The organism is Cupriavidus metallidurans CH34, assembly GCF_000196015.1.
Classification (GTDB): Bacteria; Pseudomonadota; Gammaproteobacteria; order Burkholderiales; family Burkholderiaceae; genus Cupriavidus; species Cupriavidus metallidurans.
On the sequence record NC_007973.1, the window covers coordinates 228,985 to 340,542 of the forward strand.

A 111,558-nucleotide genomic window follows, 5' to 3' on the forward strand; every position below is an offset into this window, starting at 1 on the left:
CGTTCGGCGGCGTGAAGGCGCTGACCGATATCTCGTTCGACGTCTGCGAGCACGAGATCCGCGCAATCATCGGCCCGAACGGCGCGGGCAAGAGTTCGATGCTGAATGTGATCAACGGCGTCTATCACCCGCAGCAGGGCCGCATCGTGTTTCGAGGCCAGGAGCGTCGCCAGATGCATCCCACGGCTGCTGCGCGCCAGGGCATCGCACGGACGTTCCAGAACATCGCGCTGTTCAAGGGCATGACCGTGCTGGACAACATCATGACCGGCCGCAACACGCAGTTCCGCACGGGCGTGTTCGCCCACGCGCTCTGGTGGGGGCCGGCCCGCGCCGAAGAGATGCGTCATCGCCGCAAGGTCGAGGAGGTGATCGACTTCCTCGAGATCCAGGCGATCCGCAAGACACCGGTCGGCAGGCTGCCTTACGGCCTGCAGAAGCGCGTGGAACTGGCGCGCGCGCTGGCTGCGGAACCGTCGATGCTGTTGCTCGATGAACCGATGGCGGGCATGAACGTGGAAGAGAAGCAGGACATGTGCCGTTTCATCCTGGACGTGAACCATCAGTTCGGCACCACCATCGTGCTGATCGAGCACGACATGGGCGTGGTGATGGATATCTCCGACCGCGTGGTGGTACTCGACTACGGCAAGAAGATCGGCGATGGCACGCCCGATGAGGTCAAGTCGAACCCGGACGTGATTCGCGCATACCTCGGCACGGCGCACTGAGCGCCCCGGGGTCATAGAGAGCATTGAGAGGATAGCGGCGATGAGTTTCTTCTTCGAAATCCTGATCGGCGGCTTGCTGTCAGGACTGATGTACTCGCTCGTGGCACTGGGCTTCGTGCTGATCTACAAGGCGTCAGGCGTGTTCAACTTCGCGCAGGGCGCGATGGTCTACTTCGCCGCGCTTGCCGTGGTCGGGTTGATGGACAAGGGGCTGCCGATGTGGGCCGCCGTGATCGGCGCGTTCATCGTCATGATCATCGTCGGCATGAGCACCGAGCGCTTCGTGCTGCGCAAGCTGGTCAACCAGCCGCCAATCACGCTGTTCATGGCCACGATCGGGCTGTCGTTCTTCCTGGAGGGGCTGGGGCCGCTGCTTTTCGGCAACGAGGTGCGCCCGATCCAGCTCGGCATCGTTGACGAGCCGATTGAATCGATCCTGACGCGCTTCAACATCGTCGTGTCGAAGTTCGACCTGGCCGCCGCGCTGATCGCGGCAGTACTGGTGGCGGGGCTGGCGCTGTTCTTCCAGTACACCAAGGTCGGCCGCGCGCTGCGCGCGGTGGCGGACGACCATCAGGCCGCGCTTTCGCTCGGGATTCCGCTGCAGAACATCTGGGCCATCGTCTGGGGCGTGGCCGGATTCGTGGCGCTGGTGGCCGGCATGTTGTGGGGCTCGCGCAATGGCGTGCAGTTCGCGCTGACGCTGACGGCGCTCAAGGCGCTGCCGGTGCTGATTCTCGGCGGCTTCACGTCGGTGCCCGGCGCGATCGTCGGCGGGCTGATCATCGGCGCATCGGAGAAGCTGGCCGAGATCTACATCCCGCCGGTGTTCCAGTCGGTGTTCGGCGGCAATTTCGGGGGGATCGAAGGCTGGTTCCCGTATGTGTTCGCGTTGCTGTTTCTGCTCGTACGGCCAGAGGGGCTGTTCGGCGAGAAGCACATCGACCGCGTCTGACGGAGAGCCGACATGCTTTATCGCGAATCCGGACAGTTCAAGACCAGCTACGTTGCCGACAGCCAGATTTTCCCGATCCGGCAGGACCGCATCTTCTTTGCCCTGCTGATGGCGGTGGCGTTCGTGGCGATTCCGTTCGTCGGCACCGAATACTGGCTCAGCGCCATCCTGACGCCGTTCCTGATCTTCTCGCTGGCGGCGCTTGGACTCAACATTCTCACCGGCTACGCTGGCCAGCTCTCGCTCGGCACGGCCGCATTCATGGCGGTGGGCGCGTACGCGGCCTACAACTTCCAGCTTCGGATCGAAGGCATTCCGGTGCTGCTGACGTTCATCCTGGCCGGCGCGTCGGCGGCGGTGGTGGGTGTGGCGTTCGGGCTGCCGTCGCTGCGCATCAAGGGCTTCTACCTGGCGGTGGCCACGCTGGCCGCGCAGTTCTTCGTGGTGTGGGCGCTGACCAAGTTTCCCTGGTTGTCGAACAACAGTTCCTCGGGCGTGATCACGGCGCAGCGGCTCGACCTGTTTGGCGTGGCGATCGACACCCCGGTGAAGAAGTATCTGTTTGTGCTGGGCATCGTCACCGTGCTGGCGCTGATCGCCAAGAACCTGGTGCGCTCGGCCACGGGCCGCGCGTGGATGGCGGTGCGCGACATGGACGTGGCGGCCGAGGTGATCGGCATCCCGCTGATGCGCACCAAGCTGCTGGCGTTCGCAGTCAGCTCCTTCTATTGCGGCGTGGCTGGCGCGCTGTATGCGTTCTGCTATCTGGGCTCGGTGGAGCCAGATGGCTTCTCGCTCGATCTGTCGTTCCGCATCCTGTTCATGATCATCATCGGCGGCGTGGGCAGCATCCTGGGCTCGTTCCTGGGCGCCGCATTCATCCTGCTGCTGCCGATATTTCTCGACAACGTGCTGCCCGCGCTGGCGTCGTCGCTGCACCTGCCGTTCACGAACGCCACGGTGTCGCATATCCAGCTCATGGTGTTCGGCGGGTTGATCATCTTCTTCCTGATCGTCGAGCCGCATGGCCTGGCTCGCCTCTGGCAGATCGCCAAGGAGAAGCTGCGCTTGTGGCCATTCCCGCACTAGTCCCGTGTGCCCGTATTTCATGTCGTTCCCATAACAACGCCCGATCGAGGTGAAGGAGACTGTGATGACAACCGTGTTTCGCAACGTGCAGCGCGCCGCCCTTGTGGTCAGCGTCGCGGCTGCCATGCTGGTACCGGCATTGCCGGCGCTGGCGCAAACCAATGATCAGTTCGTCGCGCTGCCGAGCTACCGTGTTGGCCCGTACGGCGCCAACGGCCAGTCGTTCTATGGCGGCTTCGTGGACTACCTGAACTACGTCAATCTCAAGGAAGGTGGCGTCAACGGCGTCAAGCTGGGCTGGGAAGAGTGCGAGACCGAGTACAACAACGCCAAGGGCGTGGAGTGCTACGAGCGCTTGAAGGCCAAGAGCAGCGCGAGCAAGGGCACCGCCTATCACACAATGTCCACGGGTATCTCGTACGCGCTGGTCGACAAGACCGCCGCCGACAAGGTGCCGCTGGTGATGATGGGCTACGGACGTACCGATGCAGTGGATGGCTCGGTCTTCCCGTACGCGTTTCCGCTGGTGACGACGTACCAGATGCAGGTATCGGCCATCGTCAAGTTCCTGGCGTCGAAGAACGGCGGATCGCTGGCCGGCAAGAAGATCGTCTACCTGTATCACGATTCGGCCTACGGCAAGGAGCCGATCGTCGCGCTCGAGGCCGAAGCCAAACTCGGCAAGTTCAACCTGGTCGAGATTCCCGTGGCGCACCCGGGCAACGAGCAGGGTGCGCAGTGGCTCAAGATCCGCCAGGAGAATCCTGACTACGTGATCTTCTGGGGCTGGGGCGTGATGAACCAGACCGCGCTGAAGGCTGCGCAGAAGGTCGGCTACTCGCGCGACAAGATGATCGGGTCGTGGTGGGCCGGGTCCGAGGAGGACACGGTACCGGCCGGCGAGGCCGCCAAGGGCTACATGAGCGCCACCTGGAACGTGGCTGGCAAGAACGTGCCGCTGATTGCTGACATCGAGAAGGTGGTCTACGGCGCCGGCAAGGGCAACATGCAGGATCGCAACAAGGTCGGCTCGGTGCTCTATAACCGCGGCGTGTCGGCGGCCGTGGTGACCGTCGAAGCCATCCGCGGGGCGCAGGCGAAGTTCGGCAAGGGCAAGGTGATGAGCGGCGACGAAATGCGCTGGGCCTTCGAGAACCTGAACCTGACCAGCGCGCGGTTGCAGCAGGTTGGCGCCACCGGCCTGCTGCCGGAGATCAAGACGAGCTGCGACAACCACGAGGGCTCCGGCAAGGTGAAGATCCAGCAGTGGGACGGCGCCAAGTGGGTGGTGGTGTCCGACTGGATCGAGGGTAACAAGAGCCTGATCCACCCGCTGTTCAAGGCCACGGCGGCGCAGTACGCGAAGGAAAAGGGCATCACGCCGGCTTGCATGAAGTCGTAGGCGTTGCCTTTCCCCCGCTCCCACTCGTGGGGGCGGGGAGCAAAACGATCTGGGATGCGGACATGACCCTTCTATCCGTCAACAACATCGAAGTCATCTACGACCACGTGATCCTCGTGCTCAAGGGCGTGTCGCTCGAAGTGCCTGAGGGTCGCATCGTGGCGTTGCTGGGCGCCAATGGCGCGGGCAAGACCACCACGCTCAAGGCGATCTCGAATCTGCTGCATGCGGAGCGTGGCGATGTCACCAAGGGCTCGATCGAATATCGCGGGCAGCGCGTGGACCAGCTCACGCCAAACGATCTGGTCAAGCGCGGCGTGATCCAGGTCATGGAGGGGCGCCACTGCTTCGCGCACCTGACGATCGAGGAAAACCTGCTGACGGGCGCCTATACCCGCGGGCTGTCGCGCGGCCAGACACGCGATGAACTTGAGAAGATCTACGCGTACTTTCCGCGCCTGAAGACGCGCCGCAAATCGCAGGCAGGCTATACGTCCGGCGGCGAGCAGCAGATGTGCGCGATCGGGCGGGCCATGATGGCCAAGCCGGCGATGATCCTGCTCGACGAGCCGTCGATGGGCCTGGCGCCGCAGATCGTCGAGGAGATCTTCGAGATCGTGCGTGACCTGAATACCCGCGAGCGCGTCAGCTTTCTGCTGGCCGAGCAGAACACGATGGTGGCGCTGCGCCATGCCGACTACGGTTACATCCTCGAAAACGGCCGCGTGGTGATGGATGGCGATGCGGAATCGCTGCGCACCAACGAGGACGTCAAGGAGTTCTACCTGGGCGTGGCCGCCAACGATGCGGATGGTGCCGCGCGCAAGTCGTTCCGCGATGTGAAGAGCTACCGCCGCCGCAAGCGCTGGCTGGCGTGAACACAAGACAGACCATGGCTGCTGATCCTGTTGAATATTTCGATGCCCTCGAGACACGCAATCCGGCCGAGCGCGAGGCGGCGCTGTTTGCCGCCCTGGTGCGGCAGATTGCCCATGCGCAGTCGCACGCGGCTTACTTCGCGGAGATACTCTGCGACATCGACGCGCGCGACATCACGTCGCGTGCCGCGCTGGCGACGCTGCCGGTCACACGCAAGTCCGAAATGACCATGCAGCAGCGTATCGCGCCGCCGTTAGGCGGCCTGAACGCGACCCCGCTGCGCGATCTGCGGCATGTGTTCCAGTCGCCGGGCCCGATCCACGAGCCCGACGGTCATGGACCAGACTGGTGGCGCACGGCGCGCGCCATGTTCGCCGCCGGCTTCCGTGAGGGCGATCTGGTCTACAACACGTTCTCGTACCACTTCACGCCGGCCGGCATGATGATGGAGTCGGGTGCGCACCGGCTTGGATGCTGCGTGTTTCCGGCCGGCGTCGGGCAGACTGAGTCACAAGTGCAGGCGCTGGCCAACCTGCAGCCTTCCGCCTACGCGGGCACGCCGTCGTTCCTGAAGCTGCTGATCGAGCGGGGCGAGGAGATGGGCATGGCGTGCTCCAGCATTTCCAAGGCGCTGGTCAGTGGCGAGGCCTGTCCGCCCGCGCTGCGTGCCTGGCTGCAGGACCACGGCATCACCGCACGGCAGATGTATGGCACTGCCGATCTCGGCCTGATCGCCTATGAGACCGCAGGCGGCGATGGCTGGGTGGTCGACGAGGGCGTGCTGGTCGAGATCGTCGAGCCGGGCGGCACGGAGCCGATGCCGGAAGGCGAAGTCGGCGAGGTCGTGGTAACGGTACTTGGCAATAGCGATTACCCGTTGATCCGCTTTGGCACGGGCGACCTGTCGGCGATCGTGGCCGATTCATCGCATCGGGCAAGCCCGTGTGGCCGGACCAATATCCGGCTCAAGGGATGGCTCGGGCGCGCGGACCAGGCCACCAAGGTCAAGGGGATGTTCGTCCACCCGGGGCAGGTGGGCGATGTCGTTCGGCGTCATGCGGAGATTCGCGCGGCGCGGCTGATCGTGACAGGCACAGTTGGGGCCGATGTGATGACGCTCCATTGCGACGTCACGCGCGAAGACGAGGCGCTGGCGGCGGCCATCCGCGAATCCATGCGTGAAGTCCTGCGGCTGCGGGGCGAAGTCCGCTTCGTGCCGGCAGGATCGCTGCCGCAGGATGGCAAGGTGATCGAGGATGCGCGTAGTTACGACTGACTACGACTGACGTGTGCCGACCCGCGCGGCCGCCTGATCCGCACGCTGGATCATTCCGGCTGCGCGTTGCTGCTCCGCACATGGCCACCGCGAGGCCGCGTGGGCAGGCGCACCATCCACACGGTGGTCCCCAGCGCGATCGCGATCAGCGTGATCGACGCCACAGGCCGTTCGCGCATCAGCCATGCCGTGATGATCATCGAAGGCCACATCATCGACAACGCCAGGCATTTGGCCCGAAACGGGATGCTGCGGTGGGTCTGCCAGTCGTGCACGAGCGGACCGAAGCGGTGATGCGCGAGCAGCCAGCGATGAAAGCGCTCCGAGCCACGCGCAAAGCACGCGGCCGCCAGCAGGACGAATGGCGTGGTGGGGAGGACTGGCAGGAAGATGCCGATGACCCCGAGCGCGAGGCTCAGGGTGCCGCAAGTGACCCAGAACGCTCGAATGGCGCGTTCGCGGTGCGTTAGCGTGGTCTGGCGTTCGGGGTCGTCTGGTTGCAACTGGAGAAATGCGGCTAGCGCGCCAAGGGCGGAAACGCCCTTATGCTACCAGCCCCAGGCGGGCACGCGCGGCGTCGTACTCGCTCTTCATGCGTGCCACGATCTCACCGGCGGTGGGGATGTCTTCGATCTGGCCCACGCCCTGACCGGCGCCCCAGATGTCCTTCCATGCCTTGGCCTTCGAACTGCCGCTGGAGAAGTCCATCTTGCTCTTGTCGGCCACGGGCAGGTTCTCCGGATCGAGCCCCGAATTGACGATGCTCTCGCGGATGTAGTTGCCGTGCACACCCGTGAACAGGTTCGTGTAGATGATGTCCGACGCGGCCGAACTGGTGATCGACTGCTTGTACTCGAGCGCTGCGTGCGCCTCTTGCGATGCGATGAAGCGTGTGCCCACGTAGGCGAAATCCGCGCCCATGGCCTGCGCGGCCAGCACGGCTTCACCGGTGGCGATGGAGCCGGACAGCGCGATCGGGCCGTCGAAGAACTTGCGCACTTCGCCCACCAGCGCGAACGGCGATAGCGTGCCGGCATGGCCGCCTGCACCGGCCGCCACCAGGATCAGGCCGTCAACGCCGGCCTCGATCGCTTTTTCAGCGTGGCGAATGTTGATGACGTCGTGCAGCACGATGCCGCCGTAGCTGTGCACGGCGTCGATCATTTCCTTGGGCGGCGCGCGCAGCGACGTGATGAAGATCGGCACCTTGTGTTCGACGCAGACCTTCACGTCATGCTCGAGGCGCGCGTTGGAGGCGTGCACGATCTGGTTGACCGCGATCGGGCCCACCGGCTTGCCGGGATTCGCCGCCTTGAAGTTGGCCAGTTCCGCTTGGATCTGGGTCAGCCATTCATCGAGCAGTTCGGCGGGGCGCGCGTTTAGCGCGGGGAACGAGCCGACGATGCCGGCCTTGCACTGCGCCAGCACCAGTTCCGGATAGCTGACGATGAACATTGGCGACGCGATAACGGGCAGGGCCAGGTTTTGCAGCACTGGCGGAATAAGCTTGGCGGCAGGCATGAAGTCTCCTCACATCCGTGTTATGGAACGATCGTTCGATTATAGGGAGTTTCGGGTAGCGTGGCGCCGGGCTAGAGGGCGCAGTCTATGCGCTTGCCTTGGTGTCTGGAATCGGAATCCTGCCGATCGTCCCCTGGGCGGTCGGGGGGCGAAGACCTTGCCTGCTTGCTGAAGGCTACGACGAGGCGCGAGTTAGCGCAGAGCCAAAAAAAAGGCCCCGCTGGGTTAGCGGGGCGATTACCACGAAGACTGATAAGAAGAGACGGTCAGACACCTGCCAATGCCTTACCGTGAGACGAATCTTAGTAGCTGTTTGTGACCGCAAGAAGTCAGGCCGAGGACAATTCCGGAAAACCCTGAGTCTGGCCTTTCCTGGCGATTCTCGGCCCGTCCCTGATTCCGGTCAGATCTTCTCGAGCAGCAGACCCTTCAGATATTCGCCTTCCGGGAAGGCCGCCGACATCGGATGGTCCGTGCCGGCCGACAGGCGGCGCAGGATCCGCGCATCCGAGCGCGCATCGGTGGCCGCGCCCGCCACGATCTTCTGGAACAGCTCCATGCTGATCGCACCCGAGCACGAGTACGTGAACAGCAGGCCGCCCGGACGCAGCAACTGCATCCCGACCAGGTTGATTTCCTTGTAAGCGCGGGCAGCACGGTCGATATGCTGTGCCGACGGCGCGAACTTGGGAGGGTCCAGCACGATCAGGTCGAACTGACGGCCCTCGGCGCGGAATTCACGCAGCGTCTTGAAGACATCCGCGTCGAGCCACGTGGCGCGCGCCGGATCGAAACCGTTCAGAGTCACGTTGCTGGCCGCGATCTTGAGCGCCTCGCCCGACGAATCGATCGACGTCACCGACGTGGCGCCGCCACGCAGCGCCGCCAGCGAGAAGCCGCCGGTGTAGCAGAAGCAGTTCAGCACCTCGCGGCCCTCGGCGAGGTCGCCGACGAGCTTGCGGTTGTCGCGCTGGTCCACGTAGAAGCCGGTCTTGTGGCCGTTGCGCACGTCGACGTGGTAGCGCACGCCGTGCTCGGTCACCGACAGTTCCGGGTCGGGCTCGGCGCCGGCCAGCACGCCGGTCACCAGCGGCAGTCCTTCGCGCTGGCGCACCGCCGCGTCAGAACGTTCGTAGACGTTCGGGCAGCCGGTTTCCTTGATCAGCGCCTGCACCAGCGCGTCTTTCCATTGCTCCACGCCCGCGGCGTTGAACTGGCAGACGAGCTGGCCGCGTTCGCCCTGGCCGTAGTAGTCGACGATCAGACCCGGCAGGCGGTCGGATTCGCCGAAGATCAGGCGCACGGCGTTGGTGTCGCGCACCCATTGCTTGCGGTGTGCCAGGGCCGCCGACACGCGGCGCTTGAACATCGCGTGATCGACCGGCTCGTTCTCGTCGAACGTCCAGACACGCGCGCGGATCTGTGATTCGGGGCTGTACGCGCCGCGCGCCAGGAAGCGGCCGTCCGCGCTGCGGATGACCACGGTCGATCCCGGTTCGCAACGGCCTTCGGTAGCGGCGATGCCCGTGGCGTAGACCCACGGATGGCGCCGGAGCAGGGACTTTTCCTTGCCCGGCTTGAGGGTGATGACGTTCATGCGGTTACAGCACCACCTTGACCATCGGATGCCCGGTCAGCGCGCGATACAGCTCGTCGAGTTGCTCGCGGCTCGTGACCCACACGGTCACCGTCAGCCCCAGATAGTTGCCGTTGCGGGACGGACGCATCTCCATCTTGCCGGCGTGGAAGTTCGGGTCGAAGTCCTGGATCAGGGTCACGATCGCTTCGGCGAAGCCATCCTGCATCGCGCCCATGACCTTGATCGGGAAATCGCTCGGGTACTCGATCAGCGACTGTTCCGGCGGAATCTCCCCCGGAATCAGCGGACCGTTGTTCGAATCTGTAGACATCTCGAATCCTTGAACTCTTACTTGCGCTTGAACCAGAGGCGGATCGTATCCCACAGGCGGCCGAAGAAGCCGGCCTCCGGCACTTCCTCGAGCGCCACCACCGGGAATTCCGCCACCTTGTTGGCGCCGTCCATCAGCTTGACGGTGCCCACCTGCTGGCCGGCCGTGATCGGCGCGATCAGCAGTTCCTGGCGCTCCAGCACCGGCTTGAGGCGCGAGCCCGTGCCCTTGGGCACCGTGACGAACGTCTCGTTGGCCACGCCGATCTTGATCGTGCCGGTCTTGCCCTTGTAGATGTCGGGCGTGGCCAGCACCTGGCCCTTGTCGTACAGGCGCAGCGTGTCGAAGAACTGGAAGCCGTAGTTCAGGATCTTCAGGCTTTCCTGTGTGCGGATCTGCTCGGTGGCCGTGCCGATCACGATCGACACCAGTCGGCGCGAGCCGTTGGGCACATTGGCCAGCGGACGCTTTGCCGACGAAATCAGGCAGTAGCCCGCGGACTTCGTATGGCCGGTCTTCACGCCGTCCACGGTCGGGTCGATGTACAGCAGACGGTTGCGGTTCGGCTGCCTGATCTTGTTATAGGTGAACTCCTTCTGCGAGTACATCGAGTAGTACTCGGGAAAGTCCTTGATCAGGCGCGTGGTCAGGATCGCCAGGTCCACCGCCGTGGTGTAGTGGTTCGGATCGGGCACACCGTCGGTGTTCGTGAAGTGCGTGTTCTTCATGCCCATGCGCTGGGCTTCACGGTTCATCATCACGACGAAGCCTTCTTCCGAGCCGCCCACGGCTTCGGCCAGCGCCAGCGAGGCGTCGTTGCCCGACTGGACGATCAGGCCCAGCAGAAGGTCCTGCACGCTGACCGGCTTGCCGGCTTCGATGAACATGCGCGATTCATCGCTTTTCACCTTGCGGACGATGTCGGTCGGCGTGACGGTCTGATCCAGCGTCAGGCGTTTTTCCTTGAGCGCCTCGAAGGCCAGGTAAGCCGTCATCAGCTTGGTCAGCGACGCCGGCTCGATGCGCATATCTGCATTCTGTGACGCCAGCGCCTGGCCGCTCGTCACGTCGTACAGCATCCAGGACTTGGCGGCGACCTGTGGCACCGGCACGCCTTGCGCCATCACGGCTGCGGGCGCGGCGGCGAGCGTTGCCGCAACGATTACGGGAGCAATGGCGGATGCGACGTACGGCGTGACTCTGTTCAGCATGTGTAGGTTTCCAACAAGAAAGGATTGGCGCGGGCGGGGCGATTCACCGGTCCCACGCGTTGACGACGAGCTGCTTGATCAGGTGCAGCTTGCGATGAAAGAAATGGTCGGCGCCAGGAATGACGATGACCGGCAGGTCCTGCGGGCGTGCCCAGTCGAACACGCTGGCGAGCGGCACAGTGTCGTCCTGCTCGCCGTGGATCACGATTGTGTCGGCCGGCACGTTGGCCACGTCCCAGCGGCTCGTGGCGGTACCCACCACCACCAGGCGTTGCGCGGGCGTGCCCGCTTCGGCCAGACGGCGCGCCACGTGCGTCTGCACGAAGCTGCCGAACGAGAAACCGCCCAGTGCCAGCGGCAGCGTGGCCACGTCGGGCGACCACGCGGTCTGCGTGCGCATCCAGTCGATCACGGCGAGCAGATCGTCCTGCTCGCCAATGCCCTTGTCGTGCTCACCGGCCGTGCCGCCAACGCCACGGAAGTTGGGGCGCACCGTGGCGTACCCCAGCGCAACGAAGGTACGCGCCAGCGTCTGCGCCACCTTGTTGTCCTTGGTGCCCGCGAACAGCGGGTGCGGATGCGCGACGAGAGCCAGACCGCGCACGGGCGCGTTCTGCGGCAGATCGATGGAGATGTCGATGGCGCCGACAGGGCCGGCGAAGGTGGTGACCTGGGTATGCGCGTTCATGGTGGCAGGCGGCTCTCGCACAACGGGGCAACTACTGGGCAACTACTGGGTAACTACAGCGCAGCTACGGAACTACAACAGCGGCACAACAAAAAACCGGGCTGGACCCGGCATGGCTCGGCGGGTAACGCGTTTCAGCGATCGACCATCAGGCGCTGCACGGGCTTTCCGTTGATCAGATGGCTTTCGATGATTTCGTCGATGTCCTGCTCGTCGACGAAGGTGTACCAGACGGCCTCGGGGTAGACCACGAGCACCGGTCCAAGTTCACAGCGGTTCAGGCAGCCGGCCTTGTTGATGCGCACGCGGCCTTCGCCACCGGCGATACCAAGCTCCTTGCAGCGTTTCTTGGCGTATTCCTGCATGGCCTTCGCATTGTGATCGGCGCAGCAGGCAGAGCCATCGTCGCGCTGGTTCAGGCAGAAGAAGACGTGGTGTTGGTAGTAGCTGCTCATGACGGCTGACGTGGGGCGCGGTGTGGCGAGGCGTCGTGGCCTGCCATCGCCCGTAATTGGAAGCTCGGAATTATACGTGTTCACGGCCTCCGCTCCGCGTAACACGAGGTGCACGGAATTCCGGAATCCGGGCCCTGGCCGGGGCCGTCGGGCCGCTCTCCCGTCATGATGGACGCCAGAATGCGACGAAGGCTTCACAAATATCGAGGTTTGGGGCCATCTGGCCTTCCGAATCTCCGGAGCTGCGAATTCCGGATTTCCGGAATTCCAGAACCCGGTGCCACTGGATTTCTCCTCTTTTCTTTGAAATCAATGACTTGCGTCTGGGTGCCCAGGTGGCACGCCTGTTGCAAATAGTTACTTCCAGACGCGCCGCCGTTCAGGTCGAGGCGCGCAACGCGCCACGCCATCGAGCGCCGGGGCACCGGTCAAACACCGAGGACGACATCATGAGGAAACCCTTCTACAAGATCCTGTACGTGCAGGTCCTGTTCGCGATATTCGTGGGCATCCTGCTGGGCCACTACTGGCCCGACACCGGCGTGGCCATGAAGCCGCTCGGTGACGCCTTCATCAAGCTGATCAAGATGATCATTGGTCCGATCATCTTCTGTACCGTGGTGTCCGGCATTGCCGGCATGCGCGACATGAAGAAGGTGGGCCGCGTGGGTGGCAAGGCGCTGCTCTACTTCGAGATCGTGTCAACGTTCGCGCTGCTGCTCGGCCTGATCGCCACGCACGCGCTCAAACCGGGCGTGGGCTTCAACATCGATCCGGCCACGCTGGACACGAAGTCGATCGCGCAGTACGTGTCGAAGGCACACGGTCAGAGCACGGTCGAGTTCTTCATGCACATCATCCCGGACACGATCTTCAGCGCGTTCGCCAACGGCGACATCCTGCAGATCCTGATGGTCTCGATGTTCTTCGGTTCGGCGCTGGCCGTGGTGGGTGAGCGCGCGCGCATCATCCACGACATGGTGGACCAGGTGTCGAAGGTGTTCTTCCACATCGTGCACGTGATCACGAAGGTGGCCCCGATCGGTGCATTCGGCGCGATGGCGTTCACCATCGGCAAGTACGGCCTGGGCTCGCTGATTCCGCTGCTCAAGCTGATCGGCACGTTCTACCTCACGGCGATCGTGTTCGTGCTGGTGGTGCTGGGTACCGTGGCGCGCCTGACCGGTTTCTCGATCATCCGCTTTGTCGCGTATATCAAGGAAGAACTGCTGATCGTGCTCGGCACCAGCTCCTCCGAGGCTGCGCTGCCGCACCTGATGGAGAAGATGGAGAAGCTCGGCTGCTCGAAGTCGGTGGTGGGCCTGGTTGTGCCGACCGGTTACTCGTTCAACCTGGACGGCACCAACATCTACATGACGATGGCGGTGATCTTCATCGCGCAGGCCACCAACATCGAGCTGACGCTGATGCAGCAGCTCACGATCCTGGCCGTGGCGATGGTGACCTCGAAGGGCGCCAGCGGCGTGACCGGCTCGGGCTTCATCACGCTGGCAGCCACGCTGGCCGTGGTGCCGACGATTCCCGTGGCCGGCATGGTGCTGATCCTCGGTATCGACCGCTTCATGAGCGAATGCCGCGCGCTGACGAACATCGTTGGCAACGGCGTGGCCACGGTGGTGGTCTCGGCGTGGGAGCACGAGCTCGACCGCGCCCGCCTGACCCGCGTGCTGCGGGGCGAAGATGAGGCGAGCAGCCTCGCCGACGCCAGCGCCCGCTGACGTGACCCGGGCAGGGACCGGCGCCCCGCAGGAAGGGGACGCCGGCGCTGTCCCGGATGAACCTGCCGGCCATCCCCGCCAGCGGGTATCATCGGCGCGAGAGCTTCCGCGCGCGCCGATGCCCCATTCCGACGACTTCCTTGCCGTGCATGACCCTGCCGCGCCCGGCCCGGTGCACGCGCCGGAGTCGAGCACGCGCTGGTGGGGGTTTGCCGCCGCGCTGATGGTGGGGCTCCTGGCGCTGTGCTCGCTGACCTGGCTGTTTTCGGTCCAGCGCGGCATCGCCGCATTGCAGCAGTCCACGGCCATGCGTGCCGACCGTTATGCGGCCACGCTTGAATCGACGCTGGACCGCTACGAATTCCTTCCCGCGCTGGTATCGCTGCACCCTTCGGTGCGCGCGCTGCTGGCCAATCCTGAAGACCCGGCCCGTATTGCCGTGGCCAACAACTACCTGGCCGAGGTCAATACCCGGGCCCGCGCGTCGGCCACCTACGTCATCGCGGCCAGCGGGCTGGCACTGGCCGCCAGCAATCATGGCGAGCCGGGCAGCTTCGTCGGTACCGACTACCGTTTCCGCCCGTACTTCCAGATGGCATCGCGCGGTCAGATTGGCCGCTTCTACGCGATCGGCATCACCAGCGACGAGCCTGGCTACTACATCGCCCAGCCGATCGAGTCGGGCGGCAAGGTCATCGGCGTGACGGTGGTGAAGCTGAACCTCGAATGGTTCCAGCGCGCGGGCTCCGGTAGCACCGAGCCACTGATGGTGTCCGACGACCACGGCGTGATCTTCCTGTCGTCGGTGCCGGGCTGGCAGTACCGCACGCTTCGGCCCCTGCCGCCCACGCTTCAGGCCGAACTGCACAACACGCGTCAGTATCATGACGTCGATGTCACGCCGCTGCCGATCCAGCCGCTGGATTCCCCGGTCTCGCGCTGGCTGGCCAGCACCACGCTCAACGATGGCGAACGGCTGGTGAGAGTTGGCGCCGCGGGCAGCACGGGGGCCACGGCACGAGATGGCGATGACGGTCAAGGCGCGCACTTCGGTCTGTCCAGCGATGGCGCGGACCGCTACCTGGAAATCAATCGCGCCGTCGGGCCCGCCGGCTGGAACATGCAGGTGATGGCGCAACTGGACCCGGTGCTGGCCAGTGCGCGCACCGCGACGATTGGCGCGGCGCTGGCCTATGCGTGCATCTGCCTGCTGCTGGTGAACCTGCGCCAGCGCCGCCAGCGCGCGCGTGACATGCAATACAGCCGCCGGCTGCTGGAAGCGGCCTACGATCAACTGGAACGGCGCGTGGAGGCCCGTACGGCCGACCTGATGGCGATCAACGAGCAACTCGAAGCCGAAGTGACCGAGCGCGCGCGGACCGAAGGCGAACTGCGCGCGACGCAGGATGAACTGGTGCAGGCCAGCAAGCTGGCGGCGCTGGGGCAGATGGCAGCCGGCATCACCCATGAACTGAACCAGCCGCTGGCGGCCCTGCGCACGTTCTCGGACAACACGCGCGTGTTGCTGGAGCGCGGCCAGCTCGATGCAGCCACCGGCAATCTCTCCGCCATCGCTGATCTGACCGAGCGGATGGGCAAGATCACGGGCCAGCTCAAGCTGTTCGCGGGCAAGGCGCGTCAGCGCCGCAATGCCGTGCGCGTGCGCGCCGCCATCGACCATGTGCTGCAACTGATCGCGCCACGGCTGGGTCGGGTGATGCTACGGGTGCGGGGGCTCGATGGCGACGCTGCGGACCTGGCCGTATGGGCCGACGAACTCAAGCTCGAGCAGGTGCTGCTGAATCTCGTCGGCAATGCGCTCGATGCCATTGCAGCGGCCGGCGCCGAGGATGGCCGCGTCGATATCGCCGTCAGCGCGACAGACGAGACCGTGACGCTGGTCGTGCGCGACAATGGACCCGGCATCGCGCCGGACGCGCTGCCACGGCTGTTCGAGCCGTTCTTCACGACCAAGGAGATCGGTCAGGGGCTCGGCCTGGGGCTGGCGATTTCGTCGTCGATCGTGCGCGAGTTCGGCGGGCAACTGACGGCCGGCAATGTCGAGGGCGGCGGCGCGGAATTCGTCGTGACACTGCGACGCTCGCGCCAGACGGCCACGGCGTGAGGCGCATGAACGGCGTCAAGGATGACAGGTAAAGACATGATTGCGATGCAGGACGGATTGCGTGTGCTGTTCGTCGAGGACGAACCACTGGTGCGTCAGGCGACGGCGCAGAGCCTGGAACTGGCTGGCTTCTCGGTGCTGGCGCTGCCTTCGGCCGAAGCGGCGATGCCGCATCTTGGCGCGGATTTTCCCGGGGTGCTGGTTACCGATGTGCGCCTGTCCGGCGCGAGCGGGCTGGATCTGCTGCAGCACTGCCGCAATGCCGCGCCGGGCGTGCCGGTGATCCTGGTCACGGGGCACGGCGATATCACGATGGCGGTGCAGGCGATGCGCGAGGGCGCCTATGACTTCATCGAGAAGCCGTTCGGCGCGGATCGTCTGACCGAAACGGTGCGCCGTGCGCTCGAGCGCCGCGCGCTCGAGCTGGAGAACCACGCGCTGCGCCGCGAGCTGGCTGGCCCGGCTGCCGGCACGCGGATCATCGGCCGGTCGCCGGCGATCGCGCAGGTGCGCGACCTGATCGCCAATGTGGCGGCTACCGATGTGCCGGTGATGATCAACGGCGAGACCGGTACGGGCAAGGAACTCGTGGCGCGGAGCCTGCACGCGCTCTCCACGCGGCGTGACCAACCCTTCATCGCGCTGAACTGTGGTGCCGTGCCAGAGTCGATTTTCGAGAGCGAGATGTTCGGCCACGAGGCCGGCGCATTTACCGGCGCGGGCAAGCGGCGCGTGGGCAAGCTCGAACATGCGTCGGGTGGCACCCTGTTCCTCGACGAGATCGAGAGCATGCCGCTGGCCTTGCAGGTGAAGCTGCTGCGCGTGCTGCAGGAGGGCACGCTGGAGCGGCTCGGCTCGAATACGTCGATACCCATCGACGTGCGCATCATCGCGGCTTCGAAGGGCGACATGGAAGCACTGGTGGCGCAAGGTACGTTCCGGCAGGATCTGCTGTACCGGCTCAACGTGGTGACGATTCCGCTACCGCCGCTGCGCGAGCGGCGCGAGGACATCGTGCCGCTGTTCGAGCACTTCATGCTCGTTGCCGCCGTGCGCTATCAGCGGCCGGCGCCGATTCTGTCCGAGATGCAGCGCCAGCAACTGATGCAACGGCCCTGGCCCGGCAATGTGCGGGAACTGCGCAACGCGGCAGATCGACTGGTGCTGGGCGTGCCGGAAGGCGGGCACGCCGGCGGCAAGGCGGATCCCGTTGACGAATCGACGCCGCTGCGCGAGCGGATGGAGCGCTACGAGCGCGCCGTGATCGCCGATACGCTGGCCCGCACGGGCGGTGCGGTCAGCCAGGCAGCGGACCTGCTGCAAGTGGGCAAGGCGACGCTTTACGACAAGATCAAACGCTACGGACTGTAACGGCCGTACTCGGGGCAGGCGGGGGTCGGTACACTCTGGCCCGGCTCTCTTCCCCGGCTTCCTGTCCCGCGATATCCCGCGAGCGGAATAACGGCAGGGCAGAGGGCAAGCGCCTCCATTGCTACCGCCCCGACCCATGCCCCACGCCCATCCGGCCGACATCGACGGCCACCACCTGACCCCCGACACCGTCGCCGCCATCGCACGCGGCCAGCGCGCCGCCATCGTCCCGGAGCCCGTCCTCGGCAAGGTTGCCGATGCCCGCGCCCGCTTCGAGCAGGTGGCTGCGGCCAATGTGCCGATCTACGGCGTCTCCACGGGCTTTGGCGAACTGGTACACAACTGGGTCGACATCGAACATGGCCGTGCGCTGCAGGAGAACCTGTTGCGCAGCCATTGCGCGGGTGTGGGTCCGCTGTTTTCGCGCGACGAGGTCCGCGCGATGATGGTCGCGCGTGCCAATGCGTTGGCACGCGGATACTCGGCGGTGCGGCCGGCCGTTATCGAACAACTGCTGAAGTATCTGGAAGCCGGCATCACGCCAGCCGTGCCGCAGGTGGGTTCGCTCGGGGCCAGCGGTGATCTCGCGCCTCTGTCGCACGTCGCCATCACGCTGATCGGCGAAGGCAAGGTGCTGACCGAGGATGGCGGTACGGCACCCACGGCCGAAGTCCTGCGCGAGCGTGGCATCACGCCGCTCGCGCTGGCGTACAAGGAAGGGCTGGCGCTGATCAACGGGACATCGGCCATGACCGGGGTGTCGTGCCTGTTGCTGGAGACGCTGCGCGCGCAGGTCCAGCAGGCCGAGATCATCGCGGCGCTGGCGCTCGAAGGACTATCCGCCTCGGCCGATGCCTTCATGGCCCATGGGCACGACATCGCCAAACCGCATCCGGGACAGATCCGCTCGGCGGCGAACATGCGCGCGCTGCTGGCCGATTCGGCACGGCTCTCCGGACATGGCGAACTGTCCGCCGAGATGAAGACACGCGCGGGCGAGGCCAAGAACACCGGCACTGGCGTGTTCATCCAGAAGGCCTACACGCTGCGCTGCATTCCGCAGGTGCTTGGCGCGGTGCGCGATACGCTCGACCATTGCGCCACCGTGGTCGAGCGCGAACTGAATTCATCGAATGACAATCCGCTGTTCTTCGAAGACGGCGAGCTGTTCCACGGCGGCAACTTCCACGGCCAGCAGGTGGCATTCGCAATGGACTTCCTGGCCATCGCCGCCACGCAACTGGGCGTGGTGTCGGAGCGCCGCCTGAACCGCCTGCTGAGCCCGCATCTGAACAACAATCTGCCGGCGTTCCTGGCGGCGGCGAACGAGGGGTTGTCGTGCGGGTTTGCCGGGGCACAGTATCCGGCCACGGCGTTGATTGCCGAGAACCGCACGATCTGCAGCCCGGCGAGCATCCAGAGTGTGCCGTCGAACGGCGACAACCAGGATGTGGTCAGCATGGGGCTGATCGCTGCCCGCAATGCCCGCCGCATTCTCGACAATAACCAGTACATCCTCGCGCTGGAGTTGCTGGCGTCATGTCAGGCCGCCGAACTCGCGGGCGCGGTCGAGCAACTGGCGCCGGCAGGCCGCGCCGTGTTCGCGTTCGTGCGGGAGCGCGTGCCGTTCCTGTCGATCGATCGCTATATGACCGACGACATCGAGGCTATGGCGGCGCTGCTCCGTCAGGGCGCGCTGGTTGAGGTCGTGCGTGGCGCGGGCATCGAACTGGCCTGACGAACTCTGGCGGTAACTTTCGGTAACTAGCGGTTTCCTACTTCCACATGCCGCGCATTCGGCTGGCGAGGTCTACCTGCGGTAGCGAGGCCTTCGCCTGCTGGCCTTCCCCCGGCATCGGCGCGGGCGGCCACGAGCGGCTGTAGAAATTCGGCATCACGCGGTTCGGCAGGAAGCGCGTGCGCGATGCGTAGACGTGGCGATCGCCAAAGCCGACCTGGTTGTGCACGTAGAAGCGTTGTGGCACGACGATGTCGAGGTGGTCGCGCGCGCGCGTCATCGCCACGTACAGCAGGCGGCGCTCTTCCTCGATTTCCTCGGTGGTGCCGGTGGCAAGATCGGATGGCATGCAGCCATCGACCGCATTGAGCACGTACACGGCCTTCCACTCCTGCCCCTTGGCCGAATGGATCGTCGACAGAATCAGGTAGTCCTCGTCGCGCGAGGGCACGCCGGATTCGTCGCTCGACGCGCTGGGCGGGTCGAGCGTGAGTTCGGTGAGGAAGCGTTCCCGCGACGCATAGGTGGCCGCGATGCGCTCGATCTGCTGCAGGTCCGCCTGCCGCGCGGCGGCATCGTCGTGCATCCGTTCGAGGTGCGGCATGTACCAGGCGATCACCTGTTCGAATTCAGATGGCCAGGGCGAGGTCGGCGCCATCAGCGCACGCGCCAGCGTCACCAGTTCATCCCAGGCGGGCGCGGCGGCGGGGGGCGGCTCGAAGGCTTCGAGCGCGATCAACGGTTCGGTGGCGGCTTCCAGTCCTTCGAGCACGCGCGCGGCCGTTTTCGGGCCGATGCCGGGCAGCAACTGCAGCGTGCGGAATCCGGCCATGCGGTCGCGTGGATTTTCCAGCCAGCGCACCACGGCCATCACGTCCTTGACGTGCGTCGACTCCAGAAACTTCAGTCCGCCGAACTTCACGAACGGGATATTGCGCCGGGCCAACTCGATCTCGACCTGGGCGCTGTGGTCGGCCGCGCGGAACAGCACCGCCTGCTGCGTCAGCGACAAGCCAGCCTCGCGCCGCGCCAGTACCTGCTCGACGACGAAGCGCGCCTGCTCGGCCTCGTCGTTGACCACCACCACGCCGGGCTTCTCCGCCGATTCGCGCAGGGACCAGAGATCCTTGGTGAAGCGTTCGGCCGCAAGGCCAATCACGGCATTGGCGGCGCCGAGGATCGGCTGCGTCGAGCGATAGTTCTGCGACAGCGTGACCTGCTCGGCCGGCGGCGAGAACTGTGTCGGGAAATCGAGGATATTGCGCACGGTGGCGCCGCGGAATGCGTAGATCGACTGCGCGTCATCGCCCACCACGGTCAGGCCGCGCCCTTGCGGCTTGAGCGCCAGCAGGATCGACGCCTGCAACGCGTTGGTGTCCTGGTACTCGTCGACCAGCACGTGGTCGAAGCGCGCGCCCATGTCCTGCGCCAGTGCGGGCTCGGTCATCGCCTGCGCCCAGTAGAGCAGCAGGTCGTCGTAGTCGAGCACCTGCTGCTTCTGCTTGGCTTCCACGTAGGCGGCGAACAGGCCCTTGAGCGCGTCCGCCCACATCGCGTAGCGCGGGAACTGCGTCTTCAGCACAACCTCGAGCGGCAACTGCGTGTTGACCACGCGTGAATAGATCGCGAGGCAGGTTTCCTTGCGCGGAAAGCGTGAGGTCTGCTCGGATAGTCCGAGGTCATGGCGTACCACGTGCATCAGGTCGGCCGCATCGCCGCGGTCGCTGATGGTGAAGGTCGGAGCAAGCCCGAGCGTTTCGGCGTACTCGCGCAGCAGGCGGGCGCCGATGGCGTGGAACGTGCCTGACCACTGCAGCGCGGCGCGCCCCGCGCCGGTCTGGATGCCGAGTGCCTGGTCGACGATGCGCTCGACACGGCGGCCCATTTCGGAGGCGGCGCGGCGCGAGAACGTCAGCAGCAGGATGCGGCGCGGATCTGCGCCGTTCACGACCAGATGCGCCACCCGATGCGCGAGCGTGTTGGTCTTGCCAGAGCCCGCGCCGGCAATGATCAGCAGCGGCGCGTCACCGTCGTACTCCACCGCCGCGCGCTGTTCCGGATTCAGCCGGGAAAGATAGGCGGGGGCGTCGGTGACCTCGGTGTCGGGCGACTCGGCAGCGGCTTCAGGGGCAAGTTCCGGTAACACGTCAGGGCAGGCAGTCGGATGGATGCGATGAGAAAAATCTGGCGCTCACTGTATATCCATACAGCCCTGACAGGCAAGCCGGATGCCCGACGATGTGAGCCGGGCAATAAAAAAGGTGCCGCATGGGCACCTTTTCGTTGGGTTTGGCGTTGTTCAGGCCGCGTTGGCCAGTGCGCCGTCGAGCAGCTTGTGCAGGGCGTCCCACTCAGGCTCGCCCACGTAGCGCTTGAGAATCTTGCCGTTCTTGTCCACCACGAAGGTCGTCGGCGTGAGCTGGACGTTGCCGAAGGCCTTGGCCGCCGCGCCGTCGGCGTCCATCGCCACCTTGAATGGCAGTTCACGGGTCTTGGCGTAGTTCATCACGTACATCGGCGGGTCGTAGTTCATCGCCACCGCCACGAAGTCCAGCCCCTTGTCCTTGAACTGCTTGTAGGTGCTGACCATCTGAGGCATTTCCTTGACGCACGTGGCGCAGCTTGTGGCCCAGAAGTTGATCAGGTAGACCTTGCCCTTCAGGTCGCCAGTGCTGAGCTTTTCGCCCGAAAGTAGCGTGAAGGTGGCGTCGGGGACCGTATTCGCGGGCGTCATGGCGCGGTAGCCGAAGAAGCCGAGCAGCGCGACGATGACAACGGCTACAGCGATCGGCCAGCGCTTCTTGCTCGAAGGTGTGGCAGGGGTGGCGGAATTCGACATGGGGTTACGGTCCCGAGGGGAGGCCATCTACAGACAGCGGCTATTCTACTGCCGCTGTTAGCCGGCAGTGGCAAGCCGGATCAAATGCGCACTATCTGCGGCATTCCGCCGCATTTTCTGGTGATTGACTACTTGGACGCCGCCAGCCCTTCGGTGAGCTTGGCACGTGCCGTATCCACGGCTTGTTCGAGGTAAGCGCCGTAGAAGTCCGGCTGCAGGCCGCGCAGCGGGCTGGCCAGGTTGCGGCCGTTGCGATCCAGGAACAGGACGGTCGGGGCCACCGTGATGTTGTGGGCGCGTGCCCATTGTTTTGCGGTGGTCATGGTGCCGTCGGCGTCGCGCAGCGGCGTGTCGGCCGTCATGTCGAGCTCGCGCGCGGTGATCTCGCCGGCGGCTGCCTGTGGCGCCAGATAGTTGCGGCGGGCGGTCTCGCAATACGTGCAGCCGGGCAAGCTGACCAGCACGACCAGCGGCCCGCCCTGTTTCGCGGCGTCGGCGGATTGGGCGGCGATGTCGGTGACGGGCGGCAGATGGCTTGCCGCCATCGACACGGCCGGGCCCACCAGCAGCAACAGCGCGGCGAGACCATGCAGAACGGTGCGAAGCAGGGGCGAGCGGGGCGTCATGCTGGGGCGTCGGTGGGTATTCGTGAGAACTTGGTGAAGACGTCGCCGCATTTGATTTCGTGCGCATCTGGTGCGAACGTGCGCGGCTTCCCGGATAATACCGGCTTGCGCCAGATTGCGCCGACATCCCCCATGCGCCGCCCCAGCCCCCGACCTGCCCCTCGCGTTCCCCTGCTGATTGCCATCGTGCTGCTGGCCCTGGCCGGCTGCTCGCCGCGCTATGACTGGCGCACCATCGTCTCGAACGAAGGGCAGTATGCGGCGCTATATCCGGACAAGCCGACCAGCGCCGCGCGCGATGTGGCGATCGCCGGGCGCCAGTTGCCGATGCGCATGGAGGCAGCCCGGATCGACAACACGTTGTTCGCCGTCGGCGTGGTTTCCCTTCCCGCCGACGATGCGGGGCTACGGCGTGAGGCGCTGGCGTCGATGCAGGCCGGACTGGTAGGCAACCTTGGTGCGCATCCCGACAGCCCCGCGCGCTCGCGTCCGGTCACGGTCATGTCGGCGGGGCAGCCCCCCGTCGCGCTGGACGGCGTGGAGGTGACCGTCGCTGGCATATCGCCCCAGGACAAATCACCGCGCCGACTGACCGCGCGGCTGGTGGCGTCCGGCTCGCGTGTCTATCAGGCAGTGGTGCTCGAGGCCGGCGATGCGGCGAAGGATGCGCGCCAGGCCGAGCAGGTCGAGCAGTTCCTCACCGGTTTTCACCCGTTCTAAATCCGTTCCAAGTCTTTCAGGTAGTCAATCAAGGAGTTCGTCATGCGTTGGGAAGTCTGGCTGGCCTATTTTGCCGCGTGCTGGGTGATCGCTGTCTCGCCCGGTTCGGGCGCCGTGCTGTCGATGAGCCACGGCCTGTCATACGGCCTGAAGAAGACGTCGACGACGATTCTGGGCCTGCAGACCGGCCTGGTGATCATCCTGCTGATCGCAGGCGGTGGACTTGGCGCACTGCTGCTGGCGTCCGAAGAAGCATTCCTGGTGGTCAAGACGATTGGCGCGATGTATCTGATCTACCTGGGTATCCAGCAGTGGCGTGCCAAGGTTGAGACGAACCCGCAGAACAGCGAGGACAAGACGGTGCGCGTGACCATCATGAGCCGGCGCCGGCGCTTCGCCACGGGGCTGCTGACGAACGTCACCAACCCCAAGGGCATCATCTTCATGGTGGCCGTGCTGCCGCAGTTCATCGACCCGACGCATGCGCTCGGGCTGCAACTGGCTATCCTGGCGGCGACGATGTGCTTTGTGGACCTGATCGTGATGCACGGCTATGCGCTACTGGCGTCGCGCATGCAGGGCCTGTTCCGCAACGCGCGTGCCGTGCGCTGGCAAAACCGCTTCTTCGGCAGCGTGCTGGTGGCCGTGGGCACCGCGCTGTTCTTTGTCCGGCGTCATCACGCCTGAGCGTTGATGGCGAGGGCGGGTGGCGCGCAGTCGACAGGTTTGCTTCAATAGGGAGTGATCAGGAATCTATGGAGAACCCCGATGCCTGCCGTCGCCCACCTGCAAACCACGTATCGCGCCCATCGGGAGCCTCCACCGGGTGAGCCGACGCCGCCCGGCTTCCCCGCCGACCAGCCGCCGATCGAGGAACCGCCACCGCCACCGGTGGAGCCACCGGTTTGAGTGGAAGCTGAAAATGACGAGGCCCGCGTTTGCGGGCCTCGTCATTTTTTCTTAGGCGGTTCGCAGCACGCGCCGGTACTGAATCGCCTCGGCCACGTGGCCGGCTGTCAGAACCTCCGCGCCATCCAGGTCCGCGATCGTTCTGGCTACCTTGAGCACCCGGAAGTACGCGCGCGCCGACCATCCCAGCTTCTGCATCGCGTCGCGCAGCAGCGTTCGGGCCTCGTTGTCGAGTGGGCAGTGTGTCTCGATCGCGCGACCAGCTAGTTCGCTGTTCGGCGTGCCCTGTCGTGTCAATTGACGTTCGCGTGCGACGACGGCGCGGGCGCGCACGGTCTGGCTCGGCTCGCCTGGCTGTCCATCGAACATTTCCTGCTGGCTCTGGGCGGGCACTTCGATCTGCAGGTCCACGCGATCGAGCAGCGGGCCCGACAGGCGTGACTGGTAGCGCTGCACCTGATCCGGCGTGCAGCGGCACATGCGGGTGGGGTGTCCGAGGTAGCCGCAAGGGCAGGGATTCATCGCCGCCACGAACTGGAAGCGCGCCGGGAAATCGGCCTGCCCGGCGGCACGCGAGATCGTGATGCGGCCGGTTTCGAGCGGCTCGCGCAGGACTTCGAGCACGCGCCGTTCAAACTCGGGCAGTTCGTCGAGAAAGAGCACGCCGTGATGCGCCAGCGATATTTCTCCGGGGCGTGGCGAGGCGCCCCCGCCGACCAGGGCAGGCGCGCTGGCCGTATGGTGCGGGCTGCGGAACGGGCGATGGCCCCAGCGGGACGGGTGGAAGCCGCCCGAGGTCAGGCTCTGCACGGCCGCTGCCTCGAGCGCTTCGGCCTCGGTCATCGGCGGCAGCAGGGCAGGGAAGCGCTGGGCCAGCATCGATTTGCCGGTGCCGGGCGGGCCGACCAGCAGTACGGAGTGCTGACCCGCGGCGGCGATCTCCATGGCGCGTCGGGCTTGTGCCTGGCCGCGAACGTCGCGCATATCGGGGCCATCGGCGGATGCCTCAACCCGGGCTGGCGGCCGGGCGCGCGGCAGCGGCCGCTCGGGAAGCAGGCCGATGTGATGGCAGACGTCGCGCAGTGTCGCGCCGGCATGGACGATCACGGCTTCGACCAGGGCCGCTTCCGCGCCATTCTCGCTGGCGACGACGAAGGCGCGCGGCGGGCGATCCTCTGCTACGCGTCGGGCGTTGTCGCGGGCCAGTCCCATTGCCATCGCGAGCGCGCCGCGTACCGGGCGCAGATCTCCCGCCAGCGAAAGCTCGCCGGCGAACTCGAAGGCGTCGAGCGTATCGGCCTGCAACTGCCCGCTGGCCGCCAGGATGCCCAGCGCAATCGCCAGGTCGAAACGACCGGACTCCTTGGGCAGATCGGCGGGCGCCAGGTTGACCGTGATGCGCCGGTTGGGAAATTCGAACTCGCTGTTGAGCAGTGCCGCGCGCACGCGCTCGCGGCTCTCGCGGACTTCGGTATCGGCCAGCCCGACGATATTGAAGGCGGGCAACCCGTTCGCGAGGTGGATTTCGACGGAGACGGGCGGTGCCTCGATTCCAGTCAGGGCGCGGCTGCGCAGGACGGCTAGGCTCATATCTTTGCGGAAGTGTTAACGAAAAAGGCCACCGGGATCCGGTGGCCTTTCTGGCATTGAACGGGGTGCCGTGGACGCGGCGTCATGCTCCGCCGGTTGGCGTGCCGCCAACGCGGCGCTCGAGTTCTGCCACGCGGGCCTCAAGTTCCTCCAGTCGGGCGCGGGTGCGGGCCAGCACCTGCGACTGGACGTCGAATTCCTCGCGCGTGACCAGGTCAAGGCGCGCGAAGCCCTGCGTCATCATGCTGCGCACGTTTTTTTCGATGTCCTTGGCCGGCGAGTTGCGCAGCGCTTCGCTGACCTTGCTCTGCAGGTCGTTGAAGAGATCGGTCGGTTTCATGGTGGAACTCCTGTGGTGACCAATTTCGAATGATTCGGGTCAGGCCGGCGTGCGCATGGCGGGCGGCTGCGCCCCATTCACCATGTCTGCACCGTGGTGGGGCGTCGCATCGCGGCGCTCGGCGGGCATCCCTGTCGCGCAGATGCACTGCTCTGGGGCGTAGCGCCCCGGTGGGTGTCTGACACGCCGTGCCATGCCAGCCGTCGGGTGCTCGTACGCCAAGCACGCGGCACTTGACCTTGCATGACGCGGATTATGGCGCTTCGGCGGCCGCCATGAAAGCTCCGGCAACGCCAGCGCACATTTTTTAGCGGTTTTTCGATCCTTCGGGCGGCAAATACATGTCGCCCGGTATTGTCGTCAAAGTGGTTCGGACACCGCTTGTCGACGTTTTCTGACTGGGCAATCAACGCTGTCGCAGGGCGATGGCCATGAGCTGGCACGGGTGTTGCAGTACAGCAACCGGGAGCGTCCACACCATAACGCTGTGCACAAACAGCAGCCTCTCACCCTCGAGCCAGCGAAGAACCTAAAGGAAAAGGAGAAAAACCGATGAAGAAGTCGAGCCTCGCAGTCAGCGCCGCTGCGGCCCTGTTCAGCCTTGCCACCTCCGTTGCGTTCGCACAGAGCGCGCCGGAGGCGGCAGCGCCGGCAGCCGCACCCGCCGCCGAGCCGGCATCGCCCCACACGATCACGGCCAACGTGTCGCTGGTCTCTGACTACCGCTATCGCGGTCTCAGCCAGACCAACCGCCGTCCGGCCATCCAGGGCGGGTTCGACTATGCCCATGAGAGCGGCTTCTACATCGGCAACTGGAACTCCACCATCAGCTGGATCTCGGACGCCGACAAGAGCGTGTCGGCGCCGGTCGAGATGGACTTCTATGGTGGTTTCAAGAACACGTTCAAGATGAGCGACCTGGAGTTCAACTATGACGTCGGCGTGCTGCAGTACTTCTACCCGGGCGGCTACTCCAACCCGCGCCCGTACACCACCGAACTGTACGCGGGCATCGGCTATGGCCCGGTGTTCCTGAAGTACTCGCAGGCCGTGACCAACCTGTTCGGGATCGCCAACAGCCAGTACAGCAGCTACATCGACCTCGCCTTCAACTATCCGCTGAACGTGTGGGACCTGACGCTGAACGCGCACCTTGGCTACCAGAACGTCCAGCACAACAGCGCCGCTTCCTATCTGGACTGGAAGGTCGGCCTGACGAAGGACCTGGGCAAGGGCTTCGCGCTGGCGGTGGCCTACATCGGCACCAATGCGAAGGAGTCGTTCTACACGAACAGCTATAACCACAACGTGGGCAACAACACCGCGTGGGTCTCGCTTTCCAAGACTTTCTAATTGCGCGTCAGTCAGGGTGGGCCGAAGCTGGCCCGTCCAGAGGAGATAACCGATGAAACTCATCATTGCAGTCATCAAGCCGTTCAAGCTCGACGAGGTGCGCGAGGCGCTCTCCGATGTGGGCGTGTCCGGGATCACCGTGACCGAGGTCAAGGGCTTCGGCCGGCAGAAAGGCCACACGGAGCTGTATCGCGGCGCCGAATACATCGTCGACTTCCTTCCCAAGGTGAAGATCGAGGTGGCGGTGCCCGACGAAGTGGTGGAGCGAGCCATCGAGGCCGTGGAGAAGTCGGCCCGCACCGGCAAGATCGGCGACGGCAAGATCTTCGTCGCACCCATAGAACAAGTCATTCGCATCCGCACCGGCGAGACCGGCGGCGATGCACTGTGACACGAGACACCCCCGGAAAGAGGTTAAGCAAATGAAAACCTGGTTCAAGCGAATCCTGACGGCCGGCGCGATGACGCTGGCGCTCGGCACGGCCGGTCTCGGCCTCTCCACCCACGCCGTGGCGCAGGACAAGCCCGCCGCGGAAGCATCGGCCGCGACGGCGTCCGCAACCCCCGCAGCCGCCGTTGCAGCACCGGCTGCGGCCACGCCTGCCGCGGCGCCCGCCGAAGCTGCCGCCGCGCCGGCTGCCCCGGTGCCCAACAAGGGCGACACGGCCTGGCTGCTGGTCTCCACCACATTCGTGATCCTGATGACGCTGCCGGGCCTGGCGCTGTTCTACGGTGGCCTGGTCCGCTCGAAGAACATGCTGTCGGTGCTGATGCAGTGCCTGATGATCTTCTCGGTGATCTCGATCCTGTGGGCCATCTACGGCTATAGCTTCGCGTTCACGGAGGGCAACGCCTTCTTCGGTGGCACGGACCGTCTGTTCATGAAGGGCCTGACGGTCGATGCCGTGGCCGCCACGTTCAGCAAGGGCGTGGTGGTGCCGGAACTGGGCTACTTCGCGTTCCAGTGCGCGTTCGCGGCGATCACTTGCAGCCTGATCATCGGCGCCTTCGCCGAGCGCGCCAAGTTCTCAGCGGTGCTGGTCTTCGTGGTCCTCTGGTTCACGTTCGCCTACATCCCGATGGCCCACATGGTCTGGTTCTGGCCCGGCCCGGATGCGTACACCGACGCCGCCGCAGGCACCGCCGCCACCGCCAAGGCCGGCTGGCTGTTCCAGAAGGGCGCGCTCGATTTCGCGGGCGGCACGGTGGTGCACATCAACGCGGCCGTGGCCGGTCTGGTGGGCGCGTTCATGTTCGGCAAGCGCATCGGCTTCGGTCGTGAAGCGATCCGCCCGCACAGCCTGACCTTCACGATGGTGGGCGCCTCGCTGCTGTGGTTCGGCTGGTTCGGCTTCAACGCCGGTTCGGCCCTGGAAGCCAACGGCAGCGCCGCGCTGGCCTTCGTCAACACGCTGTTGGCCACGGCCGCCGCGGTGGTTTCCTGGACCTTCGGCGAGTGGATCGGCAAGGGCAAGCCGTCGATGCTCGGTGGCGCCTCGGGGGCTGTCGCCGGCCTGGTGGCGATTACCCCGGCCGCCGGCTTCGTTGGCCCGATGGGCTCGATCGCGATGGGCCTGATCGCCGGCCTGCTGTGCCTGTGGGGCGTGACCGGTCTGAAGCGCCTGCTGGGCATGGACGATTCGCTGGACGTGTTCGGTGTGCACGGCGTGGGCGGTATTCTCGGCGCGCTGCTGACCGGTGTGTTCGCCGCGCCGAGCCTGGGCGGTACGGGCATCTATGACTACGTTGCCAACAAGGTGGCCGACGACTACTCGATCGCCGGTCAGGTCTGGATCCAGTTCGAAGGTGTGCTGACCACGATCGTCTGGTCCGGCGTGGTCGCGCTGGTGGCCTACAAGCTGATCGATATGCTGATTGGCCTGCGCGTGCCGGAAGAGGAAGAGCGCGAAGGTCTGGATATCACCTCGCACGGTGAAACCGCGTATGAGGTCTGATATCTGCCAAGGTGTTGTGCTGGAGAGCTGATTGGGAATCTTCTCTCAGGAGTTTCGCCCCGGCCATGTGCCGGGGCTTTTTTATTCTCGGGCTCGCCCCTCAAACGGGTGTCAGTATTCGCAGGGTGCTTAAATCGGATCTTAAAAAGTCTCAATTGTCTTTAATGCCTGCGGGGCATAGAGTGCCAGTGAGGCAGTTTCCTCCACCTGCAGAACGCTCCCCGTATCTGTCAGGCCATTTGAAAGCGCGACGCCATGTCGCGCTTTTTTTTGCCCATGGAGCACGCATGTAGCACCCATGGGGCGGCGCATGGTCTCCGGACCTTTGAAATGCGTCAAACATCCCCATATCCAGATCCCTTATGCTGGGCTCCGCATATGCTTATTCAGGGCGGGCCTGCAGCCTCGTGGCCGTTCCACTACAATCGGGGCGGACAATAAAGCTGATTCATTAGGATGGATATGGTCCCGCATCTCATCACCGCGCTGAACGGTCCGCTGCTCGAACTCGAGAAGAAGATCCTGGACGCCACACCGTCCATCGAGCGCTGGTTCAGGCTGGAATGGCAGGAGCATACTCCGCCGTTCTATTGTTCCGTGGACCTGCGCAACGCCGGCTTCAAGCTGGCGCCGGTCGACACCAACCTGTTCCCGGGCGGTTTCAACAACCTCGCGCCCGAAATGCTGCCGCTGGCGGTCCAGGCCGCCATGGCCGCGATCGAGAAGATCTGCCCGGACGCCAAGAACCTGCTGCTGATTCCCGAGCGCCACACCCGCAACATGTTCTATCTGCAGAACGTGGCGCGGCTGTCGCTGATCATGCGCCAGGCGGGCCTCAATGTGCGCCTGGGCTCGCTGTCCGAGGAAATCACCGAACCCACGCCGATCGAGCTGCCCGACGGCCAGACGCTGGTGGTGGAGCCGCTCGCGCGCCTTGGCGCCAAGGGCCGCCGGCTGGGCCTGAAGGATTTCGATCCTTGCTCGATCCTGCTGAATAACGACCTGTCGGCCGGGATTCCGCCGATCCTGGAGAACATCAACGAGCAGTACCTGCTGCCGCCGTTGCATGCCGGCTGGTCCACCCGCCGCAAGAGCAGCCACTTCGCCGCCTATGACGAGGTGGCCAAGAAGTTCGCCAAGCTGATCGACATCGACCCGTGGATGGTGAATCCGTATTTCGCGCGGCAGACTGGCGTGAATTTCCATGAGCGCATCGGCGAGGAAGAGCTGGCTGACGCGGTGGAAGGCGTGCTCAAGAAGATCGCGAAAAAGTACCGCGAGTACGGCATCAAGGAAACGCCCTACGTGGTGGTCAAGGCCGACGCCGGCACCTACGGCATGGGCATCATGACCGTGCGCGACCCGTCCGAGGTGAAGGGCCTGAACCGCAAGGAGCGCAACAAGATGAGTGTCGTGAAGGAGGGCCTCGAGGTCTCCGACGTCATCATCCAGGAAGGTGTGCACACCTTCGAAAAGGTCAACGACGCGGTGGCGGAGCCGGTGGTCTACATGATCGACCGCTACGTGGTGGGCGGCTTCTACCGCGTGCACACGGGCCGTGGCATCGACGAGAACCTGAACGCGCCGGGCATGCACTTCGTGCCGCTGGCCTTCGCGCCGAACGGTATGCCGGACAGCCACGCCAAGCCGGGCGCGGCCGTGCCGAACCGCTTCTACATGTATGGCGTGGTGGCGCGCCTGGCCCTGCTGGCCGCGTCGCTGGAACTCGAGAAGACCGACCCGAATCCGATCCTCTGATTCGTAACGCCCCTGCAATCCACCATGCGCATTCTGTTCATTACCGACCCGCTGGAGACCTTCAAGACCTACAAGGACTCCACCTTCGCCATGATGACCGAGGCGGCGGCGCGCGGGCACGAGCTGTTCTTCTGCCTGCAATCGCAGCTTTCGCTGTCGGCCAACGTCGTGGAGGCAATGGTGCGGCCGCTGGAGCTGACCGACGACGCCCAGGCCTGGTACCGGCTGGGCGATGCCGCGCTGATGCCGCTGTCCGCGTTCGATGCGGTGCTGATGCGCAAGGATCCGCCGTTCGACATGGAGTACGTGACCAGCACCTGGTTGCTGGAACTGGCCGAGGCGCAGGGCGCGCGCGTCTTCAACAAGCCGCGCGCGATTCGGGACCACTCGGAGAAACTGGCGATCGGCCAGCATCCGCAGTTCATCACGCCGACGCTGGTGACGCGCGATGCCGGCCGGATCCGCGAATTCCATGCCGAGCATAAGGACATCATCGTCAAGCCGCTGGACGGCATGGGCGGCATGGGTGTGTTCCGGGTAGGCGCCGACGCCATGAACCTGGGTGCGATCGTCGAGACGCTTGGCGACAATGGCGCGCGCACGCTGATGGTCCAGCGCTATATCCCGGCGATCAAGGACGGCGACAAGCGCATTCTGCTGATCGGCGGCAAGCCGGTGCCGTATTCGCTGGCGCGGATTCCGCAGGGCACCGAGATTCGCGGCAACCTGGCCGCCGGCGGGGTGGGGCGGGCGCAGGAGTTGAGCGCGCGCGATCGCGAGATCGCCGAAACCCTGGCGCCCGGACTTTGGAAGCAGGGCTTGCTGCTGGTAGGGCTGGACGTGATCGGCGACTACCTGACCGAAGTAAATGTGACGAGTCCGACCTGTTTTCAGGAGATCGCCCAGCAGACCGGTTTCAATGTCGCAGGCATGTTCATCGACGCGCTGGAGCAGGCTGTAGCCGCCGACCGTCGCTGACGGTCTCCAACCGCCGCCGGTCGCCGCCGATGTTCAGGCGCCACAGTTGGCGCGGCGGGCGGGGCTGCGGATTGGGCGGTCAGGCTGCCTGCTACAATTCGGGCAGTCCAACGGATTCACCATCATGGCAGGAATTCTGATCATCGCTCATGCGCCACTGGCTTCGGCGCTGCGCGATTGCGCTGGCCACGTCTACTGCGGCCAGCCGCAGCGGGTGGAGGCGATCGACGTTATCGCCGATGCCGACCCTGCGGCGGTGCTGGCCGAGGCGCGGAAGCGTCTCGCAGACGTTTGCGAAGAGAACGGCGCCCTGGTGCTGACCGATATCTTCGGCGCTACGCCTGCCAATATCGCCGCGCGGCTTGCCGAGCCGGGTCGGGTCAAGGTGCTGGCCGGTGTCAACCTGCCGATGCTCGTGCGCGCTATCTGCTATCGGACGGAGAAGCTCGACCAGCTTGCCACCAAGGCCTTGGCCGGAGGCGCCCAGGGCGTGCTGCAAATCGGCACGACCGCCGTCCAGAACCAAACCGCAAATCATCCCGACAAATATGCTGCAGAGGGACACCACCATCATCAATAAGCTCGGGCTTCATGCCCGCGCATCCGCCAAGCTCACGCAGTTGGCAGGTAGCTTCAACAGCCAGGTCAAGATGTCCCGTAACGGCCGCCAGGTCGACGCCAAGAGCATCATGGGCGTGATGATGCTGGCAGCCGGAATTGGATCGACGGTCTCGATCGAGACTGACGGCCCTGACGAGCAGGAGGCGATGGATGCGCTGCTGGCGCTGATCGCCAACCGCTTCGGCGAAGGCGAGTGAAGTTCGACGGTAATCCAGGCTTTTTCTAAACGTTCCTGACGGAGCGGTTCATGCCCTTTGCCTTGCACGGCATTCCGGTTTCTCGTGGGGTCGCCATCGGGCGAGCCCATATTCTTGCGCCGGCTGCGCTGGATGTGTCGCACTACCTGGTCGATGAAGACCGGCTCGAAGCCGAGGTGGAGCGATTGCGTTCGGCACGCGCCGCGGTGCGGGCCGAGCTGATCACGCTCAAGCGTGACCTGCCGCGCGACGCGCCGGAGGAAATGGGGGCATTTCTCGATGTCCACGCGATGATCCTCGACGACGAGGCCCTGTCGCGCGAACCCGAGACGCTGATTCTCCAACGCCGCTATAACGCCGAGTGGGCCCTGACCACGCGACTCGAAGAACTGATGCGTCAGTTCGACGAGATCGAGGACGAGTATCTGCGCGAGCGCAAGGCCGACATCGAGCAGGTGGTGGAGCGGATCCTGAAGGTGCTGGCCGGAGCGCCCGTGCTGGCGCCGGCGCCCGTGCCGACGCTCGCGCCGGATGGCGAGGCCACGCCGGGGGTGATCGTGGTGGCCCACGACATCGGCCCGGCCGACATGCTCCAGTTCAAGCACACCGTGTTCCACGGTTTCGTGACGGACCTGGGCGGCCGTACATCGCACACGGCTATCGTCGCGCGCAGTCTCGACATCCCCGCCGCGGTGGGCGTCAAGAACGCGAGCGAACTGATCCGTCAGGACGACTGGATCATCATCGATGGCGATGCCGGCCTGGTGATCGTCGATCCGTCGGCCATCATTCTCGAAGAGTATCGGCACCGCCAGAGCGAGCGCGCGCTCGAGAAGAAGCGCCTGCAGCGGCTGCGCCACATGCCGGCGGTGACGCTGGACGGGCTCGAGATCGAACTGCTGGCCAATATCGAGATGGCGGAGGATGCCGGTGCGGCGCTGTCCGCCGGCGCCGTCGGGGTGGGGCTGTTCCGGTCCGAATTCCTGTTCATGAACCGGCGCGACGAGCTGCCGGATGAAGACGAGCAATTTCACGCGTATCGCAACGCCGTGGAAGCGATGCACGGGCTGCCGGTCACGATTCGGACCATCGACATCGGCGCCGACAAGCCGCTCGACGGCCGTGGCGACGACTTCGAGACCGCGCTGAACCCCGCACTGGGTTTGCGCGCGATCCGCTGGTCGTTGTCAGAGCCGGGGATGTTCCTGACCCAGTTGCGGGCGTTGCTGCGCGCTTCCGCGTTCGGCCCGGTCCGGATTCTGATCCCGATGCTGGCTCACGCCGGTGAGATCGACCAGACGCTGGACCTGATCGAGCAAGCCAAGCGCCAGCTCGACGAACGCGGCCTGCCGTACGACCCGGGTATCAAGGTCGGGGCGATGATTGAGATCCCGGCTGCCGTGCTGCTGCTGCCGCTGTTCCTCAAGCGCATGGACTTCCTGTCCATCGGCACCAATGACCTGATCCAGTACACGCTGGCGATCGACCGCGCCGACAATGCCGTGGCGCACCTCTACGACCCGCTTCACCCGGCCGTGCTGCAGCTGATTGCCCGGACGATCCGCGAAGCCAACCATGCGGGCGTGCCCGTCGCCGTGTGTGGCGAGATGGCGGGGGATCCGGCGATGACCCGGCTGCTGCTGGGCATGGGACTACGCGAGTTCTCGATGCACCCGGCGCAATTGCTGCGGGTGAAGCAGGAAGTCATCCATGCGGACTGCGAGCGCCTGAGCAAGGCGGTCGACCAGATCCTGAACTGCTATGAACCGGACGAGCTTACGGCCGCGTTGAAGCAACTGACAGCGTGACGCCACCCTGAAACCCTGAAGATTTCAGGGTTTTTAGGGTGCGAATGTGGCGTCGTTTGCGGCACTCGCGTGTCTGGAAGTGGCTTTTTAATCGCTTAAATTCCTTGATTTGTGATGTATGCGGGTAGTCCGTTACAAGTGCATTAATGGGAATTGTTATCATTTCTGATCTCTGATATTCTGCCTCTCATCGCGTGCGGCATGCCGGTGCCGACGCTGCCCCCAAGGAGGCTTTTGTGTACGTCTGCATCTGCAACCAGGTCACCGATCATGAAATCCATGGCGCCGCCCACCTCGGCGTGTCGACGATGGATGAGCTGGCGGAAACGCTCGGCGTTGGGACCTGCTGCGGCCGTTGCCGCGAATGCGCGCAGCAAGTGCTGTGCGAAGGCGTCGCTGCGGTGAAGACCGTGAGGTCTTCAAGTATGGCTACGATCAAAGTTGTCGAAATTTCATCCTGTTCGACGACTACGTCACATGCCATAATGGACGCTCGGGACCCGGCAGTCGCGAACGACCGGCGTACAGCGCTGGTTGCCTGATTCGAATACCGCAGAATTACCCAAAGAACGCGTGCATTGAGAGCGCGCCCACGGACGAAAGTCCGAGGCGCGCTTTCTTGTATTTGCGGTCTTTGTCATTCGTGCCGCTGCCTGGGTCCGTTGTCGTTTGCAACAGGAGCCCTGTATGAAAGGTGACAAGAAGGTCATCCAGCATTTGAACGCGCAGCTGAAGAACGAACTCACCGCGATCAACCAATATTTCCTGCACGCCCGCATGTATCGCCACTGGGGGCTGAAGAAGCTCGGCGACGTGGAGTACAAGGAATCCATCGGCGAAATGAAGCACGCCGATCGCCTGATCGAGCGCATTCTGATGCTCGACGGCCTGCCCAACCTGCAGGACCTGCACAAGCTGCTCCTCGGCGAAGACACGCCCGAAATGCTCAAGTGCGACCTGAAGCTGGAGCAGGGTGCTCACGCCACCGTCAAGGAAGGCATTGCGTACTGCGAATCGGTTGGTGACTACGTCAGCCGCGAAATCCTGGTCGATATCCTCACGGACACCGAGGAGCACATCGAGTACCTGGAGACGCAGCTTGACCTGATCGACAAGGTCGGCCTGCCGAACTACCTGCAGTCTCAGATGGAGCCGGGCGAGCAGTAAGCGCGCAGGCAAAGGATTGGCCGCCGCGCGCGTCGCGATGACGCGCGGCGACGGCTGGTCAGAAGCGCGGCGTTTCGAGACGTCGCGCCCGAATGCGTGATCGGTTAGTAACCGTTCTCATTCGGATTCTTGTACTCATCCAGCTGTATCAGCATGGACGGTCCGCGCCGGTGGGCTCCAGCGCCGGATCGTCCATCGTCCGCAGCCCGGGGGGACTCAGTGGTCCCCGCCGCAGACCTCGCAGCCCGGCGTGCGCACGAGGCGCATCGTGGTCCACTCCATCGACATGGCGTCGACCATCAGCAAGCGGCCCGCCAGCGTCTCTCCTACATCAGTCAGCAACTTCAGGGCCTCGGCGGCCTGTACCGTGCCGATCATGCCGACCAGCGGCGCGAACACGCCCATCGTGGCGCAGGCGGCCTCAGGCGCCGGTTCGGATGGCGGGAACAGGCAGGCGTAGCACGGCGCATCGGGATTGCGCAGGTCGAATACGGTGACCTGGCCGTCGAAACGTAGCGCGGCGCCGGATACCAGCGGCTTGCGGTGACGCAGGCAGGCGCGATTCACCGCGTGGCGTGTGGCGAAGTTGTCGCAGCAATCGAGCACTACATCAGCCTGCGCGACGAGACCATCCAGTTCGGCGTCGCCCACCCGCATCGGCACCATGCGGATGTCGATGTCGGGGTTGATGCGCAGCATTCCCTCCCTGGCCGATTCGACCTTGGGGCGGCCCACGTTGGCGGTGGTGTGCAGGATCTGGCGCTGCAGGTTGGTCAGGTCAACGTCATCGTCGTCGACGATCGTGATCGTGCCCACGCCGGCCGAGGCCAGGTAGGGCAACGCCGCTGCACCTAGCCCGCCTGCGCCGATCACCAGCGCATGGCCGGCCAGCAGGCGCTCCTGGCCTTCGATGCCGAGCTCGTCAAGCAGGATATGGCGCGAGTAGCGCAGAAGCTGATCGTCGTTCATGGTCCACGTGGAATCAGGAGATCAAACAAAAACGGCCCGCCGGTGCAATACCGCGGGCCGCAGGGCTGAAGGCGGGAAGCGCCACGCGCCAGTGTCGCGCGGCGGGCTTCTCGCGTCCTGCCGTTACTTCTTGCCGGTCGGCGTACCCAGCGGTTCGCCGATCGGGGCACTCGCGGGCGGCGGGCTGGAAGGCTTGGCCGGGGCCGCCGGCTTGGCTGCCGGTTTGGCGGGCGCCTTGCTGGCCGGCTTCGGGTTGTCGGAGCTGTCCGGCTTGCCAGCCGTGCCGGTGGCTTCCAGGCGCGACTTCGAACGTTGCACCGGCTTGCCGTCGAGCTGTGCGATGGCCTGCTGCAGCATGAAGTCGTCAGCAGAACCGAATTCCACCGGCTTCTTCTTGCGTTCCTTCTCGCGCTCTTCCGGCGTCTTCTTGGCGTTCTCTTCTTCCAGGCGGCGCAGTTCTTCCACGCGGCGCTGCTCGCGTTCGGCCATTTCCGGCTCTTCCGACTCCTGCTTGTTGTGCAGGTGGCGTTCGGTGTCGATTTCACGCGTGATCAGCGCGTCGTCCGGATCGCCATCGGGGTTCTGGTCGACCGGGATATCCGGGCGGATGCCCTTGGCCTGGATCGACTTGCCCGACGGCGTGTAGTAGTACGCGATCGTCAGCTTGATGCCGGTGTCGTTGGTCAGCGGGCGAACGGTCTGGACCGAGCCCTTGCCGAACGTCGTCTTGCCCATGAGCGTCGCGCGCTTGTGGTCCTGCAGCGCGCCGGCCACGATTTCCGATGCTGACGCCGAGTAGGCGTTGGTCAGCACGACCATCGGCAGCTTCTTGAACTCTGCCGGCAGGTCCTTGAGCGGATCGTCCTCGAGCGACGACAGGCGGTAGTTGCTGAACGACGCCTTGTAGACGCGCTTGGCATCCGGCACCTGGCCGTTGGTCGATACCACGACCGAATCCTCGGGCAGGAAGGCCGCGGCCACGCCTACCGCGCCTTGCAGCACGCCGCCACCGTTGTTGCGGAGGTCCAGCACGATACCGCGCAGGTTCGGATTCTTATCAGCCATCTCCTTGAGGCGACGGCCCAGATCGGTCACGGTACGTTCCTGGAAGCTTGTCAGGCGCACCCAGCCGATGGTGTTGTTGTCGAGCATCTTGGTCTTGACCGACTGCACGCGGATTTCCGCGCGCGTGATCGACACCGGGAACGTGCGTTCCTCGCTCTTGCGGTAAATCGTCAGCGTGACCTTGGTCCCCGGCTCGCCGCGCATGCGCTTGACCGCTTGTTCCAGCGGCAGGCCGCGCACCGGCTTGTCGTCGATCCGCGTGATCAGGTCACCCGGCTGGATGCCTGCGCGGAACGCGGGCGTGTCCTCGATCGGGTTGATGACCTTGACCAGGCCCTCTTCCTGGGAAATCTCGATGCCCAGGCCGGCGAATCGTCCGCGCGTGCCTTCCTGCAGTTCCTTGAAATCCTTCTCGTCCAGGTAGGCCGAGTGCGGGTCGAGGCTGGCGACCATGCCCTTGATGGCTTCGGTCAGCAGCTTCTTGTCGTCGACCGGCTCCACGTACTCGCGCTTGATCTGCCCGAAGATATCGGCCATCAGCCGTAACTGGTCCAGCGGCAGCGGCCCGGTCGTATTCTGGGCGGTCGCCGAAATCTGCAGCGTGGCGAGCACGCCGGCAACGACGCCTATTGAGACGAGGCTAATGTTCTTGAGCGTCTTACGCATGAGGGCAGCCTGAACGTGTGAGGATTTGTGCAAGGGTCAGGTCCGTGCCGGGATGACCCGGGGGGCGGATTTGACCGACAGTATAAGAGGGTGCGGAGAAAAAGACCTGCGGGCCGCCATTCCATGGTGGTGGCGGCCACACAACGCGGCGCGCCTACCCGGGTGCGACCCGGGCCGGCGCATCCGCGCGCCGGCTGTCAGCGGGCCTTGCCCTGGCTGGCCACGGCGGCCAGGGACGCCGCGATGGCTTCCTGGTCGCCCAGGTAGTAGTGGCGCAGGGGGCGCAGGTCGGCATCCAGCTCGTAGACGAGCGGGGTGCCATTGGGGATATTGAGGCCGACGATATCGTCATCCGAAATCTGGTCCAGATACTTTACGAGGGCGCGAATGCTGTTGCCATGGGCGGCGATCACCACGCGCTTGCCGGATTTGATGTCGGGAGCAATGGATTCGTTCCACAGCGGCATCACGCGGGCCACCGTGTCCTTCAGGCACTCGGTCAGCGGGATCTCCGCGCGCGGCACATTGGCGTAGCGCGGGTCGCCGAAAGAGGCACGTTCGTCGGTCGGCTCCAGCGCGGGCGGCGGCGTGTCGTAGCTGCGGCGCCACACCAGCACCTGCTCGTCGCCGTACTTCTTGGCCGTTTCCGCCTTGTTCAGGCCGGCCAGCGCGCCGTAGTGACGTTCGTTCAGGCGCCATTCATTGCGCACCGGAATCCACATCAGGTCCATTTCGTCTTGCACGTGCCAGAGCGTGCGGATGGCGCGCTTGAGCACGGAGGTGTAGGCCACGTCAAAGGCGAAGCCGGCTTCCTTGAGCAGCGTGCCGGCCTGTTTGGCCTGCGCGGCGCCCGTATCGGTCAGGTCGACGTCGACCCAGCCGGTGAAGCGGTTTTCGAGGTTCCACGTGGATTCGCCGTGGCGGATGAGAACGAGCTTGTACATGCTGCTTCCAGGGAGTAAATGACCTGCAGTGCGCACGATCCGTCGCAAGGCCGGCGGCGGCCGGGAGGCGACGGACAAATATCGGCGTGGGCACGAAACCGCGTATTTTATAATGCCGCCGACCCAACCCAACGGAATGCCAACGTGAATTTCTTCGCCGATTACAATAACCTGGCCCTGATCGCCATCGCCGTGGTCTCTGGCGGCCTGCTGGCCTGGCCGACGATCAAGAGCGGCACGGGCGGAAAACGCGTCAATGCGGCCGCCGCCACGCAGCTGATCAACAAGCGCAATGCGGTGGTGGTGGATATCCGCGACGCTGCCGAGTTCGCCAAGGGCCACATGCCGCAAGCGAAGAGCGCGCCACTCGACGACCTGCCCAACCGGGCGGGCGGTCTTGCAAAGGATAAGGCCATCCCCATCATCGTGGTATGCCAGAACGGCCAGCGCTCGAGCAAGGCTCAGGCAGCCTTGAAGGAAGCCGGGTACAGTGAGGTCTATGCGCTCGAAGGCGGCATGGCCGCCTGGCAGCAGGCCGGACTTCCGGTCATCAAGTAAGCCCATTTATCGAAGTATTCGCGGCGCGGACCGCCCCGGGCGGTCCGCGCCGTTGTTTTGAATTCAAGGAGATTTCGCATGGCCCGCGTCGTCATGTACAGCACGGTGGTGTGCCCCTACTGCCAGATGGCAGAGCGTCTGCTCAAGCAGCGGGGCGTCGAGGCGATCGAGAAAATCCTGATCGACCGCGAACCCGGCAAGCGCGAGGAAATGATGACTCGCACCGGCCGCCGGACCGTGCCGCAGATCTATATCGACGAGACACACGTGGGTGGATTCGACGACTTGTCCGCGCTGGACCGTCAGGGCGGCCTGGTGCCGCTGCTGGCGGCCTGAGCCCCGGCCCCGGCGGTTTCCCAGCGAGATCAACGACCTATCCGATTGACGCCGGCCCCGGGTGAATTCGCCCACGGCGTCATGTACCATATGCGCTTTCGTGCGACACGCACTTTCGTGTCCGGCAGCTCTACGTTAAGAGCATCGACCTTTGTTGAGACAAGGGAAAGGCTTCGGCCAGAACCGTCCAATCTCAACCATTTCTTGCTTTGACAAGCCCAGCCGTAAGGTTGGAGCGAGTCCATGTGTTGTGGGAAGGCCAGACCATCGGCTGACTCGCAGCTTGCTATTTGCTGGATATATGTCCAGCCATTGCCCAAAGGCGGGGACGCTTGCCTTTGGGCAAGTTCTCTTTAAACGCCCTACTTCGGTAGGTGCGGGTGGGTTTGCGACTGTAGTTTTCGTTGCATCTCCGCTACATAGCATTCAAACCGGCCCGGTTGGGTCGGCGCTACGTTCTTTGGGACGGGTCTGCGCTCGAAAGAGACCGCCGCCGTCAAGCGCCTGCCACTATGGAGGCACTGAAGTAATGAAGTGAGGTTTCCCGGAGCGTATAGCTCTGCGCGTTATGGTTCGGTCGAATACACCCGCGAGGGTGCCTCGATAGAGAACCTGTCATGCGACTGACAGTAGCCTAGGGAGACATGCGTCACTGGCAACGGTGGGGTGTGAAGCTTTCCTGACAACGTAGCCCCCGCAAGGGTGCGTCATTATCGTGAGATAAGGACGCAGAGACTCCGAGCAGCAATGGGGTCAAGGAGCCAGGCTGGCTGGTATGGGTAATGTAAGTGAACTGCTGATAAACGCCGTGAATATGACGGTGCCTAAGCTGCTGCGTGGCACTAACCAAAAGGTACGTGGTCGGTTATTCCGCTGGAAGCTCGGAATACGTCGCTGTAAGACCACCGGCGAAGAGGCAGGCCCTAACCCGGTCTTGTAACGCGCAGGGAACGTGGTAAGCCCGTATGGCTGCCGGGGCGCTGTATGGCTCTGGCAAGCGAACCGCAAGGAACGCTGTTGGCTGTGCGGGTATGGGAGGTTGGAGAAAGCGAACGTCGGGCTGTAATGGTCCGGATAGGGGTTGAAACATCATCCCACGCGAAAGCGGGCAGACTTCCAACTGGTCTTTCGTCGCAAGACGGCTGACTGAACTCGCTTGTTTAATTTTCTTCCCTTGGGGGGTGACATACCCCGCAAGGGGCATGTTGTCTCTGCTAGTTGGGGAAGTCCTCAAGATAGGAGAGCAGCATGGAAGCATTGATCCGCGAGGATGAATCTGCGCCCTCCGGCATTCCGCAGCGATGGGGCGACATCAATTGGCGCCGCGTCGAACAGAATGTTCGAGCAATGCAGATTCGAATTGCGAAGGCGACACAGGAACGGGACTGGCGCAGGGTGAAAGCTCTGCAGCGGTCTCTGACCCGCTCGTTTTCCGCCAAGGCATCGGCGGTGCGACGAGTGACGGAGAACCAAGGTAAACGGACGGCAGGTGTCGACCGCGAACTCTGGGACTCGCCTGAAGTTCGATGGGTAGCCATTGGACGGTTGAGACGCCGGGGGTATCGGCCCATGCCATTACGGAGGGTCTTCATCCCCAAAGCCAACGGAAAGGAACGCCCTCTGGGTATCCCGACCATGTTGGACCGGGCCATGCAGGCGCTATATCTGCTGGCGCTGGAACCGGTGTCCGAGGGGACGAGCGATCCGAACTCTTATGGGTTCAGGTCCAATCGTTCTACTGCGGATGCTATGTCCCAGCTATTCGTCAACTTATCCAGAAAGGTCTCGGCCTCATGGATATTGGAGGCGGACATCCGCGGGTGTTTTGACCATATCAGTCACGACTGGCTGGAGCGCAATGTCCCTATGGACAAAGCGATCCTTCGGAAGTGGTTGAAAGCTGGCGTGGTATTTCAGGGCCAGTTTCAGGCGACCGAAGCCGGTACGCCACAGGGGGGCATCATCTCCCCGACCTTAGCCAATGTGGCGCTGAACGGACTGGAACAACAGCTAGCTCGGTTTCTCGAAACCACGCTGGGTGTCAACCAGACCCGGAAGCTCAAAGTAAATGTTGTGCGCTATGCGGACGATTTCGTGATCACCGGCAGCACGCCGGAAGTTTTGGAACACGAGGTGAAGCCGTGGGTGGAACAGTTCCTCGCAATTCGAGGGTTGTCCCTGTCCACGGAGAAAACGCGGATCGTGAGCATTGACGAGGGTTTTGACTTCCTTGGGTGGAATTTCCGGAAGTATTCCGGAACGCTGCTCATTAAGCCAAGCAGGAAAAACGCGCAGGCGTTCTATCGCAAGGTTAAGGAGGTTATCAGTGCTAACAAGACGGTAAAGCAGGAGGTCATCATTCGCCTGCTGAACCCGATGCTGAGAGGCTGGGCGCAGTATCACAGCCCGGTAGTGGCAAAAGAAGCGTTCAGCAAGATGCAGAGCCGAGTTTTCCGGGCGCTGCTTTGGTGGACAAAACGGCGACACAGAGGGAAGAACGCCGAATGGGTGCGGAAGAAATACTTCGCTTCGTTTGGTGATCGAAACTGGGTGTTCGGGACTGAGTTTGTGGAAGACGATGGGGAACGGCGCTGGCAGGAGTTGTATTCGCTTGCTAGCACGCCCATCAGACGGCACAAGAAGATTCGGGGGGACTTCAATCCTTTCGATCCAGCGCAAGAGATGTATGGCGAAAATCTACGCCGGGACCGCATGCTGGAAAGCATGTCTCACCGGAAACAGTGGATCAGGCTATATGTCGATCAGCGGGGCTTATGCGCGGTGTGTCAGTGCAAGATAACCAAAGAGACCGGGTGGGATGACCATCACATCGTCTACAGAACCCACGGAGGTTCAGACGCTCTAGGAAATCGCGTATTGCTGCATCCCAACTGCCACGTCCAAGTACACCATCATGGTCGAACCGTTGTGAAACCGGTGCTGGAGATGTCCAGCATTTTGTAAGGGCTTGAGCCGTATGCGGGGAAACTCGCACGTACGGTTCTTAGGGGGGAGCAAACCAGCAATGGTATGCTCCTACCCTCCCAACTGGCCGCCGGTGATCGACACCACCGGCGCCGCATGGCGCAGCGCGCCCAAACCGATCCATCCGGAAGCCTTTCATGAGCGACCAGCAACAAGCCAACCAGCAGGACGACCAGCCCTTCTTCAACATTCAGCGCGTGTACCTGAAGGACATGTCGCTGGAGCAGCCGAATTCGCCGGGCATCTTCCTCGAATCGGAAGCCCCCTCGGTGGAAGTCCAGGTCAACGTGGGCGCCTCGCAACTGCAGGAAGGCATCTTCGAAGTGGTCGTGACCGGTACCGTGACGACCAAGGTGCAAGACAAGGTGGCCTTCCTGGTGGAAGCGCACCAGGCCGGCATCTTCGACATCCGCAATGTGCCGGTGGAACAACTGGACCCGCTGCTGGGCATCGCCTGCCCGACCATCCTGTACCCGTACCTGCGCGGCAACATCGCCGACGTGATCACGCGTGCCGGCTTCCAGGCGATCCACCTGTCGGAAATCAACTTCCAGGCGCTGTACGAGCAACGCCTGCAGGCCGCGATGGAAGAAGCGCAAGGCCAGGGCGGCGACTCGGGCATCGTGATGCCTGACGGCAGCCAGGCCCGCCACTGATCGGCGACTGCCTGTCGGACACCAGAACGGGGCTGCGGCCCCGTTTGGTGTTTCTGCGAGGCGTCAACGTTCATACTGTCGCGACGACAGCGCTTTTCGCTGACTTCACAGGCCTGCCATGAAACTGACCATTCTCGGCGCCGGCGCATGGGGTACCGCGCTTGCAAGCCACGCGGCCACGGCCGCCGCCGATCATGACGTGGTGCTCTGGGGGCGCGATCCGGCTCAGCTTGCCGGCATCGCCGCAACTGGCGTCAACGCCACCTATCTGCCGGGCGTGAGCCTGTCGCCCCGGCTTGTCTGCGAGCCCGATTTCGATCGCGCCGTCGATCACGCCCTGACCGATCCGGAGGGGCTGCTGATCATCGGCACGCCGGTATCCGGCCTGCGCGAGATGACGCGCAGGTTGGCCGCGCGTCGCAAAGGGCCGCTGGCGATGCTCTGGCTCTGCAAGGGCTTCGAGGCCGAGACCCATGCGATGCCGCACCAGATGGTGCACGATGAATTGAACGCGCTCGGCGTGGCGCCGGGCGAGATCGAATATGGCGTGCTGACGGGGCCGAGCTTTGCCAAGGAAGTGGCGCAGGGTCTGCCGTGCGCGCTGACCGTGGCCGGCACCGCGCACGTGCTGATCGATCGCGCGCAGGCGGCATTCCATCACCATGCCATGCGCATCTATGGCAGCGACGACCTGATCGGCGTCGAAGTCGGTGGCGCGGTGAAGAACGTGCTGGCGATCGCCACCGGTGCCAGCGATGGCCTGGGGCTTGGGCTCAATGCGCGCGCGGCGCTGATCACGCGCGGGCTGGCCGAGATGACCCGCCTGGGCCTTGCGCTCGGCGGTCGCGTCGAGACCTTCATGGGTCTGGCCGGCATGGGTGACCTGATCCTGACCGCCACCGGCGATTTGTCTCGTAACCGTAAGGTCGGCCAGCAACTGGCGGGCGGGAAGACGCTCGACCAGATCCTGGCAGACCTTGGCCATGTGGCCGAAGGCGTGCGTTGCGCGCAGGCCGTTGCCGCGCTGGCGGCGCGCGTCGGTGTGGAAATGCCGATCACGCGCGCGGTATGCGCGGTGCTGTTCGAAGGGTTGCCTGTTGCCGATGCGGTCTCGCAGTTGCTGCAGCGTGACGCGCGCGACGAGTAACACTTGATGCCGAGTCGACGCCACACCCTCAAGGCCCTGATCGCCACCTTCGCAGCCGGCGCGGTTCCTGCCGTTGCCCATGCCGATACCTGGCCCGCCAAGCCGATCCGCATGATCGTGCCGTTCCCGCCGGGCTCTTCGCCGGACTTGATCGCGCGTATCGTGACCGAGAAGCTCGCCACAGTGCTCGGTCAGCCCGTGGTTGTCGAAAACCGGCCGGGCGCCGGCGGCAATATTGGCACCGGCATGGTTGCCAAGGCTGCGCCCGATGGCTACACGCTGCTGTTCACGATCAACGGTCCGCTTGTCACCGCGCCGTCGCTGTATCGCCATCTGAGCTACGACCCGATGAAGCAGCTCGCGCCGGTCACGCTGGTGGCGACGTCGCCGAACGTGCTGGTCATCGACGCCCGCCTGCCGGTGCATACGTTGCGCGAGTTCGTCGCGCTGGCCAAGTCGAAGCCGGGCGCGCTGAACTATGGCTCGGTCGGCAACGGCAGCGCGGCGCATCTGGCGATGGAGCAGTTGAAAGCGATGGCTGGCATCGATCTGCAGCACGTGCCGTATCCGGGCTTTCCGCAGATCACCACGGCGATCGTCGGCGGGCAGGTGCAGGCCGGCTTCATGGTGCCGGCGATTGCCATGCCGATGGTCAACGCGGGCAAGTTGCGCATTCTGGCCGTGACCACCACGGGCCGGACGTCCCTGCTGCCATCGGTGCCGACCGTGGCCGAATCGGGCTACCCTGGATTCGAGGCGATTTCATGGCAGGCGATTCTGGCGCCGGCCGGCACGCCGGCGCCGGTCGTCGACCGGCTCTACCGCGAACTCGTTCGGATCATCGGCAGCGATGACATCCGCGAAAAGATGCGCACGCAGTATTTCGTCCCGGCGGGTACCGCGCCGGCATCGTTGCGCGAAACGATGGTCAGCGAGAAGGCACGCTGGGACAAGGTGATTCGCGCGGCCGGCGTGCAGCCCGAGGGCTGACCGCGCTGTCGATTCAACTTCCGCCCGCGAAGCCGTTCTGACGCCATGCCTCGAAGACGACCACGGCCACCGTGTTCGACAGATTGAGGCTGCGGTTGTTGGGGCGCATCGGCAGGCGGATGCGCTGCGCGGACGGGAACCACTCGCGGCGCTCCGGTGCGAGCCCGCGGGTCTCCGAACCGAATACGAACCAGTCGCCCGGCGCGAAGCTGACCTGGCCGAACGGCGTGGAGCCGTGCGTGGTCAGCGCGAACATGCGCGTGGGGTCCGGCTGCTCGGCAGCCATCAACGCATCCCAGCTTTCATGCACGCGCATCGTCGCGTACTCGTGATAGTCGAGCCCCGCGCGGCGCATCCGGGCGTCTTCGAGTGGAAATCCCAACGGCTTGACCAAATGGAGCTGCGCGCCGGTGTTGGCGCACAGGCGGATCACATTGCCGGTGTTCGGCGGGATTTCGGGTTCGACAAGAACGACGTTGAACATGATGGGATAGGCGAAAAACCGGAGCGCAGCTTACCGCTAGTCGCAGCCGGTGTCACGGCGTGCGCAGTGCCGGCAGCGCCGTCACCCGCGCGGCGCCATGCGCCTTGAGCACCCGTGCCGCCTCACGTAGCGTGGCGCCAGTGGTCATCACATCGTCGACCAGTCCGATATGCAGTCCGTCTAGCCGGCAGGGCGGGTCCAGCACGAACGCATCCCGCAGATTCGCCTGCCGTGCCGACTGGTCGAGCACACGCTGGCTGACCGTGTCGCGCCGGCGGGTCAGCAATGTTGCCGAGACCGCGATGCCAAGCTGCCTGCCCAGCGGCCGCGCGATTTCCCACGCCTGGTTGAAGCCGCGGCCCGCCAGCCGTTGTGGCGCAAGAGGAATCGGCGCCAGAACATCGGGCGCGATACCCGCCGCTTGCATCCGGGTCGCCATTTGCCGGGCGATCCATGCGGCGGCGGGGAGGCGCGCGGCAAACTTCAGGCGCAAAACCAGTCGATCGGCTGGCGTGATGTAGTTGCCCAGCGTCAATGTGGCGTCGATGGGGTCGTCGTCAGCGCAGGCGTCACATCGGCCCGCTTTCACACCGGGTATGGTGCCGGGCATCGCGCAACGCGGGCAGCGTGGAACGATTCTCAACAGCGTGTCGGCGCAACCCGCGCAGACCACGTCGCGCTGGACCTTCGCGCAGATCAGGCAAACCGACGGCAGCAGGGCTGACCAGAGCCCGGTGATCCCGCCGGCACGCCCGGCGAGCTGCGAAGAGGGCGCGTATACTCCAGTCCCTGTTGGCCGGCCATCCGGGTCCGGCCCATGCCGAGGTGCGACACGCTGTTGCGCCGCCCGCCGATTCCACTGATTCCGTTCCGTCTCTCCGTGTCCCTGCATGCTGCTGATTCCCCCGATGCCTGGTTGCCGCCCGCGCGCCTGACCCGGCTTGCCTTTGACCGCCGCAGTCCCAGCTTCGGCCAGCTCGATTTTCTGCTGGGCGAAATCGGCCAGCGGATGCACGAGCGCATGGACGTGGTCAAGCTGACGCCGCGCCGGGCCATCGATATCGGCTGCGGCCACGGGCAGGGCCTGGCGGGATTGCGCGCGCGCTTTCCCGATGCGCAGATTGCCGGTCTCGATATTTCCGGCGCTATGCTGCAGCAAGCGGGACAGCGCGATCCGCAGCGGCGCCCCGGCTGGATCGGACGCCTGCTCGGCAAGCGGCCGATGTTCGACCTGGTGCAGGGCGATCTTGCCACACTGCCATTCGGCGCGGCCAGCTTCGATCTGTTGTGGTCGAACCTCGCCTTGCACTGGCATCCGGAGCCGCATCGCGTGTTTCCGGAATGGCATCGCGTGACCGGCGACGAAGGGCTCGTGATGTTCTCGCTGTTCGGCCCCGACACGCTGAAGGAACTGCGCGCGGCGTTTGCCGATGTCGATCTCGACGCGCACACGATGCGCTTCGTCGACATGCACGATATCGGCGACATGCTCGTGCACAGCGGCTGGTCCACCCCGGTGATGGACATGGAAACGCTGACGGTCACCTACGAGTCGCCAGAGAACCTGTTGCGCGAAGTGCAATCGTTCGGCGGCTTCCGTCGTCCGGGGGCGGTCGGGCTGCGTGGCAGGCGGTGGTATCGGGCCGTGCTGGCCGCGCTCGAACGTCAACGTAACGCCGATGGCGTGATCCCATTGACGTTCGAAATTGTCTACGGCCATGCATGGAAGCTGGCGCCGCGTGGCAGGCAGGCAACCGACGATCAGGGCCGCGCAGTTGTGCCGGTCGACAGCATCGGACGCGCCAGGCCGCGACCGTGAAAGCGGCGTCGCGCATGGTTGCGCGACAATGCGCGCGCGCCGATTGTGTTGACTATCGGGGGCGATGCGGCCATGCACAAAAACTAGATGAGCGCAAGCACTTCGGTCAAATCCTACCTTGTTCAGGTATGCGAAGCGCCATATAATGCGCCAGTTTGTCGCAGTGGTCCCCTGGCACAAGAACGTCCCTGGAATGCACTTCGCATGTGCAAACCTCCGATGTGTTTCGTCCCGGGTGTGCATCCGATGCGGAGTGGTTGGCGATGCAAGACTTGGGTATCGCATTCCAGACGGCAGTTGGTGACTCCGGCGGAAATCTCGACGGACGCACCCCCTTGCCGAGTAACGACTGGCTGATGAAGCGAAATTGCTCGCTCACTCCGCGCCAGGCCGGCTGGTTCTACTTCTCCATCGTATGTTTCTCGACAGCTATCGCGGTGTTCTTCGCCGTGTGGCTGGGGGCCTGGCTCGTACTGCCGTTTGCTGGCCTGGAATTGCTCGGGCTGGGGATTGCCCTGCTGGCGTATGCGCGCCATGCGGCGGATTATGAACGCGTGAGTGTGACCGACGGAATGCTGGTCGTGGAGACAGCCAGCGCCAGCCGGATCACGCGGGAAGTATTCAACCCACGCTGGGTGCGGGTTGAACTGGGTGAATCGTTCCGGGCGCCGGTGGTACTGCGGTCGGACAAGCGCTCCGTGCAGGTGGGGTTGTATCTGGACCCGTATCGGCGGCGCAAGTTCGCGCAGGAACTCGCGGTGGCCTTGCAGCGTGTCTGAAGGGACAGGTTGCGGGGCAGGGCGGGGACAGATTTGAATCTGTAAATTGGGTAGATAAACAATGAAAATGTGGAAGAAGGCATCCGCAGCATGTCTGGCAGGCGCGTCCCTGCTTGTCAGCCAGGCGGCCTCCGCGGTCAGTGACATGCCAGGCGGCCCCGCCGTCCGACAGCTCAACCTGGCCGAACCCGTTACAAAAATCGCCGAACAGATTCACTGGCTGAACTGGATGATGCTGATCATCTGCACGGTGATCTTCGTCGCCGTGTTCGGCGTGATGTTCTATTCCATCTTCAAGCACCGGAAGAGCAAGGGCGCCCGCCCGGCCTCTTTCCACGAAAGCATCACGGTGGAAGTGGTCTGGACGATCGTGCCGTTCCTGATCGTGATCGCCATGGCGCTGCCGGCGACGAAGACCGTGGTGGCGATGAAGGACACCACGAACTCGGATATCACGATCAAGGCCACCGGCTATCAGTGGAAGTGGGGCTATGACTACCTCAAGGGCCAGGGCGAGGGCATCTCGTTCGTGTCCACGCTGACCACGCCGCGCGAGCAGATCAACAACCAGCAGGAAAAGTCGAACACCTACCTGATGGAGGTGGACAACGAACTGGTGGTGCCCGTCAACAAGAAGATCCGTATCGTCACCACTGCCAATGACGTGATCCACGCCTGGATGATTCCGGCGTTCGGCGTCAAGCAGGATGCGATCCCGGGCTTCGTGCGCGACACCTGGTTCCGTGCCGAGAAGACCGGCGTCTATCGTGGCCAGTGCGCCGAACTCTGCGGCAAGGAACACGCGTTCATGCCGATCGTGGTGCGCGTCGTGTCCGATGCCGAGTACACGAAGTGGGTTGACGACAAGAAGAAGGCGATGGCCGCGGCGGCGGACGATCCCAACAAGGTCTGGACCCTCGACGAAATCAAGGCGCGCGGCGAAAAGGTCTACGCGACCAACTGCGCGGTCTGCCACCAGCCGACCGGCAAGGGCGGTGGTCCGTTCCCGGCGCTGGACGGCTCCAAGGTCGTCAACGGTCCGAAGGCTGGCCAGATGCACGTGCTGCTGGAAGGCCGTAACGCCATGCCGTCGTGGAAGCAGCTTTCCGACACCGAGCTGGCCGCTGTCATGACGTACACGCGGAATAGCTGGGGCAACAAGACCGGCGAAGTGATTCAGCCGGCGGACTTCACGGGCGCCCGCACGGGCAAGTTCCCGGAAGGCGGCGGCGCACAGGCCGGCGCAGGCGATGCAGCCCCGAAGGCTGCCGCGCCGTCCAGCACCCCCGACAAGCAGGCCAGCCTCGCGGGCAACCGCGTCGCAGGCTGACCCGCGGTAGCCCCGCATTCAGGAATTGATGGAGTCATTGCGATGAGTACCGCTACCCCGGAGACACTGGGCCATCCGCACGACCACGCGCACGATCACGATCATGCGCACGATCACCCGCATGGCTGGCGCCGCTGGCTGTTCGCCACCAACCACAAGGATATCGGCACGCTGTACCTGCTGTTCTCGTTCACCATGCTGCTGTCCGGCGGCGTGCTGGCGCTGCTGATCCGCCTGGAGCTGTTCGAGCCGGGCCTGCAGTTCTTCCGCCCCGAACTGTTCAACCAGTTCACCACGATGCACGGGCTGATCATGGTGTTCGGCGCGATCATGCCGGCGTTCGTCGGCTTCGCGAACTGGATGATCCCGCTGCAGATCGGCGCCTCTGACATGGCGTTCGCGCGCATGAACAACTTCAGCTTCTGGCTGATGCCGCCGGCCGCGCTGCTGCTGGTTGGCTCGTTCTTCGCGCCGGGCGGCGCCACCGCCGCGGGCTGGACGCTCTACGCGCCGCTGTCGGTGCAGATGGGCCCGGGCATGGACATGGCGATTTTCGCCATGCACATCATGGGCGCGTCGTCGATCATGGGCTCGATCAACATCATCGTCACCATCCTCAACATGCGCGCGCCTGGCATGACGCTGATGAAGATGCCGATGTTCTGCTGGACGTGGCTGATCACCGCCTACCTGCTGATCGCCGTGATGCCGGTGCTGGCTGGCGCGATCACGATGGTGCTGACCGACCGCCATTTCGGCACGAGCTTCTTCTCGGCCGCCGGCGGCGGTGACCCGGTGATGTACCAGCATATCTTCTGGTTCTTCGGTCACCCCGAGGTCTACATCATGATCTTGCCGGCGTTCGGCATCATCTCGCACGTCGTGCCGGCCTTCGCGCGCAAGCGCCTGTTCGGCTACAGCTCGATGGTGTACGCCACGGCCTCGATCGCGATCCTGTCGTTCATCGTGTGGGCGCACCACATGTTCACCACCGGCATGCCGGTGACGGGCCAGCTGTTCTTCATGTACGCGACGATGCTGATCGCGGTGCCGACGGCCGTGAAGATCTTCAACTGGATCGCCACGATGTGGCGCGGCTCGATGACGTTCGAGACCCCGATGCTGTTCGCGATCGGCTTCATCTTCGTGTTCACGATCGGCGGCTTCACGGGCCTGATGCCGGCTGTCGCTCCGATCGACATCCAGCTGCAGGACACCTACTTCATCGTGGCGCACTTCCACTACGTGCTGGTGGCGGGCTCGCTGTTCGCGCTGTTCGCGGGCTTCTACTACTGGGGTCCGAAGTGGAGCGGGTTCATGTATGACGAGATGCGCGGCAAGATCCATTTCTGGGGCTCGCTGATCTTCTTCAACGTGACCTTCTTCCCGATGCACTTCCTGGGCCTGGCCGGCATGCCGCGCCGCTATGCGGACTACCCGACCCAGTTCACGGACTTCAACGCGATCGCCTCGATCGGCGCGCTGGGCTTCGGCCTGATGCAGGTGTACTTCTTCTTCTGCGTGGTCCTGCCGTCGTACCGCGGTGGCCAGGCCGCTGGCGACAAGCCGTGGGATGGCGCGGAAGGCCTCGAGTGGACCGTGCCGTCGCCGGCACCGTTCCACACGTTCGAAGAGCCGCCGGTCGTCAAGTAATCCAGTAATCCAGTAACACCGGCCGGATGCCAGCCCTCGGGGCAGGTATCCGGCCCGCTAACCAGATGCTCATGCAGCCCTCGGAAACAAGCCCATCGCCGCAGGATCGCAAGGCCGCCCAGCGGGCCGCCAACCGCCGTCTTGGCTGGATATTGCTCTCGATCGTGGTGGTCTTCTTTCTGGGATTCTTTGCCAAGATGGTGTTCCTTGGCGGCTGATGTCCCGATCAGATCGATGAAGTAGGAGGCAGACGCGTGGACGGGCAGGACAAGGCAATCGAGAAGCGTTTCAACCGCGGGATGATGTTGCGCCTGCTGGTGGTGGTGACGCTGATGTTCGGCTTTGGCTACGCGCTGGTGCCGCTGTACAAGGCGATCTGCGAGGTTACGGGCATCAATGTGCTGACCACGCGCGATCTGTATGGCGGGTCGGCGTTGAAGAACTCGCAGGTGGACACGAGCCGCACGATCACGGTCGAGTTCGATTCCAACGCGCGCGGGCCGTTCGCATTCCGGCCGGTGAAGCATTCGATGGAAGTGCATCCGGGCGAACTGACGACGATCGTGTACGAGGTGGCCAACGGGCAATCGCGGGACATCTCCGCGCAGGCGATTCCGAGCTACGCGCCGAAGCAGGCCACCGAGTACTTCAAGAAGATCGAGTGCTTCTGCTTCAAGCAGCAGACGCTCAAGTCGAAGGAGGCGCGCGAGATGCCGGTGGTGTTCGTGATCGACCCGAAGCTGCCTAAGGACGTGAAGACCATCACGCTGTCGTACACGTTCTTCGAGGTGGGCACGCCGGTGGCGCAGGCGCCGCAGGATGAGCAGGCCTCGGTGCAGAAGGGGAGCTGACGATGACCAACCGCGACGATTCGGTGGATCCGGTGCATCGCAAGGCGTCCTTCGCGCAGACGGTGCGCGCGGTGCTGTGGTCGTTTATCGGGCTGCGCAAGGGGTCGGAGCATGAGTCCGATATGGCGCGGCTGAACCCGGTGCACGTGATCATCGCCGGGCTGATCGCGGCGGCAGTGTTCGTGACGGTGCTGATCCTGGTGGTGCGCACCGTGGTGAGTCAGTCGTAGCAGGAAACTAGCAGGGAAAAAGGACAGAGCCGCTGGCAACCGAAGCGAAGCGGATCTGGCGAATAACCATTAGAGACTCTGAGCTGGAGATAGAAGAATGAGTGCGAATCGCGCAAACGCCCCGTACTACTTCGTGCCGGGCCCGTCGCGCCATCCGATCACGGCGGCATTCGGCCTGCTGATGACCGGCGCGGGAGCCGCGGGTTGGGTCAACGGGCAGCCGTGGGCGCCGTACCTGTGCGGCTTCGGCCTGTTGTGGTTCCTCTTCGTGCTCAAGAGCTGGTTCGGTGACGCCATCCGCGAATCCGAAGGCGGCATGTACGGCAAGAACATCGACACCTCGTTCCGCTGGTCGATGGGCTGGTTCATCTTCTCCGAAGTGATGTTCTTCGCGGCGTTCTTCGGCGCCCTGTTCTACGCGCGCACCATCGCCATGCCGTGGCTGGGCGACCTGAACAACAAGATCATCTGGCCGGACTTCGCGGCCGTGTGGCCGAACATGGGCCCTGCCGGCACCGTGGAAGACTTCCAGACGATGGGCCCGTGGCCGATCCCGACCATCAACACGGCGCTGCTGCTGACCTCGGGCGTCACGCTGACCTGGGCGCACCACGCGCTGCTGGCCGGCAAGCGCAGCCAGCTGATTCAGGGCCTGGTCCTGACGATCCTGCTGGGCGCGATCTTCATGTGCCTGCAGGCCTACGAGTACATGCACGCCTACAGCGAACTGAACCTGAAGCTGACCTCGGGTGTCTATGGTTCGACGTTCTTCCTGCTCACGGGATTCCACGGCTTTCACGTGACGATGGGCGCGATCATGCTGACGGTGGTGCTGATCCGCGTGCTGAAGGGCCATTTCACGCCGGAGCATCACTTCGCATTCGAAGGTGCAGCCTGGTACTGGCACTTCGTGGACGTGGTCTGGCTGGGCCTGTACGTGGTGGTCTACTGGCTGTAAGGATTTCGCCGCGCCGCCTGCGGGCGGCGTGCGGTATCGAAGAAAGCGAAGCGCCGCGGGAGAGAAATCTCGGCGGCGCTTTTTTTCGCGAGGATGCCTGTCAGGGCGACGTATGGATGCCCGTGCTCTGGATCCAGCCCATCCAGTGCGAGAACAGGATGAACAGGAACAGCGCCACCGAGAAGCCGACGCGGAACATCAGCGAACGCATCATGTTGGGCGTGCGGCCACGGTCGCGCATCATGAAGAACAGCGCGGAGGCCAGGCTGCCAATGATCAGGATGAAGGCGACAAGGATGACGAAGCGCATGTGGGGGCCCGTTCTGCGAAGCGCCCATTATCGCACTGCGATGCCCGGAGGGAACCCGTGACGACCCGCACGCTCTGGCGTTCGCCGGGCACGGTGCCAATGGTGGCGGCGCTCGTGGTGATCGTCGTCACCTGCGCGCTCGGCAACTGGCAACTGCGCCGCGCGCATGAAAAGATCGACCGTGCGGAGCGGCTGGCCACGCTGGCGAAGCAGGCGCCCGTCGAACTGCGCGCGGGCCAGACCGATGCCGCACAACTGGTCGAGCGCCGCGTGCGCGCGCGCGGCACGTTCGACGCGGACAAGACAGTGCTGCTCGACAATCGTCCGCACGGCAACGGTACTGACAGCCGTGCGGGGTTCCTCGTGCTCACGCCGTTGCGCCTCACGGACGGTGGCAGCGTGCTGGTGATGCGTGGCTGGCTGCCTCGCGACGCGCAGGACCGCACGCGCATCGCGCCGTTCCCGACGCCCACGGGGGAAGTCACTGTCGAAGGCACCGCGCTGGCCGCTGTGCCGCGCGTCTACAGCCTCGGGCAGGATGCTTCCGCGGAGGCCGGACGCAAGATCCGTCAGAATATCGACCTTGCCGCTTTTTCTCATGAGATCGGGGCGTCACTCCTGCCGGTGGTGGTAGAACAATCGGGCGATGCCGGAGATGGACTGGCCCGCGATTGGGCCCCGGCCGATTTCGGCGCGGACCGGCATTACGGGTACGCTACCCAGTGGTTCGGGCTGGCCGTGTTGACGCTGGTGCTGGTGGCCGTCCTCGGCTGGCGGCGCGCCCGGCTGGACCGGGCAGACGGCAATGGAAACCTATAAACGAACGATGAACGCACAGACGAACGCCATGCCGCAGCCAGATCCCACGGCTTCGCCGGACCCCCGCATCGACGCGCGCACGCGCCGCGGCCGCCTGCAGATGCTGATGCTGCTGCTGGTCTGCGCATCGCCCGTACTCTTTTCGTACTTCACGTACTACGTGATCAAGCCGACCGGCGGCAGCACTAACTACGGCGTGCTGATCGACCCGCAACGGCCCATGCCGCCCGTGCAGGTGACCAATGAGCGCAACGAGTCGGTGCCGCTCGCGTCCATGCGCGGCAAGTGGCTGATGGTGATGACCGACCCGTCCGCCTGCGACGAGACCTGCGCGAAGAAACTGTTCACGGTGCGCCAGATCCGCGTCGGACAGGGCGAGGACCGCGAGCGGATCGTGCCTGTCTGGCTGATCCAGGACCGGGGCGATGTGGACGACCGGCTCGCCGCCGCCTACAACGAACCTTATGCGGGCGTGCGTTTCCTGCGCATGGACCGGGCCACGATTGCCCAATGGCTGCCGGCCGAGGACGGCGCGCGCGTCGAGGATGCGATTTACCTGGTCGATCCGCTCGGCAACCTGATGATGCGCTGGCCGAAGGACCCCGACCCCAAGAAGATCAGCAGCGACCTGAAGAAGCTGCTGAAGTATTCCCGTATTGGCTGAATCCCATGCTGCTTCAGTTGGCCATCATTGGCATCCTGATTGCGCTGCTGCCCCTGTCCTACGTGATGGTGCGCGGCGATCGCGACAAATATCGCAGACTCGTCTGGATCACGGCGTTCCTGACGCTGGACCTGATCATGTTCGGCAGCTTTACCCGGCTGACCGACTCCGGCCTTGGCTGCCCCGACTGGCCCGGCTGCTACGGCCACTCGAACCCGCACGCGGCGATGGAGCCGATTCGCGCGGCGGAAACGGCGCTCCCGAGCGGCCCGGTCACGCTGATGAAAGCGTGGATCGAGATGATCCATCGCTATTTCGCCATGGCGGTCGGTGTGCTGATCATCTCGCTGATGGTGCTGGCATGGGTCAAGCGCCGGGAACTGAAGCAGTCGCCGTGGTTCGCCACCGGCGTGTTCCTGCTGGTCTGCCTGCAGGGCGCGTTCGGCATGTGGACCGTGACGATGAAGCTGCAACCGATCATCGTCGTCACCCACCTGCTGCTGGCGATGGCGCTGCTGGCGTCGCTGATCCTGCTCGGGTCACGTAACGAACCGCCGCATGTCGTGGCGCCACAGGCGGCTTCGCTGCGCTGGGCCGGCCTGCTGGCCCTGGTGCTGCTGGTCGTCCAGATCTTCCTGGGCGGCTGGGTCAGCACCAACTACGCGGTGCTGGCCTGTACCGACTTTCCGCTCTGCAACGGCCAGCTCGTGCCAGAGATGGACTTCCGCCATGGCTTTACGCTGTGGCGCCAGCTGGGCATGACGGCCGACGGCGACTACATTCCGCACGCGGCGCTGGTGGCTATCCACTGGGTGCACCGTGGCTTCGCCTTCGTCGTGCTCGGTTTCCTGCTCTGGTTCGCGCTGCGCGCGCGCCGGATGGAAGGGCTGGCGCGGCATGCGCGGTGGTTGCTGGTCGTGCTGACGCTGCAGTTGTGCACCGGCATGTCGAACATCGTTTTCGACTGGCCGCTGGTCGCGGCGGTGGCCCATAACGGCGGAGCAGCCCTGCTGCTGATGTTGTTGCTCCGTCTCAACTACAATATCGGCCTCGCCACTCGCTCCGCCGGCGCCGCCACGCAACCCTCGATTGCCGCGCGCGCCACATGAAGGACAAGATGCCCCCCGTGGTAACTGCTACCCACTCCCAATCCTCCGTGGGCCGATTACGCCATCTGGCCCGCCAATACGCCGCGCTGACCAAGCCGCGCGTGACCCAACTCGCCGTGTTCTGCGCCATCATCGGCATGTTCCTGGCCACGCCGGGCATGGTGCCGTGGTCGGTGCTGATCGGCGGCGCGGCCGGTATCTGGCTGCTGGCCGGCGCGGCTTTCGCCATCAACTGCCTGGTGGAACAGAAGATCGACGCGCTGATGCGCCGCACCGCGTGGCGCCCGTCGGCCACCGGCGAGATCACCACCACCCAGACGCTGATCTTCTCGGCCGTGCTGGGCGGTGCCGGCATGTGGCTGCTGCACGTCTTCGCCAACGACCTGACGATGTGGCTCACCTTCGCCACGTTCCTTGGCTACGCCGTGGTCTATACGATCCTTCTGAAGCCGGCGACGCCGCAGAACATCGTAATCGGTGGCCTGTCGGGCGCCATGCCCCCGGCGCTGGGCTGGTCCGCGGTATCGGGCACGGTGCCTGCCGAGGCCTGGTTCCTGGTGCTGATCATCTTCACCTGGACGCCGCCGCACTTCTGGGCGCTGGCTCTGTACCGCCGCGCTGACTACGCCAAGTCCGGCCTGCCGATGCTGCCGATCACGCACGGCGAGCGCTACACGCTGCTGCATATCCTGCTGTACACGCTGATCATGATCGCGGCCACGCTGCTGCCGTTCGTGTACGGTATGAGTGGCTACATCTACCTTGTGGCGGCACTGGGGCTGGGCCTGGTGTTCCTGGGCTATGCCTGGAAGCTGTACCGCAACTACTCCGACGGTCTCGCCCAGCGCACCTTCCGTTATTCGATCCTGTACCTGTCGCTGCTGTTTGCGGTGTTGCTTGTGGATCACTACTTCAAGTTCGTGCCGCAGGTCTGACCGCCTGCGGCATCTTGCCGCGCCCGGAAGTCATCGGCGGCCCGATCGGCGATACTTTCGGGCAACTCCTCCCAATTCTTGCGCATGTCGACCTCTTCCCAGGGCCTTTGGGCCGCATTCCGCCGCTTTTGGCTGCTCGCGCTCTGCACGGCCCTGCTGGCCGCCTGCGGGCAGCCAAAGCCGTCCTTCCGCAACGTCGATATCTCGGGTGCCACCGAGTTCGGCAAGGACTTCGCGCTGCTGGATCCCACCGGCAAGACCCGCACGCTGGCCGATTTCAAGGGCAAGGTGGTGCTGATGTTCTTCGGCTACACCCATTGCCCGGACGTGTGCCCGACCACGATGGTGGAGCTCAAGCAGGTGATGGAGCAGATGGGGCCCGATGCGGACAAGGTGCAGGTGTTGTTCGTCACCGTCGATCCGGATCGCGATACGGCGGCGCTGATGGCCCAGTATGTGCCGGCCTTCGACTCGCGCTTCCTGGGCCTGCGCCCGGCCGACGAGGCCGCGCTCAAGAAGGTGACCAAGGACTTCAAGGTCTACTACGCCAAGGTGCCGGGTTCGTCGCCGGACAACTACACGATGGACCACTCGGCCGGCAGCTACGTGTTCGACCAGAACGGCCAGTTGCGGCTGTTCATCCGCCACGGCCAGGGGCCGGAGCCGATCGCGCATGACCTCAAGCAGTTGATGTCGTAAATAAGAAAAGGCCGGTCTAATGACCGGCCTTTCTCATTGCGGGGTGCGTGGCCTCAGGCGAATGCCGCCAGCGCGCCCTTCATCTTCTTCATTGCCGCCGATTCGATCTGGCGAATCCGCTCGGCGGATACACCGAACTCGTCGGCCAGTTCGTGCAGCGTGGCGCCGCCCGAGCCATCGTCGTTGACGTCGAGCCAGCGCGCCTCGATGATGCGGCGGCTGCGCGGGTCCAGCTTCGTCAGCGCCTCTTCCAGGCCCTCGACCTGCAGACGGTCGTGGCGCTTGGCTTCCAGCACCTGCGTCGGCTCGTTGTGGTTATCCGCAAGGTAGGCGATCGGCGCGAACTCTTCCTCGCCGTCCTCGATCTGGCCTTCCAGCGCCATATCGCCGCCCGACATGCGGGTTTCCATCTCCATCACTTCCTCGGGCTTGACGTTGAGCTCGCGCGCAACGGCTTCGATCTGCTCGGGCGTGAAGGTATGCGAGCCCTGCTTGTGGCTGCGCAGGTTGAAGAACAGCTTGCGCTGGGCCTTGGTGGTGGCCACCTTGACCATGCGCCAGTTCTTCAACACGTATTCGTGGATCTCGGCCTTGATCCAGTGCATCGCGTACGACACCAGGCGCACGCCCTGTTCGGGGTCGAAGCGCTTGACGGCCTTCATCAGCCCGATGTTGCCTTCCTGGATCAGGTCGGCGTGAGGCAAGCCGTATCCCAGGTACTGGCGAGCAATGGAGACCACCAGACGCAGGTGCGACATCACCATGCGGCGGGCGGCATCGACTGAGTCGTTGTCGCGCAGGTCGCGAGCCAGGCTGAGCTCTTCCTCGGGGGTGAGCATCGGGATGCGGTGGACAGCCTGAATGTAGCTGTCCAGATTACCCAGTGTGCCGGGGAAGGTCAGTGCGAAGGCATTCGCGGCGGCATTCTGGGGCGCCGTGGGCAGACGGCGGGTAACTTGGGTTTGATCGGCAGACAGGACTGCGTTCACTATGACTCCTTTCGCATCCGGCGGTGGGTTGCCGGTGTGTCCCGAAGGGACACCGCATTGCAACGCATATTAGCACTCGAACCGGACGAGTGCTAAGTTAGAAGGCCTATAGGGTTGATAGTTCCAGGCAATCGGAAAAATCTTCTGGATAGCCTGATGTCGCCTTATAGTGGTCCAGCCCAAGCCTGACAAGGCCTGGCGGGCAGCGCTCTCGGAGCACTGTTATTAGAGGGGGCAGCCCCGATTCGGTTTCGCAGCGATTTCGGGATGGTGTATTGCAGGATTCGCTACACTGAAGTCGTTTTTCAGACGCATCCCCCAGGAGCCCCACATGTCTGCTATCGAACACTTGCTGAAGCCTCATGTGCGAGACATCGGCGAGTTCACCGTCCGCCGATTGCTGCCCGCCGCTACGACGCAAACGGTCGGGCCATTCATCTTCTTTGATCACATGGGGCCGGTGGAGATGGAGCCCGGCGCGGGCATGGATGTGCGTCCGCATCCTCATATCGGACTGGCGACAGTCACGTATCTGTTCGAAGGCGAGATCATGCATCGCGACAGCCTCGGCAGCGAGCAGGTGATTCGACCCGGTGACGTGAACTGGATGACTGCTGGGCGTGGCATCACGCACTCGGAGCGCTCGCCGGACGGCGCGCGCTCGGCCGGGCCGCATCTGCACGGCATCCAGACCTGGGTGGCCCTGCCGAAGGCGCATGAGAATGATCCGCCTTCGTTCCACCACCATCCGGGTGCTACGCTGCCCAAGCTCGAACTGCCAGGCGTGCGGATGACCGTCATCGCGGGCGATGCCTTCGGCGCCGAGTCGCCGGTCAGGGTCTACAGCCGCACGCTCTATGTGGCAATCGAGATGGATGCCGGCGCAAGCCTTGTGATCCCCGCCGAACACGTCCAGCGTGGCATTTATCCGGTCGACGGCAACCTGGAGGTCGATGGCGAGACGCTGCCGGCCGAACATCTGGTGGTGCTGGTACCTGGCGAGCCCGTGACGATCAAGGCGACGATGCCCTCGCGCGTGATGCTGCTTGGCGGCGATCCCACGGACGGACGGCGTTTCATCTACTGGAACTTCGTGGCAAGCAGCAAGGAAGCGATCGAAGAGGCCGCCCAGCGCTGGCAGGACGACCAGTTTCCGCACGTTCCGGGCGAGACGGAGCGCATTCCGCTGCCGCCGCGCCGGCCCTGATCGCGCTGGCGGGCCATCCTGCATCCTGTAGCGGGAGGTGTTACAGCGGGCTGGCCCAGGTCACCCGCGTGGCCTGCGCCAGGCACTCCTTGATCGCCGCCACCTGGGTGGCAACGGGCGCGGGCACCGGTTCCGCGCCGTCCAGCACCTTGCGAATCCACGCGGCCGTCTCGGCGATGTCCGTGCCCTGCGGCAGTTCGGGCACATCCGCGACCGAACCGCCGACCGGATCGACCATCGTGCGCTGATGGCCGTCGTGCAGCCAGTCGATACGGCTGCTGCGGCGCGCGTCGGCCACGACTTCCCCCTCGGTACCCCGGGCCAGCATCACGTTGGCGGGTTCGTGCGAGAAATACTCGGTCAGCGTTTCCCGATACTCGGGGTGGGTGTAGCTGTAGAGCCGCAATGCCTCGGCAGGGGAGTGTCCGCCCACCGGTTGCAGCATCTTGACGACCGTATGCGCCGAATTGCGCAGGCCGATGATCGCGCGCTTGTCGAGCAGTTGCGACAGCGCGGGCGACAGCACGTCGATCGGCAGCGCGGCCAGCGGATTCGATGCCGCGCCAAGCTGCGTCTCCGCGGACTGCGCTGTGGCGCATAGCGGCACGCCCAGTGCCTCGAACAGCGCCATGCTGGTGACGCGGCCCGGAAACTCGCGAATGCCGTGGACCAGCGTTGGCACGCCATCGCGCGCCAGCAGCATCGCCAGCAGCGGCACCAGGTTCGGTTGCTTGCGTGCGCCGTTGTAGCTCGGAATCACCACCACGGGTTTGTCGGCCGGCGCGGCCAGCGGCGCGCAGTGATCGTGCGCGGCGTCCAGCATGCCGGCCAACTCGTGCGGTGCTTCGCCCTTGATGCGATAGGCCAGCAACACGGCGCCCAGTTCGAGATCGGACACACGACCGGCGAGCATGGCATCGAACAGCGCCTGGGCGTCTTCACGCGGCAGCGCGCGCGCGCCATTGACGCCTCGTCCGATTTCCTTGATGTACTTGGCCGCCGGGAATGGCGCGCGGGATGCAGAGGTCATGATGCTGCGGGGATCGTGGGGTTGGGGTTCATGATAGCGGAGGCTCGCCGCTTATCCCAATGCCGTGAGTCAATCATGATCCCCGCGCCGGGCAAGCGTCAGGCGGCTTCCTCCAGCGCCGGATTGCGCTGCTTGCGATACAGGAAGTCGAGCACGGCAGTGCGGCACGCGTGGAATGTCTTGTCGTCGGCCAGCGTCACGCGGTCACGCGGGCGCGGGATGTCGACGCGCAGGATCTCGCCGATGGTCGCCGCGGGCCCGTTGGTCATCATGACGATGCGATCCGCCAGCAGCACGGCCTCGTCCACATCGTGCGTGACCATGACCACGGTGCTCCTGGTGCGCGCAACGATCTTCAGCAACGCGTCCTGCAGGTGGGCACGTGTCAGCGCGTCGAGCGCGCCGAATGGCTCGTCCATCAGCAATACCTTCGGCTGCATCGCCAGCGCCCGGGCGATGCCCACACGCTGCTTCATGCCCCCGGAGATCTCGTGCGGATACTTGCTTTCCGCGTGGGTCAGGCCCACCAGCGCCAGCGTGTCGTGCGTGCGCGCCTTGAGTTGCGCCGGCGTCTCGCTCTGGCCGAACACACGCTCCACGCCCAGATGGACGTTCTCGAAGCACGTCATCCAGGGCAGCAGCGAGTGGTTCTGGAACACCACGGCCCGCTCCGGGCCGGGGCCGGCGATCTCACGTCCCGCGCAGATCAGCGCGCCGGTCGTCGGCGCGGTCAGCCCGGCGATCAGGTTCAGCAGCGTGGACTTGCCACAGCCCGAATGCCCGATCAGTGTCACGAACTCGCCTTCCGCGATCGACAGGTCGATATCGCGCAGCGCCACGAACGGCCCCTTGCGTGTCTTGAAGGTCTGCCCGACGTTTTCGATGCTGACGAACTTTTCCATGATGGTCGTCCCCGGATCAGGTGTTGCCGTAGCTGAAGCGGCGGGCGAGGGCCAGCAGCAGGTGCTCGAGCACCAGGCCCACCACGCCGATGATGAAGATCGCGATCACGATGTGCTCGACCTTGAGGTTGTTCCACTCGTCCCAGAGCCAGAAGCCGATGCCGGTGCCGCCCGTGAGCATTTCCGCGGCGACGATCACGAGCCACGCCGTGCCGATCGACAGCCGCACGCCGGTCAGCATGTACGGCAGCACGGCAGGAAACAGCACGTGCCGGAAGATCTTCCACTCGGACAGGTCGAGCACGCGTGCCACGTTCAGGTAGTCCTGCGGCACGCGAGTCACACCCACGGCGGTATTGATGATCATCGGCCAGATCGAGCAGATGAAGATTGCCCAGATCGCGGCGGGGTTGGCGGCCTTGAACAGCAGCAGGCCGATCGGCAGCCAGGCCAGCGGGGATACCGGACGCAGCAGGCTGATGACGGGCGACGCCATCGCGTTCAGGAACGCGAAGCGCCCCAACAGGAAGCCGGCTGGAATGCCCACGACCGCGGCCAGGCCAAAGCCCGCCGCCACGCGCGCCAGCGACGCCAGCACGTTCCAGCCGATGCCCTGGTCGTTCGGCCCATTGCGATAGAACGGATCGGCGAACAGCGGCACCGCGGCGTTCCATGTGGCGCCAGGTGTCGGGATCGACGGGATCAGCGTGGCGATGCCGTGCCACACCAGCACGAACAACGCGAAGCCGATCAGTGGCGGCACGCACTTGAGTACGAACGCGGCAAGCGCGTCGCGGCGCGCGGCGCGTTGCTCAAGTGCGGCGATCTCCTGTGCGCGGCGGCGCGACTGTTCCTTGGCGTCCGGATCGACGGCCTCCGGATTCATGGGCGTGGCGCCTTCCGGCGATGACTGGGCGAGAGCATTCACGGCAAGCTCCTGTTCGTGTGGATGGGGCTGGATGGGGCAGGACCGACCGGGCCGGTCCGTGCGGCGCGTCAGGCCTTGATCTTGAATCCGTCGGCGTAGGCCTTCGGGTCCTTCGTCGCATCCCACGTCACGCCGTCGATCAGCCTGGCGGTGCGGAAGTCGCTCTTGGGTAACGGCACCTGCGCGGCCACAGCGGCTTGCTTGTAGATGTCGATGCGATTTACCTGCTTGGCCACGGCCAGATAGTCCGGATGCTCTTTCAGCAGCCCCCAGCGCTTGTGCTGGGTCAGGAACCACATGCCATCAGAAAGGAACGGATAGTTCGCCAGGCCGTCCTGGTAGAACTTCATCGAATCGGGGTCATCCCAGGTCTTGCCCAGGCCGTTGCTGTAGCGGCCCAGCATCCGGTCCAGGATGATGTCCATATCCGTGTTCACGTAGGACTTGGCGGCGATCGTCTCGGCCGTCTTGCGGCGGTTGGATGCGGAAGCGTCGATGAACTTCGATGCATCCAGCACGGCGGCCACCATCGCGCGCGCCGTGTTCGGGTACTTCTGCACGAACTCGGCCGTGGTGCCCAGCGTCTTCTCCGGGTGATCCTTCCAGATCGCCTGGGTGGTCTCGGCGGTGAAGCCGATCTTGTCGGCGATCGCGCGCGCGCCCCAAGGCTCACCGACGCAAAAGCCATCCATGTTGCCCACGCGCATGTTGGCCACCATCTGCGGCGGCGGCACAGTGATGGCCTTGGCATCGCGCATCGGATCGATGCCGTTGGCGGCCAGCCAGTAGTAGAGCCACATCGCATGGGTGCCGGTCGGAAAGGTCTGCGCGAACACGTAATCGCGCTTTTCCCTGGACATCAGCGCCTTCAGGCTCGCGCCATCCTTGACGCCCTTTTCCGCCAGTTTCGAGGACAGCGTGATGGCCTGGCCGTTGTGGTTCAGGTTCATAAGCACGGCCATGTCTTTCTTCGGCCCGCCGATGCCGAGCTGCACGCCGTAGATCAGCCCGTACAGCACGTGCGCGGCGTCCAGCTCGCCATTGACCAGCTTGTCGCGCACGCCAGCCCACGAAGCCTCCTTGCTCGGCGTGATCTTGATGCCGTACTTCTTGTCCAGGCCCAGCGTCGACGCCATCACCACCGATGCGCAATCGGTCAGCGGAATGAAGCCGATCCTGACCTCCGGCTTTTCCGGCGCATCGGAGCCGGCGGCCCACGCACCGCTGCGCACCAGCGGATCGACCAGCGTCATCACGCTGGCACCGGCGATAGTGGCCAGCGCGCGGCGGCGGCCGTGGCAGGCGGGGGCGGCATCCGCGGCAGCGGTGTCGTTGGCGCGCTGGGGCTTCAGGACTTTGAGGCGAGAGGGCATGCGATACGCTCCAGAAAGAGAAAAGGCGTCCCGATCCCCGGCCCGGACACTTGGCCAGGAAGGCCAGAGTCCGGGGCGGGGTTCAGGACGCCGTTGTCCGATACCTCGCGGTCGACGTTGATCGCGGGCACACATGTTGTGAGGTGCTTCCGGGTGATGCGCGGCCGTCGTTGGCCGTGCCTTGGGTAACGCAAGCGCTATGCCAGCGTTTTTTGGGGTGTCGGAGGGGAAATGACGGGGCCGGTGGTGCCCGTTTCACTGTCGGGATGCGCCGCCGGGGAATGGCGCCGCGCCAGTCTTGTGCAACGCACCAACGGCGTGCCGCGCACGCGTCCGTGTGCCGCGCCCGCCAGCGCGGAGGGATCAGGCCATCACATCGATCACGCGCTGTGCGGCATCCACGAGCCGGATACCGCGCTCCATAGCCATCGAGCGCAGCCGCTTGAAGGCTTCGTCCTCGCTGATGCCGCGTGCCTGCATCAACAGGCCCTTGGCGCGCTCCACCGTCTTGCGCTCGGCCAGCTTGAGCTTGGTGGCGTCAAGTTCGGCGCGTAGCTGCTGGTCCAGCTGGAAGCGGGCGTAAGCCACATCGAGGACTGTCTTCACCCGTTCGGCACGCAGGCCGTCGACGATGTAGGCGGTGATGCCGGCCGACAGGGCGGCCTTGATGCGCTGAGCGTCGTCGTTATCCGTGAACAGCACGATGGGGCGCGGCGCATGCTGGGTGGAGACGCAGACATGTTCGATGGTGTCGCGCGCGGCCGATTCGGAGGCAATGATGACCAGGTCCGGCTGGCTGGCCGTAATGGTGTCCGGCAGGCGCAGGTCCGCGTCGACGGTTTGCACCTCAGTGAAGCCTGCCTGCGCCAGACCGGCGCGGATCGTCTCCACGTTGAGCGGATCGGCCTCATGCGGATCACGAACCAGCAGGATGCGCAGGCTCCGGCTCGTGGTGGCTGGCGGTGCTACGGCGGAAGGGGGCGGATGGCGTCGGGTCATGGAGGGCGCTTGGTTGCGGTGCAATATGCAAGATTCGCGCCGGGTCTGCTTCCACTGTATGCCACCGTATTCAAGGTGTATCCTTTGCCCCTGCCGCGGCCCACCCGACTGGGCACGACCGGACACGACACCGGGTGCGGCGTTCCATCAAAAAAGAGAAAGCTGGAGAGTTGGATGACCGAATTCGTCTTCGCGCCGCAAGCCCCCGTCGGTGTTCCCGTGCGTGGTGGCAGCGCAAGTTTCCCCGTGCGCCGGGTCTACTGCGTGGGCCGGAACTATGCCGCCCATGCCCGTGAAATGGGTTCGGACCCCGACCGCGAACCGCCGTTCTTCTTCTGCAAGCCGTCCGACGCGGTCAGCTACGTGGCCGACAAGACCGAAGGCGCCTTCCCGTACCCGCCGGGCACGGGCAATTGCCACTACGAGGTGGAACTGGTTGTCGCCATTGGCAAGGGCGGCCGCGACATCCCGGTCGAGCAGGCCGCCAGCCATGTCTTCGGCTATGCCATCGGCCTCGACATGACACGCCGCGACCTGCAGAACGAGTCGAAGAAAACCGGCCGCCCTTGGGAAACCGGCAAGGCATTCGACAAGTCCGCGCCGATCGGCCCGATCGTGCCGGTCTCGGCCATCGGCCACCCGGCAAAGGGCGCCGTGACGCTCGCCGTCAATGGTGTGGAGAAGCAGCGTGGCGATCTGTCGGACCTGATCTGGTCAGTGCCTGAAATGGTGTCGTACCTGTCGAAGCTGTTCGAACTGCAGCCGGGCGACCTGATCTACAGCGGAACGCCTGAAGGCGTGGGGCCGGTGGTGAAGGGCGACGTCATGCAATGCCACATCGAAGGTGTGGGCGACCTGACCGTCAAGGTGGTGTGAGGCGATGCTCGAACTCCATAGCTACTTCCGCAGCTCGGCGTCGTTCAGGGTGCGTATCGCGCTGAACCTGAAGGGCTTGCCCTATGACTACAAGGGTGTGCATCTGCTGAAGGAAGGCGGCATGCAGCTGAAGCCCGAATATCGCGCGCTGAATGCCGATGGCGTGGTGCCGACGCTCGTGGTCGATGGCAGGCCGCTGATTCAGTCGATGGCGATCATCGAGTATCTCGACGAAACCCATCCGGAGCCTGCGCTGCTGCCGAAGGATCCGTTCGAGCGTGCCGTCGTGCGCGGCCTGGCTCAGGAAATCGCCTGCGAGATCCATCCGCTCAACAACCTGCGCGTGCTCAAGTACCTCAAGCACGAGCTCAAGGTGTCGGAGGAAGCCAAGGATGCGTGGTACCGCCACTGGATCGAACAGGGGTTTGCCTCGCTCGAAGTCAATCTGTCGCAACTGGGGCGTGTGGGTCGCTTTGCGTTCGGCGATACGCCGACATTGATCGACTGCTGCCTGGTGCCGCAGGTATTCAATGCGCAGCGCTTCAATGTTGATGTGAGCCGCTTCCCGACGATCGCGAAGATCCATGCCACTTGCATGGAGCTGGACGCGTTCCAGAAGGCCGCGCCCGGGGCGCAGCCGGACAGCGAGTAAGCGGTAGCGTTGCCAGAAACAAAAACCCCGGTGTCCTCACCGGGGTTTTTGTTTTTGCGTGCCAGCCGGACTCAGCCCAGCAGCGCCTCGGCGAACTCGTCCGCCTTGAACGGCTGCAGGTCCTCGACCTTCTCGCCCACGCCGATGAAGTACACCGGTACCGGACGCTGGCGCGCGATCGCGGCCAGGATGCCGCCCTTGGCCGTGCCGTCGAGCTTGGTCACGATCAGGCCGGTCAGGCCGAGCGCGTCATCGAACGCGCGCGTCTGGGCCAGTGCGTTCTGACCAGTATTGGCGTCGATCACAAGCAGCACTTCATGCGGTGCGGTCGGCATCGACTTGCCGATCACGCGCTTGACCTTCTTGAGTTCCTCCATCAGGTGAAGCTGCGTGGGCAGGCGGCCAGCGGTATCTGCCATCACGATGTCGATCTTGCGCGCGCGCGCCGCGTTGACGGCATCGAAGATCACGGCGGCTGGGTCGCCACTTTCCTGGGCCACCACGGTCACGTTGTTGCGCTCGCCCCAGATCGTGAGTTGTTCGCGCGCGGCGGCGCGGAATGTGTCGCCGGCGGCCAGCAGCACGGACTGGTGATAGGACTGGAAATGCTTGCAGAGCTTACCGATGCTGGTGGTCTTGCCCGCGCCGTTGACGCCGGCAATCATCATCACCAGCGGCTGCTCGCGGCCCAGTTCCATCGTCTTCTCGAGCGGCTTGAGCAGCTGCGTCAGCAGATCCTTGAGCGCGGCCTTCACGCCTTCGGCCGTTTCGATACGATCATTCTTGATGCGGCGGCGCAGTTCGCCCAGCAGGTACTCGGTGGCCTCCACTCCGGCATCGGCCATCAGCAGCGCTGTTTCCAGTTCCTCGAACAGCGCCTCGTCGACCTTGACGCCGACGAACAGCACGCCGATGTTGCGGCTGGTCTTCGACAGGCCGGCACGCAGCCGCGACATCCAGCCGCGCTTGGCTTCGGCGGTTTGCGCGGGCGGCGGGGTCAGCTCCAGCTCCTCGATGACCGGCGGCGTATAGCTGGCCGGAGGCGGAGCCGACGCCACGGGCGGCACGACCGGAGGCGCCACGGGTGGCGCCACATGGACCGGCGACGGGGCGGGCGTTGGAACTGGCGCAGGTGTTGAAGCCGGGGCCGAAACCGGGGTTGCAACGGGTGCCGCTACAGGGGGGGCGACAGGGGTTACCGCAGGTGCCGCAGCCGGGGCGGGGGCGGGAAGCGGGGCCGGCGCGGGAGCAGGCGCCGGTGTGGGGGCGGCCGCGGGCGGCTCGACCGATTCGGGAGCCGGTTCGGCCTTGCGCTTCTTCCAGAAACTAAACATTGGGAAAGGGGTCAATACCCCGGTAGAATCAATCGGCAAAATTCTAGCAGACGGGGTCGCATGAACCATTGCGCTGACGTGTCCGGAGCGGGTGTCGCGAAATTTCCGCGGCGCATTCTTTCTTCTCTCATTCTTGCTTCCCTGATCGGCCCCTTGGCCGGCACTGCGTGGTCCCAGACCCCAGGCGAAGCGCCCACTACCGCCACGTCTGCCTCGCCACGACAGGGGCCACCACCAACCCAGCCAACGGCGACAGTTGGTCAGGCCCAGGCCGGCACGACCGAATTCCGCTTGTCCAATGGCTTGCGCGTGATCGTCAAGGAAGACCATCGAGCGCCCACGGTGGCCCACATGATTTTCTACCGCGTGGGCGGATTCGACGAGGTCAGCGGCACCACCGGCGTAGCCCACATGCTCGAACACATGATGTTCAAGGGCACGCCGAAGGTACCGGTGGGTGAGTTCTCGCGCCAGATCGCCCTGCTGGGCGGCCGCGAGAACGCCCTGACCAACCGAGACTTCACGCTCTACTACCAGCAGATCTCCAAGCAATACCTGCCGAAGATGATGGAGCTCGAGGCCGACCGCATGGCCAACCTCATCTTCAAGAAGGAAGAGTTCGAGCGAGAGATGAAGGTGGTGATGGAAGAGCGTCGCCTGCGCACCGATGATTCTCCCCGCGGCACCGTCTACGAGCAGTTGCTGGCCACGGTCTACACGGCGATGCCGTACCGGCACCCGGTCATCGGCTGGATGGACGACCTGGTCAACATGCGGGTCGAGGACGTGCACGACTGGTACAAGACCTGGTACGTGCCCAACAACGCCATGGTGATCGTGACCGGCGACGTCAAACCGGATGAGGTTCGCGCGCTGGCCGAACGCTACTACGGCAAGCTGAAACCGCATCCGCTGCCGCTGCGCAAGACGCAGATCGAGGCGCCGCAGAAGGGCATCAAGCGTATTTGGGTCAAGGCGCCTGCCGAGAATCCCTACATGGTGATGGCCTACAAGGTGCCGCGCCTGCGCGACGTGGAAAAGGATGTCGATCCGTACGCGCTGGAAGTCCTGTCCGCCGTGCTGAATGGCTACGACAATGCGCGTCTGACACGTGAACTCGTGCGTGAACGGCGACTGGCCGACGACGTGAACGTCGGCTACGACAGCATCAACCGCGCGGACTCTCTGTTCGTGCTGGATGGCACGCCCGCCAACGGCCACACGACGGAAGAGATTGAGGCCGCGCTGCGCGAGGAGATCCAGCGCATTGCCAAGAACGGCGTGTCCGAGGAAGAGCTCAAGCGCGTCAAGGCCCAGGTCGTGGCAGGCCAGATCTACAAGCGCGACTCGGTGTTCGGCCAGGGCATGGAAATCGGCGTGTCGGAAATCTCTGAAATCTCTTGGCGCCAGATCGACCGCATGCTCGACAAGATCAAGGAAGTCACGCCGGCCCAGGTGCAGGCCGTCGCCGCCAAGTATTTCAGCGACGACAACCTGACCGTGGCCACGCTTCTGCCGCAGCCGATCGACCCCAACAAGCCCAAGACCCCGGTCCCCGAAGGCCTGCGTCACTAGGAGCAACAATGTCCTTGTCTGTCATGACGATTGCGTCTCCGCGTCTGTTGCGCCGGCTTGCCGGCGCGGCCTTCGGGGCAGCGGCGCTGCTCGCCGGCGCTGTTGCCCACGCAGCCATTCCGATCGAAAGCTGGACGGCCTCCACGGGCGCGAAGGTGTTCTTCGTGCCGAGCCCGTCGATCCCGATGCTTGACGTCAATATCGACTTCGACGCCGGCAGCCGGTATGACCCGCCCGGCAAGGCCGGCCTTGCCACGCTGACCGCTGCGCTGCTCGACAAGGGCGCTAGCGCGCAGGATGGCCAGCCGGCCCGCAATGAGGCGCAGATCGCCGATGCCTTTGCCGATACCGGCGCCGATTTTGGTGGCGCAGCGGGCGGCGACCGTGGCGGCATCGGTTTGCGCACGCTGACCGCTTCGCCAGAACGTGAGCAGTCACTGCGTCTGGCAGCTCAGCTAATCAAGTCGCCGACCTATCCGGACGCCGTGGTGGCACGCGAAAAGCAGCGCCTGATCACGGCAATCCGCGAGGGCGACACACGGCCGGGCGTGATCGCGGACAAGAAGCTGTCGAAGGCGATCTATCCGAATCATCCATATGGCGTATCGGCCACGGCCGAAACTGTCGGGTCGATCACGCATGACGACCTGGTCAAGTTCTGGCAGGACAACTACACGGCGAAGCGCGCCGTGGTGACGTTGATCGGCGCGATCGACCGCAAGCAGGCCGAACAGATCGCCGAGGAACTTACGCGTGGCTTGCCCGCCGGCGCGGCCCCGCCGACGATGCCGGACGTGCAGATGACGATCCCGGCCAGCGAGCAACGGATTCCCCATCCGGCCCAGCAGGCCAGCGTGGCGCTCGGGCAGCCGGCCATCGCGCGCGGCGATCCGGACTATTTCCCGTTGCTGGTCGGTAACTACGTGCTCGGCGGCGGCGGCTTTAGCTCGCGCCTGACCGATCAGGTTCGCGAGAAGCGCGGGCTCACCTACGGTGTGGACAGCTACTTCTCGCCGTCCAAGCAGCCGGGGCCGTTCAGTGTCTCGCTGCAGACCAAGAAGGAAAACACCAACGAGGCGCTGGCGCTGGTGCGCGAGATCGTCGCGAAGTATGTGGCGGAGGGCCCTACGGACGCCGAACTGCGCGCGGCCAAGGACAACCTGGTCAATGGTTTCCCGCTGCGCATCGACAGCAACCGCAAGCTGCTGACCAACGTGGCCAATATCGGCTGGTATGGCCTGCCGCTGGACTACCTGGACACGTGGACGAGCCAGATCAACAAGGTCACGCGCGAACAGGTGCGCGCCGCATTCCAGCGGCATGTGCATCCGGACGCCATGGCGACGGTGATCGTCGGCGGCCCGGAAAAGTGACGCGCCGGACGTGATTTCGCGTGGCTTGGCACCCATGTGTGGGCCGGGCCACCCGCGGCGGCGACTGACCTTGCTGTGCCGGCGCGTGGCAGGCTCTACAATCACGGCATGAATTCGCAATCCCGACCTTCGCCCGCACCGCGCGGGCGAACTTCTGTTCCCCGCAAGTCCCCCACCCAGGTGCGCATCATCGGCGGGCGCTGGAAGCGATCGCTGCTGCCGGTGCTCGAAGCCGAAGGGCTTCGTCCGACACCTGACCGTGTGCGCGAAACGTTGTTCAACTGGCTTGGCCAGGACCTGTCCGGCCTGACCTGCCTCGACCTGTTCGCCGGTTCGGGCGCGCTCGGCTTCGAGGCAGCGTCCCGGGGGGCCAGTGCCGTGACGCTGGTCGAAGCCAACCCGCACGTGGTGCGTCAGCTCCGCGACAACCAGTACCGGCTCGATGCCTCGCAGGTGAAGATCATCCAAAGCGACGCCTTCGCGGCAGCCGCGCAGATGCCGGCGGCCAGCTTCGACGTGGTATTCCTGGACCCGCCCTTTGCCGAAGACTGGCTCGGGCCGGCGCTTGAACACGCGGCGCGTCTGTCACGTCCGGGGGGAGCCATCTATGTCGAAACGGATCGTGCGCTGATCGGCCCCGATGCGCCGATACCGGCGTCCCTGGAGATCGTTCGCCAGGCACGCGCGGGGGCGGTGCATTTCCATCTGCTGCAGCATCGCCTCGCCAACGGCGCTGGCTGACCTGGGTCGTACGACCTCTTTGGTATGCCAGACAAGGGTTTGCGGGCCTGCTGCGGCGCGGCAGAAATGCGGCCTGATGGACTTCCAATTGCCCCGTTTGGGGTTACACTACGCCGCTGTTGTTTGTTCAACGCCCGTCACGCAGCAAGAATCACATTGACTCGGCCCCGCTGATTTGTGGGCCGGCAACGGGCAGCCCAAAGGAGGAAACATGGTCGTCGCCGTCTATCCCGGTACATTCGATCCCATGACCCGGGGACACGAGGATCTCGTCCGCCGTGCGTCGAATATCTTTGACGAACTCGTGGTCGGCGTGGCGCATAGCCCCAACAAGCGGCCGTTCTTCTCGCTCGAGGAGCGTATCGGTATCGCGCGCGAGGTGCTTGGCCACTACCCGAATGTGCGTGTGGAGGGCTTTTCGGGACTTCTCAAGGACTTCGTCCGCAAGAACAATGCGCGCGTGATCGTGCGCGGCCTGCGCGCCGTCTCCGACTTCGAGTACGAGTTCCAGATGGCGGGCATGAACCGCTACCTGCTGCCGGACGTCGAAACGATGTTCCTGACCCCTTCGGACCAGTATCAGTTCATTTCGGGCACGTTCGTGCGTGAAATCGCGGTGCTGGGTGGCGACGTCAGCAAGTTCGTCTTCCCCTCCGTGGAGCGCTGGCTTCAGGAGAAGATCGGCAAAGCCGAATAGAATAGAGGCCTTCGATGCCGTCTCCGTGGCCAGTCGGGCGCGGGCGGATCGCAGGAAGGAAATATCATGGCGCTGATGATCACCGACGACTGCATTAATTGCGACGTTTGTGAGCCTGAGTGCCCGAACGAAGCCATCTCGATGGGGCCCGAGATCTATGAGATCGACCCCGGCAAGTGCACCGAGTGTGTCGGCCATTTCGACGAACCGCAGTGCCAGCAGGTATGCCCTGTGGCGTGTATTCCGAAAGACCCGAACCACGTCGAAACGCACGAGGTGCTGATGCAACGCTATCGGCTGCTCACGGCAGCCAAGCACGTGGCCTGAAGCTGGATCTCTTATCCGGCTGCTATCGTTCCGGCCCCCACAGGCAAGAGCAGAAAAGAGAAACCCCGCGAAACCGTCAGGTTTGCGGGGTTTTTTCTTTGGAGCCGGCTGTCGGGGCGCGTGCTATCGGCCCGTGTGCAGTTCCATCATCGCGCGCTCGCTCTCGCCGCGCGCAAGCGTGCCCAGCGGGCCGATGCAGCGGTCGATCGCTTCGTCGATGGCTTGCTGCTCTTCCTTGCGTGGTGGCTTGAGCACGAAGTTGACCACGTCTTCGCGGCCACCGGCCGCGCCGCCCGGCGCGTTACGCGGATGGCCGACGCCGATGCGCAGACGCCAATAGTCCTGAGTGGTCAGGTGCGCCGAAATGTCCTTGAGGCCATTGTGGCCACCCGAGCCACCGCCGCGCTTGAGCTTGGCCGAGCCGGCGGGCAGATCCATTTCGTCGTGGGCGACCACGATTTCGTCGGGCAGGATCTTGTAAAAGCGCGCCAGCGACACCACGGACAGGCCGGAGCGGTTCATGAACGTGGAAGGCTTGAGCAGCCAGACATCCTGATCCCACAAACGGGCGCGGCCAGCCAGGCCGTGAAAGCGGCTTTCCACGCGCAGGGTTGTGCCACCCATGCGGGCGAGTTGGTCGACAAGCCAGAAGCCGGCGTTGTGCCGGGTGGCTTCGTACTCCGCCCCGGGATTGCCGAGGCCGACGATGAGCTTGATCATGCGTTGAGAACGGAATGCGGTAAATCGGACGCCTGAGGGCACCGTGGAACGCGACACAGGATACGCGAAAAAGCGTACGAAAAAGCCGCGCGAAAAAAAACCGCCGGCGAACCGGCGGTCTTTCTTGATGCGCCAGCGGTTGCGAGACCGCTATGGCATCTGGCGCGAAGACGCTTAGGCAGCGGGCGTTTCTTCGCCGCCTTCGGCAGCTTCCGACGACTGAGCGCCAGCCGGCAGCGTGATGCTGGCGATGGCCGGGTTTTCGTCGCCATGGGTGATGGCGGTCACGCCCTTCGGCAGCTTCAGGTCCGACAGGTGGATGGTCTGGTTCAGCTCGGCTGCGGCCAGATCCACTTCGATGAACTCAGGCAGGTCGGCCGGCAGGCACGACACTTCCAGATCGTTCAGGATGTGGCTGACGATACCGTGGCCCAGCTTCACGCCAGGAGCGGTTTCCTGGTTCATGAAGTGCAGCGGCACCTTCACGTGGATCTTCTCGGTGGCCGACACGCGCTGGAAGTCAACGTGCAGCACCAGCGGCTTGAACGGGTGCATCTGGAACGCACGCAGCAGGGCCTTCTCGGACTTGCCAGCCACTTCCAGATCCAGGATCGACGAGTGGAAGGCTTCCTTCTTCAGGGCGTGCCACAGCGCGTTGTGATCCAGTTCGATCATCTTCGGTTCGGCGGCGCCGCCGTAGATGATGCCGGGGGTCTTGCCCGAATTGCGCAGGCGGCGGCTCGCACCCGTTCCCTGTACGCTACGCTCGAAAGCGACAACTTTCATTTTCAACTCCAAATGTGAAGAAGGCTGTCCGCGACCAGACAGCCTCGACTGGCGGCACGTATCAAGAGATTGCGCCGCCTGAATCACGTTGGCCGCCCATTCAGGCGGCCAACGCAGTAAAGCCAAATATTCTAGCAGGTATCCGCCAGTACCGTCCCGATCAGTGCCGATCAGGCGTCGGCGAACAGCGACATGATCGAATCGCCCCGGACGATCCGGGTGAAGGTCTCGGCCAGCAGCGGGGCGGTCGTGACCTGACGGATCTTGCCGGTCTGACGGGCTTCGTCAGACAGCGGAATCGTGTCGCACACCACCACTTCGTCCAGCGCGGACGCGGCGATGCGGGCAACCGCGCCACCCGACAGCACCGGGTGCGTGCAGTACGCGAATACCTTCTGGGCGCCACGCTCCTTCAGCACCTGCGCAGCCTTGCACAGCGTGCCGCCGGTGTCGATCATGTCGTCCATGATCACGCAGTTGCGGCCGGCGACTTCACCGATGATGTTCATCACCTCGGACACGTTGGCCTTCGGGCGACGCTTGTCGATGATGGCCAGGTCGCAGTCGAGCTGCTTGGCCAGCGCACGGGCGCGCACCACGCCGCCGACGTCCGGAGACACTACCAGCAGATTGCCGTAGTTCTTCTCGCGCAGATCGCCAAGCAGGACCGGGGATGCGTAGATGTTGTCGACGGGGATATCGAAGAAGCCCTGGATCTGGTCAGCGTGCAGGTCCATCGTCAGCACGCGTTCCACGCCGGCCACTTCCAGCATGTTGGCCACGATCTTGGCCGAGATGGCCACGCGCGCCGAACGCGGGCGGCGATCTTGGCGGGCATAGCCGAAGTAGGGCATGGCTGCGGTGATGCTGCGTGCCGAAGCGCGCTTGAGCGCGTCGACCATCACCATCAGTTCCATCAGGTTGTCGTTGGTCGGCGCGCAGGTCGACTGCAGCACGATGACGTGCTTGCCGCGAACGTTTTCCTGGATTTCTACCTGGACTTCACCGTCGGAGAAACGGCCGACCAGAGCCTTGCCGAGCGGAATGCCGAGGTGCTGTACGACAGCCTCCGCGAGTTTAGGGTTGGCATTGCCGGTAAATACCATCAAGCCTTCGACGCTCATTCGGGGCACCTGTCTTGCTACTGGGGGGGCTTTGCGCCACCGGCAATGCCGGCAGCGAATTTCTGCATGTCCGCTCTGGACACTATAGGAAGTAATGGCAGGGGAAGAAGGATTCGAACCTTCGAATGCCGGAATCAAAATCCGGTGCCTTGACCAACTTGGCGACTCCCCTACACAACCTTTAACGTCTGTCGTTGCGCTGACTTTAAACCGTCAGTACATCGCCAGGCGAAAACCTGCTACGCGAACGTTGCGAGCGGGTGATGTGACAAACTTTTCACACACCTGCCATCCCACTCGGATGGCAACCTTTCCATCACTCTCTGCGCAGTCTGCTCGTCTTCAAAGCGGGCAAATACGCAGGCTCCGGAACCGGTCATCCTTGCATGTGGACTGTAATTTTTCAGCCACTCAAGGGCTCGGGCAACTTCGCCGAACTTCGCTGTTGCTATCGTTTCCAGATCGTTGCGACCGAAAGCGAATTTGTTTGTGCAAGCAGCGAAGTCCGCAACTATAGAGATTGGCGAATTCCTTGTCAAGCGTTCGTCCGAAAATATTGCTGCGGTCGGCACATGTTGCCGTGGATGGATGACCACGAACCAGCTGTCCGGCAGCGCCACGGGCGTCAATTCCTCGCCCACGCCCTCGGCGAACGCGTTCTGGCCGAACACGAATACGGGCACGTCCGCGCCGAGCGAAAGGCCGATACGCATCAGTTCTTCGCGCGGCAGGTTCACGCCCCACAGGCGGTTCAGCGCCAGCAGCGTGGTGGCGGCGTCGGACGACCCGCCGCCGATGCCGCCACCCATGGGCAGGATCTTGTCGATGGCGATGTCCACGCCGAAACGCGTGCCGCTGGCCGCCTGCATTGCGCGGGCCGCGCGCACGACGAGGTCGGTATCGGCCGGCACCCCGGGGATGTCGGTAACACGCGTGATCACGCCATCGTCACGGCGATGGAAGTGCAGCGTGTCAGACCAGTCGATGAGCTGGAACACGGTCTGCAACGTGTGGTAGCCGTCGGGGCGGCGGCCGGTCACGTGCAGGAACAGGTTGAGCTTGGCTGGGGCCGGGCAGTTGCGCAGCTCGGGTGGCGGCAGGGCCGTGCCGACGGTCATTCTTTGTTCTCCGGGTCGATTACGAGCCGCACCGACAGCGGCGATTCATTGCCATCGCGTGCCATGTCGATACGGCGGGGCAGCGTGGTCGTGGGCGTGGCGTTCTCGGGCGTGTCCTGCCAGGCCAGGTAGCGCACGGTCCAGCCACTCTGCCGCAGAGTGTCGGGGCGGCCGTTCGCGTCGCGCGTGACGTTCGATGGTGTGCCCGGCGCGGCGCGGCCATGCAGCCAGTCGCGCATGCCCGATACCGGCAACGAGAATCCGAGCGCCTGCTCCATCAGGCTGTCGACCTCGGGCGCATTGCGCGGCGCCTCGTTGGGCAGGTCGAGCGTGGCCCCGGATGGGGTCGCCGTAACGATGGCCAGCGTCTGGCCCAGCGGCGAAACGAGATCGAGCCGCACGTTGCGGCCTTGTTCCTGCCAGCGGAAGCTGCCCTGTACGCCTTCGTTGCGGCCGTAGCGGACGTAGTTGGCGGAGAACCGGCCGGTGTAAAGCTGGCTGGCGGCAGTTTCGCTGGCATCGAAGCCGCGCGTTGGCGTCACGCTGGCGCACGCGGCGAGCCAGAGCGGTGTGGCCAGGCAGAGCAGGGCCAATCGACGGGATCGGAGCATGTTCAAGTGTTGGGATAAATGGCGCACGCCAGAACGAACCGCCCGGGCACTGGCCCGGGCGTGCAACGTGCTTGCCTGATGTGAACTACTTCGACAGCAGGACGTTCTGGTTGTAACGGCGCAGCGTGTCGATCAGCGTCTGATTGTCCGGCTCGACCTTCGCCGCCTCGTTCCACGTCTTGCGTGCCTCGTCGCGCTGGCCGAGCTGCCAGAGCACCTCGCCCAGATGCGCGCCGATTTCGGCCTCGGGGGCCTTGGCAAACGCGTTCTTGAGCAGATCAGCCGCGGGCTGCAGTTCGCCCTGACGGTACTTGACCCACGCCAGGCTGTCCATGATGTAGGGGTCATCCGGTCCGAGCTCGGATGCGCGTTCGAGCAGCTTGCGCGCTTCCGGCAGACGCTCGTTACGGTCGGCCAGCGAGTAGCCGAGCGCGTTGTAGCCCTGCTTCTGGTCGGGCTGCAGCGCGATCACTTTGAGCAGCCCACGCTCCATGCTGTCGTAGCGCTTCTCGCGTTCGTCGAGCATCGCCAGTTCGTAGATCCAGTCCGCATTGTCGGGTTCGGCCTTGACGCGCTCGTCCAGCACCTTGCGCGCGCGGTCGTATGCCTTGCTGTCCATCAGCGCGGCCACCTCGGCCTGGCGGATCGCGGACATGCGCAGGGCGCGCTGCGCGGGATCGGGGATGTCTTCGGCGTCGGCCAGCATGTCGCCAAACACGGCCTGCGCATCGTCGAGCTTGCCCATGCGTGCCAGCAATTGGCCACGCTTGGCCTGCGCGGCCAGGGTCAGGCGCGGGTCCTCGATACGGTCGAGCCAGTCGATTGCCGCGGGATAGTCCTTCTTTTCCTCGGCGATCTGCGCCAGGTACTGGTACGCGATGTCGGGGTTGGCCGCCGGCGACTTCTCCGCCATCTGCAGGTACTCCTTCAGATAGCGTTCGGCATCGTCATAACTGCGCGCCTGCAGGCTGGTCAGTCCCAGAGCCAGCGGCACGCGCGGATCGGTCGGCGCAACCTTGCGCAGGACCTCGAACTCGGCACGGGCCGAATCCATGTCGTTCTGTTGCAGATACAGCCTTGCCAGCGTGATGTGGCCGTTGACCGACGAGGGCGACTTGGCCAGGAAGCGCTTCATCACCGCGATCGACTTGTCGGGGGCCGATTCGGCTTGCATTTCGGCCGACATGAGCGCGGCAGCCTCGAGATTGGGCTTGAGTCGAAGTGCCTCATCAAGCTCGGTCAGTGCACCTTGGCTGTTTCCGGCGATCTCTTGCGCACGCGCCAGGGCCAGGTGGGTTTCCGGCAGCTTCGAATCGTTGGCGGTCAGGCGCTGGAGCACGGCGACTGCGCCTGCGGGGTCACTCGTGCGCGACATCTGCTGCTGCAATTGCAGGATGGCGTCCCCGCGATGCGCGGCCGGCGCCGTCGCCAGTTGGCGGCTCAGCAGGGGCTCGGCTTCCTCCCAGCGTCCGTTGAGCACGAGCAGAGTTGCCAGGACCTGGCTTGCCGCCGGCGATTTCGGCGCCAGCTCGGACCATAGCCGGGCGCCATCCAGCGCCTGCTGCGAACTGCGCGCGTTGAATGCGATTTCGGTGGCGCGCTGGGCCAGTCTCGGGTCACGCGTTTCGCGAGCAAGATCAAGATAGGTCCGGTATGACGCGCCGGCCATCCCACGTTGCAGCGAGATTTCCGCCGCCAGCACCCGGTAGAGGATGTCCGGCGACAGCGAAACATTGGGTAGCGGCGTCCGCTGCGCGCGTGCTGCCGACGATGGCGCCGGAACGTCGATGACCTCGTCATCGTTCTGGGCAACCTTGGCCGATGCGGCATGGGAAGCGAGCGAAACCAGCGCCAGGCACGCGGCCACGCCCAAGGCGCGCGCATGGCGACGGAAACGTCCGGCGGGGGAAATCGTCGGACCGGTGACAGTGAAAGCTTTCATTTGCGAAGATTCCGGGCGCATGGCCTGAAAGGACGAAAGATGGTCCTGCATGAAATCGATGCTCCGGCGCGCGGGGGCGTTGCAGTCAATGGAGGCATTGTAGCCTGCCGCTACAATGCGCTGCTTGCCTTGCCCGGCGCCCTTGGGTTGGCTACGTACGGCAACCCGCACAATGCGCGCCGCTTCCGGTCACATGGCAGGGCAAATCCTGCCTCGTTGGATCAGAAAAACAGGCAAGAGGTTCTTGGGAACTGATTAGATAAGGGCTGACAAGGGTCCGGAAGCCTGCTGCCGGCCGGCGGATGGACTAAAGGGGGGGCGATGCCAGAACTGCCGGAAGTCGAAGTTACGCGGCGCGGGTTGCTGCCACACGTAGTGGGCCGCCGCATTGCCGACGTGATCGTGCGCCACCGGGGCTTGCGCTGGCCGGTCGAGCCGGAGTTGGAGGCGCGACTGACGGGCCGCATCATCGGCCGTATCGAGCGACGCGGCAAGTATCTGCTGCTGGAATGCCTGCCGCCGGCCGACGCGACCCGGGCGGGGACAGGCGAGGACGCCGCGCCGGGCTGGCTGCTGGTGCACCTGGGCATGACGGGCACGCTGCGCGTCTATCCCGCTCCGCCCGCGCCGGGCGCGCACGATCATCTCGACCTGTTGCTGGCTGCCGGCCCGGATACCGCGGAGGCAGAGCCGGTTGTCCTGCGTTTCCGCGACCCGCGCCGCTTCGGCGCCATTCTCTGGACTCCGCTTGCCGAATCGGACCTGCCCGGGCATCCGCTGCTGAGCAGGCTCGGCATCGAGCCCTTCGACCCGCGCTTCGACGGCGCCTGGCTACATCGTGGCATGCGCGGGCGCTCCATGGCGATCAAGCAGGCTCTGCTGGCGGGCGACGTGGTCGTCGGCGTTGGCAACATCTACTGCTCCGAGAGCCTGTTTCGCGCGGGCATTCGGCCGACCACGCAGGCCGGGCGGCTGAGCCTGGCGCGTTGCGAGAAGCTGGCCGTGGCCGTGCGCGAGACGCTGGCGGAGGCCATCGCACGCGGCGGCAGCACATTGCGCGACTTCGTCGGCAGCGACGGCAGTAGCGGCTATTTCCAGCTCGACTGTTTTGTCTACGATCGTGCCGGCGAGCCATGTCGCATTTGCGGCACTCCGATCCGTCAGATCCTGCAAGGCCAGCGATCGACGTTCTATTGCCCGCACTGCCAGCATTGATCCGTCACCGGGGCGCAAAGCCTGTCCGGGACGGTCTGGCACGCGCCGAACCGGTCTGGATTTCTTGTTGAAATCGCCTGCCGATGGGTCGGCGCAACACTCGCGCAAGTGGAATGCCGTAAGGGGCGTGAATTCCACAAAATCGTGCAAGAAACCTGTATCGTGTGCGCAGACATAAAAAGTTACAAAATGCGCCAAGCCACCCTGTCGACGGGGCATGGACCTGGCCGTCGACTTGCCCAGGGACCGCAGGGTCAGTGGAACCATCCCGGGGCCAGTTGTGCAATACGAGCCCGAAACCAATAAATCCGAGCCGAAAAGCGAACCACTCCATGACGAGCCTCGCACAGCAATTCGAACAATATGGCGCCTGGAGAACCGGGGTTCTTCATTCTCTCGCCGACTTCCAGTCCTGGCTGCAGCAATACGATCTTTATGACGCCACCGCGGAAGACCGCGTGCAGCGCATCCAGAACGTGCTCAGGAGCGACCGGCTCAAGGTCGCGTTCATCGCCGAGTTCTCGCGCGGCAAGAGCGAACTGATCAACGCCATCTTCTTTGCCGACTACGGTCGGCGCATCTTGCCGTCGTCGGCGGGCCGCACCACGATGTGCCCGACGGAGTTGCGCTACGACGAGAACGAGGCGCCGTGCATCCGGCTGCTGCCGATCGAGACGCGCTTGCAGGATGCGTCCACGGCGGACTTCATGGAGCCCGGTTCGGCGAATTCTCACTGGACTACGGTACCGCTCGACCCGTCGTCACCCGAGGGCATGCTGGCCGCGTTCCAGCACGTGGTGGAGACCACGCGCGTGAGCCCGGCCGAGGCCGAGGCGCTGGGCCTGTACAACGAGAACGATCCGGATGCCGCCTGGGCAGTGGACGCCGATGGCATGGTGGAGATCTCGCGCTGGCGCCATGCGGTGATCAACTTCCCGCATCCGCTGCTGCGCCAGGGTCTGGTGATCCTGGACACGCCGGGCCTGAACGCGATCGGTACCGAACCTGAACTGACGCTGCGCCTGATTCCCGATGCGCACGTGGTGGTATTCGTGCTGGCCGCCGATGCCGGCGTGACCAAGAGCGACCTCGATCTCTGGCGCAGCCATGTGGGCGCCGGCCATCGCCGCGGCTGCCTGGCCGTGCTGAACAAGATCGATGGTCTCTGGGACCCGCTCAAGTCATCATCCGAGATTGCGTCGGAGATTTCGCGCCAGGTCCGTACGACCGCGCAGACGCTCGGCATCGAGGAACGCCGGGTCTACCCGGTATCGGCACAGAAGGGCTTGGTGGCCAAGGTCACCAACGACGAGCCGATGCTCGTGCGCAGCAACCTGATGCAGTTCGAGCACGTGCTGTCGGACCAGCTCATTCCGCAGCGACGCGAGATCGTGGCCGACCAGGTACAGCGCTTGGTGCAGGAGATGTCGCGCGGCGCCCAGCAACTGCTGCAGAGCCGCCGGCGCGATATCGTCGAGCAGTTGTTCGAGTTACGCGGCCTGCGTGGCAAGAATCATGCGATGGTCAAGCACATGCTGATGCGCGTGCAGAGCGAGAAGGAGGAGTTCGAGCAGAGCATCGCGAAGTTCCAGGCGCTGCGGCTGGTCTTCGGGCGGCATAGCGCGGACATCATCAAGAGCCTGCAACTGCGCGACGTGCGCCGCACGATGCGCGATGCGCGCGAGCAAATGAAGGAGCGCTTCTTCTCGCGCGGCCTGCGCGAGGATATGGAAGCGCTGTTCGGCCAGCTTACCGGGTTGATTACCGACGCCGATCAGAAGATCGTCGGCTTGCACCAGCTCGTGGAAAGCATGTATCGGCGCTTCAATGCCGAACATGGTTTCACGCTGCCTTCGCCGATGCAGTTCGTGACGTCGCGCTATACCAACGAACTGCAGGAAACGCTGCAATTGGTGAACACGCATTTCGGCGCCGTGCACATGCTGACGCGCTCGCGTCCGCAACTGGTGCAGAACGCGTTCGCGACGATGGCCAGCCGCGTGCTCGAGAACTTCCGCGATCTGAATCGCGATATCGAGATCTGGCTGAAGTCGGTGATGACGCCGCTCGAGGCGCAGGTACGCGAGCACCAGAAGCAATTGCGCCGACGCGTCGATTCGATCGAGCGTATCCACGAGGCCACGGACACGCTGGAATCGCGCATTGCCGAACTTGAGGAAGTGCTGAACGGGCTCGATGAGCGGAGCACCAAGATCGAGAGCTTTGCGCGCAGGCTGGTGGACGCGCCCCCGGAAGCAACGGCGCGCGCGGCGTAGTCGGTGCGTTCCCCCCTCGTCCACTTGTGGGGGAGGGGGCAGGCCCGGCCATCTGGGAAGGGTATTGCAACCGCCGATGTATCATGTGGCGCCGCCAGTGAGCGGCGCTTTTTCTTTTCAAGATCCCGCAATGCCCCGCAAGCCTGCCGCCGCCCCCGCCATGCCCGAAACCATCGCCGTGCCATCCGATTTCGGTATGCGCGTGGTGACGTGGCAGCGCCAGCACGGACGGCACGACCTGCCCTGGCAGAACACACGCGATCCGTATCGCATCTGGCTGTCCGAGATCATGCTGCAGCAGACGCAGGTGGCAGCGGTGATCGAGTATTTCCAGCGCTTCGTGACGGCGCTGCCCACGGTTGCCGCTCTGGCGGCAGCGTCTGCCGACGAGGTCATGGCATTGTGGGCCGGGCTGGGCTACTACTCGCGCGCGCGCAATCTTCATCGCTGCGCCAAGACCGTGGTGGATGAGCACGCTGGCGTGTTTCCGACCGACCCCGAGGTGCTCGTGACGCTGCCCGGCATCGGTCGCTCCACGGCTGCGGCGATCGCGGCGTTCAGTGCCGGCGTTCGTTCTCCGATCCTTGACGGCAACGTCAAGCGCGTCTTCGCGCGGGTGTTCGGCATTCACGGTTATCCCGGCGAGCGTGCGATCGAAAATCGGATGTGGGCGCTGGCCGAACAGGCGCTGCCGCCTGCCGGACGTCATCAGGCAGATCACATGGTGGCCTACACGCAGGGATTGATGGACCTCGGCGCCACGATTTGCTCGCGCGGCAAGCCAGCCTGTCTGGCCGACGCAGAGGCGTGCCCGCTCGTAGCCGATTGCCTGGCCCGCAAGGACAACCTCACCGCCGTGCTGCCCACGCCGAAGCCACGCGCGGCGATTCCGGAGCGCAGCACCGTGATGCTGATCGTCCGGCATGGACGTGATGTGCTGGTGCAGTTGCGTCCCAGCCGCGGCATCTGGGGCGGGTTGTGGAGCCTGCCCGAAATGCCGGTCGACACGGTACCGTTCGATTCGGAGGCCGCCGAGGAATCGGCGCTGGAGTTAGCCCGCGCGTATGGCTTGCCTGCGCGCGCATATCTGGCTGGCGAGCTGACGCACGTGTTTACTCATTTTCGCTTGCTGATTCGCGCGATTCGCGTCGATCTGGACACTGTCGCGCTTGAAGGTGATGCCGCGAGCCGGTGGCTGTCTCTTGACGATCTCGATATGCTGGGCACCCCGGCCCCGGTGCGCAAGCTGCTGGAAGATCAGGCGAGGCTCGGACTTTTCTGAGTTGCCCGTTCAGAAAGCGGCTCAGACGATGTGGTGCTGTCGCATGTAGCGATGCACGATCTCGATGCGCACGCCGGCATCAGGTAGCTCCATCAGCATCTGCTTGGCCTTGAGTGGCACCGGCAACAACTCGCACAGCCGGTTGACCACCCAGCTCGGATCGTCCCAGAGATAGGGCTCTCCGAAGGGCAGTTTCGGCTTGTCGGGCTGGTCTGTGTGGAGCGAGGTCACGATTCGACGCAACGCGGCCAGGCACTCGCCCAGCAATTCCAGCTTGCAGTCGATGACATCCGGAGGCAGCAGTTCCACGTTCGCCACGAGCAAGCCGTCATCGCGCGTGGCGTGGGACAGCACCCGGAAGCGTTGGCGTCCGCGTGTTTCAATCAGCAGGACGCCGAGTTGCTCCACGTTGCAATCGACGATCTCCGCAAGACAGCCGATGGATTCAGGTTCGGTGGTCTGGCCCGGCTGCGCGACTTCCTCTCCGGTGGCAATCAGACAGACGCCGAACGGCAGATGGTCGCGCATACAGTTGCGCACCATGTCGACGTAGCGTTTCTCGAATACACGGAGAGGCAGACGGCCGTCTGGAAACAGGACCGTGTGCAGAGGGAACAGCGGCAGCGCATCCAGGGTAGCGGAATCGGATGCGGTGCCGGAAAGAAAGGTCGACATGCGGTTGGCCGGCTCCAGTCATGGGAAAACGGCGGGGCGCCGCGCGTCAGCCAGCGGGGGCCAACTCGCGGTGTCTGACCAGCACATTACCATGTGCCCGGAAGTAGTTGGCAAGTCTTTCCGCGATGAACACGGAACGGTGCTGGCCTCCGGTGCAGCCGATGGTGACGGTCAGGTAGCTGCGGTTGTCCGCAATGAAACTCGGCAGCCACTTCTCCACATAGGCGCGGATATCCTCGGCCATGGCCAGCACCATTGGCTGGCTCTGCAGGAAGTCGATGACTGGCGCATCGCGCCCAGTGAGCGGGCGCAGCGCGAGATCGTAATAGGGGTTCGGCAGGGAGCGCACGTCGAAGACGAGATCGGCGTCGCTGGGCACGCCGTGCTTGAACCCGAACGATTCAAACAGCAGCGTGAGCTGCTGGCTGTTCTTGTTCTCGTTCTCGTCTTGAATCAGTTCCTTGATCCAGCTGCGCAGCGTATTGGTGCGCACGTTGCTGGTGTCGATGCGGTGAGCCGATTCCGCCAGCGGGCTTAGCAGCTCCCGCTCCTTCTCGATGGCCTCGATCAGCGAGGTATCGTTGGGCGTGCCAGCGGCCGCGCCAACGTCGACTTGTGCCGAAAGCGGGTGGCGCCGGCGCGTTTCCGAGTAGCGCTGAACCAGCGCATCGGTGCTGGCGGTCAGGTACAGCACCTGTACCTGATGGTTCGCGGCCAGCTCTCGCACCGTATCGGGCAGTCGCGCGAGCGATTCGCGGCTGCGAATGTCGGTGGCGACACCAAGCTGTGAGTAACCCTGATCCGCCAGATAGCAGGCGAGATCGGGGATGAACTGGGCCGGCAAGTTGTCGACGCAGTAGTACCCCGCGTCCTCCAGTACGTTCAGCGCGACTGACTTGCCTGAGCCGGAAATTCCGGTGATAAGGATGATCCGCATAGCGATGCAAGCATAGCATCGCGTGATGGCGGCGTCATGACACCTTCCCTAAAGCAAAATGGCGAATCGTCGCCGATTCGCCATCATTGCCACGGGATCTGTCAGATCTGGCGATCAGGCCGCCGGCTTTGACAAGCAATCGCTCATGGACTTCTTGTAGTCGTCGCCCTTCTTGCCCTTGTTTTCCTTCGAGCAGGCCGACATCTTTTCCTGCTGGGTCTTCGGTGCGGCCGGCGCGGTGGCTGCCGCGCTGCCCGACAGACAATCGCTCATGGACTTCTTGTAGTCGTCGCCCTTCTTGCCCTTGTTCTGCTTGGAGCAGGCCGACATCTTTTCTTGCTGCGCGGTCGGGGCTTTGCCAGATTTTTCAGCGGCCGGGGCCGAGGCGCCTTGGGCGAACGCGCCCGTGGCGAACAGAGGGGTAACCAGCACGCACATCGCGATCAGTTTCTTCATGCTTCTCTCCTGGCTGTGGAAACACATCATGGCCGGACGCCGACCTTCAGGATGCAGCGCGGCGGCTGGCGGTACCGGACTGGGCTCGATGCCCATTGAAGCACAAAACGGCGCACGCCCAAAGCGCGTTGACGAGGGGAGGCCGGCCGCTTGTAAGCAATTGAAAGCGACGCCGGCGTTTCACAAAACTGCCGGAATTGTCTGATCAGAGCAGCCGACCCTGGCCGCGGGAAACCACGTCAGCCTGCATTGCTGCCCGCTGACGATCCATGAAGTCGCGGAGGGTATCGATGCCGCGCAGGCGCAGTATCGTGTTGCGGACGGCGGCTTCCACCAGCACGGCGAGGTTTCGGCCGGCTGCCACCTGGATCTTCACCATGTGGATCGGGAGGCCAAGAACGTCGAGGTACTGGGAATCAAGCGGCAGGCGCTCGAACTCGCCGTCGTTGCGGCGCACCAATTGCACCACGAGCTTGAGCTTCATCTTCCGCCGCACGGCGGTCTCACCGAAGATCGTCTTGATGTCGAGCAGGCCCAGGCCGCGGACTTCAAGCAGGTTCTGCAGCAGCGGCGGGCAGCGGCCCTCAATGAAATCCGGGCCAAGCCGCACGAAATCGACGGCGTCGTCGGCCACCAGGCCGTGTCCGCGCGAGATCAGTTCCAGGCCCAGTTCGCTCTTGCCAAGGCCCGACTCACCCATGATCAGCACGCCCATGCCGAGGATGTCGAGGAACACGCCGTGCATGGTGACGCGCGGTGCGGAGATGCGCGACAGGTACAGGCGGAGGTGGTCGATGACGGCCGCCGAGGATACCGGCGTCGTGAACAGTGGAGTCGATGAGCGCGTGCAGCGCAGTTCCAGGTCGGGCGGCGGCTCCATGCCATCCGCCACCACCAGGAATGGCGGCTCCAGCAGGATCAGCTCGCCCATCTGACGCTTGCGGGGTTCGTCGTCGAGGCGCTGGTAGTAAAGGATCTCGGGTTTGCCGAGTACCTGAATCCGGTTCGGGTGGATCAGGTTCAGGTGGCCGACCAGATCGGCAGCCGATGTTGCCTCCCGCGCGAATTCCACGTCGAAGGCACGATCGGCCCCTTCCAGACCGGCGACCCAGGAGAGTTTGATGTCGGCTGCGTTGTCGTCGAAGATCGACTGGGAGGTGACGCCGGTGAGTTCCATGCGGGATGACTTTTCGGGAGGGGCTGTATCGCGGGTATCGCGTCAGGCTGCGCTGGCCTGCCGTCGTGTCAGGGGTGCCACTGGGTCAGTAACTCGTGGACCGCTTCGGGCGTGGGTAACGTGGCCAGTCCTTCACGCATTTCCCGGTCCGACAACAACTGGGCGATTTCCGAAAGAATCTCCAGATGCTGCTGGGTGGCCTGCTCGGGCACAAGCAGGAAGATCAGCAGCGACACCGGTTTGCCGTCGGGCGATTCGAACGGAATTGGCTCGGCCAGGCGCATGAAGGCAGCCAGAGGCTGCTTGAGTCCCTTGATGCGGCCATGCGGAATGGCGACGCCGGCGCCAAGACCGGTGGACCCGAGCGATTCGCGCGCGAACAGGTTGTCGGTCACGGTGGCCCGGGCTACGCCATGGTTGTTCTCGAACAGGAGCCCGGCTTGCTCGAAGACCCGCTTCTTGCTGGTGACGGTGACGTCGAGATTAATGTTGCCGGGTGGCAGCAATTTGGCCAAACGATTCATGGGCGATGCACGAGGAGTCAGAAAGGCGAGCCGACGCACATGAGTCGTCCCGCTGCGTTGGGCAATTCAGGCTATTGAGCGCAAAAGGACGCCCGCATTGGAGCGTCCGGCCATTATAGAGCAGGGCCACTGCGCACTTGTGCGCTGCGGCGCCGGCGCCGCGAGTGGTGCCGCGAGCTTGCCGGTCGGATTGCCCACCCAGAAAACTGCCACCCGCCATCGCGTGATCTTTTGCCACGCGGAATGCCGGGCCGGTTGTCCGGGGCCGTCCTGTCTGTAGTTGTTGTATGGCGCAGCATACACCGAGCGGCGTCAGTTGCGAACACCCCCGGCTGACCAAATGTTGCAGGGCTGGTACTCGGGTAACGGGTGCGCCAGCGGCGCGTCCGCCTCGCGCCCATCAAAAAAGCCGCGCAGATGCGCGGCTTTGCTCTTCCTATCTATCCTCTAAGGGGCGACCTGGTGTCGCCGCCAACTTATTGTTGTTGTAGTTGTTCGGCGGCCATCTGGTACTTGACCGCTTCCCGGTCATGCCCTTGCACGCGGTCCTTGTAGCGGATCACCTGGCGGTCGAGCTTGTCGACCAGGCAGTCGATTGCAGCATAAAGGTCTTCATGATGCGCTTCGACGAAGATGTCCTTGCCCTTGAGGTGCAGGTTGATTTCCGCGTACTGACGCTTGTCCTTTTCCTTATGGTTGTCTACGGATAGCAGCACGCTTACGCCAATGACCTGATCGAAATGTCTGACAATTCGCTCCAGTTTCGTTTCCACATACTCACGCAGCGGCGGCGTGATGTCGAGGTGGTGTCCACTGATCTTGAAGTTCATAGCGCTTCTCCTTCTGAAAGAGCCGCACCAGGCAGGCGGTTGCGGCTCGGCTACAAAGTCTTGCGGAGATTGACTGCGGGGATCTTCAGCGCTTCGCGGTACTTGGCCACCGTGCGGCGTGCGACCACAAAGCCCTGTTCGCCCAGCAACTCGGCGATGCGGCTGTCGGAAAGGGGATTCCTGGGTTCTTCGGCTCCTATCAGTTGCTTGATCAGCGCGCGGATCGCCGTGGATGAGGCCGCGCCGCCAGTCTCCGTGGAGACGTGGCTACCAAAGAAGTACTTCAACTCGAAAGTACCCATCGGCGTGGCCATGTATTTATTCGTAGTCACCCGGGAAATGGTCGACTCGTGTAGACCCAGTGTATCGGCAATCTCCCGCAAAACCAAGGGGCGCATCGCGATTTCCCCGTGCGAGAAAAAGTTCCTTTGACGCTCCACAATTGCCTGCGCAACACGCAGGATCGTGTCGAAACGCTGCTGAATGTTCTTGATGAGCCACCGCGCCTCCTGGAGCTTCTGCTGCAGCCCGGCCGCGCCCGCTTCCCCTTTTGCACCGCGCAAAATCTGCGCGTACATGTCGTTGATGCGCAGACGCGGCATCACGTCGGGATTGAGCTGTGCGATCCAGCTACTGCCACTCTTGCGCACGAACACATCCGGTACCACGAAGTCCGCTTCCGGACGGCTGTAGGCATGTCCGGGATACGGTGCGAGCGAGCGGATCAGATCGTGCGCGGCCTTAAGTGCAATTTCGTCAACCTGCAGGGCTTTCTTGAGCCGCGTGTAGTCACGCACGGCCAATAACTCCAGGTGGTGGTTGACGATCGATAATGCAAGGTCCCGCTGCGGATGTTGCAGACGGCGCAGTTGCAGGGTGAGGCATTCCGCCGCGTTGCGCGCACCCACGCCAGGCGGGTCGAAGCTCTGCAGCAGGGTCAGTATCGCCTGCACTTCATCGACTTCGAATTCGAGTTCCTTGGGCAGTTCCGAACAGATCTCGTCGAGCGTTGCGCCCAGGTAGCCGTCGTCGTCAAGCGACTCGATCAGGAAGATGGCCAGGCCCTTGTCACGCGTGGAGATCTTCAGCGGCGTGAGCTGTTCCATCAGGTATTCGCGCAGCGTGGGTTCCGCTTCGCGAAGCTGCATCGGCGTCTTCTCGTCATCATCGCCCTGAGGCCGGCGAGCGAAATCGTCCAGGCTCCAGTCGCTGCCGTAATCGTCACCCGCGCTGTCGCCGTAGCTGTCGTCTTCGCCATTGGCGCCGTTCGCGCGATCGTCGCCGTTACCTTGCGGTTCGGAAGATGCTGGCGCCGGGGCGCTTTGCACGTTGACCGACCCGTCCGCGGCCACGCGCAGCGGGCTTTCGATCCAGTCGTTCTCGCGTTCGAGCAGTGGATTCTCGGTCAGCGCCTGCTCGACTTCCTGTTGCAGCTCCAGTGTGGATAACTGCAGCAGCCGGATGGACTGCTGCAGTTGAGGAGTCAGAGCCAGATGCTGGGAAAGTCGAAGCTGAAGCGATGGTTTCATGCGACCTATTCTATGCGCATCTTCCCGTTGTTGGAACGGAAATTGCTATCGCCTATCGCTGACACTTCGTGATCGCCAACGGCTAGTTGACGAATGCTGCAAAGCGGCGTCGCGGCCGCTTGATCACATGCGGAAGTTCTCGCCCAGATAGACGCGTCGCACAGACTCGTTGGCGATGATTTCCTCGGGCTGTCCCTCGGCCAGCACGGTGCCTTCGCTGATGATGTATGCGTGGTCGCAGATGCCCAGCGTTTCGCGCACGTTGTGGTCGGTAATCAGCACGCCGATGTTGCGTGCCTTCAGGAAGCTGACGATGCGCTGGATCTCGCCCACGGCGATCGGGTCCACGCCCGCGAATGGTTCGTCGAGCAGGATGAAGCGCGGCGCCGACGCCAGCGCGCGCGCGATTTCCACGCGGCGGCGCTCGCCGCCCGACAGCGACAGCGCCGGGTTGTTGCGCAGGTGGGCGATCTGCAGGTCATCGAGCAGCGAGTCGAGCCGGCGATCGATTTCCTGCTTGGGCAGCGGCTTGCCGTTGACCACCTGCAGTTCCAGCACCGCGCGGATGTTCTCCTCCACGTTGAGCTTGCGGAAGACAGAGGCTTCCTGCGGGAGGTAGGACAGTCCCATGCGCGCGCGCTCGTGGATGGCCAGGCCGCTGATGTGCTGGCCATCGAGCACGATATCGCCTTCGTCCAGCGCGACCAGTCCGACGATCATGTAGAACGACGTGGTCTTGCCCGCGCCGTTCGGGCCGAGCAGGCCGACGACCTCGCCGCTCTTGACGTCGAGCGAGACGTCCTTGACCACGGTGCGCGAGCCATAGCGCTTCTTCAGATGGCGCACGACCAGCGTGCTGCTATCCGTGGATGGGGCGGAAGAAGCCTGATCGGCGAGCGTGGCGGTATCGTTCATCGGGTACGGATAGAGCTTGAAACGGTCAGGGCTTGGCCGGCTGTGAGGACGGCTTCAGGTCGAGCGGCGCGCCGGCGGGCGCGCTGGCCTGGTTCGCGCGCGGCGACAGCACAGCGCGCACGCGGCCAGAAGGGTTCCCGGCTGACGCGTTGTTGTCGCCGCCGGTTGCGGTATAGAACTCATTGCGGCTGTCGTACGTGATTACCGCGCCGCGGATTTCATCCAGGATCTTCGCGCCGACACCGGAAACACGCGCCGCGCGTGCATTGCCGATCAGCTTGTTGATCTCCGACTTGCCGTCGTATTCGATGCGGTCACCCCAGCCGTCGATGTACTCGTCCACGCCGTCGCGTTTCTGGCGGATATAGGCCTGGCGGCCCGGCTTGGAGGTGGCGATGGCGTACTGGTAACCCTCGGGGTCGGTGCGGAGTTCGGCGGCGTCAGACTTCAGCACCATCGTGCCCTTGGTCAGCACCACGTTGCCGGTCAGAGTGTAGATCTGCTTGACGTCATCGTAGCTGGCATTGTCGGCTTCCAGCACCAGCGGCTTGGTCTGGTCCGCGCGCTCGGCGAAAGCAGGCTGGGCCAGGAACAGGCCGATGGCGGCGATGGCCGCCATCAGGGCGGGCGCGGTGCGGCGACAGGACGATGTCGTCAGGGAAGCAGTCATTTTTGGCTTTGCTGAAAGGGGAAGGCAGCAGTCAGGCGGACGGTGGGGCGCAAATCCCGATGTCACTGGGCGCTGGCCTGCCCCGGCGAATTCATGATGATGGTGCCGCGAACGTTACCCAGCAATTGTACTTCGCGGGTGACGTTGTTGAAGATCAGGCCGTTGGCGTTCATTACCGACGGTCCGCGCGTCAGTTCCACGGGCTTGTCTGTCTTGACGATGTCGTCGTTGACCAGCAGCTGAAAGTACTGCGACGCCGCCGTCATGCGCGGGTCCTTCGACACATCGGTACCCGCCTGGCGCACGATGAACGCATTGCCGTACAGGTCGATGATCGAGCCCTCGGCATTCATCACGCCGCGATTCGCGTTGGCGGTAACGGGCGGGCGATCCGGCTCGTAGTTGCGCATGGCCGGCGTGGTCACCTCGTAGGTCTGGTCGTCCTCGAAATGGACCATCTTCACGCCGGTGAAGCGGATCTTGGTATTGCCATCCTCGGCCAGTTCCGTGGCCGAGAAGCGGTCCATGTAGTAGTCGGGGACGTGCCGCTTGACCTGCGCCTGCGCCGTGGCTTCATGCGGCGAGTTGATCTGCACGAGCCAGAACGTGCTGCCGGCAACGATCGCCATCAGCAGCAGCGGCAGCAGCCGCATGATCAGGCCGGTGATTCTGGACAGGAACTCTGGCATTGATCAGATGACCTTGGCCCGGGTCAGGTCATGGATGTGGAGCGCGCCCGCCAGGTGGCCATCGTCATCGACGACGAGCAACTGGTTGATGCGGTTCGTTTCCATGATCTGCACGGCTTCCACGGCGAGCTTGTCGAGATGCACGGTGTGGGGGTTGCGGTGCATGACCTCGCCGATCGGCACGGTCTTCCAGTCGCGCGGCGTTTCCAGCAGGCGGCGCAGGTCGCCGTCGGTGAACACGCCCACGGCGCGGCCGTCGGGGTCCACCACGGCGGTCATGGCCATGCCCTTGCGGGTGATTTCCATCAGGGCCTGGGCCAGCGGCGTGCTTTCACGCACCGCAGGCACCGCATTGCCGGTGCGCATCACGTCGCGCACGTGGGTGAGCAGCTTGCGGCCCAGCGCGCCGCCGGGGTGCGAGCGCGCGAAGTCGTCTTCGCCAAAGCCGCGCGCGTCGAGCACCGCCACGGCCAGCGCGTCGCCCAGCGCCAGCGCGGCGGTGGTGCTGGCGGTCGGGGCCAGGTTCAGCGGGCAGGCCTCCTGCGCCACAGCACCGTCGAGGTGGGCGTTGGACAGTTTGGCTAGGTTCGATTCGGCGTTGCCGGTGATCGAGATCAACCCGGCGCCGATGCGCTTGACGATCGGAATGATCGCCAGCAGTTCGGCCGTTTCACCGGAATTGGAGAAGGCGATCAGGACGTCGTCGCGCGTGATCATGCCGAGGTCGCCATGGCTGGCCTCGGCGGGATGCACGAAGAAGGACGGCGTGCCGGTGGATGCCAGCGTGGCGGCCACTTTGCGGCCGATATGGCCCGACTTGCCGATGCCGGACACGACGACGCGCCCGGTGCAGCCGAGAATCATCTCCACCGCCGTCGTGAACGCGGGCGTGAGCCTTCCGGCCAGCGCGGAAACGGCCTCGGCTTCGATTTCAAGGGTCTGGCGGGCGAGCCTGAGTGCTCGATCCGCATCGAAATTGGCTATCATGGCGTCGGAGTATACCAACGAATGCGATGGCGTCTGGCCCGGCTTTCCAGCCTTTTGCCGCCTTGACGACCGCCGCGCTTGCCGTGTTTCGCCGGCAGGGCGCAAATGCCGGGACGGCGCGCGTGCCTGGCTGGTACTTTTCAATCGCCGATGCATTCTCCGCTGGAACTGACCCTGGTGCTGCTGGCCGCTGCCGTTTTTGGCGTGGTGGCGTTCCGCATGTTGCAACTACCGCCGATGCTCGGGTATCTGGCGGTCGGTATCCTGATCGGCCCGCACGCGCTCGGCCTGGCCAGCGATTCGGGCCAGACCAAATACCTGGCCGAATTCGGCGTCGTCTTCCTGATGTTCTCGATCGGGCTCGAGTTCAGCCTGGCCAAGCTGCGCGCGATGAAGCGGCTGGTGTTCGGGCTGGGTGGATCACAGGTCATCCTGTCGATGCTGGCTGTGGTGCCGGCGAGCTGGATGTTCAACTGGCTGTTCCCGTTGTCCTGGCAGGCATCCGTGGCCCTGGGTGGCGCGCTGGCCATGTCCTCCACGGCCATCGTTTCCAAGATGCTTTCCGAGCGCATGGAGCTGGAAAGCGAGCACGGGCGCAACATCATCAGCATCCTGCTGTTCCAGGATCTGGCCGTGGTGCCGCTGCTGATTGTGATCCCCGCGCTGTCGCGCGACCCGGGAGACCTGGCGTTCGCGCTGGGGCTGGCCACGGTCAAGATCGCCGTGGCCCTGGGCGCGATCTTCTTCCTGGGCCAGCGCCTGATGAGTCGCTGGTTCCACGTCGTGGCGGCGCGCCGGTCGCAGGAACTCTTCATGCTGAACCTGCTGCTGGTCACGCTGGGCATGGCCGCGCTGACAGAGCGGCTGGGCCTGTCGATGGCGCTCGGCGCGTTCATGGCGGGGATGCTGATCTCGGAAACGCCCTACCGCCATCAGGTGGAAGAGGACATCAAGCCGTTCCGGGACGTGCTGCTCGGGCTGTTCTTCGTCACGATCGGCATGTTGCTGAACATCCGGGTGGTGTTCGACCACGTCTGGCTCGTGCTCGCGCTGCTGATCGTGCCGATCCTGTTCAAGCTGGTGCTGATCGCGGTGCTGGCGCGGCTGTTCGGTTCGCGCCAGGGGGTGGCGATCCGCACCGGCCTTGGCTTGGCGCAGGCGGGCGAATTCGGCTTCGTGCTGCTGAACCAGATCGATGGCATGGGGCTGGTGGACCCGGTGCTGATCCAGGTGATCCTGGCGTCGATGCTGCTGTCGATGCTGGCCGCGCCGTTCCTGATCCAGTACAGCGACGCGATCGTGCTGCGGTTTGCCGCGAACGAATGGCTGTTGCAATCGCTGAACATGACCCGGATCGCGGCGCAGAGTCTGCAGACCGAGAAGCACGCGATCATCTGCGGGTACGGCCGCAGCGGCCAGAACCTGGCTCATATGCTGGAACGCGAGGGCATCACCTACGTGGCGCTCGACCTCGACCCGGATCGCGTGCGTGACGCGGCGGCTGCGGGCGATACGGTGGTTTATGGCGATGCCGGCCGGCGCGAGGCGCTGATCGCGGCCGGTATCCACCGCGCGGCGCTGGTGGTGGTGACTTATGCCAATACGCCATCGGCGGTGAAGGTGCTGCACCACGTGCAGGAGCTGGCGCCGGCGCTGCCGGTGCTGGTGCGGACCGTCGATGATTCCGAACTGGACATCTTGCAGAAGGCGGGCGCGACCGAGGTGGTGCCCGAAATCATCGAGGGCAGCCTGATGCTGGCTTCACACGCGCTGGTGCTGCTGGGCGTGCCGATGCGCCGCGTGGTACGGGGCGTGCAGCAGGCGCGCGACGCACGCTACAGCCTGCTGCGCGGCTATTTCCACGGCCGTGACGACGAGGAAGACATGGTGGAACGGGACACGGTGCGGCTGCACGCGGTGTCCCTCGGGCCGGAACACACGGCCGTGGGGCGTCGCCTGGGCGCGCTGGGGCTGGAGCGGATCGGCGTGGAGGTCACGGCGGTGCGCCGGCGCGGCATCCGCGCCTTCGACCCCGAGCCGGACACCGTGCTGGAGCCGGGCGACATCGTGGTGCTGCGTGGCACGCCCGAGGCGCTGGAGTCGGCCGAGGAACGGCTAATCAAGGACTAGAACTAGACGCAGAGGCGTGCTCGCCTCTGGCTGCTCTTGGCAACGGCGAATTGCCGGCCTCCACCCACGATGCCGGCAGACTATCCAGCACGGCTCGCGCATCGAGCGACCGAATGGGCACACTAGTATCGGCCGGGATGCGCCCATCGTTTTGTAGAAGCAGGTAGCGCATACAGCACACCCGCAGGAACGAGGCAAAGTTGGCCGACAGCGACGTCTCGCCGCGATGTTCGGCGAGTTCGTCGTGTAGCCGCGTCAGCAACTGGTTGACGGTCATGCCGTCGCGTTGCGCCAGTTCTTCCAGGACCTCCCAGAACAGATTTTCCAGCCGGATGCTGGTGGCCATGCCGTGCAGGCGCAACGATCGGGACTGGGTCTGGTACGAATCCGGATTGGCCCGGATGAAGATCTCACACATGGATACCTCCGTGCGGCGCGGCCGCGGGCCCGATGGCCCGCGTCGCGTTCGGAAGCCTCTACTCTACGATCCGCGTCCCGAGCACTGCAAGGAACTGCGCCAGCCAGGCCGGATGGGCAGGCCAGGCCGGCGCCGTTACCAGGTTGCCGTCGGTATGGGCCTGGTCGACCGGGATATCGGCATATTTGCCGCCGGCCAGCCGCACCTCGGGCGCACAGGCGGGGTAGGCGGAACAGGTGCGACCTTCGAGCACGCCGGCTGCCGCCAGCAGTTGCGCGCCGTGGCAGACCGCGGCGATCGGCTTGTTGGCCTGGGCGAAGTGGCGCACGATCTCAAGCACGCGGGCATTCAGCCGCAGGTATTCGGGGGCGCGGCCGCCTGGAATGACGAGGGCGTCATACCGCGCCGGATCGATGTCCGCGAACGTGGCATTCAGCGTAAAGTTGTGGCCGCGCTTCTCCGTGTAGGTCTGGTCGCCTTCGAAGTCATGGATGGCGGTGGCGCAGTGGTCGCCAGCCTTCTTGTCCGGGCAGACCGCGTGAACCGTGTGGCCCACCATCTGCAGTGCCTGGAACGGCACCATGGTTTCGTAGTCTTCGGCGAAGTCGCCAGCCAGCATCAAGATCTTCTTGGCCACGGTTGTCTCCTGTATCGTTGCGGGTTGCGGATGTTCAAACTGCCGGGCCATTGTGCGGCGATGGTTTTGGACACGGGTGGTAGCCCGTTACCGCATCGCGCGTAATTTCACTTTCCAGTTTCTTTCATGTCGAACTCCATCATCCAGTCCCCCGATCTTGGCGATGTCACCGGTTACCTGCGTGACCGCATCCGCACCGTGCCGGACTGGCCGCAGCCGGGCGTGATGTTCCGCGACATCACGCCGCTGCTGCAGAACCCCAAGACGCTGCGCGTGCTGATCGACGTCTTCGTGCACCGCTACATGGACCAGAACCTGGACCTCGTGGCTGGCATCGACGCGCGCGGCTTCATCCTCGGGTCGATCATCGCGTACGAGCTGAACCTGGGCTTCGTGCCGATCCGCAAGAAGGGCAAGTTGCCGTTCCAGACGGTGGCCGAGGAATACGAGCTCGAGTATGGCAGCGCCACCGTGGAGATCCATGCCGATGCCTGCAAGCCGGGAGACCGCGTGCTGCTGATCGACGACCTGATCGCCACGGGTGGCACGATGATGGCGGGACGCAAGCTGCTGGAGCGTCTTGGCGCAACGGTGGTGGAAGGCGGGGCGATCGTCGACCTGCCTGAGCTCGGCGGCTCCAAGCTTTTGCAAGCCAGCGGCCTGTCGCTGTTCACGGTCTGCAATTTCGACGGCCACTAGAAAGCCCTAGGAAGCCATTAGGAAGTCGTTTCAAAAGGATTCCGGCGTCGTTGCGGGGCCTTGCCGTACCGCTTGTACTGTCTGCGGCCCCGCTCCAGGCCAGAACCGCTTCGCTTCATCCTGAGACAGCTTCCAGGATGGCTCGAATCGCCGCCCTCTCCCGGGTTTGCTCCCTTCGGCAGGGGGGCGCATAATGCCTCCTTGAAATAACAAGGTGATGACCGGGCTGCGCGCCTCGCTTCCGCCCCTCGCGGTACCGGTCACGAAGAAGGCTGCACTATGGGCGTATTGCTTCATCTTCTCTCCGGCGTGGCGCTCCTGATTTGGGGCACCAACATAGTCAAGGTCGGTATCCTGCGCGTGTACGGCGCCAATCTGCGCCACGTGCTTTCCGTCAGCGTGTCCAACCGGTTTGCTGCGTTCCTCGCGGGCGTCGGCGTGACCGGTCTCGTCCAGAGCAGCAATGCCACGGCCGTGATCGTCAGTTCGTTCGTCGGACAGGGACTGATCGCGGTGGCCCCCGCGCTGGCGATCATGCTGGGTGCGAACGTGGGTACCGCGCTGATGGTGCAGGTGTTCTCGCTCGATCTGTCATGGCTGTCGCCGCTGCTGATCTTTATTGGCGTGATCCTGCATCTGTCATGGAAGGGCAGCAAGGCCGGCCACGTGGGGCGCGTGCTGATCGGGCTGGGTCTGATCACGCTGGCGCTGGAACTGATTTCGATCGCCACGCGGCCCGTGGTGCAGGCGGCCGGTGTCAAGGTGCTATTCAGCACGCTGACTGGCGACGCTGCGCTGGACATGCTGATCGGCGCGGTGCTGACGATCCTCTGCTATTCGAGCCTGGCCATGGTGCTGTTCTGCGGCGCGCTGGCATCGGCCGGGGTGGTGTCGATCCACGTGGCCATGGCGCTAGTGCTGGGCGCCAATCTCGGCTCGGGTATCTCGGCGCTGATGTCGACGTCGGGCAACAACCAGCCCGGCAAGCGCGTGACGCTGGGCAACCTGCTGTCGCGCCTGCTCGGTTGCGTGATCGCGTTGCCGCTGCTGACGAAGGCCGAGGAACTGCTGGCGCTGGTTGGCAGCGAGCCGCAGCGGATGATCGTGAACTTCCATCTGCTGTTCAACGTGGCGCTGGCACTTTTGCTGCTGGGCGCTACCGCGCCGCTGGCGCGCCTGTGCGAGGCCATTCTGCCGGGCCGGAACACCGGCGACAGCCAGGTCACGCCGCGCCACCTCGATCCGGCCGCGCTGTCCACGCCGACGCTCGCGTTGTCTAACGCCGCGCGTGAGGTGCTGCGCATCGGCGATCGCGTCGAACAAATGCTCGACAACCTGCTGCGCGTGCTGCGGACCAACGATCTGAAGCTGGCCAATGCCACCTGTCGTATCGACAACGAAGTCGACGATCTCTACACCGCAATCAAGCTCTACCTGACGCAGATCAGCACCGAGGCGCTGGATGAGCACGATGGCGAGCGCTGGACCGAAATCATCTCGTTGACGATCAACCTGGAGCACGCGGGGGATCTGATCGAACGCGTGATCGTCGACACCAAGGAAAAGAAGATCGCGCACAACCTGTCGTTCTCCGAGGCCGGCATGCAGGAGATCGCCGAGATGCACGCCCGCGTGGTGGCGAACCTGCGTCTGGGACTGTCGGTGTTCCTGACCGGCGACCTGCGCAGCGCCCAGCAACTGATGGCGGAGAAGGCGGCCTTCCGCGATCTGGAGCGCGATCTGTCGCGCTCGCACCTGCAGCGTGTGGCCGTGCAGACCGTGGAGAGCATCGAGACCAGCTCGCTCCATCTGGATCTGATCGCGGAACTGAAGCGGCTCAATTCGCTGTTCTGCTCCACCGCATATCCGGTGCTGGAGCGGGCGGGGATGATGAACCGCAGCCGGATGAAGGAGGATCCGGAGGAGAAGGTCGCGGCGGTGGCGGGCGCTCGCTAGCGGGGCTGGGGGAGCGGGCAGGGCGCGTCGATTTCCGACCACGCCCTGGAGACCTACCCCTGCTTCTTCAACAGAGGCGCCAGATACTTGCCCGTGAAGCTCGCCTTGCTGGCGGCCACGACTTCCGGGGATCCCTTCGCGATCACCTGGCCACCACCCGCACCGCCCTCCGGGCCCATGTCGATCAGCCAGTCCGCCGTCTTGATGACGTCGAGGTTGTGCTCGATGATCACGACCGTGTTGCCCTGGTCGCGCAGCTTGTGGATGACCTTGAGCAGCAGTTCGATATCGTGGAAATGCAGGCCCGTGGTGGGCTCGTCGAGGATGTACAGCGTGCGGCCGGTGTCGCGCTTGGACAGTTCCAGCGACAGCTTCACGCGCTGCGCTTCGCCGCCGGAGAGCGTGGTGGCCGACTGCCCCAGCCGGATGTAACCCAGGCCCACGTCGAGCAGCGTCTGCAGCTTGCGGCGCACCACCGGCACAGCGTTGAAGAACTCGTGCGCCTGCTCGACGGTCAGGTCGAGCACCTCGGAGATGTTCTTGCCCTTGTACAGCACCTCTAGCGTCTCGCGGTTGTAGCGCTGGCCGTGGCAGACATCGCACGGCACGTAGACGTCGGGCAGGAAATGCATTTCCACCTTGATCACGCCGTCGCCCTGGCATGACTCGCAGCGGCCGCCCTTCACGTTGAACGAGAAACGGCCCGGGTCGTAGCCCCGTTCCTTGGCGGAGGGCACACCCGCGAACAGTTCGCGGATCGGCGTGAAGAGGCCGGTGTAAGTAGCCGGATTCGAGCGCGGCGTGCGGCCGATCGGGCTCTGGTCGACGTTGATGACCTTGTCGAAGTGCTCGAGGCCTTCGATGCGGTCATGCGGCGCGGGCTCCGCAGTCGAGCCATACAGATGGCGTGCCACCGCGTGGTAGAGCGTGTCGTTGATCAGCGTCGACTTGCCTGAACCAGAAACGCCAGTGACGCAGGTGAGCAGGCCCACCGGGATTTCGGCCGTAACGTTGCGCAGGTTATTGCCAGTGGCGTTGACGATGCGGAGCAGCCGCTCGTCGTCGGGCAGGGCGCGCGTCTTCGGCACCTCGATGCGGCGCTGGCCGGACAGGTACTGCCCCGTCAGCGATGCCGGTGAGCTCTCGATCTGGTCCGGCGTGCCTTCCGCCACGATCATGCCGCCATGCACGCCCGCGCCCGGGCCGATGTCGACCACGTAGTCGCACGCGCGGATCATGTCTTCGTCGTGCTCCACCACCAGCACCGAGTTACCGATGTCGCGCAGATGCTTGAGCGTGCCGATCAGGCGGTCGTTGTCGCGCTGGTGCAGGCCGATCGACGGCTCGTCGAGCACGTACATCACGCCGGTCAGGCCGGAGCCGATCTGCGAGGCCAGGCGGATGCGCTGCGCCTCGCCGCCGGACAGCGTGTCCGCGCTGCGCTCGAGCGACAGGTAGTCGAGCCCGACGTTGTTCAGGAAGTTGAGCCGGGCGGTAATTTCCTTGACGATCTTGTCGGCGATCTCGCGCTTGGCGCCGTGCAGGTCCAGCGTCAGGAAGTACGTCAGCGCGTCGCGCAGCGGCCAGCCGTTGATCTCGAAGATCGCGCGGGCCTGATCTGCCTCGCCCACTTTTACATGGCGCGCCTCGGTGCGCAGGCGGGTGCCCTGGCAGACCGGGCACGCCTGGTTGTTCTGGTACTTGGCCAGTTCCTCGCGCACGGCCACCGAATCGGTTTCACGATAGCGGCGTTCGAGGTTCGGGATGATCCCTTCGAACGCGTGCGCGCGCAGTGTGGTGCGGCCGCGTTCGTTGATATACGTGAACGGGATCTCGGTCTCGCCGGAACCGTGCAGGATTACCTGCTGCACTTCGGGTGGCAGTTCCTCGAACGGGGTTTCCGTGTCGAAGTCGTAGAACGCCGCCAGGCTCTGCAGCATCTGGAAATAGAACTGGTTGCGGCGATCCCAGCCCTTGATCGCGCCCGAGGCCAGCGACAGGTTCGGAAAGGCCACCACCCGCTTCGGATCGAAGAAAGTGATCTGGCCCAGGCCGTCGCAGCTGGGGCAGGCGCCCATCGGGTTGTTGAACGAGAACAGGCGCGGTTCCAGCTCCTGCAAGGAGTAGGAGCAGATAGGGCAGGCAAAGCGCGAGCTGAACACATGCTCGCGGCCGGTGTCCATCTCCATCGCGATCGCGCGGCCATCGGCCAGGCGCAGTGCCGTTTCGAACGATTCGGCCAAACGCTGCTTGATGTCGGCGCGGACCTTGACGCGGTCGACCACCACCTCGATCGTGTGCTTTTCGGTCTTCTTGAGCTTGGGCAGCGCGTCGACATCGTAGACCTTGGCTTCGGCCTCATGCGCGGTGCCGCCGCCGGAGCGGATGCGGAAGCGCACGAAACCCTGCGCCTGCATCGTGTCGAACAGATCGGTGTGCTCGCCCTTACGGTCCGAGACCACGGGCGCCAGGATCATCAGCTTGGTGTCTTCGGGCAGCGCCAGCGCCGCATCAACCATCTGCGACACGTTCTGCGCCTGCAGCGCGATGCCGTGGTCGGGGCAGTAGGGCGTGCCGGCGCGGGCGAAGAGCAGGCGCAGGTAGTCGTGAATCTCTGTGACGGTGCCAACGGTCGAGCGCGGATTGTGGCTCGTGGCCTTCTGCTCGATCGAGATCGCCGGGGACAACCCCTCGATCAGGTCGACGTCGGGCTTTTCCATCAGTTGCAGGAACTGGCGGGCGTAGGCGGACAGCGATTCGACATATCGGCGCTGCCCCTCGGCGTAGAGGGTGTCGAATGCCAGCGACGACTTGCCTGACCCCGACAGCCCCGTGATCACCACAAGCTTGTTACGCGGCAGGTCGAGATTGATGTTCTTCAGGTTGTGGGTACGCGCCCCACGGATCTTGATTTCTTCCATATCCCCGTCAATGTGCCTTGCGCAACGCCTGGGGCGCCCGAAACAGGGGCGCCAGCCTGCCGCGACACGCGATTTCCGGGCCCGCCGAAAGCGGAGCGTGATGCGGAAAGCGCGGGAAGCAAACCTGCTAATATACCGAACTTCGGTTTCCGGGGTTGCCCGGCGCCAGACAGGCGAATGACAAAAGGGTGGAGACAGCCCCGCGTCAGCAACTTCCCGGCGTTCGGACGATCGAAGCAGTCGCCGACCGGACCAGATTCCTTATACGACCGCAATGCCGTCGATCCCGCCTTCTTCCCAGCCCGCATCCCTTGCCGACGAGTCCACCCGGACCGAGCCCGCGCGTGACCGCATGACCAAAGGCGAGTTGCGCGCCAGCCTCACACTCGCCAGCATCTTTGCCCTGCGCATGCTGGGCCTGTTCCTGATCCTGCCGGTCTTTGCCGAGTACGCGCGCACGCTGCCCGACGGGCACGATGCCCAGCGGGTTGGCATCGCGATGGGGATCTACGGGCTGATGCAGGCTTTCCTGCACATTCCATTGGGCTGGCTGTCCGACCGGGTCGGGCGCAAGCCGGTCATGGTCGCGGGGCTGCTGCTCTTCGTAGCCGGCGCGCTGGTTGCAGCGTTCTCCGATACCCTGACCGGCATCATCATCGGCCGCGCGTTGCAGGGCATGGGCGCGATCTCGGCGGCCATCACGGCCTGTATCGCGGATCTGACGCGTGAACGCCATCGCACCAAGGCCATGGCAATGGTCGGCGGCAGTATCGGCCTGACGTTCGCGCTCTCGCTGGTGATTGCTTCGCCACTTCTGCATTCGATCGGTATGTCGGGCATCTTCAGCCTGATGGCCGTGTTCGGCGTGGTGGCGATCGGCGTGACGCTGTTCCTGGTGCCTGCGCCGCCGCCGCCGCATCCGGTGCGGCTACCGTTCCGCCAAGTGCTGATGAATGCCGACCTGATTCGTCTGAATGTCGGCGTGCTGGCGCTCCATGCGAGCCAGGTGGCCATGTTCATGGTCGTGCCGGCCATGCTGAGCGACGCGGGGATGCCGCTGGACCAGCACTGGAAGGTCTATCTGCCGGTCGTGCTGGTGTCGTTCCTGCTGATGCTGGCGCCGATGATGGCGGCCGAGCGCTACGGCAAGGTGCGCCCGGTGCTGCTGGCCTCGGTGGCCCTGATGACGGTCGTCCAGATCCTGTTCGCGTCGGTCCATGGCCTGTGGCCGATCGTCGGCGTGCTGCTGCTGTTCTTCGTCGCGTTCAACGTGCTGGAGGCGATGCAACCATCGCTGGTGTCGCGTTACGCCGCGGTCAGCCGTGGGGCGGCGCTTGGCGTCTACAACACGACCCAGTCGCTGGGCCTGTTCCTCGGTGGCGTGGCCGGCGGCTGGCTGCTCCAGCACGAAGGACGCAGCGCAGTTTTCATAGGGTGCGCGGTGGTTCTGGTGCTCTGGCTTATAATCGCGTGGAGCATGAAGGCGCCCCCGGCCCGTAGCCAAGGGAGTGCTTCTGCGGTGGCGGCTTAGAAACCACTTCAGAATGATTCTGGCGTTGGTGTACTGCCTTCGGCCGCACGTCTAGCCAGAACCGCTTCGCTTCATCCTGAAGCGGTTTTTTAGACACAGTTTTTTTCGTATCGGTATTAGTCCGATACGTTTTCCTGCTGTATTGGCGTTAGCATGAACACGCGCTTGACGGTTCATCCGTAGGGCGCGTGATGTCGTTTACGTCCCAGCTTTTTTTGCACGTTCCTTACGTTTAGTACCGCGCTGAAAGGGCGCGGTCCCTGGAGATCATCTACATGGCATCGGTCAACAAAGTCATTCTCGTCGGCAACCTGGGCGCCGACCCCGAAACCCGCTACATGCCCAGCGGCGATGCCGTGACCAACATCCGGCTGGCGACGACCGACCGCTACAAGGACAAGCAGTCCGGCGAATTCAAGGAAGCCACCGAGTGGCACCGCATCGCGTTCTTCGGCAAGCTGGCCGAGATCGCCGGCCAGTACCTGCGCAAGGGTTCGTCGGTCTATATCGAGGGCCGCATCCGCACGCGCAAGTGGCAGGACCAGTCCGGTCAGGACAAGTACAGCACCGAAATCGTCGCGGACCAGATGCAGATGCTGGGTGGCCGTGGCCAGGGCGGTGGCGGCGATGAAGGCGGCTACGGCGGTGGTGCCGGTGGCGGTGCGGGCGGTGGCGGTGGCTACAGCCGCGAATCGCAAGGCGGCGGTGGCCGCAGCCAGGGCGGTGGTGCCCAGGGCGGCGGTCAGCAAGGCGGCCAGCGTCGCCAGCAACAGGCACCGTCGAACGGCTTCGAGGATATGGACGACGATATTCCGTTCTAACCTTGAGTAATTGATATCTGTGAAGATTAGCCCCGCTTAAGAGCGGGGTTTTTCTTTTTAATCAGTATCTTATGGGCGGTGGTGCATTGGAAAGATTTGAGGGCGGATCTCCGGCGGCGTGTGAAATTTCCGTCCGGAAGCGGAAGTGTCAACTTTCGACGTCCTAACGCGAAAATCTTAGTTAGGATTCTCAATGTCTAAACTGAGTGCGGCTAAGACCGCATAAATGTAAATGCGCGCTGGCATCTGCAAACTGACGGGGCAGCATGGCATCTTCCTGAAGTCCCACATCATTCCTGCTGCCCTCACTCGGAAGGACAAGTCTGCCCCGTTCATAGAGGCGGGCAACGGCCGCCCTCCTAAGCGAACCTGGAACAGTTGGTTCGATAGCGAGTTGGTAATCCAGCGCGGCGAGAAGATCCTCACCGAGTTCGACACCTGGGCCATTGCAAACATGAGGCGGGCAAAGCTGGTATGGAGCGGTTGGGGAGAAAGCACCGTTCTTGAGCCGTCAATGGACTTCAGCGCGACCCATCAGCTCCTTGAGGAGCATGACAACCATCTTGGCGTGCATTCGATTCAGGGCATCGATACCGCCCGACTTCGGCTCTTCTTGCTCAGCCTTCTCTGGCGGGCGGCGGTAACGAAGCGGCCAGAGTTTGAGGAGATCAAGCTGCCTGCGGGCGACGAGCAGCAACTACGCCGCATGCTGTTGGAAGGGACTGCGGAGCCCGCGGATTTTTACCCCATCACGCTCACGCAACTCTCCACCTTGGGCCCTCATCACAATCAAACACCCATCTATCGGGACTATCACTTCGGCCCTGACGCCGAACGCGGACTTCCGCCGGCGAAGACCTATCGTTTCTACTTTGATGGACTGATTGCAATCGTGTTCCTGCCGGGATACTCGCCCGATCTGTACGAGGGGATCTCAGCCATTGCAGTAGGAGGGAAGCCAGACCGACTGGACGTGGTGACCGTGCCATTTGAGCACTCCTTCCAGCATGAAAATATGGGTAAGGTCGTTCTGGAGGCGCACACCAACTGGCCGGAAAAGTCCGAGCGCCTAAACATGGCGGGCGGAAATCGTGCGTAATGGCAGTTGGGGGGCAGCCGTTGTCCGCTGCTCTCAACCACAGAAGCTGAGCCTAGCAGGCAGTAGGCCGTTGAAAGCTGGGCTCGAACACTGCCATATTGGACTCCCAGTGCGAGATTGCTTCGTGACACGGAAAAGTCGTAAACATTGCCTACGGTAGTTGGGATGCGTCGGCCGAAGGAGCCCCATGCACACCCGATTCCATATGGTAGTGGTCCGGCACCGGGACGGCGAACGCCTGCCGATCCTTCTGGACGCAGACCGGCAACCTATTGGCTGGATCAATGAGTATGCGATTCAGCGGCTGCGTTCGCGGCTTTCGGCCAACAGCCTGACTAAGACACTGCATGTCCTCGGGCTGCTGTGGCTGTGGGCGGTCCAGCATTCCATTCCGCTGCAGGTTAGATTGCTTGCCGGCGACGGCCTCTCATCTGACGAGATTGCCAGTCAACTCTATCCTTGGTTAAGGCGCGACTTCCAATCGCGAGTGGCGGTACGCCGGCTGGTCGTCGCCCCGACTACCGTAGCGCAGCGTCTGCAGGTCGTCATGCAATTCGTTCGTTGGCATCTGGAAAGGGTTATGGCCCGATTGCCGATTGGAAGCCCGGAGCTGAGCCACGTCAGGGAGCGACTGACCACGATGCAGCGCACGTTCGCCACGGCCGGGCCAAGGCGGGCCGAACCGGTACATCATGCGTCGCCGCTTTCCGAGGAGCGGGTGAGTCGCCTCCTGAGCATCTGCCGTCCCGGCAATGATGAAAATCCCTGGAAGGCTGCGTATCAGGACCGCAATTACGTCATCGTATTGGTACTGTTGTTGTTGGGTATCCGGCGGGGCGAACTCCTCAAACTACGGGTTGCGGACTGCGTCCTATCGGGTACGATTCCGGAGATTCGGGTCGAGCGCTCGCCCGACGACGCGAAGGACCCTCGTCGCCATGAACCCCAGGTGAAGACAGAATCGCGCCAGTTGCCTTGCGATCGGGCGCTGGCTTCACTGCTGAATGCCTATATCTGTCGTACGCGTCGAGCGATACCGGGGGCAGACAAAAGTCCGTTCCTGTTCCTGAGCCGAGATGGCGCGCCGATGAGCCTGTCTCGCGTCAATGGCTTGCTCACCCAGGTGGGCGCTGCACACGCTGAATTCCGCGATCTGCACCCGCACTGCCTGCGCAGCACGTGCGCGACGAACTTCCGAGCGCGAGCACTGCGGACGGGCCTGGACGAGGAGCGCGTCGAGAAGCACATGATGTACTTCTTCGGCTGGCGCTCGTCGGATTCCATCCGCCCTTACGTTTGGCACGCGATCAGGCGGGAGTCCTGTGAGCTCAGCCTTGCGTACCAATCGACGATCTTTAATGCGTCGATGACAGGTATCGAATGACGAACGCCGAGGTCAATCGCGCAATCATGTCGTTGCTGCGAAAGAACAAGCTTCCACCGTTGCCGAGCTACGTCATCGACCGAGATGGCCGTCGTATGGAGATGAGTGGAGCGTACTGGAAGTTCAATGTGCCGACCAGCAACGTCGCGTTTCACTGGGACAGGCAGTCGGACGGAAGCGCCGTAGTGGGCTACGCGTTGCGTCGATGGGCATCGATGCTAATGATGCGGCTAGCGAGCCGGAGCGTCATGAATGCGTTGACCAAAGTGCTAGGGGCCCTGAGAGGAAGGTCCTCAGGCATCGGTACGCAGGGGCAGCCGCTATTGGAACAGTGGCGAGCCTTGGCATCGGTGGAGCAGACGGAAGACCTGAAGGTAGCATTGTGTCGGCATGTCGAGACAACTGTTCGCGCGCTACGGGCCAGAAAGGCGATGGACGAGTTTTACCTTCTGCGAAGCTGGTATCGCTGGTCCGCAACAATGCTCGCGCGCCTGGGGTTCTGTGCGTGAGCACGAGATTCGATGGATGCGCGAGCACGGTAATTGATGGTCGGCTGCGGCACCGTCCATCACCAATGTTGCGTGCCGTCGGGCAACGCTGATGGACGTGGCGATCTATCGCGGTGGACCGGATGCGGAGCAGCGGCACTGATGTAACAAGGGGCCCGGCGGGCCCCTTGTTACTGGATCAGAAGTCGTTATCTGCGAGATCGCCAAGGCCATCAGGATGCTCCTGCCGATCTTCGGCCAGCCACTGGGCCAAGGCCAATTGATAGTGAGCATGCAGACGGTCGCGCAGATCGTCGAGCAATTCGATCACAGCCCAGGCCTGCGCGGGCGTCCAGTTGGCATCAATGAGCAGGGGCAGCCCCTGGGCGATGCCGGATGGCTGGTGGAAGGTCATGGTGATGTCGTCGTTGTGTTGATGGACGTGGCGGCGATGGCCAACGGCGCCACTCACCGCCTGGCGCGGCGGTTCAGGGTTGCGCTGTAGGTTTCCAGATAGAGCTTCTCGTCGATCTGCGGTAGCTCCCGCTGCGCGGCCTGGGCCAGAAGCTCGCCCGCCAGGTTCATCAGGATGCGGTAATTGCCGGCGGCGTGCTCACACAGGGTCTGGCGCAATGGCATGGTCATCAGGGTGGCGTTGCCGGCGGCGGCCAGCAAGTGGTCCAGGCAGGCCTGCAGCTCGTCGATGCTCGCACTCTCCAGCGCCAGACGGCAGCGGATGCGGCTGCCCAGCGGGATCAGGTCCTCGCGGCTGAACTTCTCCGGCAGGCGAGCGTCGCCGGCAAGCACCACGCACAGCAGCAATTGCGAGTCGAAGCGTGCCTGTGCGAGCAGGCGCAGTTCCGAGAGGGCTGGCACCGCCATCTCCTGGGCTTCATCGATGAGCAGCACGCAGCGGCGGCGGCTGGCCTCCATGTGGGTGAGCCAGCGCTCGCGCAGCGCCTTGAAGCCGCCCCAGCGATTGTGGGGCTTGAGCGGTACGGTAAAGATGTCGCTGAGCTCGCGATAGAAGTCCGCCAGATTGCTCTGTGGGTGAGCGATCGAGCCGACCATCAGATCGGGGACGCGCATGAGGCGCTGATGGAGCAGGCGCAGCGTGACGCTCTTGCCGCAACCGGGGTCGCCATGCACCATGGCGAAGCCGCCTTCGCGGGCCATACCGTTCTCAATGCGCCAGCAGAAGTGATCGAGCTTGGGTGGCACGAACACGGCCTCGACGGGGATGTCCTGGGCGAAGGGGTTGAACTTCAGACCGTACAAGGCCAGCAGGTTGGGTTGATTCATAGCTTGGTGGGTGCGGGTGGGAGATAGGCCGGCGGCAGGCCGGTGGCGGCGTGTTCGGCGAGCAACTGACGCAGCAGCGGCGCAGTGCCAGCCTGCGCGGGTTCCTCGTTAGCAGGCGAGGCACCCTTGGCCGTGAGATGCGCGCGCCGTGCGTCGGCATTGGCAGACTTGTCCAGCGGGAACACGGCGGCCAGGATCGCGCCGATGCGCGCATCGATCAGGTCGACTTGGGAGAGATCCCAGCGCGCGTAGCTCAGGCAGACTTGCTCGAGGTGGCGGTAAGCGCCGGGGATCTCGAAGCGCACGCCGTCCAACGTGAAGGTGCCGTCGGTTCTGCGCTGGCGGCGATGCTGGCGGATACGGAAGGCCCGGCGCAAGGCCAGCGCCTCGGGACTGGGGCGCGAGACGTCGGCACAGGACAGGTAGCGCTGCAGAGGCGTCGCCTCGAGTTCGGCGTGTTCCTTGTGGTGGTATTCCTGCTCGACCCAGGCCTGCGTGGCGAGGTTCAATTGCTCCAGGGTGAGGTGCGACTCACCTTCGAGCATGGCCATCAGCCGGGACTCGAGCTGTCCCCAGAAGCGTTCCTGCTTGGCATTCTGGTATGGGCTGTAGGGCAAGGTAGTCTGGTGCAGGATGCCCAGACTGGCCAGCCCCTCGACGAACTCGTCGGCCATCATGGCTGCGCCGTTATCGGTCATGATGGCCCGCGGCAGCCCTCGCTTCATGATCGCCTGCGAGACGCCGTGCACCAGCGAGGCAGTGGTCTCGTCGAGGAACCACTGCAGGTGGCAGACCAGCCGCGAATGGTCGTCCATAATGCAGAGCAGCAGCGGCTTGTGCCACTGCCCATCGGGGGTGAGCACCTTGCGCGAACCATGGTGGAAGTCCAGGTGCCAGAGCGCGGCCACGTGGTCGACCTCGTAGCTACGCACCTCGCGTGCCTCGCGGCGAGCCGCAGCAGCGATGGCCCCATCCGTGCTCGAGCGCGGGGTTGGCTTGCGCACCAGACCCTGCGCCTTCAGATACCGGCACACCGTGGTGTAGGACGGCAGCGTGTCCGGGCCATCCTTGGTCGCGACGCGCAGGTTGTCGTAATGCAACTGCATGGTCCAGCCGGGGTGCTGACGGTACTGCTCGACCAGCGCTTCGATGATGGCTGGGCTCAGACTGACGAAGTGGCCGCAATCGTCGCGCAGTCGGTTCTTGAGTTGATCGACCGGATCCTGGACGTGACGGGCCCGGTAATACCAGCGTTCGATGGAAGACGCGCCGAACTGAACGTCGGCGCCGGTGATGGGGTGCCGCCAGACCTTGGCGGCCAGTGCCTGGAACGCTTGCTGCAATTCTCCTTTGGCAGGCGGCGAAGCCAGCAAAGGGCCAATGACCGAGAAGCGCAAGCGCGCCCATCGGTTGCGATGATCAATCGATAGTGACATGACTCTCCGTTGGGGGGATAACGGGAGCAGGCTACGGGCAGTGCGGGTGACCCGCCATCGACATGTTCTGCGGGAGATTCCCCTATCTGGCGCATCCCTCAGCCAGCGTGGTCAGGCCGGGCCCAGCAGCAGAAGCAACACCGCGGCCAGACGCTCGTCTTCGCTGTCGTGCTCGACCGATTGCAGCAGGCAGTCGGGATAGATGAACGGCTCGGGCGTTGGCGGGATGAGGCCACGCAGCCACCGACCGACGGGGGTCTTGGGGAAGGTCTCGGTCCACCACTGACGCCAGCGCTTGAGCGTGGCCCAACTGATCGCCGGCAGGCCGTCCAGGCAGGCGCCAGTGGCACGGCTCGATCGCAG

General features: G+C 64.2%; 110 protein-coding genes and 1 tRNA gene (2 of these 111 cut by a window edge). 61 read left to right on the forward strand and 50 right to left on the reverse strand.

The genetic code is table 11. The features are described from left to right. The 6 genes from RMET_RS01095 to RMET_RS01120 all read left to right on the forward strand — a co-directional run. Window positions 1-731, forward strand: the 3' portion of a protein-coding gene (locus RMET_RS01095) for an ABC transporter ATP-binding protein (RefSeq protein WP_011515120.1). The gene continues 211 nt to the left of window position 1, outside the view; only the last 731 of its 942 coding nucleotides appear in the window; its start codon lies off the left edge, out of view; the stop codon is at window positions 729-731. Between the two features lie 40 nt (window positions 732-771). Continuing rightward, the gene (locus RMET_RS01100) at window positions 772-1,686 is read left to right on the forward strand and encodes a branched-chain amino acid ABC transporter permease (protein ID WP_011515121.1); all 915 of its coding nucleotides are present in this window, start codon (window positions 772-774) and stop codon (window positions 1,684-1,686) included. 12 nt (window positions 1,687-1,698) lie between these two features. Beyond that, the gene (locus RMET_RS01105; protein ID WP_011515122.1) at window positions 1,699-2,775 is read left to right on the forward strand and encodes a branched-chain amino acid ABC transporter permease; all 1,077 of its coding nucleotides are present in this window, start codon (window positions 1,699-1,701) and stop codon (window positions 2,773-2,775) included. A gap of 64 nt (window positions 2,776-2,839) precedes the next feature. After that, window positions 2,840-4,177: an ABC transporter substrate-binding protein gene (locus tag RMET_RS01110; RefSeq protein WP_011515123.1), complete on the forward strand. Its 1,338-nt coding sequence runs from the start codon at window positions 2,840-2,842 to the stop codon at window positions 4,175-4,177. A 62-nt stretch (window positions 4,178-4,239) separates the two neighbouring features. Then, window positions 4,240-5,055 carry an ABC transporter ATP-binding protein gene (locus RMET_RS01115; protein ID WP_008641776.1) on the forward strand — a complete coding sequence of 272 codons (816 nt, stop codon included), beginning with the start codon at window positions 4,240-4,242 and terminating at the stop codon, window positions 5,053-5,055. 14 nt (window positions 5,056-5,069) lie between these two features. Continuing rightward, complete coding sequence (locus RMET_RS01120) at window positions 5,070-6,332, forward strand: phenylacetate--CoA ligase family protein (RefSeq protein ID WP_011515124.1); 1,263 nt, start codon at window positions 5,070-5,072, stop codon at window positions 6,330-6,332. Window positions 6,333-6,382: 50 nt separating this feature from the next. Here RMET_RS01120 and RMET_RS01125 read toward each other — a convergent pair whose 3' ends face one another. The 7 genes from RMET_RS01125 to RMET_RS01155 all read right to left on the reverse strand — a co-directional run bounded on the left by RMET_RS01125 (window position 6,383) and on the right by RMET_RS01155 (window position 12,117). After that, window positions 6,383-6,835 carry a YbaN family protein gene (locus RMET_RS01125; RefSeq protein ID WP_011515125.1) on the reverse strand — a complete coding sequence of 151 codons (453 nt, stop codon included), beginning with the start codon at window positions 6,833-6,835 and terminating at the stop codon, window positions 6,383-6,385. A 40-nt stretch (window positions 6,836-6,875) separates the two neighbouring features. Continuing rightward, a complete protein-coding gene (locus RMET_RS01130) occupies window positions 6,876-7,853 on the reverse strand; it encodes an NAD(P)H-dependent flavin oxidoreductase (RefSeq protein ID WP_008641770.1) in 978 nt (325 codons plus the stop codon). A 403-nt stretch (window positions 7,854-8,256) separates the two neighbouring features. Then, window positions 8,257-9,450, reverse strand: coding sequence for a class I SAM-dependent rRNA methyltransferase (locus RMET_RS01135; protein WP_008641768.1), 1,194 nt, complete (start codon window positions 9,448-9,450; stop codon window positions 8,257-8,259). A gap of 4 nt (window positions 9,451-9,454) precedes the next feature. After that, a complete protein-coding gene (locus RMET_RS01140) occupies window positions 9,455-9,763 on the reverse strand; it encodes a YbeD family protein (protein WP_008641766.1) in 309 nt (102 codons plus the stop codon). Between the two features lie 17 nt (window positions 9,764-9,780). After that, window positions 9,781-10,974 carry a D-alanyl-D-alanine carboxypeptidase family protein gene (locus tag RMET_RS01145; RefSeq protein ID WP_008641765.1) on the reverse strand — a complete coding sequence of 398 codons (1,194 nt, stop codon included), beginning with the start codon at window positions 10,972-10,974 and terminating at the stop codon, window positions 9,781-9,783. Window positions 10,975-11,017: 43 nt separating this feature from the next. Next, window positions 11,018-11,662, reverse strand: coding sequence for an alpha/beta hydrolase (locus tag RMET_RS01150; protein WP_011515126.1), 645 nt, complete (start codon window positions 11,660-11,662; stop codon window positions 11,018-11,020). Window positions 11,663-11,796: 134 nt separating this feature from the next. Further along, window positions 11,797-12,117: a (2Fe-2S) ferredoxin domain-containing protein gene (locus tag RMET_RS01155; protein ID WP_008641760.1), complete on the reverse strand. Its 321-nt coding sequence runs from the start codon at window positions 12,115-12,117 to the stop codon at window positions 11,797-11,799. A 449-nt stretch (window positions 12,118-12,566) separates the two neighbouring features. Between RMET_RS01155 and RMET_RS01160 the strand changes: the two genes are divergently transcribed. The 4 genes from RMET_RS01160 to cmdF all read left to right on the forward strand — a co-directional run bounded on the left by RMET_RS01160 (window position 12,567) and on the right by cmdF (window position 19,090). Beyond that, complete coding sequence (locus RMET_RS01160; protein WP_011515128.1) at window positions 12,567-13,856, forward strand: dicarboxylate/amino acid:cation symporter; 1,290 nt, start codon at window positions 12,567-12,569, stop codon at window positions 13,854-13,856. A gap of 118 nt (window positions 13,857-13,974) precedes the next feature. Next, window positions 13,975-15,981, forward strand: coding sequence for a sensor histidine kinase (locus tag RMET_RS01165; protein WP_011515129.1), 2,007 nt, complete (start codon window positions 13,975-13,977; stop codon window positions 15,979-15,981). Between the two features lie 45 nt (window positions 15,982-16,026). After that, window positions 16,027-17,352 (forward strand): sigma-54-dependent transcriptional regulator, encoded by a 1,326-nt coding sequence (locus RMET_RS01170; RefSeq protein ID WP_008652608.1) that lies wholly within the window; start codon window positions 16,027-16,029, stop codon window positions 17,350-17,352. Window positions 17,353-17,488: 136 nt separating this feature from the next. Continuing rightward, a complete protein-coding gene (gene cmdF, locus RMET_RS01175; RefSeq protein WP_011515131.1) occupies window positions 17,489-19,090 on the forward strand; it encodes a tyrosine 2,3-aminomutase in 1,602 nt (533 codons plus the stop codon). A gap of 37 nt (window positions 19,091-19,127) precedes the next feature. On the opposite strand, the gene RMET_RS01180 is transcribed toward cmdF, so the two are convergent. From RMET_RS01180 to RMET_RS01190, 3 genes are all read right to left on the reverse strand, one after another. After that, entirely contained in the window at window positions 19,128-21,236 is a 2,109-nt protein-coding gene (locus RMET_RS01180) for an ATP-dependent helicase (protein WP_011515132.1), read from the reverse strand. Between the two features lie 153 nt (window positions 21,237-21,389). Beyond that, window positions 21,390-21,929: a TlpA disulfide reductase family protein gene (locus RMET_RS01185; RefSeq protein ID WP_008652614.1), complete on the reverse strand. Its 540-nt coding sequence runs from the start codon at window positions 21,927-21,929 to the stop codon at window positions 21,390-21,392. A gap of 128 nt (window positions 21,930-22,057) precedes the next feature. Beyond that, a complete protein-coding gene (locus RMET_RS01190; RefSeq protein WP_011515133.1) occupies window positions 22,058-22,555 on the reverse strand; it encodes a SoxW family protein in 498 nt (165 codons plus the stop codon). Window positions 22,556-22,687: 132 nt separating this feature from the next. On the opposite strand from RMET_RS01190, the gene RMET_RS01195 reads away from it, so the two are divergent. The 3 genes from RMET_RS01195 (at window position 22,688) to RMET_RS33475 (ending at window position 24,184) form a co-directional block, all read left to right on the forward strand. Beyond that, window positions 22,688-23,275 (forward strand): hypothetical protein, encoded by a 588-nt coding sequence (locus tag RMET_RS01195; RefSeq protein WP_029306767.1) that lies wholly within the window; start codon window positions 22,688-22,690, stop codon window positions 23,273-23,275. A 42-nt stretch (window positions 23,276-23,317) separates the two neighbouring features. Further along, window positions 23,318-23,962, forward strand: coding sequence for a LysE family transporter (locus RMET_RS01200; RefSeq protein WP_011515135.1), 645 nt, complete (start codon window positions 23,318-23,320; stop codon window positions 23,960-23,962). A gap of 81 nt (window positions 23,963-24,043) precedes the next feature. Then, window positions 24,044-24,184, forward strand: coding sequence for a hypothetical protein (locus tag RMET_RS33475; protein WP_155877842.1), 141 nt, complete (start codon window positions 24,044-24,046; stop codon window positions 24,182-24,184). A gap of 51 nt (window positions 24,185-24,235) precedes the next feature. Here the strand turns inward: RMET_RS33475 and RMET_RS01205 are convergent, their stop codons facing one another. Together RMET_RS01205 and RMET_RS01210 are read right to left on the reverse strand one after the other, a co-directional pair. Beyond that, window positions 24,236-25,774 (reverse strand): YifB family Mg chelatase-like AAA ATPase, encoded by a 1,539-nt coding sequence (locus RMET_RS01205; protein WP_011515136.1) that lies wholly within the window; start codon window positions 25,772-25,774, stop codon window positions 24,236-24,238. Window positions 25,775-25,856: 82 nt separating this feature from the next. Further along, complete coding sequence (locus tag RMET_RS01210; protein WP_008652257.1) at window positions 25,857-26,114, reverse strand: accessory factor UbiK family protein; 258 nt, start codon at window positions 26,112-26,114, stop codon at window positions 25,857-25,859. A 552-nt stretch (window positions 26,115-26,666) separates the two neighbouring features. On the opposite strand from RMET_RS01210, the gene RMET_RS01215 reads away from it, so the two are divergent. The 10 genes from RMET_RS01215 (at window position 26,667) to bfr (ending at window position 35,951) form a co-directional block, all read left to right on the forward strand. After that, window positions 26,667-27,467, forward strand: coding sequence for a TorF family putative porin (locus RMET_RS01215; RefSeq protein WP_011515137.1), 801 nt, complete (start codon window positions 26,667-26,669; stop codon window positions 27,465-27,467). Between the two features lie 52 nt (window positions 27,468-27,519). Continuing rightward, entirely contained in the window at window positions 27,520-27,858 is a 339-nt protein-coding gene (locus tag RMET_RS01220; RefSeq protein ID WP_008652254.1) for a P-II family nitrogen regulator, read from the forward strand. Window positions 27,859-27,889: 31 nt separating this feature from the next. Beyond that, entirely contained in the window at window positions 27,890-29,422 is a 1,533-nt protein-coding gene (locus RMET_RS01225) for an ammonium transporter (RefSeq protein ID WP_011515138.1), read from the forward strand. Between the two features lie 462 nt (window positions 29,423-29,884). Continuing rightward, window positions 29,885-31,180, forward strand: a complete 1,296-nt coding sequence (gene gshA / locus RMET_RS01230; protein WP_011515140.1) for a glutamate--cysteine ligase — start codon at window positions 29,885-29,887, stop codon at window positions 31,178-31,180. A 24-nt stretch (window positions 31,181-31,204) separates the two neighbouring features. Next, window positions 31,205-32,158: a glutathione synthase gene (gshB, locus tag RMET_RS01235; protein WP_011515141.1), complete on the forward strand. Its 954-nt coding sequence runs from the start codon at window positions 31,205-31,207 to the stop codon at window positions 32,156-32,158. A gap of 124 nt (window positions 32,159-32,282) precedes the next feature. After that, the gene (locus tag RMET_RS01240; protein ID WP_008645870.1) at window positions 32,283-32,738 is read left to right on the forward strand and encodes a PTS sugar transporter subunit IIA; all 456 of its coding nucleotides are present in this window, start codon (window positions 32,283-32,285) and stop codon (window positions 32,736-32,738) included. After that, complete coding sequence (locus tag RMET_RS01245; protein WP_008645869.1) at window positions 32,707-32,976, forward strand: HPr family phosphocarrier protein; 270 nt, start codon at window positions 32,707-32,709, stop codon at window positions 32,974-32,976. Before RMET_RS01240 ends, RMET_RS01245 begins: the two co-directional genes overlap by 32 nt. 50 nt (window positions 32,977-33,026) lie before the next feature. Then, complete coding sequence (ptsP, locus tag RMET_RS01250; protein ID WP_011515142.1) at window positions 33,027-34,784, forward strand: phosphoenolpyruvate--protein phosphotransferase; 1,758 nt, start codon at window positions 33,027-33,029, stop codon at window positions 34,782-34,784. Window positions 34,785-35,020: 236 nt separating this feature from the next. Beyond that, window positions 35,021-35,326, forward strand: coding sequence for a (2Fe-2S)-binding protein (locus RMET_RS01255; protein ID WP_011515143.1), 306 nt, complete (start codon window positions 35,021-35,023; stop codon window positions 35,324-35,326). Between the two features lie 145 nt (window positions 35,327-35,471). Continuing rightward, a complete protein-coding gene (bfr, locus tag RMET_RS01260; RefSeq protein ID WP_008645854.1) occupies window positions 35,472-35,951 on the forward strand; it encodes a bacterioferritin in 480 nt (159 codons plus the stop codon). 216 nt (window positions 35,952-36,167) lie between these two features. Here bfr and RMET_RS01265 read toward each other — a convergent pair whose 3' ends face one another. The 3 genes from RMET_RS01265 to gpmA form a co-directional block, all read right to left on the reverse strand. Continuing rightward, the gene (locus RMET_RS01265) at window positions 36,168-36,920 is read right to left on the reverse strand and encodes a HesA/MoeB/ThiF family protein (protein ID WP_011515144.1); all 753 of its coding nucleotides are present in this window, start codon (window positions 36,918-36,920) and stop codon (window positions 36,168-36,170) included. 123 nt (window positions 36,921-37,043) lie between these two features. Further along, window positions 37,044-38,651: a S41 family peptidase gene (locus RMET_RS01270; protein ID WP_011515145.1), complete on the reverse strand. Its 1,608-nt coding sequence runs from the start codon at window positions 38,649-38,651 to the stop codon at window positions 37,044-37,046. A 197-nt stretch (window positions 38,652-38,848) separates the two neighbouring features. Further along, window positions 38,849-39,595, reverse strand: coding sequence for a 2,3-diphosphoglycerate-dependent phosphoglycerate mutase (gene gpmA / locus RMET_RS01275; RefSeq protein WP_011515146.1), 747 nt, complete (start codon window positions 39,593-39,595; stop codon window positions 38,849-38,851). Window positions 39,596-39,739: 144 nt separating this feature from the next. On the opposite strand from gpmA, the gene RMET_RS01280 reads away from it, so the two are divergent. From RMET_RS01280 to RMET_RS01305, 6 genes are all read left to right on the forward strand, one after another. Then, on the forward strand, window positions 39,740-40,153 hold the full coding sequence (locus RMET_RS01280) for a rhodanese-like domain-containing protein (RefSeq protein WP_011515147.1): 414 nt from the start codon (window positions 39,740-39,742) through the stop codon (window positions 40,151-40,153). A 78-nt stretch (window positions 40,154-40,231) separates the two neighbouring features. Next, window positions 40,232-40,489: a glutaredoxin 3 gene (gene grxC / locus RMET_RS01285; protein WP_011515148.1), complete on the forward strand. Its 258-nt coding sequence runs from the start codon at window positions 40,232-40,234 to the stop codon at window positions 40,487-40,489. Between the two features lie 1,248 nt (window positions 40,490-41,737). After that, entirely contained in the window at window positions 41,738-43,453 is a 1,716-nt protein-coding gene (gene ltrA / locus RMET_RS01290; RefSeq protein WP_008642654.1) for a group II intron reverse transcriptase/maturase, read from the forward strand. 158 nt (window positions 43,454-43,611) lie between these two features. Beyond that, the gene (gene secB / locus RMET_RS01295) at window positions 43,612-44,130 is read left to right on the forward strand and encodes a protein-export chaperone SecB (protein WP_008642655.1); all 519 of its coding nucleotides are present in this window, start codon (window positions 43,612-43,614) and stop codon (window positions 44,128-44,130) included. Window positions 44,131-44,248: 118 nt separating this feature from the next. Beyond that, the gene (locus RMET_RS01300) at window positions 44,249-45,277 is read left to right on the forward strand and encodes an NAD(P)H-dependent glycerol-3-phosphate dehydrogenase (protein WP_008642656.1); all 1,029 of its coding nucleotides are present in this window, start codon (window positions 44,249-44,251) and stop codon (window positions 45,275-45,277) included. Between the two features lie 6 nt (window positions 45,278-45,283). Next, entirely contained in the window at window positions 45,284-46,267 is a 984-nt protein-coding gene (locus RMET_RS01305; protein ID WP_011515149.1) for a Bug family tripartite tricarboxylate transporter substrate binding protein, read from the forward strand. 13 nt (window positions 46,268-46,280) lie between these two features. On the opposite strand, the gene trmL is transcribed toward RMET_RS01305, so the two are convergent. Then, window positions 46,281-46,751 (reverse strand): tRNA (uridine(34)/cytosine(34)/5-carboxymethylaminomethyluridine(34)-2'-O)-methyltransferase TrmL, encoded by a 471-nt coding sequence (trmL, locus tag RMET_RS01310; protein ID WP_011515150.1) that lies wholly within the window; start codon window positions 46,749-46,751, stop codon window positions 46,281-46,283. A 52-nt stretch (window positions 46,752-46,803) separates the two neighbouring features. Next, a complete protein-coding gene (locus RMET_RS33480; RefSeq protein WP_227874056.1) occupies window positions 46,804-47,361 on the reverse strand; it encodes a ComF family protein in 558 nt (185 codons plus the stop codon). 207 nt (window positions 47,362-47,568) lie between these two features. Between RMET_RS33480 and RMET_RS01320 the strand changes: the two genes are divergently transcribed. The 8 genes from RMET_RS01320 to RMET_RS01350 all read left to right on the forward strand — a co-directional run bounded on the left by RMET_RS01320 (window position 47,569) and on the right by RMET_RS01350 (window position 54,371). Next, window positions 47,569-48,570, forward strand: coding sequence for a methyltransferase domain-containing protein (locus RMET_RS01320; protein ID WP_029306762.1), 1,002 nt, complete (start codon window positions 47,569-47,571; stop codon window positions 48,568-48,570). 263 nt (window positions 48,571-48,833) lie between these two features. Continuing rightward, complete coding sequence (locus RMET_RS01325; protein ID WP_011515153.1) at window positions 48,834-49,349, forward strand: DUF2244 domain-containing protein; 516 nt, start codon at window positions 48,834-48,836, stop codon at window positions 49,347-49,349. Between the two features lie 61 nt (window positions 49,350-49,410). Beyond that, window positions 49,411-50,679 carry a cytochrome c oxidase subunit II gene (coxB, locus tag RMET_RS01330; protein WP_008642668.1) on the forward strand — a complete coding sequence of 423 codons (1,269 nt, stop codon included), beginning with the start codon at window positions 49,411-49,413 and terminating at the stop codon, window positions 50,677-50,679. A 42-nt stretch (window positions 50,680-50,721) separates the two neighbouring features. Further along, window positions 50,722-52,332, forward strand: coding sequence for a cytochrome c oxidase subunit I (gene ctaD, locus RMET_RS01335; protein ID WP_011515154.1), 1,611 nt, complete (start codon window positions 50,722-50,724; stop codon window positions 52,330-52,332). A 71-nt stretch (window positions 52,333-52,403) separates the two neighbouring features. Further along, on the forward strand, window positions 52,404-52,550 hold the full coding sequence (locus RMET_RS33915) for a cytochrome oxidase small assembly protein (protein WP_017511745.1): 147 nt from the start codon (window positions 52,404-52,406) through the stop codon (window positions 52,548-52,550). Window positions 52,551-52,586: 36 nt separating this feature from the next. After that, a complete protein-coding gene (locus RMET_RS01340) occupies window positions 52,587-53,183 on the forward strand; it encodes a cytochrome c oxidase assembly protein (protein ID WP_011515155.1) in 597 nt (198 codons plus the stop codon). A 2-nt stretch (window positions 53,184-53,185) separates the two neighbouring features. After that, window positions 53,186-53,413: a DUF2970 domain-containing protein gene (locus RMET_RS01345; RefSeq protein WP_011515156.1), complete on the forward strand. Its 228-nt coding sequence runs from the start codon at window positions 53,186-53,188 to the stop codon at window positions 53,411-53,413. 97 nt (window positions 53,414-53,510) lie between these two features. After that, the gene (locus RMET_RS01350) at window positions 53,511-54,371 is read left to right on the forward strand and encodes a cytochrome c oxidase subunit 3 (RefSeq protein ID WP_008642679.1); all 861 of its coding nucleotides are present in this window, start codon (window positions 53,511-53,513) and stop codon (window positions 54,369-54,371) included. A 100-nt stretch (window positions 54,372-54,471) separates the two neighbouring features. Here RMET_RS01350 and RMET_RS01355 read toward each other — a convergent pair whose 3' ends face one another. Next, window positions 54,472-54,681 (reverse strand): twin transmembrane helix small protein, encoded by a 210-nt coding sequence (locus tag RMET_RS01355; protein WP_008642681.1) that lies wholly within the window; start codon window positions 54,679-54,681, stop codon window positions 54,472-54,474. 57 nt (window positions 54,682-54,738) lie between these two features. On the opposite strand from RMET_RS01355, the gene RMET_RS01360 reads away from it, so the two are divergent. From RMET_RS01360 to RMET_RS01380, 5 genes are all read left to right on the forward strand, one after another. Further along, on the forward strand, window positions 54,739-55,500 hold the full coding sequence (locus RMET_RS01360) for an SURF1 family protein (protein ID WP_080710330.1): 762 nt from the start codon (window positions 54,739-54,741) through the stop codon (window positions 55,498-55,500). 7 nt (window positions 55,501-55,507) lie between these two features. Then, window positions 55,508-56,164 carry an SCO family protein gene (locus RMET_RS01365; protein ID WP_029306760.1) on the forward strand — a complete coding sequence of 219 codons (657 nt, stop codon included), beginning with the start codon at window positions 55,508-55,510 and terminating at the stop codon, window positions 56,162-56,164. A 5-nt stretch (window positions 56,165-56,169) separates the two neighbouring features. Next, window positions 56,170-57,273 carry a COX15/CtaA family protein gene (locus RMET_RS01370; RefSeq protein ID WP_011515159.1) on the forward strand — a complete coding sequence of 368 codons (1,104 nt, stop codon included), beginning with the start codon at window positions 56,170-56,172 and terminating at the stop codon, window positions 57,271-57,273. Between the two features lie 8 nt (window positions 57,274-57,281). After that, window positions 57,282-58,208 (forward strand): heme o synthase, encoded by a 927-nt coding sequence (gene cyoE, locus RMET_RS01375; RefSeq protein ID WP_080710331.1) that lies wholly within the window; start codon window positions 57,282-57,284, stop codon window positions 58,206-58,208. Window positions 58,209-58,292: 84 nt separating this feature from the next. Next, complete coding sequence (locus RMET_RS01380) at window positions 58,293-58,907, forward strand: SCO family protein (protein ID WP_011515161.1); 615 nt, start codon at window positions 58,293-58,295, stop codon at window positions 58,905-58,907. A gap of 53 nt (window positions 58,908-58,960) precedes the next feature. Here the strand turns inward: RMET_RS01380 and rpoH are convergent, their stop codons facing one another. Beyond that, a complete protein-coding gene (gene rpoH, locus RMET_RS01385; RefSeq protein ID WP_008642691.1) occupies window positions 58,961-59,896 on the reverse strand; it encodes an RNA polymerase sigma factor RpoH in 936 nt (311 codons plus the stop codon). 331 nt (window positions 59,897-60,227) lie between these two features. On the opposite strand from rpoH, the gene RMET_RS01390 reads away from it, so the two are divergent. Then, window positions 60,228-61,103: a pirin family protein gene (locus RMET_RS01390; protein ID WP_011515162.1), complete on the forward strand. Its 876-nt coding sequence runs from the start codon at window positions 60,228-60,230 to the stop codon at window positions 61,101-61,103. A 40-nt stretch (window positions 61,104-61,143) separates the two neighbouring features. Here the strand turns inward: RMET_RS01390 and ybiB are convergent, their stop codons facing one another. From ybiB to RMET_RS01415, 5 genes are all read right to left on the reverse strand, one after another. Further along, window positions 61,144-62,133, reverse strand: a complete 990-nt coding sequence (ybiB, locus tag RMET_RS01395) for a DNA-binding protein YbiB (RefSeq protein WP_011515163.1) — start codon at window positions 62,131-62,133, stop codon at window positions 61,144-61,146. Window positions 62,134-62,231: 98 nt separating this feature from the next. After that, window positions 62,232-63,035 (reverse strand): ABC transporter ATP-binding protein, encoded by an 804-nt coding sequence (locus tag RMET_RS01400; protein WP_011515164.1) that lies wholly within the window; start codon window positions 63,033-63,035, stop codon window positions 62,232-62,234. Between the two features lie 16 nt (window positions 63,036-63,051). After that, window positions 63,052-63,921: a nitrate ABC transporter permease gene (gene ntrB / locus RMET_RS01405; protein ID WP_049799764.1), complete on the reverse strand. Its 870-nt coding sequence runs from the start codon at window positions 63,919-63,921 to the stop codon at window positions 63,052-63,054. 110 nt (window positions 63,922-64,031) lie between these two features. Further along, on the reverse strand, window positions 64,032-65,336 hold the full coding sequence (locus tag RMET_RS01410) for a CmpA/NrtA family ABC transporter substrate-binding protein (RefSeq protein WP_011515166.1): 1,305 nt from the start codon (window positions 65,334-65,336) through the stop codon (window positions 64,032-64,034). A 363-nt stretch (window positions 65,337-65,699) separates the two neighbouring features. After that, entirely contained in the window at window positions 65,700-66,335 is a 636-nt protein-coding gene (locus RMET_RS01415) for an ANTAR domain-containing response regulator (RefSeq protein ID WP_024569516.1), read from the reverse strand. Between the two features lie 174 nt (window positions 66,336-66,509). Between RMET_RS01415 and RMET_RS01420 the strand changes: the two genes are divergently transcribed. Both RMET_RS01420 and maiA read left to right on the forward strand, forming a co-directional pair. Beyond that, complete coding sequence (locus tag RMET_RS01420) at window positions 66,510-67,211, forward strand: fumarylacetoacetate hydrolase family protein (protein WP_029306759.1); 702 nt, start codon at window positions 66,510-66,512, stop codon at window positions 67,209-67,211. A 4-nt stretch (window positions 67,212-67,215) separates the two neighbouring features. Further along, the gene (maiA, locus tag RMET_RS01425) at window positions 67,216-67,863 is read left to right on the forward strand and encodes a maleylacetoacetate isomerase (RefSeq protein WP_011515169.1); all 648 of its coding nucleotides are present in this window, start codon (window positions 67,216-67,218) and stop codon (window positions 67,861-67,863) included. Window positions 67,864-67,934: 71 nt separating this feature from the next. On the opposite strand, the gene ftsY is transcribed toward maiA, so the two are convergent. Then, on the reverse strand, window positions 67,935-69,197 hold the full coding sequence (ftsY, locus tag RMET_RS01430) for a signal recognition particle-docking protein FtsY (protein WP_029306758.1): 1,263 nt from the start codon (window positions 69,195-69,197) through the stop codon (window positions 67,935-67,937). Window positions 69,198-69,257: 60 nt separating this feature from the next. Here ftsY and RMET_RS01435 point away from each other — a divergent pair, with 60 nt between their 5' ends. The 5 genes from RMET_RS01435 to RMET_RS01455 all read left to right on the forward strand — a co-directional run bounded on the left by RMET_RS01435 (window position 69,258) and on the right by RMET_RS01455 (window position 73,910). Continuing rightward, the gene (locus RMET_RS01435) at window positions 69,258-70,772 is read left to right on the forward strand and encodes a M16 family metallopeptidase (protein ID WP_011515172.1); all 1,515 of its coding nucleotides are present in this window, start codon (window positions 69,258-69,260) and stop codon (window positions 70,770-70,772) included. Window positions 70,773-70,780: 8 nt separating this feature from the next. Further along, window positions 70,781-72,145: a M16 family metallopeptidase gene (locus RMET_RS01440; protein WP_011515173.1), complete on the forward strand. Its 1,365-nt coding sequence runs from the start codon at window positions 70,781-70,783 to the stop codon at window positions 72,143-72,145. A 108-nt stretch (window positions 72,146-72,253) separates the two neighbouring features. Continuing rightward, on the forward strand, window positions 72,254-72,886 hold the full coding sequence (rsmD, locus tag RMET_RS01445) for a 16S rRNA (guanine(966)-N(2))-methyltransferase RsmD (RefSeq protein ID WP_011515174.1): 633 nt from the start codon (window positions 72,254-72,256) through the stop codon (window positions 72,884-72,886). A 211-nt stretch (window positions 72,887-73,097) separates the two neighbouring features. Further along, window positions 73,098-73,583, forward strand: coding sequence for a pantetheine-phosphate adenylyltransferase (gene coaD / locus RMET_RS01450; RefSeq protein WP_011515175.1), 486 nt, complete (start codon window positions 73,098-73,100; stop codon window positions 73,581-73,583). A gap of 66 nt (window positions 73,584-73,649) precedes the next feature. Next, window positions 73,650-73,910: a YfhL family 4Fe-4S dicluster ferredoxin gene (locus RMET_RS01455; RefSeq protein ID WP_008650933.1), complete on the forward strand. Its 261-nt coding sequence runs from the start codon at window positions 73,650-73,652 to the stop codon at window positions 73,908-73,910. 123 nt (window positions 73,911-74,033) lie between these two features. Here RMET_RS01455 and pth read toward each other — a convergent pair whose 3' ends face one another. The 7 genes from pth to RMET_RS01490 form a co-directional block, all read right to left on the reverse strand. Continuing rightward, window positions 74,034-74,630 (reverse strand): aminoacyl-tRNA hydrolase, encoded by a 597-nt coding sequence (gene pth / locus RMET_RS01460; RefSeq protein ID WP_011515176.1) that lies wholly within the window; start codon window positions 74,628-74,630, stop codon window positions 74,034-74,036. A 174-nt stretch (window positions 74,631-74,804) separates the two neighbouring features. Next, a complete protein-coding gene (locus tag RMET_RS01465) occupies window positions 74,805-75,416 on the reverse strand; it encodes a 50S ribosomal protein L25/general stress protein Ctc (RefSeq protein WP_011515177.1) in 612 nt (203 codons plus the stop codon). Between the two features lie 170 nt (window positions 75,417-75,586). Further along, window positions 75,587-76,540, reverse strand: a complete 954-nt coding sequence (locus RMET_RS01470; RefSeq protein WP_008650936.1) for a ribose-phosphate pyrophosphokinase — start codon at window positions 76,538-76,540, stop codon at window positions 75,587-75,589. Window positions 76,541-76,635: 95 nt separating this feature from the next. After that, window positions 76,636-76,712, reverse strand: a tRNA-Gln gene (locus tag RMET_RS01475). A 67-nt stretch (window positions 76,713-76,779) separates the two neighbouring features. After that, complete coding sequence (ispE, locus tag RMET_RS01480; RefSeq protein ID WP_011515178.1) at window positions 76,780-77,658, reverse strand: 4-(cytidine 5'-diphospho)-2-C-methyl-D-erythritol kinase; 879 nt, start codon at window positions 77,656-77,658, stop codon at window positions 76,780-76,782. Further along, a complete protein-coding gene (gene lolB / locus RMET_RS01485) occupies window positions 77,655-78,269 on the reverse strand; it encodes a lipoprotein insertase outer membrane protein LolB (protein ID WP_011515179.1) in 615 nt (204 codons plus the stop codon). Before lolB ends, ispE begins: the two co-directional genes overlap by 4 nt. Before the next feature lie 85 nt (window positions 78,270-78,354). Next, the gene (locus RMET_RS01490; RefSeq protein ID WP_011515180.1) at window positions 78,355-80,262 is read right to left on the reverse strand and encodes a tetratricopeptide repeat protein; all 1,908 of its coding nucleotides are present in this window, start codon (window positions 80,260-80,262) and stop codon (window positions 78,355-78,357) included. A gap of 270 nt (window positions 80,263-80,532) precedes the next feature. Here RMET_RS01490 and mutM point away from each other — a divergent pair, with 270 nt between their 5' ends. The 3 genes from mutM to mutY all read left to right on the forward strand — a co-directional run bounded on the left by mutM (window position 80,533) and on the right by mutY (window position 84,984). Next, window positions 80,533-81,426 carry a bifunctional DNA-formamidopyrimidine glycosylase/DNA-(apurinic or apyrimidinic site) lyase gene (mutM, locus tag RMET_RS01495; protein WP_011515181.1) on the forward strand — a complete coding sequence of 298 codons (894 nt, stop codon included), beginning with the start codon at window positions 80,533-80,535 and terminating at the stop codon, window positions 81,424-81,426. Between the two features lie 332 nt (window positions 81,427-81,758). Then, on the forward strand, window positions 81,759-83,702 hold the full coding sequence (locus RMET_RS01500; RefSeq protein WP_029306757.1) for a dynamin family protein: 1,944 nt from the start codon (window positions 81,759-81,761) through the stop codon (window positions 83,700-83,702). A 130-nt stretch (window positions 83,703-83,832) separates the two neighbouring features. Continuing rightward, window positions 83,833-84,984, forward strand: a complete 1,152-nt coding sequence (mutY, locus tag RMET_RS01505) for an A/G-specific adenine glycosylase (RefSeq protein ID WP_029306756.1) — start codon at window positions 83,833-83,835, stop codon at window positions 84,982-84,984. A 21-nt stretch (window positions 84,985-85,005) separates the two neighbouring features. Here mutY and RMET_RS01510 read toward each other — a convergent pair whose 3' ends face one another. From RMET_RS01510 to RMET_RS01560, 11 genes are all read right to left on the reverse strand, one after another. Continuing rightward, window positions 85,006-85,659, reverse strand: coding sequence for an LON peptidase substrate-binding domain-containing protein (locus tag RMET_RS01510; protein ID WP_011515184.1), 654 nt, complete (start codon window positions 85,657-85,659; stop codon window positions 85,006-85,008). A gap of 46 nt (window positions 85,660-85,705) precedes the next feature. Beyond that, the gene (rapZ, locus tag RMET_RS01515) at window positions 85,706-86,596 is read right to left on the reverse strand and encodes an RNase adapter RapZ (protein ID WP_011515185.1); all 891 of its coding nucleotides are present in this window, start codon (window positions 86,594-86,596) and stop codon (window positions 85,706-85,708) included. A gap of 114 nt (window positions 86,597-86,710) precedes the next feature. Then, the gene (locus RMET_RS01520) at window positions 86,711-87,052 is read right to left on the reverse strand and encodes a PsiF family protein (protein ID WP_017511023.1); all 342 of its coding nucleotides are present in this window, start codon (window positions 87,050-87,052) and stop codon (window positions 86,711-86,713) included. Window positions 87,053-87,257: 205 nt separating this feature from the next. Next, on the reverse strand, window positions 87,258-88,229 hold the full coding sequence (gene hprK, locus RMET_RS01525) for an HPr(Ser) kinase/phosphatase (protein ID WP_008650955.1): 972 nt from the start codon (window positions 88,227-88,229) through the stop codon (window positions 87,258-87,260). A gap of 68 nt (window positions 88,230-88,297) precedes the next feature. Next, window positions 88,298-88,753 carry a PTS IIA-like nitrogen regulatory protein PtsN gene (ptsN, locus tag RMET_RS01530; protein ID WP_017511024.1) on the reverse strand — a complete coding sequence of 152 codons (456 nt, stop codon included), beginning with the start codon at window positions 88,751-88,753 and terminating at the stop codon, window positions 88,298-88,300. 476 nt (window positions 88,754-89,229) lie between these two features. Beyond that, on the reverse strand, window positions 89,230-89,583 hold the full coding sequence (hpf, locus tag RMET_RS01535; RefSeq protein ID WP_008650960.1) for a ribosome hibernation-promoting factor, HPF/YfiA family: 354 nt from the start codon (window positions 89,581-89,583) through the stop codon (window positions 89,230-89,232). Between the two features lie 50 nt (window positions 89,584-89,633). Next, window positions 89,634-91,112, reverse strand: a complete 1,479-nt coding sequence (locus tag RMET_RS01540; RefSeq protein WP_011515189.1) for an RNA polymerase factor sigma-54 — start codon at window positions 91,110-91,112, stop codon at window positions 89,634-89,636. Between the two features lie 123 nt (window positions 91,113-91,235). After that, on the reverse strand, window positions 91,236-92,027 hold the full coding sequence (gene lptB, locus RMET_RS01545) for an LPS export ABC transporter ATP-binding protein (protein WP_011515190.1): 792 nt from the start codon (window positions 92,025-92,027) through the stop codon (window positions 91,236-91,238). A gap of 25 nt (window positions 92,028-92,052) precedes the next feature. Then, window positions 92,053-92,697, reverse strand: a complete 645-nt coding sequence (lptA, locus tag RMET_RS01550; protein WP_011515191.1) for a lipopolysaccharide transport periplasmic protein LptA — start codon at window positions 92,695-92,697, stop codon at window positions 92,053-92,055. A 62-nt stretch (window positions 92,698-92,759) separates the two neighbouring features. Continuing rightward, window positions 92,760-93,386: an LPS export ABC transporter periplasmic protein LptC gene (gene lptC, locus RMET_RS01555; protein ID WP_011515192.1), complete on the reverse strand. Its 627-nt coding sequence runs from the start codon at window positions 93,384-93,386 to the stop codon at window positions 92,760-92,762. 3 nt (window positions 93,387-93,389) lie between these two features. Further along, window positions 93,390-94,373, reverse strand: coding sequence for a KpsF/GutQ family sugar-phosphate isomerase (locus tag RMET_RS01560; RefSeq protein WP_011515193.1), 984 nt, complete (start codon window positions 94,371-94,373; stop codon window positions 93,390-93,392). Window positions 94,374-94,523: 150 nt separating this feature from the next. Between RMET_RS01560 and RMET_RS01565 the strand changes: the two genes are divergently transcribed. Continuing rightward, a complete protein-coding gene (locus RMET_RS01565) occupies window positions 94,524-96,503 on the forward strand; it encodes a monovalent cation:proton antiporter family protein (protein ID WP_029306755.1) in 1,980 nt (659 codons plus the stop codon). Here the strand turns inward: RMET_RS01565 and RMET_RS01570 are convergent. Together RMET_RS01570 and RMET_RS01575 are read right to left on the reverse strand one after the other, a co-directional pair. Then, a complete protein-coding gene (locus tag RMET_RS01570; RefSeq protein WP_011515195.1) occupies window positions 96,493-96,921 on the reverse strand; it encodes a ribbon-helix-helix domain-containing protein in 429 nt (142 codons plus the stop codon). The two genes, RMET_RS01565 and RMET_RS01570, sit on opposite strands and share 11 nt — an antisense overlap. A 58-nt stretch (window positions 96,922-96,979) precedes the next feature. Then, window positions 96,980-97,558 (reverse strand): DJ-1/PfpI family protein, encoded by a 579-nt coding sequence (locus RMET_RS01575; RefSeq protein ID WP_017511030.1) that lies wholly within the window; start codon window positions 97,556-97,558, stop codon window positions 96,980-96,982. Between the two features lie 126 nt (window positions 97,559-97,684). On the opposite strand from RMET_RS01575, the gene RMET_RS01580 reads away from it, so the two are divergent. Both RMET_RS01580 and RMET_RS01585 read left to right on the forward strand, forming a co-directional pair. Then, window positions 97,685-98,257: an adenine phosphoribosyltransferase gene (locus RMET_RS01580; RefSeq protein WP_011515197.1), complete on the forward strand. Its 573-nt coding sequence runs from the start codon at window positions 97,685-97,687 to the stop codon at window positions 98,255-98,257. 279 nt (window positions 98,258-98,536) lie between these two features. Then, complete coding sequence (locus RMET_RS01585) at window positions 98,537-100,213, forward strand: Na/Pi cotransporter family protein (protein ID WP_011515198.1); 1,677 nt, start codon at window positions 98,537-98,539, stop codon at window positions 100,211-100,213. 53 nt (window positions 100,214-100,266) lie between these two features. Here the strand turns inward: RMET_RS01585 and uvrA are convergent, their stop codons facing one another. After that, the gene (gene uvrA / locus RMET_RS01590) at window positions 100,267-103,134 is read right to left on the reverse strand and encodes an excinuclease ABC subunit UvrA (RefSeq protein WP_011515199.1); all 2,868 of its coding nucleotides are present in this window, start codon (window positions 103,132-103,134) and stop codon (window positions 100,267-100,269) included. 274 nt (window positions 103,135-103,408) lie between these two features. On the opposite strand from uvrA, the gene RMET_RS01595 reads away from it, so the two are divergent. From RMET_RS01595 to RMET_RS01615, 5 genes are all read left to right on the forward strand, one after another. Next, window positions 103,409-104,665, forward strand: a complete 1,257-nt coding sequence (locus RMET_RS01595; protein ID WP_011515200.1) for an MFS transporter — start codon at window positions 103,409-103,411, stop codon at window positions 104,663-104,665. Between the two features lie 275 nt (window positions 104,666-104,940). After that, on the forward strand, window positions 104,941-105,486 hold the full coding sequence (locus tag RMET_RS01600; protein WP_011515201.1) for a single-stranded DNA-binding protein: 546 nt from the start codon (window positions 104,941-104,943) through the stop codon (window positions 105,484-105,486). Window positions 105,487-105,718: 232 nt separating this feature from the next. Continuing rightward, entirely contained in the window at window positions 105,719-106,585 is an 867-nt protein-coding gene (locus tag RMET_RS01605; protein WP_011515202.1) for a hypothetical protein, read from the forward strand. Between the two features lie 187 nt (window positions 106,586-106,772). Further along, entirely contained in the window at window positions 106,773-107,969 is a 1,197-nt protein-coding gene (locus RMET_RS01610; RefSeq protein WP_011515203.1) for a site-specific integrase, read from the forward strand. Then, a complete protein-coding gene (locus tag RMET_RS01615) occupies window positions 107,966-108,478 on the forward strand; it encodes a hypothetical protein (protein ID WP_029310226.1) in 513 nt (170 codons plus the stop codon). Before RMET_RS01610 ends, RMET_RS01615 begins: the two co-directional genes overlap by 4 nt. A 178-nt stretch (window positions 108,479-108,656) precedes the next feature. Here RMET_RS01615 and RMET_RS01620 read toward each other — a convergent pair whose 3' ends face one another. From RMET_RS01620 to RMET_RS31985, 4 genes are all read right to left on the reverse strand, one after another. Next, the gene (locus RMET_RS01620) at window positions 108,657-108,872 is read right to left on the reverse strand and encodes a hypothetical protein (RefSeq protein WP_011229369.1); all 216 of its coding nucleotides are present in this window, start codon (window positions 108,870-108,872) and stop codon (window positions 108,657-108,659) included. A 53-nt stretch (window positions 108,873-108,925) separates the two neighbouring features. Then, window positions 108,926-109,759: an ExeA family protein gene (locus RMET_RS01625; protein WP_008651548.1), complete on the reverse strand. Its 834-nt coding sequence runs from the start codon at window positions 109,757-109,759 to the stop codon at window positions 108,926-108,928. Beyond that, on the reverse strand, window positions 109,756-111,195 hold the full coding sequence (locus tag RMET_RS01630; protein WP_008651549.1) for an IS481 family transposase: 1,440 nt from the start codon (window positions 111,193-111,195) through the stop codon (window positions 109,756-109,758). The genes RMET_RS01625 and RMET_RS01630 overlap by 4 nt, the downstream gene beginning before the upstream one ends. Window positions 111,196-111,306: 111 nt before the next feature. Beyond that, window positions 111,307-111,558, reverse strand: partial view of a transposase gene (locus RMET_RS31985; protein WP_124682078.1) — the 3' portion only. Its footprint extends 294 nt past the window's final position; only the last 252 of its 546 coding nucleotides appear in the window; its start codon lies beyond the right edge, outside the window; its stop codon occupies window positions 111,307-111,309.

What these genes read in the sequence shown, in the direction of transcription:
- ctaD (WP_011515154.1), top strand. Translation starts at nt 50,722, where the DNA reads ATGAGTACCGCTACCCCGGAGACACTGGGCCATCCGCACGACCACGCG.
- RMET_RS01455 (WP_008650933.1), top strand. Translation starts at nt 73,650, where the DNA reads ATGGCGCTGATGATCACCGACGACTGCATTAATTGCGACGTTTGTGAG.
- lptA (WP_011515191.1), bottom strand. Translation starts at nt 92,697, where the DNA reads ATGACTGCTTCCCTGACGACATCGTCCTGTCGCCGCACCGCGCCCGCC.
- secB (WP_008642655.1), top strand. Translation starts at nt 43,612, where the DNA reads ATGAGCGACCAGCAACAAGCCAACCAGCAGGACGACCAGCCCTTCTTC.
- RMET_RS33480 (WP_227874056.1), bottom strand. Translation starts at nt 47,361, where the DNA reads ATGCCCGGCACCATACCCGGTGTGAAAGCGGGCCGATGTGACGCCTGC.
- ltrA (WP_008642654.1), top strand. Translation starts at nt 41,738, where the DNA reads ATGGAAGCATTGATCCGCGAGGATGAATCTGCGCCCTCCGGCATTCCG.
- lptC (WP_011515192.1), bottom strand. Translation starts at nt 93,386, where the DNA reads ATGCCAGAGTTCCTGTCCAGAATCACCGGCCTGATCATGCGGCTGCTG.
- RMET_RS01165 (WP_011515129.1), top strand. Translation starts at nt 13,975, where the DNA reads ATGCCCCATTCCGACGACTTCCTTGCCGTGCATGACCCTGCCGCGCCC.
- RMET_RS01570 (WP_011515195.1), bottom strand. Translation starts at nt 96,921, where the DNA reads ATGTGTGAGATCTTCATCCGGGCCAATCCGGATTCGTACCAGACCCAG.
- RMET_RS01465 (WP_011515177.1), bottom strand. Translation starts at nt 75,416, where the DNA reads ATGAAAGTTGTCGCTTTCGAGCGTAGCGTACAGGGAACGGGTGCGAGC.
- RMET_RS01370 (WP_011515159.1), top strand. Translation starts at nt 56,170, where the DNA reads ATGCTGCTTCAGTTGGCCATCATTGGCATCCTGATTGCGCTGCTGCCC.
- RMET_RS01200 (WP_011515135.1), top strand. Translation starts at nt 23,318, where the DNA reads ATGCGTTGGGAAGTCTGGCTGGCCTATTTTGCCGCGTGCTGGGTGATC.
- RMET_RS01205 (WP_011515136.1), bottom strand. Translation starts at nt 25,774, where the DNA reads ATGAGCCTAGCCGTCCTGCGCAGCCGCGCCCTGACTGGAATCGAGGCA.
- RMET_RS01225 (WP_011515138.1), top strand. Translation starts at nt 27,890, where the DNA reads ATGAAAACCTGGTTCAAGCGAATCCTGACGGCCGGCGCGATGACGCTG.
- lolB (WP_011515179.1), bottom strand. Translation starts at nt 78,269, where the DNA reads ATGCTCCGATCCCGTCGATTGGCCCTGCTCTGCCTGGCCACACCGCTC.
- RMET_RS01490 (WP_011515180.1), bottom strand. Translation starts at nt 80,262, where the DNA reads ATGCAGGACCATCTTTCGTCCTTTCAGGCCATGCGCCCGGAATCTTCG.
- RMET_RS01265 (WP_011515144.1), bottom strand. Translation starts at nt 36,920, where the DNA reads ATGAACGACGATCAGCTTCTGCGCTACTCGCGCCATATCCTGCTTGAC.
- RMET_RS01105 (WP_011515122.1), top strand. Translation starts at nt 1,699, where the DNA reads ATGCTTTATCGCGAATCCGGACAGTTCAAGACCAGCTACGTTGCCGAC.
- RMET_RS01605 (WP_011515202.1), top strand. Translation starts at nt 105,719, where the DNA reads ATGCGCGCTGGCATCTGCAAACTGACGGGGCAGCATGGCATCTTCCTG.
- RMET_RS01355 (WP_008642681.1), bottom strand. Translation starts at nt 54,681, where the DNA reads ATGCGCTTCGTCATCCTTGTCGCCTTCATCCTGATCATTGGCAGCCTG.
- RMET_RS01140 (WP_008641766.1), bottom strand. Translation starts at nt 9,763, where the DNA reads ATGTCTACAGATTCGAACAACGGTCCGCTGATTCCGGGGGAGATTCCG.
- RMET_RS01420 (WP_029306759.1), top strand. Translation starts at nt 66,510, where the DNA reads ATGACCGAATTCGTCTTCGCGCCGCAAGCCCCCGTCGGTGTTCCCGTG.
- rsmD (WP_011515174.1), top strand. Translation starts at nt 72,254, where the DNA reads ATGAATTCGCAATCCCGACCTTCGCCCGCACCGCGCGGGCGAACTTCT.
- RMET_RS01270 (WP_011515145.1), bottom strand. Translation starts at nt 38,651, where the DNA reads ATGCGTAAGACGCTCAAGAACATTAGCCTCGTCTCAATAGGCGTCGTT.
- gshA (WP_011515140.1), top strand. Translation starts at nt 29,885, where the DNA reads ATGGTCCCGCATCTCATCACCGCGCTGAACGGTCCGCTGCTCGAACTC.
- ntrB (WP_049799764.1), bottom strand. Translation starts at nt 63,921, where the DNA reads ATGAATCCGGAGGCCGTCGATCCGGACGCCAAGGAACAGTCGCGCCGC.
- ftsY (WP_029306758.1), bottom strand. Translation starts at nt 69,197, where the DNA reads ATGTTTAGTTTCTGGAAGAAGCGCAAGGCCGAACCGGCTCCCGAATCG.
- pth (WP_011515176.1), bottom strand. Translation starts at nt 74,630, where the DNA reads ATGATCAAGCTCATCGTCGGCCTCGGCAATCCCGGGGCGGAGTACGAA.
- RMET_RS01595 (WP_011515200.1), top strand. Translation starts at nt 103,409, where the DNA reads ATGCCGTCGATCCCGCCTTCTTCCCAGCCCGCATCCCTTGCCGACGAG.
- RMET_RS01580 (WP_011515197.1), top strand. Translation starts at nt 97,685, where the DNA reads ATGTCGAACTCCATCATCCAGTCCCCCGATCTTGGCGATGTCACCGGT.
- RMET_RS01160 (WP_011515128.1), top strand. Translation starts at nt 12,567, where the DNA reads ATGAGGAAACCCTTCTACAAGATCCTGTACGTGCAGGTCCTGTTCGCG.
- RMET_RS01625 (WP_008651548.1), bottom strand. Translation starts at nt 109,759, where the DNA reads ATGAATCAACCCAACCTGCTGGCCTTGTACGGTCTGAAGTTCAACCCC.
- RMET_RS01470 (WP_008650936.1), bottom strand. Translation starts at nt 76,540, where the DNA reads ATGAGCGTCGAAGGCTTGATGGTATTTACCGGCAATGCCAACCCTAAA.
- RMET_RS01155 (WP_008641760.1), bottom strand. Translation starts at nt 12,117, where the DNA reads ATGAGCAGCTACTACCAACACCACGTCTTCTTCTGCCTGAACCAGCGC.
- RMET_RS01305 (WP_011515149.1), top strand. Translation starts at nt 45,284, where the DNA reads ATGCCGAGTCGACGCCACACCCTCAAGGCCCTGATCGCCACCTTCGCA.
- RMET_RS01540 (WP_011515189.1), bottom strand. Translation starts at nt 91,112, where the DNA reads ATGAAACCATCGCTTCAGCTTCGACTTTCCCAGCATCTGGCTCTGACT.
- RMET_RS01500 (WP_029306757.1), top strand. Translation starts at nt 81,759, where the DNA reads ATGACGAGCCTCGCACAGCAATTCGAACAATATGGCGCCTGGAGAACC.
- trmL (WP_011515150.1), bottom strand. Translation starts at nt 46,751, where the DNA reads ATGTTCAACGTCGTTCTTGTCGAACCCGAAATCCCGCCGAACACCGGC.
- RMET_RS01220 (WP_008652254.1), top strand. Translation starts at nt 27,520, where the DNA reads ATGAAACTCATCATTGCAGTCATCAAGCCGTTCAAGCTCGACGAGGTG.
- RMET_RS33915 (WP_017511745.1), top strand. Translation starts at nt 52,404, where the DNA reads ATGCAGCCCTCGGAAACAAGCCCATCGCCGCAGGATCGCAAGGCCGCC.
- RMET_RS01325 (WP_011515153.1), top strand. Translation starts at nt 48,834, where the DNA reads ATGCAAGACTTGGGTATCGCATTCCAGACGGCAGTTGGTGACTCCGGC.
- RMET_RS01560 (WP_011515193.1), bottom strand. Translation starts at nt 94,373, where the DNA reads ATGATAGCCAATTTCGATGCGGATCGAGCACTCAGGCTCGCCCGCCAG.
- RMET_RS01440 (WP_011515173.1), top strand. Translation starts at nt 70,781, where the DNA reads ATGTCCTTGTCTGTCATGACGATTGCGTCTCCGCGTCTGTTGCGCCGG.
- RMET_RS01120 (WP_011515124.1), top strand. Translation starts at nt 5,070, where the DNA reads ATGGCTGCTGATCCTGTTGAATATTTCGATGCCCTCGAGACACGCAAT.
- coxB (WP_008642668.1), top strand. Translation starts at nt 49,411, where the DNA reads ATGAAAATGTGGAAGAAGGCATCCGCAGCATGTCTGGCAGGCGCGTCC.
- RMET_RS01365 (WP_029306760.1), top strand. Translation starts at nt 55,508, where the DNA reads ATGAACGCACAGACGAACGCCATGCCGCAGCCAGATCCCACGGCTTCG.
- RMET_RS01510 (WP_011515184.1), bottom strand. Translation starts at nt 85,659, where the DNA reads ATGTCGACCTTTCTTTCCGGCACCGCATCCGATTCCGCTACCCTGGAT.
- RMET_RS01170 (WP_008652608.1), top strand. Translation starts at nt 16,027, where the DNA reads ATGCAGGACGGATTGCGTGTGCTGTTCGTCGAGGACGAACCACTGGTG.
- RMET_RS01630 (WP_008651549.1), bottom strand. Translation starts at nt 111,195, where the DNA reads ATGTCACTATCGATTGATCATCGCAACCGATGGGCGCGCTTGCGCTTC.
- gpmA (WP_011515146.1), bottom strand. Translation starts at nt 39,595, where the DNA reads ATGTACAAGCTCGTTCTCATCCGCCACGGCGAATCCACGTGGAACCTC.
- coaD (WP_011515175.1), top strand. Translation starts at nt 73,098, where the DNA reads ATGGTCGTCGCCGTCTATCCCGGTACATTCGATCCCATGACCCGGGGA.
- hprK (WP_008650955.1), bottom strand. Translation starts at nt 88,229, where the DNA reads ATGGAACTCACCGGCGTCACCTCCCAGTCGATCTTCGACGACAACGCA.
- RMET_RS01110 (WP_011515123.1), top strand. Translation starts at nt 2,840, where the DNA reads ATGACAACCGTGTTTCGCAACGTGCAGCGCGCCGCCCTTGTGGTCAGC.
- RMET_RS01130 (WP_008641770.1), bottom strand. Translation starts at nt 7,853, where the DNA reads ATGCCTGCCGCCAAGCTTATTCCGCCAGTGCTGCAAAACCTGGCCCTG.
- RMET_RS01435 (WP_011515172.1), top strand. Translation starts at nt 69,258, where the DNA reads ATGAACCATTGCGCTGACGTGTCCGGAGCGGGTGTCGCGAAATTTCCG.
- RMET_RS01390 (WP_011515162.1), top strand. Translation starts at nt 60,228, where the DNA reads ATGTCTGCTATCGAACACTTGCTGAAGCCTCATGTGCGAGACATCGGC.
- RMET_RS01185 (WP_008652614.1), bottom strand. Translation starts at nt 21,929, where the DNA reads ATGTCGAATTCCGCCACCCCTGCCACACCTTCGAGCAAGAAGCGCTGG.
- RMET_RS01380 (WP_011515161.1), top strand. Translation starts at nt 58,293, where the DNA reads ATGTCGACCTCTTCCCAGGGCCTTTGGGCCGCATTCCGCCGCTTTTGG.
- RMET_RS01240 (WP_008645870.1), top strand. Translation starts at nt 32,283, where the DNA reads ATGGCAGGAATTCTGATCATCGCTCATGCGCCACTGGCTTCGGCGCTG.
- RMET_RS01410 (WP_011515166.1), bottom strand. Translation starts at nt 65,336, where the DNA reads ATGCCCTCTCGCCTCAAAGTCCTGAAGCCCCAGCGCGCCAACGACACC.
- RMET_RS01210 (WP_008652257.1), bottom strand. Translation starts at nt 26,114, where the DNA reads ATGAAACCGACCGATCTCTTCAACGACCTGCAGAGCAAGGTCAGCGAA.
- mutY (WP_029306756.1), top strand. Translation starts at nt 83,833, where the DNA reads ATGCCCCGCAAGCCTGCCGCCGCCCCCGCCATGCCCGAAACCATCGCC.
- uvrA (WP_011515199.1), bottom strand. Translation starts at nt 103,134, where the DNA reads ATGGAAGAAATCAAGATCCGTGGGGCGCGTACCCACAACCTGAAGAAC.
- RMET_RS01520 (WP_017511023.1), bottom strand. Translation starts at nt 87,052, where the DNA reads ATGAAGAAACTGATCGCGATGTGCGTGCTGGTTACCCCTCTGTTCGCC.
- ptsP (WP_011515142.1), top strand. Translation starts at nt 33,027, where the DNA reads ATGCCCTTTGCCTTGCACGGCATTCCGGTTTCTCGTGGGGTCGCCATC.
- RMET_RS01135 (WP_008641768.1), bottom strand. Translation starts at nt 9,450, where the DNA reads ATGAACGTCATCACCCTCAAGCCGGGCAAGGAAAAGTCCCTGCTCCGG.
- RMET_RS01615 (WP_029310226.1), top strand. Translation starts at nt 107,966, where the DNA reads ATGACGAACGCCGAGGTCAATCGCGCAATCATGTCGTTGCTGCGAAAG.
- RMET_RS33475 (WP_155877842.1), top strand. Translation starts at nt 24,044, where the DNA reads ATGCCTGCCGTCGCCCACCTGCAAACCACGTATCGCGCCCATCGGGAG.
- ptsN (WP_017511024.1), bottom strand. Translation starts at nt 88,753, where the DNA reads ATGAATCGTTTGGCCAAATTGCTGCCACCCGGCAACATTAATCTCGAC.
- RMET_RS01345 (WP_011515156.1), top strand. Translation starts at nt 53,186, where the DNA reads ATGACCAACCGCGACGATTCGGTGGATCCGGTGCATCGCAAGGCGTCC.
- RMET_RS01585 (WP_011515198.1), top strand. Translation starts at nt 98,537, where the DNA reads ATGGGCGTATTGCTTCATCTTCTCTCCGGCGTGGCGCTCCTGATTTGG.
- RMET_RS01150 (WP_011515126.1), bottom strand. Translation starts at nt 11,662, where the DNA reads ATGAACGCGCATACCCAGGTCACCACCTTCGCCGGCCCTGTCGGCGCC.
- RMET_RS01190 (WP_011515133.1), bottom strand. Translation starts at nt 22,555, where the DNA reads ATGACGCCCCGCTCGCCCCTGCTTCGCACCGTTCTGCATGGTCTCGCC.
- rapZ (WP_011515185.1), bottom strand. Translation starts at nt 86,596, where the DNA reads ATGCGGATCATCCTTATCACCGGAATTTCCGGCTCAGGCAAGTCAGTC.
- ybiB (WP_011515163.1), bottom strand. Translation starts at nt 62,133, where the DNA reads ATGACCTCTGCATCCCGCGCGCCATTCCCGGCGGCCAAGTACATCAAG.
- RMET_RS01610 (WP_011515203.1), top strand. Translation starts at nt 106,773, where the DNA reads ATGCACACCCGATTCCATATGGTAGTGGTCCGGCACCGGGACGGCGAA.
- hpf (WP_008650960.1), bottom strand. Translation starts at nt 89,583, where the DNA reads ATGAACTTCAAGATCAGTGGACACCACCTCGACATCACGCCGCCGCTG.
- RMET_RS01620 (WP_011229369.1), bottom strand. Translation starts at nt 108,872, where the DNA reads ATGACCTTCCACCAGCCATCCGGCATCGCCCAGGGGCTGCCCCTGCTC.
- cyoE (WP_080710331.1), top strand. Translation starts at nt 57,282, where the DNA reads ATGCCCCCCGTGGTAACTGCTACCCACTCCCAATCCTCCGTGGGCCGA.
- cmdF (WP_011515131.1), top strand. Translation starts at nt 17,489, where the DNA reads ATGCCCCACGCCCATCCGGCCGACATCGACGGCCACCACCTGACCCCC.
- gshB (WP_011515141.1), top strand. Translation starts at nt 31,205, where the DNA reads ATGCGCATTCTGTTCATTACCGACCCGCTGGAGACCTTCAAGACCTAC.
- ispE (WP_011515178.1), bottom strand. Translation starts at nt 77,658, where the DNA reads ATGACCGTCGGCACGGCCCTGCCGCCACCCGAGCTGCGCAACTGCCCG.
- RMET_RS01415 (WP_024569516.1), bottom strand. Translation starts at nt 66,335, where the DNA reads ATGACCCGACGCCATCCGCCCCCTTCCGCCGTAGCACCGCCAGCCACC.
- RMET_RS01195 (WP_029306767.1), top strand. Translation starts at nt 22,688, where the DNA reads ATGCGCCGCCCCAGCCCCCGACCTGCCCCTCGCGTTCCCCTGCTGATT.
- RMET_RS01600 (WP_011515201.1), top strand. Translation starts at nt 104,941, where the DNA reads ATGGCATCGGTCAACAAAGTCATTCTCGTCGGCAACCTGGGCGCCGAC.
- RMET_RS01215 (WP_011515137.1), top strand. Translation starts at nt 26,667, where the DNA reads ATGAAGAAGTCGAGCCTCGCAGTCAGCGCCGCTGCGGCCCTGTTCAGC.
- grxC (WP_011515148.1), top strand. Translation starts at nt 40,232, where the DNA reads ATGGCCCGCGTCGTCATGTACAGCACGGTGGTGTGCCCCTACTGCCAG.
- RMET_RS01300 (WP_008642656.1), top strand. Translation starts at nt 44,249, where the DNA reads ATGAAACTGACCATTCTCGGCGCCGGCGCATGGGGTACCGCGCTTGCA.
- RMET_RS01400 (WP_011515164.1), bottom strand. Translation starts at nt 63,035, where the DNA reads ATGGAAAAGTTCGTCAGCATCGAAAACGTCGGGCAGACCTTCAAGACA.
- RMET_RS01115 (WP_008641776.1), top strand. Translation starts at nt 4,240, where the DNA reads ATGACCCTTCTATCCGTCAACAACATCGAAGTCATCTACGACCACGTG.
- lptB (WP_011515190.1), bottom strand. Translation starts at nt 92,027, where the DNA reads ATGAACGATACCGCCACGCTCGCCGATCAGGCTTCTTCCGCCCCATCC.
- RMET_RS01350 (WP_008642679.1), top strand. Translation starts at nt 53,511, where the DNA reads ATGAGTGCGAATCGCGCAAACGCCCCGTACTACTTCGTGCCGGGCCCG.
- RMET_RS01145 (WP_008641765.1), bottom strand. Translation starts at nt 10,974, where the DNA reads ATGCTGAACAGAGTCACGCCGTACGTCGCATCCGCCATTGCTCCCGTA.
- bfr (WP_008645854.1), top strand. Translation starts at nt 35,472, where the DNA reads ATGAAAGGTGACAAGAAGGTCATCCAGCATTTGAACGCGCAGCTGAAG.
- RMET_RS01100 (WP_011515121.1), top strand. Translation starts at nt 772, where the DNA reads ATGAGTTTCTTCTTCGAAATCCTGATCGGCGGCTTGCTGTCAGGACTG.
- RMET_RS01320 (WP_029306762.1), top strand. Translation starts at nt 47,569, where the DNA reads ATGCCGAGGTGCGACACGCTGTTGCGCCGCCCGCCGATTCCACTGATT.
- RMET_RS01565 (WP_029306755.1), top strand. Translation starts at nt 94,524, where the DNA reads ATGCATTCTCCGCTGGAACTGACCCTGGTGCTGCTGGCCGCTGCCGTT.
- RMET_RS01245 (WP_008645869.1), top strand. Translation starts at nt 32,707, where the DNA reads ATGCTGCAGAGGGACACCACCATCATCAATAAGCTCGGGCTTCATGCC.
- maiA (WP_011515169.1), top strand. Translation starts at nt 67,216, where the DNA reads ATGCTCGAACTCCATAGCTACTTCCGCAGCTCGGCGTCGTTCAGGGTG.
- mutM (WP_011515181.1), top strand. Translation starts at nt 80,533, where the DNA reads ATGCCAGAACTGCCGGAAGTCGAAGTTACGCGGCGCGGGTTGCTGCCA.